This window comes from Amycolatopsis pretoriensis, from assembly GCF_900107925.1.
In the GTDB taxonomy this organism is placed as follows: Bacteria; Actinomycetota; Actinomycetes; order Mycobacteriales; family Pseudonocardiaceae; genus Amycolatopsis; species Amycolatopsis pretoriensis.
The window spans coordinates 911,383-1,026,104 of the sequence record NZ_FNUJ01000002.1 but is presented as its reverse complement, the minus strand read 5'-3'; the positions used below and the strand labels follow the sequence as shown (position 1 = coordinate 1,026,104).

Sequence of the window (114,722 nt, the reverse complement as noted above, 5' to 3'; positions counted from 1 at the left end):
ACCGCCGGAGATGCCGAGCGCGAACTCGTCGTCGTGGAAGAGCCCGTGCGCGACGGCCGAGGTCGCCAGCAGCGCCCCGCACCGGGAAGCCAGCTCCCGCAACGGTTCCCGGCTGTCGCGCGCGCCGCGGCCGGCGATGAACACCGGTCGTTCGGCGGCGTCGAGGAGCTCGGCGAAGGCCGCGACCGCCGCCGCGTCCGGCCGGACGAGTGCCGGGCCGGGGACGTCTGGCAGCGTGCCCGCCGCGTCCGGCGCGGGCTGGGCCTGGACGTCGAGGGGAAGGTTCAGCACGACGGTCCGGCGCTGCTGCCGCGCGGTCCGGAACGCCCGCACGGTGTCGGCGACCGCGCTCGCGGCCGAGTGCACCCGTTCCGGCACGGCGCCGACCGCGGTGGCCAGCGCGTTCTGGTCGACGCGGAAGTTCGACAGCACCGACGCGCCCGCGGAGTCGGCGGTGAGCACGATCATCGGGGTCCGGCTCTTGGCCGCCTCGGTGATGCCGGTCATCGCGTTGGTCAGCCCGCACCCTTGGTGCAGCGACAGCACCGAGACCTCGCCGCTCATCCGCGCGTACGCGTCGGCCATGCTCGCCGCGCCGCCTTCGTGGCGGGCGGCGACGAACCGGACGCCGCCCGCGCGCAGCGCGTTCGTCACCTCGAAGTTTCCGCTGCCCACCACACCGAACGCGGCGCCGGCGCCGAGGCCGGCCAGCGTGCGGCCGACGAGTTCGGCGACGTTCACCGCTCCACCAGGGCCAGCACGCGGGCCGGGCTGCCGGAGCCGCCGACGATCGGCAGCGGCGAGACGACGAGCAGCGTGCCGGTCGGCGGCAGCGCGGCCAGGTTCTGCAGCTGCGTCAGGCCGTGCTTCCCGGCGCCCAGCAGCAGTTCGTGGCACGGGAACATCGGCTCGAGGCCGGGTGCCTGGCCCGCGTCGGTGCCGACGGTTTCCACGCCGAGCCCGGTGATCGGGGTTTCCTCCGCGAGCCACCGCGCGCACTCGGGCGAGACGCCGGGGGAGTGCGAGCCGGTGTCGTCGGCGTTGAGGAAGGCGTCCTGGTCGTGGCCGCGGGTGTCCCAGCCGGTCCGGTAGAGCAGCCAACCGCCGTCGGGCAGCGCGCCGTGCTCGGCCGTCCACGCGGTGACGTCGTCGATCGAGAGCAGGAAGTCGGGGTTCGCGGCAGCCTGCGCCGAGAAGTCCAGCACGACCGCGGGCGCGACCAGCGTCCTGAGCGGCACCTGCGAAACGTCGTGACCGTCCTTTCCGGACACCCAGTGGACGGGGGCGTCGAGGTGGGTGCCGGTGTGCTCGCCGGTGTGGATGTCGTTCCAGTACCACCGCGGGCCGCGCTCGTCGTAGCGGCTGATCTCCTCCAGCCGGAACGGGATGGTGTTGGCGAACGGCTCCGGCAGCTGCAGGATCGGCGTGGTCGCGCTCAGGGGAGCGGTGAGGTCGACGATCTCGACCGACCCGTCGCCGAGCGCCTTGCTCAGCCCGTCCAACAACGACATGCCTGCCTCCCGGGTGCCGGTGTGCGTTCTCAATCGAGACCCTATGCCCGCGAGGCGCTGCTTGACAGCCACGAGGTCTCGGGTGTTGTCTTAATGTCGTAAGACAATAGGAAGGTGTCGGGTGATCGAGTTCGTCCTGGACGGCCGCTCGCGGGTCGCCACGTACATGCAGCTCGTCGTCCAGGTGAAGCAGGCGCTGCGGGTCGGCCTGCTGCGCCCCGGCGACCAGCTGCCGAAGGTGCGCGAAGTGGCCCAGGCGCTGGCGATCAACCCGAACACCGTGCTCAAGGCCTACCGCGAGCTGGTTCTGGAGGGACTCGCGGAGGGCAAGCCGGGGGTGGGCACGTTCGTCACCGGCGACCTGGCCGGGCCGTCGCTGGGCAACCAGGCGCGGCTGCGCGACGAGCTCGTGGCCTGGCTGGAGCGCGCCGAAGCCGCGGGGATGTCGCCCGACGACATCGCGGCCCTGATCGAGACCACGTTGCGGGGCACCGCGGTGCCCCGCAACCTTGCGTAGGGAGTTCCGGGATGGAACCGGCAGTCGAAGCCCGGGCGCTGGGCAAGCGCTACGGGCGCACCTGGGCGTTGCAGGACTGCACGCTGGACGTGCCCGCCGGGCGGATCGCCGCGCTGGTCGGCCCGAACGGCGCGGGCAAGACGACACTGCTGCACCTGGCCGTCGGGCTGCTGCGGCCGGACGCGGGGGAGGTGCGCGTGTTCGGCCGCGGCCCGCGGTCGGTGCTCGCCGACATCGGGTTCGTCGCGCAGGACACCCCGCTCTACCGCGACTTCACCGCGGCCGAGCTCGTCACCATGGGCGGCAAGCTGAACCGCCGCCGCTGGGACGCCGCGCTGGCCCGCGAACGGCTCGCCGCGCTCGGCATCCCGCCGGACAAGCCGGTCGGCAAGCTCTCGGGCGGGCAGCGGGCGCAGGTCGCGCTCGCGCTGGCCCTGGCGAAACGCCCGCGGCTGCTGCTGCTCGACGAGCCCATCGCGAGCCTGGACCCGTTGGCGCGCCGGGAGTTCATGCAGGCGCTGATGGGGGCGGTGGCCGAAAGCGAGACGACCGTCCTGCTGTCCTCGCACCTGCTCGCCGACCTCGAGCGCAGCTGCGACTACCTGATCGTCCTGCAGCAGTCCCGCGTCCAGCTGACCGGTACGGTCGACGAGCTGCTCGACGCGCACCGCACGCTGGTCGGCCCGCGGGCCGGCAGCGAGTCGATCGCCGGGGTGGCGAAGGTGGTCCGTGCGAGCCACACCGAACGCCAGTCGACCCTGCTCGTCCGCCGCGGCGACGGCCCGGTCGATCCCTTGTGGACGGAGCACGAGGTGACCCTGGAGGACTTGGTGCTGGCGCACCTGGCCGAAGCCGAGACCCGCGTCGCGGCGGCCGCGTGGGAGGTGCCGGCATGATCTGGCTGACCTGGCGCCAGCACCGCAGGCAGGCGCTGTTCACCCTCGGCGCACTCGTCGCGCTGGCCGCGATCATGGTCCCGACGGGCCTGGCGATGCACGCGAAGTACGACAGCCTGGGCCTGCCGGCGTGCCGGGCCGCGCTCGGCAGCGCGTCGATGATCACGCAGACCGAGGCGTCATCCCGGTGCGAGAGCCTGGGGCACCAGTTCCAGCAGCAGTTCAGCGGGATGGTGTTCGTCGCGGTCCTGTTCGTGGTGCTGCCGGTCCTGGTCGGCGTGTTCTTCGGCGCGCCGCTGGTCTCCCGCGAGTTCGAGCAGGGCACCCACCGTCTTGTGTGGACACAGGGCGTCAGCCGGTTGCACTGGGCGGCGGTGAAGTTCGGCCTGGTCGGCGCGATCACGGTGGTGCTGTCGGTCGGGTACGCGCTGGGCGTGTCGTGGTGGTTCCAGCCGCTGGTGTCGGCTTCGGCCGGGCGGATGACGTACTTTTCGTTCGACGTCCAGGGCGTGGTACCGATCGCGTACACGCTGTTCGCGCTGGCGCTGGGGATCTTCGCGGGAACGTACTGGCGCAAGGTGCTGCCGGCGATGGGGATCGCCCTGGTCGGTTTCGCGGCGGTCCGGGTGGCGATCGAGGTCCTGGCCCGGCCCCGGTACCTGCCGGCGTCGACGTTGTCGTTCCCGCCGTCGGGCACGCAGACCCCGAACCCGGCGTCGGGTGACTGGGTGCTGTCCGAGGGAGTCCGCAACGCGGCGGGCGAGATGGTGCTCCCGGACGCCCGGATCGGCCCGTGCCCACCGGAGGGCTGCGGGGCGGGTGGCGGCGCGGCGGGGCCGGGGGCGTACAACTGGATGGAGTACCAGCCGGGGGACCGGTTCTGGACGTTCCAGGGGATCGAGACGGGGATCTTCGTCGCGCTGACGGCGGCACTGGTGTACTTCGCGCTCCGCCGCCTGCGCACGATCGCCTGACCCAAGCGCCCCAATGTGGCCTTCGGTGCGTCAGACGCACCGAAGGCCACATTGGGTGCGTCTGACGCAACCAAGGCCACATTGGGGCGCTGGGCGACCACCGGCGAATGGCGGATTTACAACGTTGTATCAACCCGGTAAACCTACTTTTACAACGTTGTAAAGCCGAGCGGAGGCCCAACCGTGTCGCTGAACCGCAGGCAGTTCGTCACCGGAGCCGTCGCCGCCACCCTGCTGACCGGGGCGAACGTCCCCAAAGCGGCCGCCGCCGCGCAAGGCGGGCTCTACACCCCCAACGCCGCGCCGCTCAAGCCGACCGCGTTCCTCAAACTTCCGCCCGGCGCCGTCACCGCGAAAGGCTGGCTCGCCGGCCAGCTGAAACTGCAGCTCGACGGCCTCTGCGGCCACTACGCCGAAACCTCGCACTTCCTCGACTTCGCCACCAGCGGCTGGGTCCACCCCGACCGCCCCGGCTGGGAAGAAGTGCCCTACTGGCTGCGCGGCTACGTCGACCTCGCCGCCGTCACCGGCGACGCCACCGCCAAAGCCACCGCCCAGAAGTGGATCGACGCCGTCCTCGCGACGCAGCAGTCCGACGGCTTCTTCGGGCCCTCCGCCCTGCGCACCGCGCTCAACAACGGCCCCGACTTCTGGCCCTACCTCCCGCTGCTGCAAGCCCTGCGCTCCTGGCAGGAGTACACCGGCGACACCCGCGTCGTCCCGTTCCTCACCCGGTTCCTCCGCTACATGAACGCCCAGGGCAAGAGCGCCTTCGACTCCAGCTGGGTGTCCGTCCGCTGGGGTGACGGCCTCGACAGCGTCTTCTGGCTCTTCAACCGCACCGGCGACACCTTCCTGCTCGACCTCGCCGACAAGATCCACGCCTACGGCGCGAACTGGGTGAACAACCTCCCGAGCCTGCACAACGTCAACATCGCCCAGGGCTTCCGCGAACCCGCCCAATACGCGCTGCGGTCCGGCAACGCGAGTCTTACCCAGGCCACTTACCAGGACTACGCCACGGTCATGGCGACGTACGGCCAATTCGCCGGTGGTGGCTTCGCCGGCGACGAGAACGCCCGGCCCGGCTTCGGCGATCCGCGGCAGGGCTTCGAAACCTGCGGGATCGTCGAGTTCATGGCGAGCCACCAGCTGCTCACCCGCCTCACCGGCGACCCCGTCTGGGCCGACCGCTGTGAGGACCTCGCCTTCAACTCCCTGCCCGCCTCGCTCGACCCCGCCGGGCGCGCGGTCCACTACATCACCAGCGCGAACAGCGTCGACCTCGACGACGTCCCCAAGAGCGAAGGCCAGTTCCAGAACGGCTTCGCCATGCAGGCCTACCTGCCCGGCGTCGACCAGTACCGCTGCTGCCCGCACAACTACGGCATGGGCTGGCCGTACTTCACCGAAGAACTCTGGCTCGCCACCCCGGACAACGGCCTCGCCGCCGCGATGTACTCCGCCAGTAGCGTGACGGCGAAGGTCGGCGACGGCACCTCCGTGACCATCGCCGAGGACACCACCTACCCGTTCTCCGAACAGATCACCTTCACCGTCCGGACGCCGAAGAGCCTCGCTTTCCCGCTGTACGTCCGGATTCCCGCGTGGTGCGCGGCGCCGCGGCTGGTCGTCGCGGGCGCGCCGGTCGCCGCGGCGGCCGGGCCGGCGTTCGTCAAGGTCGACCGGACCTGGGTGAACGGTGATGTCGTCACGCTCACCCTGCCCCAGCGCACCACCACTCGGACGTGGGCGGCGAACCACGACTCCGTCACGGTCGACCACGGCCCGCTGACGTACTCGCTGAAGATCGGCGAGAGCTACCAAAGCCTCGGCGGGACCGCGCAGTTCCCGCAGTACGCCGTGCACGCGACGACGCCGTGGAACTACGGCCTCACCGTCGGCGCCGCGCTGACGTTCTCGCCGGCGAGCGGCGCGCTGCCCGCCAACCCGTTCACGCCCGACACCGCGCCGGTCAAGATCACCGCCACCGCGCGGAAGATCGCCGAGTGGACCGCCGACGACCAGCACGTCGTCACGCCGCTGCAGGCGTCCCCGGCGCTCAGCACCGCGGCGGTCGAGACGGTCACGCTGATCCCGATGGGTGCCGCGCGGCTGCGCGTCACGTCGTTCCCGACGGCCGACCCGAACGGTCACCCGTGGTCACCGGGTGGCGGGGGAGCGGGCTTCCGGATCGTGAACCGCAACTCCGGCAAGGTGCTCGGTGTCGATCAGATGTCCACTGTGGACAGTGCGAGAGTGGTGCAATTCGCGGACAACGGCACCGACGACCACGTCTGGCACCTCGTGGCAAACGGCGACGGCTGGTACCGCGTCCGCAACCACCACTCGGGCAAGGTGCTCGGCGTCGATCAGATGTCCACCGCGGACAGTGCGAAGGTCGTGCAGTTCACGGACAACGGCACCGCGGACCACCTCTGGCAGCTGGTCGACAACGGCGACGGCTGGTGGCGGCTGAAGAACCGCAACTCCGGCAAGGTCCTGGGCATCGACGGGATGTCCACCGCGGACAGTGCCCAGGTCGTCCAGTTCGGCGACAACGGCTCGGCCGACCACGTGTGGCGGCTCGTCCCGGACGGCCGCCTCAGGGTCGAGAACCGCAACTCCGGCAAGGTTCTCGGGGTGGATCAGATGTCCACAGCGGACAGTGCGCGGGTCGTGCAGTTCGCCGACAACGGCACCGACGACCACCTGTGGACGTTCGAAGCCGCCGCCGACGGCTGGTTCCTCATCCGCAACGTCCATTCGGGCAAGGTGCTCGGCGTCGACGGGATGTCCACTGCGGACAGCGCGAAAGTCGTCCAGTTCACCGACAACGGGTCCGCGGACCACCTCTGGCGCCCGGCCGACAACGGCGACGGCTGGTGGCGGCTGAAGAACCGCAACTCCGGCAAGGTCCTGGGCGTGGATCGGATGTCCACCGCGGACAGTGCCCAGGTGGTGCAGTTCGGCGACACCGGGACCGCCGACCACCTCTGGCGGTTGCGTTAGCGCTTGACCCCGACGATCCCGGCCACGCACTTCGCCGAACCCGACAGCGGCGTGAGCCGGGGGCCGTCCGGCCACCACTCGTCGCACACCGCCAGGCCGGGGCCGGACGTCGCGTTCGGCGGGAGGAACTCCAGGCCGGGCAGCATGGCTTCGATCTCCACGCGGGTGCGGAACCGGCCGGCGCCCAGCGGCCCCTGCACCAGGATCTGCTCGATCCGCTTCGCGATCGCGGTCAGGTCCGCCACCTCGGGGTCGAAGAAGTGCGAGAGCACCACGTACGAACCCGGGGCGAGCGCGTCGATGTACTCGCGCATGACGTCGACCGCGCCGTCGCCCTCGAAGTGGTGCATCGTGCCGACGTGCAGCAGCGCGACCGGCTCCGAGAAGTCGATGTGTGAGCGCACCTCGTCGTGGCCGAGCACCGCTTCGGGCTTGAAGATATCCGCCTCGACCATGTGCGTGAAGTCGTTCTCGACGAGCAGCGCGCGGCCGTGCGCGAGGACCACCGGGTCGTTGTCGACGTAGACGACGGTGTGGTCCTTGTCGATGCGCTGGACGATCTGGTGCGTGTTCTCCGCCGTCGGCAGGCCGGACCCGCAGTCGAGGTACTGCCGGATCTTGGTCTGGCTTGCCAGCATCCGCAGCGCGCGGTTGTGGAACCCGCGGTTTCCGCGGGCGATGTCGACCGCTTCCGGGACCGCGGCGCGGATCTTCTCCATGACCACGCGGTCGACCTCGTAGAAGTTGTTGCCACCGAGGAAGCCGTCGTAGATCCGCGCGATGCTCGGCCGGTCGGGGTCGACTCCCACCGGCTTCTGGCTCGGGGACAGCGTCTCGGACATGGCGACCTCGCAGGACTTCGGCGTGGGGCCACCCAGCGTAGTAGTTCGCGTCCGCGCGGTGAACGCGAGGTCAGCCGCTCGGGCGAAGCCGCTGGTCAGGGATGTCGTCGCGGGCGCGCTGGGCGCGTTCGCGACGCAGCCGGCCGAGGTGCTGCTCGATCCGCCGGTCGAGGTCCCGCGCGGCCTCGGACAGTTCCGTCAGGTCGCGACGGGACGCCGGGTGGCCGACGGCCCCCGTGTCCACTTCGTCCCCTGCCCTGTCCACTCGCGGCACCTCCCGGATCGGATCGGCCTGATCCCCGTTCAAGGCGTTACTGCCCCAACCGGCGCAAGCCAAAACACGACGGGCGGTGATGCCGGGCACGCCGGTGCGGCCGTCCGGTGGACCGGCGGCGAAATCCCTGGTGTCAATTTTGACCAGGTGGTAGAAATTCAGCGAACCCCCGTGACCTCCAGGAGCCGGTGATGAGCGAGCTTTCCGTGCAGCTGTACTCGGTCCGCGACGCCTTCGCGGCCGATCCCGACGGCACCCTGCGGCAGCTCGCCGCGCTCGGCCTCACCCGGGTCGAGCCGTACGGCGTCGTCGAGAACGCCGACGCGCTGCGGGCCGGCCTGCCCGCGCACGGCCTGACCGCGCCCACCGCGCACGCTCGCCTGATCGGCGCCGACCAGCCGGCCGTCTTCGCCGCCGCGGCCGAGCTGGGCATCGGCCTGGTCATCGACCCGCTCGTCAAGCCCGAGCAGTGGCAGGACCCGGCCGACATCGCCGCCACGGCGGACGCGCTCAACGCCGCCGCCAAGGTCGCGGCCGAGCACGGCGTGCAGGTCGGCTACCACAACCACTGGTGGGAGCTGGAGTCCCGGATCGACGGCCGTAGCGCCTTCGAAGTCTTCGCCGACCAGCTCGACCCGGCGGTCGCGCTGGAGGTCGACACGTACTGGGCGACCGCGGGCGGCGAGGACGCGCCCGCGCTGCTGCGCCGGCTCGGCGACCGCGTCCGCGCGATCCACGTCAAGGACGGCGGCCTCGCCACCGACGCCACCGGCCAGCTGCCCGCCGGCCAGGGCCGGGTGCCGATCGCCGACGTGCTCGCCGCCGCGCCGGCCGCGCTGCGCGTGATCGAGTTCGACGCCTACGACGGCGACCTCTTCGAGGCCATCGCCGCCAGCCACGCCTTCCTGGTCAACCGGTGACCGGCGGGCCGGTCGGCGTCGGGATCGTCGGCGCCGGCGTCATCAGCGGCACCTACCTCGAGAACCTGACGAGCTTCCCGGACGTCCGCGTGCTGCGGATCGCCGACCTCGACGTCGAGCGCGCGGCCGCCCGCGCGGCCGAGTACCACGTGCCGCGCTCGGGCACGGTCGCCGAGCTGCTCGACGACGCGGAGGTCGAACTCGTCGTCAACCTGACCATCCCGGCTTCGCACGTCGACGTCGGGCTAGCCGCGCTCGAAGCGGGCAAGCACGTCTGGGCCGAGAAGCCCCTCGCCCTGGACCGCCAGACCGGCCGCAAGCTGCTGGATCGCGCACGGGAGAAGAACCTGCGCGTGGCGAGCGCGCCCGACACCGTCCTCGGCGCGGGCCTGCAGACCGCGCGCCAGGCCGTCGACGCGGGCCGGATCGGGCGCCCGCTGACCGCGCTCGCCCTGTTCCAGGTGCCGGGGCCGGAGAGCTGGCACCCGGCGCCGGAGTTCCTCTTCCAGGCCGGCGGCGGGCCGCTGCTGGACATGGGCCCGTACTACCTGACGACGCTGGTGCAGCTGCTCGGCCCGATCCGGCGCGTCACCGGCGCCGGCGGCCGGGCGCGTGACACCCGGGTCATCGGGTCGGGGCCGCGGGCGGGCACGGAGTTCCCGGTGACGGTGCCCACGACGGTCACCGCGCTCGTCGAGTTCGAGGCCGGCGGGTCCGCCCAGCTCGTGCTGAGCTTCGATTCGGCGCTGAAGCGCACCGGGTTCGTCGAGCTGACCGGCACGCTCGGCACCGCCGTGCTGCCCGACCCCAACCGCTTCGACGGCTCCACGGAACTCCACCTGCTCGGCCACCCCGACCCGGAAGAGCTTGTCCCACAAGGACATCCGGCATCTCGGGGCACCGGGGCGTTGGAACTCGCGCGAGCGATCCGGGCGGGCGTGCCGGAACGCGCGTCCGGCGAGGTGGCCTACCACGTGCTCGACGCGATGCTGGCCATCGACGAGTCCCTGACCCGCGGCCAGCCGGTCGAGGTGGCGAGCACCGTCGACGTCCCGCCCGCGCTGCCGGCGGGCTGGGACCCCTACGCGAAGACCCTCTAGATCGGGACGGTGAGCAGGTTCTGCAGGTAGAAGCGCAACGAACCGACCAGGTCGACGTCGCCCGGGACGGTCAGCCACTGCACCTGCAGACCGTCCATGAGCGCGATGAACGTCAGCGTGGCCAGCTCCGGGTCGACGCCCTCGCGCAGCTCGCCGCGGGCGGCGAGGACCGCGAACGACTCGTGCACGCCGGCGCGTGCGGCCCGGTAGTGGCGCACGAAGTACTCGTGCGCCGGGTGGTCCGCGGCGACGGCTTCGGCGGCGAGCCGCGAGTAGAGGTCGACGATCCCGGGGTGGCGGACGTTGTGCTCGGCGAGCGCGACGAAGTGGCGCAGCACTTCGAGCCCGGGTGGCACGGTCAGCTGCTCGCGCTCGGAGTCCTCGCTGTCGCGCCGTTCGAGCACGGCCGCGAGCAGCGCCTCCTTGGTCGGGAAGTAGTACAGGAGGCCGGCGTGCGAGATCCCGACGCGCTTGGCGATCTCCCGCAGCGACGAGCCGTGGTAGCCGAGCTCACCGTACGCCGCGGCCGCCGCCGTGATGATGTCCTCGCGGCGGATCCGGCCCTTCAGGTAGCCCCCGGTCACGGGGCTGCGGTGGTCTCGGCGGCGTGCACGGGCCCATCATGCCGCAGCGGCTTTCCGCACAACCGACGTGAGCGGTCGAACAAACCGGTTGTGCGAATGCGCGCGGCTTGCGAACATCGCGAGGTGAAGAGCGCGGAACGGCAACGGATCATCGTCGAGCGGCTGCGCGACGCCGACCAGGTGGCCGTCGCGGAGCTGGCGTCGGCGACCGGCGCGTCCGAGATGACCGTGCGCCGCGACCTCGACCACCTGGCCTCGCGCGGGGTCCTGCGGCGCGTGCACGGCGGGGCCGTCCCGGCGGCGCCGTCCGGGATCGAGCCGCCGTTCGCCGCCCGGGCGACGGACGCGGTCGGCGCCAAGCGGGCCATCGCCGCCGCGGCGGCCGAGCTGATCCGCGACGGCGAAACGATCGTCCTCGACAGCGGCACGACCGCGCTGGAGCTCGCGCGGCTGCTGCGCGGGCGCCCGGTCACCGTCATGCCGCTGTCCCTGCACGCGGTCCGCGAGCTGGCCGACGACAGGGGAGTCCGGCTGCTGCTCCCCGGCGGCGAGCCGAGGCCGGGGGAGCAGGCGCTGGTGGGCCCGCTGACGTGCGCGTCGCTGCGGGCCCTGCGGTTCGACGTCGCCGTGCTGAGCCCGTGCGCGTTCTCCCTCGACGCCGGCCTGACCGCCTTCGACCTGGGCGACGCCGAGGTCAAGCAGGTGGCCCTCGACGTCGCGGCCCGGGCGCTCGTGCTCGCCGACGGCGCCAAGTGGGGCCGCGCCGCGCTCGCCCACGTCTGTCCCGCCGACCGCCCCGACGTAGTGATCACCGACCCGGGCGCGCCCGAGGACCAGCGCGCGGCGCTGACCGAACTGGGTGTGCTCGTGCACGTCGCCGTCCCCCTGGAGAACCGATGACCGCCCCGCCCCGCCCGCGCGCCGCCCGGTTCGCGACCTTCATGTTCTTCGGCCTCAACGGCTTCGCGATGGGCATGTGGGTGGTGCACATCCCGAACGTCGAGCGCGCGACCGGCATCTCGCACAGCACGCTGGGCGCGTTGCTGCTGGTGCTCGGCGGCGCGGCGTTCGCGGGCATGCAGATCTCCGGGCCGCTGGTCGACAAGCTCGGCCACCGCCGGCTGGTCCCCGCGGCGGGCGTGCTGCTCGGCCTGGCCGTGTGCGCGCCGGGGTTCGCGAACTCCTGGTGGACGCTGGGCCTTTCCCTGATCTTCTTCGGCTTCGGCAACGGCGCGATCGACGTCGGCATGAACTCGCACGCGGTGGTGGTGGAGCGGGCCTACCCGCGCCCGATCATGGCGGCATTCCACGCGTTCTGGTCGATCGGCGGCGCGTTCGCGGCGGTCATCGGCGCGGCGACGCTCGGCGGCGGCGTGCCGACCGGCGTCACGCTCACGGGCACCGGGCTGCTGTGCGTGGTGCTTTCCCTGGCGTCGGCGCGGTTCCTGATGGAGCCGTCGGAGGCGCCCGCGTCCGTCGCGGAAGAGACCGCGGCCGCGCCGGCCCGCCGCCGCACGCCGGGCCGCGTGGTGTGGCTGCTCGGCCTGCTGGCCCTGGCGCTGATGCTGTCGGAGGGCGTGGCGAACGACTGGGCCGCGCTGCACATGGAGAAGGTCCTGGGCACGTCGGCGTCGACGGCGGCGCTGGCGTACGGGGCGTTCGCGGTGGCGATGACGACGGGCCGGTTCCTGACCGACCGCGTCGCGGCGTGGGCCGGCCCGGCGGCGATCGTCCGGTACGGGGCGACGCTGGCGGCGGTCGGGCTGACGACGGCCGCGGCGGCGCCGTGGGTCCCGCTGTCGCTGGTGGGCTGGGCGCTGTTCGGGCTCGGGTTGTCGGGCGGGGTCCCGCAGCTGTTCACCGCGGCGGGCAACCTGGACACGCGGGCGTCGGGGGCGTTGATGGCCCGGGTGGTCGGGCTGGGCTACGTGGGGCTGCTGGCCGGGCCGGCGCTGATCGGCGGGCTGACGCGGTGGATGCCGCTGAACGTGACGTTCGCGGTGCCGGTGGTGCTGTGCGTGCTGGCGGCGGTGTTCGCGGGGGTGCTGAGCCCGAAGCCGGCCCCGGTGGAGGAACCCGTCGGCTGACCGCCCGGCGTCGCCCGCGTCCAGCGCTGTCGTCACCTGGGTAGTGTCGACAGTTTACGACAGAACCTTGTCTTACTCGATTCCGACTCCTTGACATTGCTCGCTCCGCGGTCGCAGACTCTCCCGAAGTGTCGACACCTTGCGATCCGCAGTGCAGCCATCGGCAAGGAGGAGCGGTAGTGATCCACCCAGAAAACCCGGACGAGGCAGGGGCCTTCTGATGTCCGCCGTCTGCCTGGACGCGCGGGACCTGCTGCTCGGGCACCGGGCCCGGCGCGGCGGCGGGTTCGCCACCGCGTGCCTCGACCTCAACTTGCAGATCCACGACGAGGAGTTCGTGGTCATCGTCGGCCCCAGCGGGTGCGGCAAGACCACCTTCCTCGAGGCCGTCGCCGGGCTCGTTCCCGTGGCCGGCGGGGCCCTCGAACTCGGCGGCCGGCCGATCGCCGGACCCGGGCCGGAGCGGTCGCTGGTCTTCCAGCACGCCTCGCTCTACCCGTGGCGGACCGTCCTCGACAACGTCCTGTTCGGACCCCAGGTGCAGGGCCGGCTCAACGCCGGAACCCGCAGGCGCGCCGAAGACCTCCTCGACATCGTCGGTCTCGCGAAGGTCGCCAAGAAGTACCCGCACGAGCTGTCCGGCGGCATGCGGCAGCGCGTCAACCTCGCGCGCGCCCTGGCCACCGATCCGACGCTCCTGCTGCTCGACGAGCCTTTCGGCGCCCTCGACGCGCAAACGCGCGAGAACCTGCAGGACGAGCTCCTGCGGATCTGGCAGGCGGACGCCGGCACCAAGAAGACCGCGATGTTCGTGACCCACGACGTCAACGAGGCCGTGCTGCTCGCCGACCGCGTGCTCGTCTTCTCGCCGTCGCCCGCGCACGTCGCCCTCGAAGTGGTCATCGACGTGCCCCGCCCGCGTGACGCCGCCTGGCGGCGCAGCGCCGAATTCCTCGCCTACGGCGACAAGATCCTCTCGGCCCTCCACCACGAACCCGCAGCTTCGGAGTCGGACCATGACAACAGCGTCACTCCCGCGTACGACGACACCGCCGCCGGTGACATCGGCGAGCTCCGGCTGGGCGCGGCGACACCGTAGCGGGCTGCTCGGCACCGCCGGGATGGCGATCGTCCTGGTGCTGTGGCAGCTTTCGACGGCACTCGGCCTCGTCGACGTCTCCTTCAGCAGCAACCCGCTGCGCATCGCCGCGGCCGAGGCGAACCTCTTCGGCTCCGGCGACATCTACCCGGCGCTCGGCGCGACCGGCCTGGAACTGCTGTGGGGCCTGGGCATCACGTTCGTCCTCGGCATCCCGATCGGGCTCGTGCTGGGCCGCAGCAAGGTCCTGCACGACATGACCGAGCCGATGGTCAACATCCTCTACTCGGTGCCGTACGTGATGTTCCTGCCGATCATCATCTTCTGGTTCGGCATCGACAACACCTCGCGCGTGATCGTCATCGTCTGGGCCGCGATCCTGCCGCTGATCATCAACATCACCGCGGGCGTGCGGAACCTGGACAGCGACTACACCCGCGTCGCGACGGTGTTCTGCACCCCGCGGCTGAAGTTCTTCTACACCATCGCGTTGCCCGCGACGCTGCCGTACATCCTCGCGGGCGTGCGCCTGGCCGTCGGCCGCGCGCTGGTCGGCGCGATCGTCGCCGAGCTGTTCCTGGCCAGCCAGGGCCTCGGCTACTTCGTGCAGACGAAGACCGCCAACTTCGACATGGACTCGGCGATGGCCGGGATCGTCCTCCTCGCCGTGGTCGCACTGCTCCTGAACTGGGCCGTCCGCCTCGTCGAACGCCGTTTCACCCACTGGGCAGGTGCACAATGAAGATCCCCATCGGGGCCGCGGGCCTCATGCTCGCCCTCACCGCGTGCGGCGGCGCCGCCGGCGCGGGCGGCACGGTCACCGCCGACGCCAACGGCGCGCTGCCGGTCACCATCGGCTACACCGCGCTCGGCGCGGGCTACTCCGACCTCTACACCGCGCAGGACTACGGCATCTTCGCCAAGCACGGCCTGAACGTGAAGCTCAACCGGCTCAACGACAGTTCCCAGCTGGTCGCCGGGCTGGCCAGCGACAGCGTCCAGATCGGCGTCGGCGTCGCGGCCGACACCGCGGCCGCGATCATGAAGGGCGCGGACCTCAAGTACGTGGCGATGTCCGAGCCGCACTACAACCTGGAGATGTGGGCGAGCCCGGACGTCAAGTCGGTCGCGGAGCTCAAGGGCAAGAAGGTCGCCATCACCTCGCCCGGCTCGGAAAGCGATTTCGGGCTGACCGCGCTGCTGGAGGCGAACGGCCTCAAGCGCGAAGACGTCACCGCGGTGTTCGTCAAGGGCGTCCCGGCCGAGGTGGCCGCGCTCGGCAGCGGCGCGGTGTCGGCGATCCTCACCCAGCCGCCCAACGGCACCGAGAGCCGCGAGAAGGGCGCGCACCGGCTGGCCGCGCTGTCCAACATGCCCTTCCCGCTGGGCGCCTACACCGTGCAGTCGAAGTACCTGCAGAACAACCGCGAGGTCGTGAAGCGGTTCGTCGCGGCGGAAGCCGAGGCACTGCAGTACATCCGCGGCCACAAGGACGAGACGGTCAAGAGCATTCAGAAGTACAGCGGCGTGAAGAGCACCGAACTCGCCTCCTACGCCTACGACTTCTTCCTCGACGTCTGGGCGAAGACCCCGGCGGTGGACGAAAAGGTGATCAAGCAGGCCTTCGACGAAGCCGCGGAGAACGCGAAAACGTCGCCGCCGTCGGACGTCGCGAAGTACATCGACAACAGCTTGACGACGTCATGACCTTCGAAGCCGAATGGTCGAAGTACCTGACCGAGCGGGACCGCGCGGTGCTCGCGGCGACGTCGTGGGCGAAGCGCGCCCCGTTCGGCCTGGGGGAGAACCCCGCGGTACTCGTCGTCGACCTGTACTACGCGGCGCTGGGCCTGCCCCGGCGCGACATCCTCGACGCCGTCGCGGACTGGCCCAGCGCGTGCGGCGCGGACGGCTGGGCCGCCGTCGACCGGACGGTCCCGCTGCTGCGCGCGGCCCGCGACGCCGGCGCCCCGGTGATCTACTTCCACGCGACGCCGCCGGAGTACGGCCGCTGGAACCGCAAACCGGGCAGCGCTCTGACACCCAAGTCCACAGTGGATCCGAACGCGATCGTGTCCGAAGTGGAACCGTGGGCCGGTGACGTCGTGCTGGCGAAGATAGGCCCCAGCTGCTTTCACGGCACCCCGCTCGACACGATCCTCCGGATGGGTGGTCACGACACGCTGCTGGTGGTGGGCGAAGCCACCAGTGGGTGCGTGCGCTCGACCGTCGTCGACGCGTGCACCCGCGGCTACCGGGTCGGGGTCGTCGGCGACTGCTGTTTCGACCGGTTCGAGGCGTCGCACTGGCTGAGCCTGTTCGACCTGGACCAGAAGTACGCGGACGTGCTCACCGCCGAGGCGGCGATCGGCCACCTCCGCCAGACCTCGCGAAGGATCCCGGCATGACCGACCTGCGGAAGTGGCTCGCCGAAGCCGAAGCGGCCGGGGAGGTGCAGACCGTCGAAGGCGCCCACTGGGAACTGGAGATCGGCGCGCTGTCCCAGGTCAACTACCGGCGTGCACACCCGAAAGCGCTGGTGTTCGACGCGATCAAGGACTACGCGTCCGGCTCGCGGGTGCTGTCCGGCTCGGTCAGCAACCCGCGGCTGCTGGGGTCGGTGCTCGGGCTCGGCTGGGACAACACCGACGAGGACCTCGTCGAGAAGCTCGCCGTCAAGCCAGGGGAGTGGATCTCCCGCTCCGGCGACTTCCGCGCCGTCACGGTGGAAGACGGTCCGCTGCTGTCCCATGTGGACGACGAAGTCGACCTGCTGAAGTTTCCGGTCCCGCGCTGGCACGAGGGCGACGGCGGCCGCTACATCGGCACGGGCTGCGCGGTCGTCACCCGCGACTACGACACCGGCCGGATCAACCTGGGCGCGTACCGGATGCAGGTGCAGGACGAGGGCCGCGCGGTGAGCGTCAACATCGAGGCGGGCAAGCACGGCGCGCAGCACCTGCGCCGCTGGTTCGAGGCCGAAGGCCGCGCGCCGATCGCGGCGTCGCTGGGCCACCACCCGGCGTACCTGGTGGCGGCCGGCGTCGAGGTGCCCGGCGACGTCTCGGAATACGACTACGTAGGCGCGATGGCCGGCGAACCGGTGCGCACGATCGCCGGGCTCGCCACCGGGCTGCCGTTGCCGCACGACGCCGAGATCGCGATCGAAGGCTGGGTGCGGCCGGACGACAAGCGTCCCGAGGGCCCGTTCGGCGAGTGGACGGGGTACTACTCCGGCTCCCGCGACCCGATCCTCACGATCGACGTCGAAAAGGTGTACTACCGCGACGACCCGATCCTGCTCGGCGCGCCGCCGGGCAAGCCGCCGCACGACTACTCCTACATGCGCACGGTGCTGAAGTCGGCGATCATCACGGATTCCCTGCGCAAGACGGGCTTGCCGGGCGTGCGGGGGGTGTGGGCGCACGAGGCGGGCGGCGGCCGGTCGCTGCTGATCGTCGCGATCGAGCAGCGGTACGCGGGGCACGCGCGCCAGGCGGCGTACCTGACTTCGCAGCTGCCGAGCGCGGCGTACATGAACCGGTTCACGGTGGTCGTCGACCACGACGTCAACCCGCGCGACCTCGGCGAGGTCGTCTGGGCGATGTGCGGGCGGACGGACCCGTCGCTGGACATCGAGGTGATGCGGCGGACGTGGGGCAGCCGCGTCGACCCGTTGACGCTGCCCGGCTCGGTGCCGTTCACCAGCCGCGCGATCATCGACGCCTGCCGCCCGTTCGAGCGGCTGGGCGACTTCCCGGCGGTGGCGGAGTCGAGCCCGTCGCTGATCGCCGACGTGAGCCGCCGCTGGCCCGAGGTCCTCGGCTGATGACGGCGGTCGACCTGCCCGACCTCCGGCGGGAGCTGCTCTTCACCGCGCTGCGCGGGGTGGAGGGCGGCTCGTCGCTGGCGTTCACGATCTTCCAGGAGATCGCGGTCGGCATCGTCGAGGGTCGCCTGCCGCCGGGCCACGAGGTGAACTCGGCGGAGCTGGCCCGCCGGTTCTCGACGTCCCGGACACCGGTCCGGGAAGCGTTGCTGATGCTGGAACGCGAGTCACTGGTGATCATCCCACCGCGCCGGCGGCCGTACGTGTCCCCTGTGGACATGGCGCAGGTGCGGGAGATCTACGAGATCCGGGCTTCGCTTTACGCGTTGGTGAGCGAGCTGCTGGTGGCGCGGGCGTCGGACGCGGAGATCCTCGGCTTGCGCCGCTGGCAGTCGCTGCTTTCTTCGGACGCCGCTTGTGGTGACGTCGACGCGTACTTCTGGCACAACGTCGGGTTCCGCAACGCGGAGGTGGGCTTGGCGAAGAACGGCGAGCTGCAGCGCCGGTTGAGTTCGCTGGGGCTGCAGATGCACCGGTTCCGGCACTTGAGCCTGTCGTTGCCGGGGAGGCTGCTGCATTCGGTGGCCGACCACGAGCGGTTGGTGAACGCGTACGCGGACCGGGACGCGGGATTGGCGGCGGCGGTGAGCAAGTCGTTGGTGATGAGGGGCTACCGGGCCATCGAACGAGCCGGCGGCGTCTGACTCACTCCGCTTCCGCGAGCCCCGGCCAGCCGGATGCCTCGATCGAGTGCAACCCGGTCATGATGATCGACCGCGTCAACGCCACCGCCAGCACCGCGTCCCCGTCCGCGTACGCCGCCAGCAAACGCTCGTGGTCGGCCACCGACCGGTCCAACCGCCCCGGCAACGACAAGCTCACGTGCCGCAGCTGCAACGTCCGCAACCCCAACGATCCCAGCAACCGCGTCAATTGCCGGTTGCCCGCCGCCTCCGCCTCGGCCTGGCGGAACGACACGTTGTGCCAGAAGTACGCGTCGACGTCCCCGGCCAAAGCGTCCGAACGCAAGCGCGACTGCCACGAAGCCAGCACCGACAGATCCGGTGAACCCGCCACGATCAGCTCGCTCACCAGTGCGTGCAGCGAAGCCCGGATCTCGTACAGCTCCCGCGCCTGGGCCGGCGTCACCGGCGCGACCCGCGGCCGCCGGCGGGCCGGGATGTCCACCAGGCCCTCGCGCTGCAACGTCAGCAGCGCCTCGCGGACCGGTGTCCGGGACGTCGAGAACCGGCGGGCCAGCTCGACCGAGTTGACGTCCGCGCCCGGAGGTAAGGAGCCGTCGATGATGCGGCGGGCCAGGTCCTCGACGATGCGGTCGACCAGCGAGACCTCCGTGCGCCCGTCGAGCAGCATCCGGCGCAGGACGTCGGGCGGTTCGGTCACGCGGGTCCCTCCGGGTCGGTCGTCGCCACCACCCGCAATACTTCCAGCATCTGCCGCGCCGCGGGGGGATGACTCGCCTCCAGCAGGCGCACGGCCGCGATCCGGCGCCGCGGGGACGTCGGGGCGATCGCCACCGCGACGACGTCGGGGCGCTGCGCAACCAGTGCCAGCCGCGGGGCCGCGCCGATGCCGATCCCGGCCGCGACCAGGCCCTGCACCGACAGGTAGTCCTCGGTCGCGAACCCGATCCGCGGCTCGAAACCGGACAACCGGCACAACGTCGTGAACGCCTCGTCGTAGGGCGGCCGGTGGCTGCGCACCACCCACGTCTCGCCCGCCAGCTCGCGCAGCTCCACTTCGGACTCCCCGGCGACCGGGTGGTCGAGGGGCACCAGCACGCACAGCGGGTCGTCGGCCAGGTGCACCCACTCGACGTCGGCGGGCACCGACCGCGGGTCGAAGTCGTAGTCCCAGACCAGGCCGAGGTGGATCGAGCCGTCGCGCAGCGCCGCCGTCATGTCCGACGCGTGCGCCGAGCGCAGCACGAGCTTCGTCTCCGGGTACCGCCGCTGGTACTCGCGCACGACGCGGGGGATCAGATCCGCGCCCGCCGTCGGGAACGCGCCGAGCCGCACCGACGAGTGCCGCGCCTTGAGGTCCGACATCTCCTGCTCGATGTGGGCGATCGTGCCGAGCAGCCCGGTGCTGCGCTCGGCCAGCAGCCGGCCCGCCTCGGTCAGCTCGATCCCGCGCGGCCCCCGCAGCATCAGCGGCACGCCCAGCTGCCGTTCGAGCAGCGCCATCTGCTGCGAGACGGCGGAATGGGTCATGAACAGCGCCTCGGCCGCCGCGGTGAACGAGCCGTGCTCGGCCACCGCGGAGAAGATCTGCAGCCGCCGCGCCTCGAGCACTCCGGTCCCTTTCGTCACCGCCCCAGCAGGTCGGCGGGGTCGGCCCTGGTCAGTTCGCCGTCCCACGGTTCCGGCGCCAGCTCCCATAGTCCCACCCGGGCCAGCGCGCGGCGAGCCGTGTAGTCCACGAGGTCGCCCACCGTCCGCGGACGCGGGTAGAACGCGGGCACCGGCGGCGCGACGATCGCGCCGGCCTCGGTCACCGCGACCATCGACTTCAGGTGCCCCAGGTGCAGCGGCGTTTCACGGACCATCAGCAGCAGTGGCCGGCCCTCCTTGAGACAGACGTCGGCGGCGCGGCTGACCAGGTCGTCGGTGTAGCCGGTGGCGATGGCCGAAAGCGTCTTGATCGAACACGGCGCGACGAGCATCGCCGCGACCGGGAACGACCCGGACGCGATCGCCGCCCCGATCTCGCCCGGCCGGTACGTGACGTCGGCGAGCGCGCGGACGTCGGCCAGGGTGAGGTCGCATTCGTGGCGCAGCGTGAGGATCCCTGCCTTCGACAGCACCAGGTGCGTGCGAATCCCGGGCTGCTCCCGCAGCAGTTGCAGGACGCGCACGCCCAGGCACGCTCCGCTGGCACCGGTGATCGCCACGACCACGTTCCGGGTTTCCGCCACGACCGCCGCCTTTCCGTTGTGGACTCCCATCGCAGCACGAACGCCCGCCCGAAGCGAGGCTTCCGCTGTCAGTTCTCCTTACGCCTGCTGCCAGGAAAGCGCGCTGGTCGGAGTCCGGCACCCCGCTTAGCGTTCGGGACACCAACCCGACCGGTGGAGGTGAGTCGGACGGAAGTCCTCGACACGCACGCGCACATCGTGCCGCGTTCGCTGCTGACCGCGCTGCAACAGCGCCCCGTCGCGGGGTTCTCGGCGCGGCGCACCGAGCGGGGCTGGGTGGTGGCGGTGCCCGGCACCGGCGAGACCCGGCCGATCGGCGCGCGGATGACCGACGCCGGCCCGCGTGCGGACTGGCAGCGCCACGCCGGCGTCACGCGGCAGATCCTGTCGCCGTGGCTGGACATCCAGGCCGGCGGCCGTGACTGGGCGCGCACGCTCAACGACGCGATGGCGGACGCGGCCGCGGAAGCCGGCACCGTCGCCCTCGCCTCGGTGACCGGCGATCAAGCCACCGAAGACCTCCTCGAAGCGTGGAAGCGCCCGGAGTTCGCGGGCCTGCTCCTGAACACCGACCCGCCGGACGGCCCGGCCCCGCACGAACCCGCGTTCGATCCACTGTGGACGCTCGCCGCGGCCGAGGGGATCCCGGTGGTGCTGCACCCGCCGACGTGCGGGCCGTCCGACGCGCTCGCGTCGCTGGGCACGATGGGCAACGTCCACGGCCGGCTGATCGACAACACCGTCGCGATCACGCGGCTGATCCTCGCCGGGGTCCTCGACCGCCATCCCGGTCTGAAGCTGGTGCTGGTGCACGGCGGCGGTTTCCTGCCGTACCAGGCCCACCGGCTCGACGGTGGCTACCGCACGAAGGAAGCCTTCGCCGGCGAACTCGCGCGCGAGAAGCCGTCCGCCTACCTCGGCGACTTCCACTACGACACGGTCGGCCTGTCCGCGCCGGCGATCGCGTTCCTGGCCGGGTTCGGTCCGGTCCTGCTCGGCAGTGACTACCCGTTCGCGCTCGGCGATCCCGACCCGGTCCGGACGGTCCGCGAAAGCGGCCTCGACGACGCGTTCGTCGAAGCGATCCTGCACACCAACGCCGACGCCCTCTTCCGGAGGCCCGCATGAGCAAGCCCTTGGCCGTCCGCCGCCGCGGTGCGGGGGAGCCCCTGGTGCTGCTGCACCCGCTGGCGCTGTCCGGCGAGCTGTGGACACCCCTGGCCGAAGCGCTCTCCGACGAGTTCCAGGTGTTCGCCCTCGACCTGCGCGGCCACGGCGCCAGCGCCTGGGACGGCACGCCGTTCACCATCGAGGACCTCGCCGACGACGTCGCCCGCACCCTCGACGACCTCGACCTGCCGTCGGCGAGCCTGCTCGGCCTGTCGATGGGCGGCAGCGTCGCGGTGAACTTCGCCGGGCGCCACCCCGGGCGCGTCCGGTCGCTCGTGCTGGCCGACACCACGGCCTGGTACGGCGAAGACGCCGTCACGACCTGGGCCGAGCGCGCCCAGAAGGCCGTCGCCGTGCCGCGGGCCAAGCAGGTCACCTTCCAGCTCGATCGGTGGTTCTCCCCGGACTTCCGCGAGCGGCACCCGGAGGAGGCCGACCGGGTGGTCAAGATCTTCCTGCGCACCAACAGCGAAGCCCACGCCGCCGCGTCGATCGCCATGGGTGCCATGGATTCGCGGCCGCTGCTGCGGTCGGTCACCGCGCCGACGCTGGTGCTCGTGGGACGCCACGACTACGCGACCCCGCCGTCGATGGCCCGGCAGCTCGCCGAGGGCATCGACGGCGCCGAGCTCGAAATCCTGCCCGACCTGCGGCACCTGTCGCTGGTCGAACGCCCGTTGCTCGCCGGCCGCGTCCGGCAGCACCTGCGCCGCGTCACGGAGACCCGATGAAACCCGCCCGCTTCACCTACCACGCGCCACGCGCACTCGACGAAGCCCTCGAGCTGCTGCGCGACCTCGGCGACGACGCCAAGGTCCTGGCCGGCGGCCAGAGCCTCATGCCGATGCTCAACTTCCGCCTGGCCCACGTCGAGCACCTCGTCGACGTCAACCGCATCGGCGCGGAGTTCGCCGCGCCGGCGTTCGGCGAGGACACGATCACCATCCCCGCCCTCGTCCGCCAGCGGCACGTCGAACGCTCGCCCGAGGCCGCGCGGCTGCTGCCGGTGCTCACCGAGGCCCTGCACCAGGTCGCGCACCCGCAAATCCGCAACCGCGGCACCATCTGCGGCAGCCTGGCCCACGCCGACCCGGCCGCCGAGCTGCCCAGCGTGCTCACCGCGTTGGACGCGAAGTTCACCCTGGCCTCGGCCCGGGGCGTCCGGACGGTGTCCGCCGCGGACTTCTTCCTGTTCCACCTCACCACCGCGCTGGAACCGGACGAGCTGCTGCTGGAGGTGAGCGTCGACCGGCCGGGCGCGAACCAGTTCTCCGCGTTCCGCGAGTTCGCCACCCGGCGCGGCGACTTCGCGCTGGCCGGTGTCGCCGTGGTGTGCGAAGTGGACAGTGGCGTCGTCACGGCGTGCCGGATCGCGGCGGCCGGCGTGGCGCCGACCCCGCAGCGGCTGACCGACACCGAGCTGCTCGTCGTCGGGCAGCCCCTCGGACCCGACCTGGGCGCGGCCGCCGAGGCCACCGCCCGCGCCCAGGTCGATCCCACCGGTGACATCCACGCGAGCGCCGCGTACCGCGCCCGGCTCACCGGCGTGCTGGTCAAGCGCGCGCTCGCCGACATCACGGAGAAGGCCCATGCCTGAAGTCACCCATCGCGTCCGGGGCACGGTCAACGGCGAGCCGTTCGACGAAGCCGTCGACTCGCGCATGACCCTGGCCGACTTCCTGCGCGAGAAGCTGCGGCTCACCGGCACGCACCTCGGCTGCGAGCACGGCGTCTGCGGGGCGTGCACGGTGATCGTCGACGGTGCCGCGACGCGGGCGTGCCTGATGCTCGCCGTCCAGGTGGACGGCGCGGCCGTGGAGACCGTCGAAGGCCTGGCCGCCGACGGCGAGCTGGCGCCGCTGCAGCAGGCGTTCAAGCGCAACCACGCCCTGCAGTGCGGGTTCTGCACGCCGGGCTTCCTGATGAGCGTCACGGCGGCGCTGCGCGAGGACACCGTCCGCGACGAGACCGAAGCGCGCGAGGTGCTGAGCGGGAACATCTGCCGCTGCACCGGTTACACCGGGCTGATCCAGTCCGTTTTGGACGTCGCGAAAGGACGGTCCGATGCCTGACCCGATGATCGGCGCCCGGCTCCCGCGGCGCGAGGACCAGCGGCTGCTCACCGGCCGCGGCCGCTACCTCGACGACCTCGACCTGCCGGACGCCCTGGCCGCGGCGTTCCTGCGTTCGCCGCACGCACACGCCCGGATCACGGCGTTCGACGCCTCCGAGGCCCGCGCGCTGCCCGGCGTCGTCGCCGTGTTCTCCGGCGCGGACCTGATGGAGATCCAGAAGCCCCTGGCCCCCAAGGTGCAGCACCCGAAGCTGCGCGACTACCCGCGGCTGCCGATGCCGCCGGAGGAACTGCACTACGTCGGCGAACCACTCGCCGTCGTCATCGCGGAGTCGCGCTACCTCGCCGAGGACGCGCTGGAACTGATCGATGTGGACTACGAAGTGCTGCCCGCCGTCGGCTCCACCGCCGCCGCGCTGCGCCCCGGCGGCCCCCTCGTCCACAGCGGCGACGAGTCCAATGTGGCCGTGCTGCTGACCCAAAGCGCGGGGAACGCGAAGGAAGCGCTGGGTGCCGCGCCGCACACCCTGAGCGAGGAGTTCTACCAGATGCGCGGCGGCGGCCACTCGATGGAACCGCGGGCCGTGGCCGCGCGCTTCGAGCCGGCGACCGGGCAGCTGACCATCTGGGACACCACGCAATCGCCGCACTACGCGCGTCAGCAGCTGTCGATGATCTACGAGATGGCCGAAGACGACCTGCGCGTGATCGCGCCACCGGACGTCGGCGGCGGCTTCGGGCCCAAAGCCCAGTTCTACGGCGAAGAAGTCGTCATCCCGTGGGTCGCGAAACGGCTGCGCCGCGCGGTGAAGTGGGTCGAAGACCGGCAAGAGAACTTCGTCTCGGCGATGATGGAACGGTCGCAAACCCACCGCGTCGAGGTCGGTTTCGACGACGACGGGCGGCTGCTCGCGGTCAAGGACGTGATCGAGCACGACCAGGGCGCGTACTGTGCCGGACTGCAGGTGCCCTCGATCACGACGTCGACGGTGCCCGGCCCGTACAAGGTGCCGAACATCGACATCGAGCTGCGGGCCTGTTACACCAACATGGTCCCGACCTCGTCGGTCCGGGGCGCGGGCCGGCCGCAGGCGGTGTTCGTGATGGAACGCATGATGGACCGGATCGCGGCCCACCTCGGCCTCGACCCCGCCGAAGTCCGGCGGCGCAACCTCATCCAGGCCGACGAGTTCCCGTACCAGGTCGGCATCATGTTCCGCGACGGCAGCCCGCTCACCTACGACAGCGGCGACTTCCCGGCGTTGCTCGAAGGCGCCCTCGAACGCATCGGCTACGCCTCGGCCCGGGCGGAGCAGGCGCGGCTGCGCGAGGAAGGCCGGTACCTCGGGATCGGGCTCGCGGTGTACGTCGAGGGCTGCGGCCTCGGCCCGTACGAGGGTGCGAAGATCCGCGTCACCAACCGCGGCCGGATCCTCGTGACCCTCGCGGCGGCCGGTCAGGGCCAGGGCTACGAGACGATCTACGCCCAGATCGCGGCCGACGGCCTCGGCCTGGACATGGGCTACATCGACGTCACGACCGGGGACACCGCCCGGATCCCGTTCGGCCAGGGCACGTTCGCCTCGCGCATCACGGCCACGTGCGGGCCGGCGGTGTTCGACGCGGCCAAGCAGATGCGGACCCGCCTGCTCGACACGGCGGCGGTGCTGCTCGGCTGTTCACCGTCCGAAGTGGACTTCGACGGCGATCTCGCCTGCGTGGGCGGGGATCGCGAGAAGTCCGTGTCCCTGCAGCAGCTCGCGCAGGTCGCGAACATCGGCAAGCACGGCATCACACTGCCGCGCGGCATCACCGCCGGCCTGGAGACGGCCAGCTACTTTTCGCCGGAGCGGGCGGCCTACGCGAGCGGTGCGCACGCGGCGCTGGTCGAGGTCGACCCGGAGACGGGCGGGATCACCATCCTCAAGTACGTCATCGGCCACGACTGCGGCACGGTGATCAACCCGCTGCTGGTGGACGGCCAGGTGCTCGGCGGGTTCGCCCACGGCCTCGGCAACGCGATGTACGAGGAAGCCGTGTACGACGGCGAGGCCACCCCGCAGGCCACGAGCTACCTCGACTACGCGCTGGTGTCCTCGGCCGAGGTGCCACCGGTCGAGCTGTTCCACCTCGAATCGCCCAGCCCCCTCAACCCGCTCGGCGCGAAGGGCGCGGGGGAGGGCGGCACGGTCCCCCCGCCGGCCGCGATCGCCAACGCCGTCGAGGACGCGCTGCGCCCGCTCGGCGCCCGCGTCACGCGCGCGCCCGTCACCCCCGCTCGGATCGTCGACGCCCTGCTCGCCGCCGACTCTGTCACCGAAAAGAAGGTCTCCTGATGCTGATAGAGAACTCCTTCGAGGTCGCCGCCGACCCGGACGAGGTATACCGCTTCCTGCAGGACGCCCACAACGTCGCCGCGTGCTTCCCGGGTGCGGAGCTGGTCGAGGACCTGGGCGAGGATTCGTACCGCGGCAAGGTGAAGATCAAAGTCGGCCCAGTGACGGCGGCCTACCAGGGCGTGGCGAAGGTGGTGGAGCGCGACCCGGCCGCCCGGACGGCGGTGCTGTCGGCCGACGGCAAGGACACCCGCGGCTCGGGCACGGCCAAGGCCCGCGCGACCATGCGTGTGACGCCCGCCGGGGAGGGCTCGAACGTCGTACTGGCGACCGATTTGACGATCTCGGGGAAGCTCGCGCAGTTCGGCCGCGGGATCATGGCGGACGTTTCGGGCCGGATGGTGGGAGAGCTGGCGGCGAGGGTTCGCGAGCGCATCGAACACGGCGACGAGCCTGCGCCTCCCGCAGCCGGGCAGCCGGCCGAGACGCAGGCCACTACCGGCCGGCCTGCCAGGCTGGCGACCGCCGCCGCGCCGACCGCCGCGGCCGGAGCGACCGCCGCGGCTCCCTCCGCGGCCGCCACTGGCTCCTTCTCCGCCCCTGCCGCCCCCGAAGTGCCCGCGATGCGGGCGTCCGAGCTCATCCGGGTCGTGCTCGCCGGCATCCTCGAACGCTGGGCCGCCCGCCTCCGCGCGCCGCGCCCGGTCCGGTGAGCGAGCCATGACCACCCGCATCACCGTCCCCGTGTCCGCCGAGCCGGTCCCGGTCTTCGATGTCGGCATCGACGACAAGGTCCGCGTCTCCAGCGCCGTCGGGCTCGGCATCCAGAACATCCTCGGCATGGCCGGCCTGCTCATCTTCCCCGCCCTGATCGGCACCGCCTTCAAACTCTCCGCCGCCGACACGGCCTACCTCTACGGCGTCACGTTCATGACCTCCGGCCTGGTGGTCGTCCTCCAGTCGGTGTTCCTGCTGCGACTGCCGATCATCCAAGGCCCGTACGCGGGTTCACTGGCCGCCCTCCTCGCCGTCGGGCACGGGCGCGGCGGCCTCGGCGCGGCCTTCGGGTCGATGGTCGTCGCGGGCCTGATCTGGTGCGTCATCGCCGTCCCGCTCAAGCGGTTCGGGCCCATCACGTACCTGGCGAAGTTCGTGCGCGACCCGATCATCTCCGGCGTGCTCGTCCTGATCCTGGCAACCCAGCTCACGAGCACCGCCCTGCCCAACTGGCTCGGCACCCCCGCGAGTCCCGGTTTCCCGTGGGTGAACCTGCTCGCCGGCGGCGTCGCGGCGGCGCTGGTCATCGCGTTGACGTTGCTGCCCAAGGGAACCCTGCTCCGCCGTGGCGCGGTGCTGGTCGCCGTCGTCGCGGGCACGGTCGTCTACGCCCTCCTCGCGCCGACGAGTTTCGGCGCGGTGGGGGAGAACCTCGGCGTCACGGTGCCGCGCATCTTCCCGTTCGGCTTCGAGGTGCACGGCGACCTCGTGCTGATCTTCTTCATCACGCTGCTGCCGGCGATCGCCGAGAGCATCGCGACCTACGACATCGTCGCCGACTGGGGTGGCCAGGAACTTTCCGGCTACCGCGTCTCGCAAGGCGTGTTCGGCGAAGTCCTCGGCAGCACGGTCGGCGCGGTCTTCGGTGGACTGTCCACTTTGGCCTACCCGGACAACATCGGCCTGCTGCGCGTGACGAAGGTCGGCTCGCGGTACGTCACGCTCGCCACCGGCGTGATCCTGCTGGTGCTGGGCGGGCTCGGCCCGTTCGACCGGCTGCTGCAGGCGGTCCCGCTGCCGGTGCTGGCCGCGGCGGGCACGGTGCTCTTCGGCGTGCTGTTCGCCAGCGCGATCGACGTCCTCTCGGGCGTGCACTGGTCCCGCGACAACCTGATGCTGGCCGGTTTCCCGTTCATCACGGCGATCGGCGGCCTGTTCGTGCCGGCCACGACGCTCAAGGCGATGCCGGCGGTCGTCCAGCTGGTCCTCGCGCAGCCGCTCATCCTCGGCACGGTGCTGCTGGTCGTCCTCAAGCTGGCGTTCGGGTCGCGCCGGAGCTAGCCGGTTCGGTGTGAATGACGACCGCGGTCAGGTGGGGCACCGCGTGCACCATCCGGTGCTCCACCTCGTGCGCGAGCGTGTGGGCGTCGCGGACCGTCAGCTCCGCCGCGACCGCGACCGCCAGCTCGGCCCGCAAGTGGTGCCCGATCCAGCGCATCCGCAGGTCGCGGACCTCGACCACACCGTCCGCTTCGGACGCCGTCCGCTCGGCCAGTTCGACGGCCGCCGGGTCGACGGCGTCCAGCAGCCGCCGGAACACCTCCTTCGCCGCGTCGCGCAGCACGAACACGATGGCGACCGTGATGCCGAGCCCGACGATCGGGTCCGCCGCGGGGAAGCCGAACGCGACTCCGGCCGCGCCGACTACGACGGCCAGGGACGTGAAGCCGTCCGTCCGGGCGTGCACGCCGTCGGCGACCAGCGCGGCCGAGCCGATCTCGCGGCCGACCTTGATCCGGTACCGCGCGACGATCTCGTTGCCGGCGAAGCCGATCACGCCCGCCACCGCGACGACCCACGGGTGCCCGACCGGCTGGGGATCGACCAGCCGCCGCACCGACTCGTACCCGACGAGGACCGCCGAAGCGGCGACGACCAGCACGACGACCACCCCGGCCAGGTCCTCCGCGCGCCCGAGGCCGTAGGTGTAGCGGCGCGTCGCCGCCCGCCGGCCCAGCACGAACGCGATGGCGAGCGGAACGGCGGTCAGCGCGTCGGCGAAGTTGTGGATGGTGTCCCCGAGCAGCGCGACCGACCCGGTGACGAGCACGAGCACCAGCTGCGCGACGGCGGTCGCGAACAGCGCGGCGAACGACCAGGTCAGCGTGCGCAGCCCGCGTCGGCTGGTTTCGAGGGCGTGGTCGACGCGGCCCGCGGAGTCGTGGGTGTGCCCATGTCCGTGTCCCATGGCTGCGAGTCTATCTGCGCACACACGCAGATACGCAAGTAGTAGGGTTCACGGCATGCACGCGTCGCTGCCGGACTTCGACATGCCCACCGACGAGCAGGTCCACCTGGCCGCGGAGTCGTTCCGCCTCCTCGCCGACCCGACCCGCATCAAGGTCCTGTGGGCGCTGCTGCAGGGCGAGTCGTCGGTGGCGTGCCTGGCGGAGCTGGCGGGCGCGGCCCCGACGGCGGTGAGCCAGCACCTGGCGAAGCTACGGCTGGCGGGCCTGGTGCGCGGCCGCCGCGAGGGCACGTTCGTGTACTACTCGGCGGCGGACGACCACGTGCGCGGCCTGCTGGCCCAGGCCCTGCACCACGCGGACCACCTGGACCGCGACCTGCCGGCCGAGCACGCCCACCGGCCCTAGCCGATCGGTTCCTGCAGCTCGGTCACCCAGCCGGCCGGATTCTCGGGGCAGTCCAGGTACAGCTCCCGCTGCGGTCCCGCCGACGCGAGCCCCCGCTCGTCGATCCACCGGACCACCGCCTGCCAGCTCGGCAGGACACCGTCGATGGCGCCGTGGTGGACCAGTGTTGCCGCCCTCGTCGCCGGGAGGTCCGCCACCGTCAACCCGTTCAGGTCGCCCGAACCCACCGACGCCGGGACCGCCGCGTGCACGACGACCTCGTCCTCGGCGCGCTGCTCGTAGTAGCACGTCAGCCGTCCCGCCGGGGTGACGTCGGCCGCGGGGAGGCGGCGGCCCAGTTCCGCGCAGAGCGGGCGGACCACCGGGCCGATCGCCTCCGGCGCGAACCCCGCCGCGACGCCCGACAGCTCCACCACCCGCATCGCCGGCAGCTCCTTGACCACGACGTCGGGCGCGCTTCCTTCCGTTTCGATCGTCCGCAACCGGGCCTCGACCTGCGCGAGCCGCGCCGCACCCTCCGCCAGCGCGGCCTCCAGTTCCGCGCGGCGCAGCGTCAGCATCCCGCGCACCTGCTCGGCCGGGATCTCGTCGGCCAGCAGCGTCGCCACCTGGTCGAGGGTGAACCCGAGGTCCTTCAGCGCGACGATCCGGTTGAGCCGCGCCAGCTGCTCCGCCGCGTAGCTGCGGTAGCCGGTCGCGGGGTCGACGCGCGCGGGGCGCAGCAGCCCGAGTGCGTCGTAGTGGCGCAGCATCCGGACCGACACGCGGCCGTGGCGGGCGAAGTCACCGATCGAGAACATGCGCCGATCATCCCGCGGGTGGGACGAACCCGCCGACGACGTCCGCGGCGAGCTCGGCGAACGTGATCGCGGTGTCGTCCTCGTGGGACGGTCCGATCACCTGCAGCCCGGCCGGCAGCGGCCCGCCGATCGGCGCGCTCAGCGCCGGCAGCCCGGGCAGCGACGCCTGCGCGATCCAGAACACCTGGTCGTCGTAGCGGCGGCGGTCGTCGTGTGCGGGCGCCGTCGTGAACACCGTCGGGCAGAGGAAGACGTCGACGTCCGCGAAGTAGCCGGCCCAGGCCGTGCCCAGCGCCGCCCGCTGCCGCTCCTGCTCGTCGGCGCCGTCCGGTTCGCGGCCTTTCTGCGCGGCGAAGAACCACTCGACCTGGTAGCCGAACGCGTCCGCCTGGACGACCGGATCGACGCCGTCCGGCCAGCCTTCGACGACGTGCACGCCGGCCTCGGCCAGCGCGTCGACGGCGTTCGACAAGGCCGCGCCGACCTCGCCGGTGACCGGGCAGGCCGGGTCGTCGAGCACCACGCCGACGCGGAAGTCCGCGAGCCGCGACCGGCGGGCCGGCGCGAGAGGGCCGCCGGTGACGCTCAGCGCGAGCCGCAGGTCGCCGGCCGACCGGGCCAGCGGACCGACCACCGACGGGAACTCCCGGGCGAGGTCGGTGAACGGCCCTGGCGGTTGGAAACCCCGCAGCGGCACGGTTCCCGGCGTCGGCTTGAGGCCGTGGACGCCGCAGTAGGCGGCCGGGATCCGGATCGACCCGGCCAGGTCGGAGCCGTACTCCACAAAGGACAGTCCGGCGGCGAGGGCGGCCGCCGCGCCACCGCTCGAGCCGCCCGGCGTCCGCGTGGGGTCCCGGGGGTTGACCGTCCGGCCGTAGATCGGGTTCTCGGTCCGGCCGAAGTCGGAGAGCAGGTGGTGCACGTTCGACTTCCCGGCGACGATCGCGCCCGCCGCCTGCAGTCGTTCGACGACGACGGCGTCCCGGTCCGCGACTGCTTCGGCGAACGCGGGCTCGCCCCAGGTCGTCGCCATGCCCGCGACCGCGAAGGCGTCCTTGATCGTCATCGGGACGCCGTGCAAGGGGCCGCCGGTGGTCACGTCGGCGCGCGAAGCGGCTTCGAGTGCGAAGTCGCGTCGGGTCGCGACGACGGCGTTGACGTCGGAGGCGTCGATGCGCGCGAAGAGCTGTTCGGTGAGCTCACGCGAGGAGAGCGCGCCCCGGCGGAGGTCGGCGGCCACCTCGGTGGCGGTGCGGAAGAACGTCATGGGTCCGGAGATACGGGCTGACACGGTGTCAGAGTCAACTGTCGAGTCCGGCCGCGCTCGTTCGTCCTCGAAGAAAGCCCTCGAAGAAGGAGTGAAATGGACACGATGGACTTGTACCGGCGCGCCCAGGACGAGTTCGACGCGGTACTGGCGGCGGTGCGGGACGACCGGTGGGACACGCCGTCGGCGTGCGCGGAGTGGTCGGTGCGCGACGTCGCCGGGCACGTCGTCTGGGGCCAGCGCCAGCTGCGGGCCTGGGCGAGCGGCGAAGACTACGCCGAGACCGCGGGCGCGCCGGGCGCTCCCCACCCCGCGGTGCTGGCCGCGACGGACCCCGTCGGGACGTGGCGGGCCGCGTCGGTCCGGACGCTGACCGAGACCGAGCTGGGCCGTCCGGTTTCGCTGCCCGGCCTGGGCGAGGTGCCGGTCGCCGGGATCGTGCCGCTGCTGATCACCGATCTGGTCGCGCACAGCTGGGACGTCGACCAGGACGTGCGCCTCCCATCGGACCTGGTGGCGGTGGCGTTCGAGTGGGCGCGGGCGAACGTCGTGCGCCGGCCGGGGTTCTTCGGCCCGGAACTCGAGCCGCCCGCAGGCGCCGACGAGCAGACGCGGATGCTGGCCTTCCTGGGCCGCCGGGTGCCGGTGGCCGCTGGGGTTTCCGGTTCGCGCCCCGGTGGTAGCCAGGAGTGATCGCCGTCCGAACGGCGGACGGCGCACTGGCGGAGGGAAAACCGATGCCGACCGCAGATCGCCTGACCGCACCCCCGGCGCCACCCGAGCCGGCCCCGCCGGATCCCGCCGCGCCGGACCCGTCGCTGCCCGGCCCGGACCCGGACTTGCCGGCGCCGGAGCCGGGCACGCCGGTGCCGGACCCGCTGCCGCCGGAAACGCAGCCGGGCCCGGAGCGCCACTGACATGGATCACAGATAATACGAGTTACGTATGATCTGGTGTACGGTCGTGGCATGACGACAGCGCAGAACTACCGGCGGATGGTCAACGCCGGCAACAAGATCGTGGTGGGGTTGCAGCGGCTCGGGGTCGCGTTCGGCCCGATGCAGCTGCTCACCGTCCCGGGCCGGAAAACGGGCGTGCCGCGCACGTTCCCGATCGCGGTGATCCCCATCGACGGCGGCCGGTACATCTTCCAGGCGTACCCGAAGGCGGCCTGGGTGGCGAACGCCCGCGCGGCGGCCGAGGTGACGCTCACCCGCGGCCGCCGCACGTCCCCGGCCCGCCTGACGGAGGTGCCGGTGGAGGAGCGCCGCCCGCTGTTGCGCCGGTTGGTGGCGGACAGCCCGGCGAGCGTCGGGAAGAGGCTGGTGACAACGGGGTTGGCCGAGGCGGCGACCCCGGACGCGGCCGCGGCGGCGGCGGAGCGCATCGCGGTGTTCCGGGTCGAGCCGGTCTGAGTGTCCCGGGCCGGGCGGCGAGCTGATCGAGCGCGGGTCTGAGCCGCCCGGCGCCGGCTCAGGCCGCTCGACGCCGGGACGCGAGCTGCCCAACCCTCGGCGGCTTAGCCGCTCCGGCCTGGCGGTACCTCATCGAGCCGGTCTAAGCCGGCCGGCATCGGGGGTCGCGAGCTGTCCAACCCCCGGCGGCGGCGCCGGACAGTCGCTTCAGCGCGGCCGCTCGGAGCGGGTCTGAGCGGCGAGCTGTTCGGAGCCGGACAGCCACTCCGGCGCGGCCGCCCGGAGCTGGTCTGAGCCGCCGGGTGACCCCGCTCAAGCCGTTCGGCACCGGGCCGCGAGCTCCTCGACCCCGGCGCCGGACAGTCGCTCCACTGCGGCCTCCCGCCCGGTCATCGCCATCACCAGCGCGAGCATCGGCCCCCGCACCTCCGGCCCGCTCCCGGCCGACCAGTCCGCGTCGTCGGCCCGCAACGACAGCCCCGCGACCCGGCTCTTCGCCCCGATCAGCAGGTTCGACCGCCGGTAGAACCCGGCGACCCGGATCAATGTCTCAGCCGGGAACTCGCGGGTCAGCCCGAGCGGCCACCGGATGTCCGTCCCGTGCACGACGACCTCGCCCAGCCACGAATCCGCCGGCCCCGGCGGACCCGTCGTGGCGGTGACGTGCGCGCGCAGCCGGGCGAGTGTCGCCTCCGGACCGCCGGCCGTCTCGCGGGCGATGTTCCGGCTCGTCATCGCCGAGAACCGGAACCCGGAGGCGGCCAGCCGCCCGAAGAACGTGACCGGGGTCAGCGTCGCGATCGAGACCAGGTGGCCGAGCACGTCGTGCACCGTCCACTCGCGACACAGCGAGCGCGTCGACCAGGCCATCACGTCCGCGAGGTCGTCGGCCAGTGCGGCGCGTTCCCGGTGGATGCCGGGCCAGGGGCCGGAGTCCGCCATCGGACCTCCTCGGGCCGTCCGGGATCGGCGATCCCGGTGCACGCAGGTCGTCCGCGAGGCCGCGGGCGTTACAGGCCGGCCAGCTCCGCCGGGCCGCCCTCGAACGCCCGCAGGACCTGTTCGGCGGCGACGCGCGCGGCGGGGCTCGGCTCGATCGTGCGGTCGCCGTCGGGCTGCGGCGCCGGTGCGCCGGCCAGCAGTTCCACCAGGGCGACGGCGAGTTCGCGCACCTTGACGTTGAACTGCTGGCTGGCGCGCCGCAGCGTCGCCCACGCCTCGTCGGGGTCGCAGCGGCGCAGGGCGATCACGATGCCCTTCGCCTCCTCCAGTGCGGCCCGCGACTGCAGGAGGTCCAGCATCTGCTCGGTCCGGTCCGGCCGGGCCGCTTCGGCGACGACCAGCGCCATCGCCGTGAACCTTTCGTGCCGCTTCAACACCTTCAACGTCTCTTCGGTGGCGGGCCGGTCGAGCGTCACCGACAGCACCAGCCGGCCCTCGGTGTCCCACGGCGCGGGCAGCGCGGCGACACCGCGGACGCGCGTCCAGTCCACTTCGGAGTGGCGTTCGAGCAAGGCGTCCAGCGTGAGCGACGGCCAGCGTTCGTCGGCGAAGACGTCCGCGGTGACGACCGGCAGGCCCGTGTCGCCGGCCGCTTCGACCGGCCCGCCGAGCTCGTCCAGCTGGACCGGGACGAAGACGTCCGCGAGCCCGTGGGCGGCGGCCAGGCGCAGCGGCAACCCGTGGTGGTGCACGGAAACCGCCGCACCGACGGTGCCCGGCACGTCGGCGGCGATCCGCGCCAGGAGCTCTTCGAGCAGCGCGGTCACGGACTCGGTGGTCACGGGCCCGTCAGGCCGCGATCCGCCGGCTTCCGCCGGAGCTGGGGTCGCGAAACGATCCTGCGCGCATCATCATCGGAGCCACCTCCGGGAACTCGACGAACGGTGTTGTCTGTTCTAGCATGTCATCACCTTGATGACAACATTGAGGTCGTCGGAAGGATGACGAATGGGTGATAGTGATCCCGCCGGCGCGGTGAGCCGGATCCACGACGTGGTAGCGGCGGCCCGTGCGGGCACCGCGGACCGGGAGGACCTGCTGGCGGCGTTGACGGATCTGCGCGTGTTGCGCGAGGAGCTGGCCGGCTGGGAGCCGGAGCTGATCACGGCGGCCCGCACCGCCGGCGCGAGCTGGGTGGCGCTGGCCCCGGCGCTGGGAGTGGCCAGCCGCCAGGCCGCGGAACGGCGCTACCTGAGGCTGCAGCCGTCGGACACGGGCGAGAAGACGGGCGAGGCGAGAGTCGACGCGGAGCGCGACCGCCGGGCGGGCGACCGGGCGGTCGCCGACTGGGCCCGCCGCAATTCGGCGAGCCTGCGCAAGCTGGCCGGCCGCGTGAGCGCGTTGGACGGCCTCGACCCGGCGGCGCAGGAGAGCGCGGACCGCCTGGGAACGGCCCTGGGCGACGACGACCCGGCGACGCTGCTGCCCCCGCTGGCCGCGGCCCGGTCCCAGCTGGCGGCCGATCACGCGGGATTGGCGGAGGAATTGGGGGAGGTTTCGGAGGAGACGGCCCGCCTCCGTCGCGACGCGGCCGACCGGCGGGCGAAGGACTGAGCCGGGGAAGAGCGGCGCCGCCGATCAGCCGCCGCCCCCGTCGGCAGCCAAGCCGCTCAGGCCGCCTCGCCGGCCCGGCGCCGAACCACGCGCCGACCAAGCTCCCGCCCCTCCGGCCTCATCCGCCCTCGATGGTGGCCGGGCTGGTCCGCACGCTCGCCATCGGCCGGCCGGGTGTCTGAGTCCCGCCGTGATCGGGTACCACCCCGGCATGGACGACAAGATCCCCGACCGCACCGAAACCCGCGCCGAGCTGCTGCCGGAGGAGCAGGCCGCCGACAGCGCCGACCCCGAAGCCCAGGCCCGCCAGGTGCTAGAGGACTCAGACCGCCGCACCGAGGACCCGAAGCCCACGATGCGCCGGCGTCCCGAGGAGACGGCCTAGTCGTCGCCGCGGAAGTTCTCGTGCGCGCCGGGGTGGCCCGGTCGCGCGCGAGCTTCCTCGTCCTCCAAGGGACCTTCCGGCTCGTCACGGCGGGGTGGCACCTCGACCGGATTGCCGCTCGAGTCCACTTCGCCGGTTTCATCGTGGGGTTCGGTCATCTTCGCGGCTACCCCGCGGACACCGGCGTCAACCGCGACGACTCCCGCGTCCCGCCCCGCAGCATCAGCACCGCGACCAGCCCGAACGCGGCCACGACGGCGAAGAAGTAGAAGCCCCACGGGTACGCGACCCCGGCGGTGACCAGCGCGCCGGTCACGAACGGCCCGAGGATCGAACCGAGCCGCCCGACCGCCGACGTCAGCCCGAGCGCCGTGCCCCGCGCCTGCGCCGGGAACGCCTGGGCGACGTACCCGTAGATCAGCACCTGCGCGGAGAACACGAACACGCCGGTGAGCAGCACGACCGCGTTGAGCACGAACGCGTTGCCGATCTTCAGGCTCAGCGCCGCGAGCAGCACGGCGCCGGCGCCGAACCAGATCCGGGCGATCGGCCGGATGCCGAACCGGTCGGCGATCGTGCCGGCCAGCACCAGCCCGAGCACCGCGCCGATGTTGAGCACCAGCAGCAGCGTGATCGACGTCGAAATCGGGTAACCCGCGGTCCGCATCAGCTGCGGCAGCCACGTGTTGAGTCCGTAGACCAGCAGCAGCCCCATGAACGACCCCGTCCACACGGCGATGCTGATCCGCCGGAACCGCGCGCCCAGCAGGTCCCGCAGCCCGACGCGCTCGGTTTCCGGCTGCTCGCGAGCCGCCAGGTACGCCGCGGATTCGGGCAGCTTCCACCACATCAGCGGCACGGCCACCAGCCCGGCGATCCCGCCGCCGTAGAACAGCACGTGCCAGTCTTCCTTCGCGTACAGGGCGAGGATGGACGTCAGCACCGCGCCGACGTGGTAGCCGGTCATCGTGAACGTGCTCGCGCTGGCGCGGCGCCGCGCGGGCAGGTTCTCCGACATCACGGTCAGCGCCACCGGCATGCACGCGCCGAGCCCGAGCCCCGCGACGAACCGGAAGACCCCGAACATCGCGACGCTCGACGCCACCGGCGTCAGCAGGGTGAACACCGAGAACAGCAGGACCGAGCCGATGAGCATCACGCGGCGGCCGAAGCGGTCGGTGAGCGGCCCGAGGCACGCGGCGCCGACCGCCACGCCGACGAGCGAGACGGTGGCGACCGCGGTGGCGCCGGCCGCGGTGAAGCCGAGGTAGCCGCTCTTGAGCAGGGTCGGGATGGTGGCGCCGAGCGCGACCAGGTCGTAGCCCTCGAGCAGGACGGTCAGCCAGCAGAGGACCGCCGTCCACACGGGACGGGAAGACGTCGTTGTCATGGTTTCCTCAGAACGGGTAGCCGGCGATGTCCGCGCGGACGGTCAGCCACTGGGTTTCGGTGAAGGCTTCGATGTTGGCCTGGGCGCCGCCGAAACGGGAGCCGTTGCCGGAGTCGCCGACGCCGCCGAACGGCGCGGTGGGCTCGTCGCCGACGGTCTGCTCGTTGATGTGCACCTTGCCCGAGCGGACCTCGTCGGCGAGCGTCATCGCGGTGCCGACGTCGCCGAGGATGCCGACCGACAGGCCGTACTCGGAGTCGTTGACCAGGCGCGCGGCCTCGTCGAGGTCGCGGTAGGCGCGCACCGGCGCGACCGGGCCGAAGATCTCCTCGCGCCACGCCGGGGTGTCGTCGGAGAGTCCGAAGAGGACGGTCGGCGGGTAGAACGGCGCGTCCGGCTTGCCGCCGGCCAGCACGCGCGCACCGGCCGCGACACTGCGGTCGACGACGTCGGTGACGTGCGCGAGCTGCCGGTCGTCGATGATCGGGCCCAGCGCGACCTCGCCGGTGGCCGGGTTGCCGACCGGCAGCCGCCGCGCCTTCGCCGCCAGCGCTTCGACGTATTCGTCCACTTGGGACTCGTGGACGAGGTGCCGCCCGGTCGTCATGCAGATCTGGCCCTGGTGCAGGAACGAGCCGAACGCGCCGGCGGACGCGGCCTTGGCGACGTCGGCGCCGGGCAGCACGACGAGCGCGTTGTTGCCGCCCAGCTCCAGGTGGACGCGCTTGAGCGAGCGCGCGGCGGCCTCGCCGACCTTCCGCCCGGCCGCCGTCGAGCCGGTGAACGACACGACCGACACCTCGGGCGCGTCGACGACCGCGGCGCCGACGGCGGCGTCACCGGGAAGCAGGTGCAACAGGCCCGCGGGTAGCCCGGCCTCCTCGAAGACGCGCACGATGCTCACCCCGCCGGACACCGCGGTGCGCAGGTCCGGCTTGAGCAGCACGGCGTTGCCGAGCGCGAGGGCGGGCGCGACCGAGCGGATCGCCAGGATCAGCGGGAAGTTGAACGGCGAGATCACCGAAACCACCCCGGCCGGGACGCGCCGGGCCAGCGACCAGCGCGGTTCGCCGGTGCTCAGCACCTCACCGCGCGGGTGGGTCGGCAACGCGGCGGCCTCGAAGCAGATCCCGGCCGCCATCTCCGTTTCGATCCCGGCCTTGGGCCGCGTCGAACCGGCCTCGCGGACGATCCAGTCCTGCACCTCGGCGGCGTGCGCCTCCCACAGCTCACCCGCGCGGCGCAGCACCGCGGCGCGCTCGGCGGGCTTGCGCCGGGCCCAGTCGCGCTGGGCCTCGGCAGCCGCGCGGGCCGCCTCGGCGACGTCGCCGGGAGTCGCGATGCCCACGTGGCCCAGGGTTTCCCCGGTCGCCGGTTCGACGACCGCGTGGGTCCCGCCGCTGCCGAGGAGGAATTCGCTGTCCAGCAAGGTCATGATCACTCCGGTGTGGTCGGTTCGGTGTCGACCTGGATCAGCCGCGGGCCGTCCGGGGTCGTCTTGAGCTGGGCGTGCAGGTCGTCGACGTCGGCGGCCGTCGTCGCGGGGACGCCGTAGCCGGCGGCGATGGCGGTGAAGTCGAGCCCGGGGATCTCGGTGCCGGGCACGTCCGGCGTCCCGAGCAGCTCGCCGAACCAGCGCAACGCGCCGTAGACGCCGTTGCGCAGGATCACGAACGTGACCGGGACGCGGTAGTGCGCGGCGGTCCAGAGCGCCGTGATGCCGTAGTTGGCCGAGCCGTCGCCGATGACGCCGACGACCGGGCGGTCCGGGCTGCCCATCGCGACACCCACGGCGGCGGGCAGGCCGAACCCGAGGCCGCCGGCGGCGGGGAAGAAGTAGGACCCTTCGCGGCGCAGGTCCATCTGCCGCCACCACGCCGAGTTCGTCGACGTCGACTCGACGACGTACCGGGTGTCGGCGGCCTGGGTTTCGCGCAGCGCGGCGAAGACCTGCTCGGGGTGCAGAGCCTTCTCGGCCGTCTTGGGCTCGGGGTTGTCGACGTAACCGCTTGCCGCGTTGCGGGCCGGGATCTTCCGCAGCAGTGCTTCGATCACCGGAGCCGGGTCGGCGACCAGCGCCTCGCCCATCGGCGCACGGGCCGCGGCGCCGAAGTCGTCGGTCACCTGGACCAGCCGCGTGCCCTCCGGCAGGTAGGCGCCGGGAACGTACTGGTGGTAGCGGAAGACGGGCGCGCCGAGCACGAGCACGAGGTCGTGCCCGGTCAGCGCGTCCGAAACCGAAGCGATGCCGGCCGGCAGCACGCCGCGGAAGAGCGGGTGCCGGTTGGGGAAGGGCAGCCGGTGCGGCGACGGCGCCACCCAGGTCGGTAGGCCGAGGTGCTCGGCCAGGGCGACGGCGCGGTCGAACAGGCCGAGCGTGTCGATGTCCCCGCCGAGGACGAGCGCGGGGTTCTTCGCTTTCGTAAGGCTCGTCGCGAGGTTGTCGAGCTGGGCTCCGCTCGGCATGAGTCCTCTTTGGACGTTCCGGTCGAGCGTCACGGCGGCGTTCGCGTCGAGTTCGACAGCCCAGTCGTCGTAGGGCACCGAGAGGTAGCTCGGGCGCCGGTGCAGCTCGGCCTCGAACACGGCCTGGGCGAGCGAGCGCGGGACGTCCTCGGCGCAGCTCGGCTCGCCGGACCAGGCGGCCAGCGGGCGCATCAGCTGCGTGGCGTCGACGTTGGCGAGCATCGCCTCCATCCCGATGGCCGCGCGGACCTGCTGGCCGGCGGTGAGCACCAGGGGGGAGCGCGAGTAGACGGCGTTGGTCAGCGCGCCCATGGCGTTGCCCGAGCCGGCGGCCGCGTGCAGGTTGACCAGCACCGGGCGGCCGGTGGCCTGGGCGTAGCCGTCGGCCATCCCGACGACGGCGCCTTCGTGCAGGCCGAGGACGTAGGTGAAGCCGTCCGGCAGCTCGGCGAGGAACGGCAGCTCGTTGGAGCCGGGGTTGCCGAAGATCGTGGTCAGGCCGCGGCGGTGCAGGAACTCGTGGGCGAGCCGGCGGGCGGTGGGCATGCGCTGTCCTCCTCGGGCGGGTTGGACCAGACCCTAGGGAGACGGCGGCGTGTGTTCCAATAAATGTTGTCTCGGTGGTTCATAGACAGGATCGATGATGCGCGACTTCGACCTCAACCTGGTGCGCACGTTCGTGCTGCTCTACGAGACCCGCAGCGTCACCGCGACGGCGGAATCCCTGCACGTCACGCAGCCGACGATCAGCTACAGCCTGCAGAAGCTCCGGCGCCGGTTTTCCGACGAGCTGTTCCGCCGCACGGGCGGCGGCCTGGTCCCGACGACGACGGCCCGCGCGCTGTACGAGCCGCTGCACAGCGCGCTGTCGGGCATCGAAACGGCGGTCAGCGGCGCGTGGTCGTTCTCGCCTTCGACCGCTCGGGCGGCGTTCACGCTGTGCCTGTCCGACCTGGGGGAGATCTCGCTGCTGCCGCGCCTGATGGCGGCGCTGCCTTCGCGTGCTCCCGGCGTGACACTGACCGTCCGGCCGCTCGACGTCGACGGCGCCGCGGACCAGCTCGGCCGCGGCGAGATCGACGCGTTCATCGCGTCCCCGCTGATCAGCTCCCAGCGCGTCGCCCGCGTCCCGCTGTTCTCCGAGGGCTACCTGGGCATGGTGGCGCAGGACCACCCGCGGCTGGGTGCGTCGGTGGACTTCGATGCGCTGGCGGCGGAGCGTCACGTGACGGTGTTCGGCCCCACCGGCCACGACGGCCCCCGCCGCGCCCTGGAGGCGCATGGGCTCCTGGACCGGGTGGTCCTGGAGGTGACGCGCTTCGCGGCGCTGCCGTACCTGGTCCAGGACGGCGAGCTGGTGGCGATGGTGCCCCGGCTGGTGGCCGAGAGGTTCGCGGCCCAGCACCGCGTCCGGCTGTTCGAGCTGCCCCTGGAGGTCGAGCCGGCCCAGGTATCGGTGTACACGCGCCACACGCACGCCCGAAGCCCGGCACAGCATTGGCTTGTGACATTCATGCGTGAAGTGCTCAGCTGATTTAACACGCATTTTTCACTCGTGCCCTTTTCCCACCGAAAGGTCTGGGCCGATCGTGTAGTGCTTGGTGCTGAACCGATCCCGTCCTGCCTAGTGTCGATCACGGTCCTGAAAACCGAACTAGGGAGGAATCCGGTGAAGCTCGTCCGCCTGGTGAAGAAAGCGCTTCCCAAGAAGAGCCTGAAGGCCTACGCCTGGTACGGCTGGATCTGATCGCGCGGCCGGTCCCGGTCACCGGGACCGGCCCCCGTTCCCCTTCGAGGAGTGCCGAACGTGGTCATCGCCCCCGCCCACCGCGCGGTCGTCTTCGCACCCCGCCTGGAGAACCTGCTGCGCGAGCACCGGGACGACGGGCTGTTCCGCCTCGAGCCGGACACCGTCGGGATCGCCGATCCGGAGCTGATGGACGCCGTGCTGCGCGCCCGCCCGGCGAACGCCGAGGAGCGCCCGACGTTCAAGCCGGTGCTGGGCCGCCCGGTCACCCGCGCCGAGTCCGCGAGCCTGATGCAGGCGCTGGGCGCGGACGTCCGGGCCGCGCTGAAGCGCCCCGCCGACGACCCCGATCTCACCGGTGCGTGGCCCGCCGTGCCCCACGACTACCTGCGTCGATTCGTCTTCGGACCCGAGACGCGCCGGTTCCGCGTGCTCGTCGACCGTCGCCTGGAGCTGACGCCGAAGCTGACGTGGTCGGCCGTCGCCGCCGGGGCCGCGCTGGCCCGCCGGCCGGGCCCGGACGCGGAGCTGTCCACGCTCGCCCGGCAGGTCCTGGCCGCGGAAACCCTGGCCGAGCGGCGGTTCCGGATGTACCTCTACCGCCGGGTCGCCGCGCCGATCTGCTTCACCGTCGCCGCGCTGGTGACCAACGCGGTGTGGCTGGGCGCGCCGTTCGACGACGACGTCCCGAACGAGTGGGTGATCAACGAGGCGCTCCGGCTGCTGCCGCCGTCGTGGAACGTCCTGCGCGTCCGCTCGCCGGAGTTCACCGAGGTGGACGCCCGCATCACGCCCGGCGACGACGTCCTGCTGCTGCCGCTCCTGAGCCACCGGTCACCGGCGCTCTGGGAAGCGCCGGACGAATGGCGGCCCCGGCGCTGGGCCGACCTCGACGCCGATCGCCACCCGGGCTACCTGCCGTTCGGGCACGTCAGCGAGCGCTGCTGGGGCCGGCACCTCGTGCTGCCGCTCGCGAGCCGCCTGCTCGACGTCGTCCGCGCCGAGGGGTTGCTGCCCGACCCGCGCCGCACCCGCGCCCGCGTCGAGCTGGACGGCCTGCTGGAGCTGGCCGACGTGCGGATGATCAGCCCGCGTCGCAGCGGGCGCCGTTGAGGGTGAACGCCGTCGGCGCCGGGTTCCCGTGGTCGAAAGCCCCGTTCAACCCGGTGCTCACGGTCGCCCCCGGCGCGAGAACGCCGTTGTAGGACTCGGCGTTCACGGTCACCCGGCTCCCGCTCTGGCCGTACTTGCCGTCCCAGCCGTGGGTGACCCGCTGCCCCGCGGTGAACGTCCAGGTGAGCGTCCACGGCGACAGCGTCTGGTCGCTCTTGTTGGTGATGGTGACGTCCGCGGTGAAGCCGTCGTTCCACTGGTCGCGCACGGCGAAGCGCACGACGCACGTGGAGGCGGCGACCGGTGGTGGCGGCTTGGGCGCGGCTGAAGTCGACGCGGGCGTGGAAGTCTGGCGCAGCACGGACGGGATCGGCGTCGGACTCGGCCGGCTCAGCGCGGGAGTGGTCGGACGCGGCGTCGTCGCCGGCGCGAGCGGGTCCTGCGGCGTGGCTTGTCGCTGCTGCGCGCCGCCCGACGTCACCGCGATGACCACGAGGCTGCCGAGCACCACGACGGCGCCCGCGAACGCGGAGATCCACCGGATCCGCCGGCCGGCCCGTTGCTGGCCGGCCGCGGCCTCGCGGGCCCGCTGCTCGAGCCGTTCGCGGTAGCCGTCGCCGGTGTCCTCCTCGCGGAACGGCGCGGCCGCGGGCGGCCCGCCGAGCGAGCGCGGCGTCGCGCCCGTCTCCCGGAGCAGCTCGGCGACGGAGATCTCGTCGTCGTCCCGCCGCCGACCCATCCGAAAACCTCCCGTTCCGCGGCCCGACCGGCGAATCCTAGGAAGCGGCGGCGACCTTGTAAACCGTGTGCACGCGGCGTGCACCCGCCGTGCACGAGACGCAGACACCGCGGCGGTTACCTGGGGCGGTGGCCGGAACGCGCCGGCCCGATCCGGAGGAGGTTCCCGATGTCCGACCCGAAGATCATCGCCGTCGTCGGCGCGACCGGCCAGCAGGGCGGCGGCCTGGCCCGCGCGATCCTCGACGACCCGGAGCAGCGCTTCAAGCTGCGCGCGCTCACCCGCAACCCGGACTCCGCGGCCGCGCAGGCATTGGCCGCCCGCGGCGCCGAAGTCGTCGCCGCCGACCTGGACGACGAAGCGAGCCTGACGAAGGCCTTCGAAGGCGCGTACGGCGCTTACCTCGTCACGGCGTTCTGGGAGTACAACTCCGTCGAGCGCGAACAGCACCAGGCCCGCGCGATGGCCGCGGCGGCGAAGGCGACGGGGCTCGGGCACGTGATCTGGTCGACCCTGCCCGACACCCGCCTGCACCTGCGCGACGACCGCGTCCCGACGCTGCACGAGCGGTACAAGGTCCCGCACTTCGACAGCAAGGCCGAGGCGGAGGCGTTCTTCGTCGAGGCGGGCGTCCCGACGACGTTCCTCTCGACGACGTTCTACTTCGAGGCCTTCCTCGACTTCTTCCGCCCGGTCCGCGACGACGACGGCGTCGTCGCGCTGCACCTCCCGATGGCCGACCGGCGGCTGCCGGGCATCGCGTCGGAGGACATCGGCCGGACGGCGTTCGGCGTATTCGCGCAGGGCCCGTCGCTGGCCGGCGAGACGATCAGCATCTCGGGGGAGAACCTGACCGGCGAGCAGTACGCGGCGGCGTTCGCCAAGGAACTCGGCACGGAGGTCGCGTACCGGCCGATGAGCGTCGAGGCCCTGCGCGCGTCGGGCTTCCCGGGCGCGGACGACCTGTCGAACATGTTCTTCTACTACGCCGAGCACGAAGACGCCTTCGCCGGCGCGCGCGACCCCGAAGCGGTCCGGAAGCTCAACCCGCGTCTGCAGGACTTCGCGACCTGGCTCGCTGCGCGACGGGACGCCTTCAAGGGACTGTGACGGAATACCGATCCGCGGCCGCCGGTTGCGCTCTGCGTGACCGATGCGGTGCGGTTCGAAGTCCTCGGCCCGGTCCGGGCGTGGCGCGGCGACGTCGAGATCGAGCTGGGACCGCCCCGGCAGCGGGCGGCCCTGGCGGTGCTCCTCCTGCAGGAGGGGACACCGCTGTCGCCATCCCAGCTGGTCACGGCGTTGTGGGGCGGCGCGGAACCCCGGGCGGCGGTCGGCATGGTGCGCTCGTACGTGTCCCGCTTGCGGCAAGCAGGCGTCCCGATCGAGTCGCTCGGAGGCGGCTACGCGATCCGCACGGGCACCCTGGACGTCACGGAGTTCGAGCGCCTTTTGCCTTCGCCGCGCGACGCGTTGGAGCTGTGGCACGGCACGCCGCTGTCCGGGGTGAACGGCGAGTATGTGGAGGCGGCCCGCGAGCGCCTGGTCCAGCTGCGTCTCACGGCCCTAGAGGACCTGGCGGCGGCGGACCTCGCGGCGGGCCGGCACGTCGACCTGACGGAGCTGATCGCCGAGCAGCCGTTGCGCGAGCGGCCGCGTGAGCTGCAGATGCTGGCGCTGTACCGCGCGGGCCGCCAGGCGGAGGCACTGGAGCTGTTCGCGGCGACGCAGCGGCTGCTGGAGTCCGAACTGGGGCTTTACCCGGGTCCCGAGCTGCGGGAGATGCAGCGCCGCATCCTGGCGGCGGACCCGTCGCTGGCGCCGGCCGTGTCCCGCCCGTCCCAGCTGCCCCCGGACCTCCCGGACTTCGTCGGCCGAAAACCCGAGACGGAGGCGCTCACAGCGGCGTTGACGAGTCCGCGAGCACCGTTGCCGGTGATCGGCATCGAGGGCCTGGCGGCGATCGGCAAGACGGCGCTGGCGATCCACATCGCCCGGAAGGTGGACTTCCCGGACGGCCAGCTGTTCCTGGACCTGGCGGAGTCGGCGGACCCGTTGTCCGAGCTGCTGCACGGAATAGGGATCAGCGACCTCCCGGCCTCGGCAAGCGAGCGCGCGGCCCTGTGGCGAACGAGAACAACGGGCCGTCGAGTGCTGGTGGTCCTGGACAACGCCCACCCGAGCGACGACGTTCGCACGTTGCTACCGGGAGCAGGAGGCCCGGCGGTGCTGATCACGGCCCGCAGGCGCTTGTACGACGTACCGCACGCCCACTGGACGAAGCTGGGTGGCATGAGCGTCCCGGAGTCGGTAGCGCTCCTGACTTCGTTGGTGGGCGAGGACCGAGCGGGGTTTCATTCGAGTGCGACCCAGGAGCTGGCCTCGCGAACGGCGGGGCTGCCACAGGTGATCCGAGCGATCGGCGAGAGACTGGCATCCCGCCCGGACTGGACGATGGAGCAGGCGTTGCAGAGGGTGGGCCGCCCAGCCCCGGGAGCGCCGGCCAGGCCCCCGGAGTGCCAGGCGATAGAGAGGCCGTACGAGTCGGCGGTGGGGGAGCTGACGCCATGGCAGAGGCGGGCGTTCGAGGGCCTGTCGGCTTTCCCACGCTTCTCGGCGTCAACGGCATCGGCGGTCTTGGAGCTGCCTGTCAGGGACGCAAGGCTCCTCTTGGAGTCCCTGGTGGACGCGCACTTGCTGTCGGTTTCGGGTCCGGACGGGTACGCGTACGAGGAGCCGGTCAGACTATTCGCTGAATCGATGCAGCAGGTCCGAAACGGCTCGATGATGCCAGAGGGAGGGGAGGGGGCGATCGAGACCCCCCTGAACGAGGGTGTGGAGGAGCCGTATACTCTTTCTTCAGCAGGTCCGAGTGGCGGAATGGCAGACGCGCTAGCTTGAGGTGCTAGTGCCCTTAACGGGCGTGGGGGTTCAAGTCCCCCCTCGGACACACGCACTATCTACACCTGGGCTGGTCGTCGCATAGACGGCCAGCTCTTTTGGTTCGTAGCGTAGCTCCAGGTTCAACGCTCGGTACAGGCGGCTCATGCCTGCTGTGGTTGCGTCGGCCAGGGTGCCGCAGACGTCGCCGAGTGCATCGATCCTCGCGTAGATCTCGCCGCGCGTCACGCCCGTCCCTGGCGGAATGCTCTCGATCTGTGCTTTTGCGGCGGCTCGTTCTGCCTGTGCCTGGTTTATCGGGTCGACGAGTGCTTCGGGCTCGACGCCCGCCGCGATCGCTGCTTGATACCGCTGAAGCCTCGACTCCGCGTCCGCCAGCCGGTTTCGGGCAGCTTCGAGCGGGCCACTGCTGGCCGGGCTGCCCTCCGACCCGAGTAGCGCGGCCGCCGTCCGGTCGCGGTTGTCGGGGTGGAACAGCTCGTGGAGCCATCCGTTGATCGCCTTGACGACGACGCCTTCGCGCAGGTTGACCGTCTTCGGGTGATCCGCCAGTTTCTGCGAGCTGGGCGCCATGGTCCGCGAGGTGCAGCGGTAGTAGGCGCCCTTCCTGATTGTGGCTCCTTGCATCTTCCGGCCGCATACTCCACATCGGACGAGGCCGCGCAGCAGGTACGACCGTGCCGTCTTTCGGGCGCCCCGCTCCGCCTTGCGCGCCGTCTTCAACCCGCCTGCCGACTTCGACCGGCGCAGTAGCTGAGCCTGCGTGAAGGTCTCCACGGACACGATCGCCGGATGCGCCTGATCACGCGACCGTACGATCCGGTCCGGCGCCGCGCGCTTGAACCGCACCACGTGGCCCGCGGCGACATCTTCCGGGTCGAGCAACATCTCATGTTTCGTCCAACGCCCGAAGATCGCGTAGCCGGTGTATCGCGGGTTATCGAGGATCGCTCGTACGGAGCTTCCTTGCCAGCCGTCGGCAAGCCGGTGCCGATTCTGGTCCGGCCGATGTGCGGAGGGACAAGGAATGCCGTCGCGGTTGAGCAGGTTGGCGATCGCTCGATCGCCGTTGCCGTCGAGGTACTCGGCGAAGATCCGGCGCACAACGTCCACCGTCGTCTCGTCAATCGCCAGCACCCGCAGCTTGAACCCTTCCGCGGCTTTCCTCGGGTTCGGGTGCGGACCGCTGTCGACGACGACGTACCCGTACGGCGCCCGGCCGCCCTGATGCCGTCCTTCGTTGATCACCTGTGCGTCCATCGCGGCCCGGACGCGCGCCTGAACATGCTGCCGCTCGGACTCGCTCATTCCGCCGAGCACACTCATCAGCATCTTGTGCGACGGGTTCCTGGGGTCGTACTTGCCGCCGAGTTCTGGCACCCACAGATCAACCCCGTAGGCAGCGAACTTCGGCGCGATGAGCGAGAACTGGTTGCCGAACCAGCACCGCGTGCCCTCGCCGACGACGATCGCGTCCCAGCCGCGGCGCGGGTTCTTCAGCTCGGCGAGCAGCCGCGCGCCGTCGGTTCGCCGTTCCCACGGGACGGACCGTGACTGCCCGACGTCGAAGAACTCCGCGACGATCTGCCCGCCGAGCGGCTCGACGAACTTGCGCGCGTTCCCGAACTGCCAACCACGCGACGTCTCCGGGTCCTGGTTGTCCTCGGTCGAGCACCGGCCGTAGGCCGCCAGCGTCCCGATCCCGTCGTCCGCCACGTCGGCGACCTCAAGTCCCAGAAGGTCGTCCAGCGTTGCCCACGGGTCACTGATGATTTCAGCTGTCACGGTTCACCTCCTCCTCCGGCACGTCGAGCACCGGCACCTCAGTAACCTCGATCAGAACGGCCAGCAATGCGCGCGCGACTGCAGGCGTCAGCTCCGGCAATCCCGCAGGTAGGATAACCCGGATCTGCGGCTCTTCGGAACGAGCGGCGCTCATGGTCGGCCGTCCTCGTCTGTCGCGCCGGTGTCAGTGGTTACGCGGCCAATTGCGCTCCTGATTTCAGCCGTCAAGTACCCGCGTACCTGCCGAATCTCGCCGTCCTCGCCCGGCACGCGGTCGCGCGTCGGCCGGCATCCCAGGTCGGTCATCTCCTGCGCGAACGTCTTGCGGTCGATCTCCAGGGCGTCGAGCAGTTCGGCCGTAGGCACGAACTCTCGGCCGTCCGGGCCGAGATCGTCGCCCAGGTAGTCGACGAGCGACGCGAGCAGCTCAGGCAGCTGAACCGTGTCAATGGACTGACCTGCACCGATCGCCTTGACCGCCGCAGCGTGGTCGAGTACCGGCGTCGCGTCCTGCCCGGCCGCGTGGCCAGTCAGCGTCCCGGCCGCTTCGCGCAGCGCCCGGCCCTGCTCACAGATGGTCCGCCAGTCCTCGTTCGGCATGTAGTAGGTCCGGACCGTCATAGCCAGCACGTCCGCCCCGGCCGCCGTGTCGCCGTCCGGCCGCAGGATGCCCACGCCCTTATGCGACGGCAGCAGCCTGGACGAGTCGAACCCGCGCGTGTTCATCTGCTCGCCCAACACGATGTTCGAGTCGCGCCAGTCCATCACCCGCAGCGCGAACCGCGACCCGAGCACAGCCCGCAGCCCGGACGGGATCGTCTTCGAGTCCGGCCGCTGCGTGGCGAGCACGAGCACAATCCCGGCCGCCGGCCCCTTCTTCGCCAGCCACGTCAGCAGCTCGCCGACGTACTCACCCGCAGGAAGCTTCTTTCCTTGAACGTCAACGGGTGTGCGGTCTTCCAAGGGAACTTGGACCTCATCGATGAAGATCGCCGTAATCGGCATGTCCAACGCCTTATCGCGGGACATCTCCGGCGTGACCTTCGACTCCGGGCACGTCAGGTCATCCAGGTCGCGCATCCGCCGGAACCGCGTCTGAACCTCGCCGACCAGCTCGATCAGCCAGTCCACGAGCGCCAGGACGTGTTCGGGTTCGTCTCCGGACATGAACCGGTGAGCCACCAGGCCGGCCGCGTCCCAGTCCTTCCCAGCCTTGAAGTCCGCCACGTACAGCCGCACCCACGCGTCCAGGCTGAGCCCAGCCGCCGCGAGCCGGGCGGCAAACGTCTTACCCTGCCGCGGAATCGCACCCACAAGCAGCGACGTCCACACCAGCGGAAGGTCGATCCGCCGGTCTCGCGCGTCCCGTCCGAACGGGATCGGTCGCCACGCGTCCCACTGTGCCACCCCGAGCAGCGGCGTCCGCAAAGGTGGCGAGCTGTACGGGTCTTCGTCGGCAACCCACACCGAGACCCGCCCGGCGTGCCCGCCATTGCCCCGAACGCGCTCCACGATGAGCTGTACCTCATCGACGGCAAGCGCCGACGCGAGCGCGTCCCGGTTCTTCACCACGTCGGCCGCCTTGCGGGTGGCAGGGAGATCGACGGTGACGGCCCAGCCGTCTCCGACGCGCGTCGCACGTTCGACGAGCCGCAACGTCTCGTCCTTGCCGATCAGCTTCGCGTCTCGGAACGCGTCCACCAGGACTTGCGGGTCCATCGTCCACGTCAACGTCCGTGGCCCGGCGAGCGCTGGCTTACGGCCAGGACTCCCGTCCTTCCTTCGCCCGAGGATCGCGAGCGCCACTGAGGCAGCGGCGCCGCCGATCCACAAAGGATCGGTTCCGTACACGAGATCGACGATGGCGACCGCTACAGCCGTCACGACCGCGACGGCGCCGGTGACCTTCCACCGGAACAACGTCAACGCGCGAATCTCGGTGAACTTGTCGGCGAGCTTCTCGGACTCCTCGGCGGCCGTCCGGTAGTCCCGGACAGTCACCCAACCGCGCCACCACCGCGCGCCGACCACAATACCGCGCACCACGGCACCGAGGAACCGCAACGGCGACAGCACCAGCCACACCACGGCATCCTTAAGTGCCTGCCTCGCCTGCGGCTTGCTCTTCAGCCACAACGGCACGCGCGATGAGTGCAGCCACCACAACACGAAGCGATTCCTCTTCGGTGCGCGCGGGCGCGGTTGTGGCAACGTGTCGTCGATCAGCTCGCCGTCGAGCACGGGATCGGCCTTGACCGGCAATGAGTCAGTCATCGGCGACCTCCGCTCGCAGCGCCCGCGCGAGCCGGGGCGACAGGCCACGCGAGCACCCGGTCGCACGCCGCACCCACGCAGGCGTGATCTCGACATCCGGTGTCCAGCTCTCCCGGGCGATCACGAGGTAATCGGCGAACAACACACGCCGACCGGGCTTCATGGGTTCCTCGTTAGTGGAACGCCGTTGAGCGGCCACCAGCACGGCGTCGGTCAGCTTGTCCCGTAGGTCGGTGATCGCCTCGACGGCGACGAACACGACCAGCGGCGGCACCGAGTGCAGCACGATAGCTGCCGGTTCCCCGGCTGCGAACGACGTCCAGGTGTTCATGACGTACGTGGCCGCGAGGGTGAACCACTTCGCCCGCCGTACCCAGACACCCGTCTTGACCTGGTAGCGCGCCGTCACTTGCTCTGCCCGCAGGATCGCGAGCAGGACAAGCGAGACGGTCGGGTCCAGCACCCACGCGGCGAGCCACGGCAGCGACCCGGGCCGTGTCCCGGTCGACGCGAAGCCTTGGACGTTGGTCATCGTGAACGCCAGCCCGAGCACGATCCCGGACCAGCACATCCAGTCGACCTGCCGCCGCACACGTTCGATCCGCAGCGCGACGACGTCCGGATCGGTCTGGTAAGCGCGCACCTCCGCGGCTTCGGCCGCGTCCTGTGCGAGCCGTTGCGCCCGATTCATCGCCGACCACCCCGCTTCGAGGTGTCGACCGTGGTCACGGTCATGGCGCGAGTCAGAGCGCAGGACGCGAACAGCGCGGGCAGCCCGAGCACGGCGAACAGCAGCCACGGGCTACCTGGGTGAGCGATCACCACCCACTGGACGGCGACGATCAGCCCGGCATTGAACAGCACGCGCCCGGCCAGCGACACAAGTCGGGCGCCGCTCCGAGCGGCTTCGGCGGCGGCTTTCGCCCGGCGAGCGCCGGCCCGCCAGACCCAGAACAGGACGATCAGCACGCCGACACCGGCGAGGATCTGCGTGGGCGTCACGGTGAGTTCGTTCATCGCGCACCCCGCTCGAAACGCTCGCCACGGCGCAGCCAGTGCGGGTGCAGCGTGCGCCGGTCGTCGTCGGTCATCGCGCCCCAGACGCCGATCGTGTCGACGCCGGCCGTCCGAAGCTCCAGTTCAAGGCACTCGTCCTGGACCGGGCAGCCGCCGCACAACAGCTTGGCGAGCTCCCGGTCATCGCGAGCGTCCGGCGGACCGGCCTCCGACGGCGTCATGCAGGCTCCATCGCTGGTCACGACGTCGCGCAAGACATCGGTGGGCACCCACCGCAGGCGATCGAGCCGCCACGCGATGCCGATCAGCCAGAGGTCGTCGGCTTCCATGCCGCACCTCCGTCCTGAAGCGCCTTGGCCAACTCGGTGGACGAGACGCGCAGCCCGGAGCGGCACAGGGTGGCGCGAAGCGCACCAGTCCGGATCGCCCGGCTGACCGTGTTGCGGGAGACGCCGAGAATCCACGCGGACTCGGGAATGGTGTGAAAGGTCGTTTTGGCGTTCATGAGAGAACCAATCTGATGATTTCAAGACTATGTTGTTGATTTCAGCTCTTCGTCGGACGTGTTTGTCCGACGCGCCGCAGGCAACGCGCTATGCGGCGCGGAGAAAGCTCGACGAACCGCTAATCTCGGCGCTGAGGCGGAGCGCGGAGGAATACGTGACGGAGGACTGGGCGGCAGTCGCCAAGGCGATCAACATGCGCGTGAACGAACTCGGCTGGCGACAACGCGAGCTGGCCGAGCGATCGCACGTGTCGCAGGCGATCGTGCGCGAGCTCCAACACCACACGGTGGAGCGCCGCCGGAGCGCGCGGACGCTCGAAGCGCTGTCGACAACGCTGGGCTGGCATCCGCAGCATCTGTTGGCCGTGCTGCAGAATCGCACACCGCCGCACCCGGACGAGCCGGCCGACGACGGCCATGAACTGTGGTCCCGGCTGGACGCGCTCGAACAGAGACTGGCCGAGATCACCGACCGGCTGGAGGACGTCCAAACGAGCCTCGCGACCGTGGTCGAGCACGTGAAGCCGGAGCGCTAGGGCCGGGTGATTCGGGCTGGTGAACCAGGTGATTTCCATACCTAGAATTCAAGGCCGAAACGGCGTCCGGTCCCATGCACAACCACTGCCGAAGCAGTGCACAACCACTGCATATCCGCTGCACAAGAGCGTTTCGGGGCCGCGATGAGCCGGGTAGGCGGATGGACCGGGCGATCAGCGGCCGCATTGCAGTCGGCATTGCGCCTAAGCCAAGAGCGGTTCGCTGAACACCTCGGAATCAGCGCGCGAACGGTCGCGTCGTGGCACAAGAAACCGGACCTCCGGCCGCAGTCGGAGATGCAACAGGTTCTCGACGCTGCTCATGAACGGGCGTCGGAGGCCGAGCGCATCCGTTTCGCGGAGCTGATCGGCGAGGCTCCGGCCGTCCAGACGAGGCCAGACACGAGGGAAGCCGACCGACGGCTCGCCGCGGACCCCCACATCGGCGCGGCTCTCGAATGGCTCGACCAGCACGCCTACCACAGGCCTGGCGCCGCGCGCCACGCTGTCGCCGAGCAAGCCGCACGCGTCGACGCGCAGGAGTCGTATGACCGGGCCACTCGCCGCGGGTGGGTTGGACAGCGCGCCGTGGCTGATGCGCTCGCCGAGTACTACGGCCGGAGCCACGGTGATCATGGCCTGTATGCCGGCCGCTGCGGTGACCACATCCTGAATACGAGCATTGTGACCTGCGCTGATTGGCTCGATCTCGCCTGCGAACTACGCCCGCCGCACGACGGGCTCACCATTGCAAGCGCCCGGCCGGAACCGCGACAGGTACTCGACGAGCACGCGACGAACGCCGCTGTTCACCGGCTGGCCGAGACGGTGTCCATGAACACGCGGCTCATGAACGCCCCGCTGTACCGACTGCTCAGCACGGACATCCATGAACGCCACCTCGGCGGCTCGTTCGGCGTAGACCACTTCGTCCACTACGCCCTGACGATGGACCTGCTCGAAGGCGAACTGCTCGACGCGCTCGCCGCCGGCGATACGACGTCCCTGCCCTTGCGCGATCGCTACCTGCCCGACCTCGGCTCGGTCCTGGACGTCGGCGGCCGACTCTGCGCAGGCGGGGCCCTGGCACTGACGGCCATCGCCCGGCCAGCCGATCCCTATCGCGGTGAAGCGGACTACGTGCTCTTGGTCCAGGAACGTTCCGGGCACGTGCTGAACGCCACGCGCCGACTCGCCGTCATTCCGAAGGGGTTCCACCAGCCGCTGACCGACGTACGGCGAGAAGCCCAGATCGGCGCCACCTTGCGCCGTGAGATGGAAGAGGAGTTGTTCGGCCGGCCAGACGCTGACAACACAGTCGCCGACACGCTGACCGCGGACCCGATGCACCCGACCAGGCTCTCGGAGCCGATGCGCTGGCTCCTCGACGAGCCCGGCCGCCTGCGGATGGAGTGCACCGGGTTCGGTCTGAACCTCGTGAGCGGGAACTATGAGTTCGCCAGCCTGATCGTCATCGACGACGAAGAATTCTGGGCGCGCTACGGGGGAGTGGTCGAAGCAAACTGGGAATCCGCGACTCTTCGTCAGTATTCGACTACCGACGCGGAACTCGTCACCGAGTTGCTGGGTGATGTAGCGTGGAGCAACGAAGGATTGTTCGCTATGGCACAAGGACTTAGACGCCTTGCGCAAATCGGCGGAGAGCGTGTGAAGCTGTCCGAGATCGAATGGGAGATCAGCCAGTGAGCGACGGTTGGACGGCAGGCAACGCCAACGACGACGGGGCCGACACGCGCGGCTGGCTGGTCGGCCACTTCATTGACCCGTCGCAGGGTGTTCGCGCCTCCAAGGACGTGGAAGTCAAGTGGGCCAACCATCCTGCGGGCGACAAACGTCCTGAGTGGACGTCCGATGACCAGCGAACCACGCTGGTGATGCTCGTCTCTGGCGAGTTTCGAGTGGAGGTCACCGGCGGAGGCAAGATCATGAATCGACAGGGCGATTACGTGATGTGGGGTCCAGGAGTCGACCATTCCTGGGAAGCGTTGGCGGATTCAGTGGTCCTCACAGTCCGCTGGCCGTCAGCAACATAATTCGACTGCTGGAATCTTCACTCGATCGCCACCGATCTCGACGAGCCGACGCAAGCCTTGGAGAAATGCGAACAATCCTTCATTGCTCCAGGTTTCGTCGCCGATCAGTTCGCTGACCAAGTCGCCGTCGAGCGTCGAGTACTGCCGCAGTCCTGCGGCCTCCCAGTTCGCTTCGACGTCCCCGCCGAAGCGCGGCCAGAACTCTTCATCCTCGATGACGACCAGGCTGGCGAACTCATAGTTCCCGCTGACCAGGTTGAACCCGAACCCGGTGCACTCCGTCCGCAGCCGGCCGGGCTGCTCGACCAGCCATCGCATCGGCGCGGACAGCCTGGTCGGGTGCATCGGATCGGCAACCCTGCGATCTCCGGCCGACCGGTCGACGTCCGTCCTGCCGAACAGCTCTTCCTCAAGCTCGCGGCGCAGGGTGACGCCGATCCGGGAGTCCGCTCGCCGATCCGCGAGCGGCCCATGGAAGCTCTTCGGGATCACCGACAAGCGGTTGGCCGTGTTCACGACCCGCGCGGACCTCTTCTGAACCAGCAACACGAAGTCGGCGTCACCGCGAAGCGGGTCCGCTGGCCGCGCGATCGCTGTCAACGCCAGCACGCCACCCGCGCACAGGCGCGTGCGCAGGTCGAGCACCGCGGCCACGTCGGGCAGCTGGCGGTCACGGAGCGGCATGGACCCCGGGCGCGCGGCACGGCCGCCGGTCAGCAACTCGTTGAGTTCGCGTTCCAGCAGGTCGACGCCAAGCGCGTACTCGACGAACGACGCGATTCCGACCTTCCCGCGCAGTACTTCGGGGCGGGGGTCGACGTCGAGCAGCCGGTACAGAGGAACGTCCGCGATTCGGATTCCGGAGGCCGCAGCGTCCGCGAGACGCTGCACCGCAGCATGCTCGTTAACCGCTGCTGGCAGCCGCGCGCTGCCGCCCTCGAAGGCGATCTGGTCGCCCGCGGCCGTCAGCGGGCAGGCGAGATCCAGCCACTCTGGCCGCGTGAGGACGCTGGTGCTCACTTCTATCTGCCCGCATCGCGCGGTGTATGGGAGATAGTCGCTGGTCGGCGCGTAGTAGCCAGCCAGGGCGTCCGCGATGACGCTTCGCGGCAGATGCGGCCGATTCCGGGGCGAAGCGGGCGCAATCGCGTGCACCCGTTCGCGGGCCTTCCCGAGTGGCCACCCAGCGTGCCGATCGAGCCAAGCGAACAACGGCTCGAACTCGTCGTCCAAGCCGGATTCCGGCGTGACAGCGACCGGACCGATCAGGGCCTGCAACTCGTCTCGTGAACGACCGAGCACGCCTGCGAGCTTTGGCCAGAGGTAGGGGAGCGGTACGTAGTCGCCCGCCTCCCATCGGGCAACCGTCGACCGATCGACACTGAGAACCTCAGCTAGACCTTCTTGGGTGAAGCCGGCGACCTTGCGAGCTGAGATCAGCTCTTCTCGCCGTCGCCCTCCGGGCATAGCCGACCTCCAACCTCGCGTGATCAGCCCCAATGTAGCAGCAGTATCAGCAGCTCAAGACAGCTAGTGCGTCATCCGTGCAACGCGACTGCGCCACCACTGCTCTGGTCGCCGGGTCCGACTCCCGTTTGACTGATTTCATCAGATCGCGACGTCGAAGGGAGGGGACGTGCCAGGCACGAACTGCAAGACGCCGCACTCAGCGCTCTACATCAGCTGGTACCGGTGCGTGCGGGACGGCCTGGCGCACGCGGTCACCGACGAGGAGTTCCTGCGCGGCATCCGTCTTCGGCAGGGCCGGTACCGCGCTCTCTGCGGCCACGAAGTGCTGATTCACTCCTGCTTGGTCCCGGCCGGCCGTTCCTGCCCGCGGTGTCGGGGACTCGTGATCGTCTGCACCCGTGTCGCAGCGAGGCGACCATGAAGCCGATCTCGCCCGCTTCGCGTACAGACCTCGACGCGCTGCTGCTCCAGCCGGTCCGCCTGTTCATCGCCTGCCTGCTGGCCGACACTCGCTGGCGTCCGCAACTCGCCATCCAGCAGGCCTTAGGGCTGCCCACGCCGGACCTCGAACTGCACATCGAGTTTCTCCGTGCGTCCGGCTACCTCCAGTCACGCGCCGAGCCACGCGAACTCCGTCTGAGCCCGCTGGGCCTGAACCGGCTGATGGAGCACATCAGCGCGCTGAAGACGGTCGCAGCGACAGCCGGCGCTCTGGTCGCCGAGGTGCGAGCTGCTAACCCCGGCGAGAGTCCGCCGAGGGCGCCGTGACGGCTGGCCAGCCAACACCCGGACCGCGGTTTCAAACGCAGCAGCGTGCTCATACGCCTATCTGCCACGAACAGCTCTCAGCAAGGACCTGAAGATGCCCAAGTCGATCATCCGCCCGCCCGCGACTATTGCTATCAGCAGCAGCTTGCGCGACGCCCGTGTGCGCCGCGGACTGGGCTTGCGGAGGCTGGCGCACAAGATCGGGGTTTATCCCGCGACGCTTTCGGCTTGGGAGCTGGGAACCAAGGTCGCGCCGGAGACCGCTGTGGCATGGATTCTCGGGTCCCTCCAGGTCGAGTCAACCGAGTACGAACGAGTGATGGCGCTCGCCCCGCACGCCGGCGATGCAAACCTGGTCGACCATTCCGACCCGCAGCTGGGGCACCTGTTGTGGACATACGAACAGCTCGCAAGCCGCGTCGTGGAGTGGGCTCCGTTGTGCATTCCCGATCTTCTCCAGACTCGGGCGTATGCCGAACGAGTGCTCGACAAGGCCGTGGTGCCGGACGACCGCCGGGACATGGAACTGCTGAACCGCCGAGTCCGCCAGCAGGCGCTGAGCGATGGCAACCGCCGTTACGTGTTCCTGATCGGTGACCAGGCACTACACAGCCTGGAGGACCTGGATACCCAGCAGATCGAGCACCTTCGCGCGGCGGCGCAGTCTCCGCACGTCACCATCCGAATCGTGCCATCGGCAGAGGCCGCGCTGAGGTCGGTCGGCGCCTTCACACTCTTCGAGGACCGGTCCGAACCGATCGCCGTGGTGCTCAGGCACCACCACTGCAACGCCTACCTGACCGACCGAAAGCTGCTTAGCCGCTACCACGACACGGCGAAGAGCCTTCTGAGGCGAGCTTTCGACGAGTCTGGGACTGCTGATGCCTTGCGTACACCTGCGCTGCTCCGAGGGTCGCAATGACCGCGGCGATCTACATCGACCCGCTCGCGATCCATCCGGTGATCGATGGCGAGTGGCATCGAACCCGCCTGACGGAGATCCCGGTACCCGGGCAGGTCATCACGATGCTCTGCGGAGCTTCCGGCGCCGCGGTGTTCGAGCTGGCCGGTGAGCGTCGCCGGCGCCAGATTCCCCGACAGTGCGAACGCTGCGACGCCATATATCGACATGAGCAGGGGATCCCACCTTGGCAAGATCGGATCAGTCGTCGTTGAGCCACTGACCGCATATAGCTGCTAGACGTCCGGCGTCGGCGAACTCGACCTTCGATCGCCGTATGTGACGGTGGTCTTTCGCGGGCTCAAAATCCGGCGCCGCAGAGCCCATAAGTGACGGCTGTGACGGGTTCACTTGAACCCGTCACAGCCGTCACGAGCGACATATCCGCAGGTCGAAGCGCCTTTGTAGCCGTCACAGCGAGTGTGACGGCGAGACGGGTTCGCAGGACGGCTGTGACGGCTAGATCCGTGACATGTTTCGTGACAGTGGGGTACGCTCACCATGTCGTCGTCACGAAATTAGTCACGCAATGTCGGAGGCGTCAGCATGGCTGAACCGGTCTGCGCTGGCTGCGGCAAGAGGCTGCCCCGGCCCAGCGGACGGGGGCGCCCGGCGACGTATCACGGCCCGGCGTGCCGCCAGCGCGCCCGCCGCGCGCGGCTTGCTGCCGATCCCGTCGCCACCGACCTGTTGGCCTTGCTCGACCAGGCTGGACGGGCGATCGCCACCGCGCGCCGCGCCGTGACGTCCGGCGATGATCCCCAGTCCGCGCTCGCTGAGTTGGCCGCTGCTACCGACCTGGTCAGCGTCCGTCATGCGGCCGAAGTGGCCACCACACCTTCTGCGGAGGTCGAGCACCCGTCCCTGACTGCTGCGCAACCGGCGGCGGTCACGAATTCCGTCACGAATCCGGCGGCACCAACAGCACGCCCGGTGACGCGCGAAGACGTGATCGATGTCGACGCGGTCCGGGTCGAGCGCAGTGAGGACTTCGAGATCTCAGGCACCTACCGCGTACTGGCCGGCGACTCGGTCCTACTTGGTTACCTCGCCCGCGACCAGCGCCGACGCTGGGAAGCCCGCACGGCGGCAACAGCGCTAACTGTGCCTGGCGGCCCCTGGCGTACCCGTCAAGACGCACTCGTCGGACTACTCCTCAATGGAAGCATTCGCACCACGAAGATGCGGTCGCCCCTGCGCTGACCACATGTGGGCCTCGGCCTCGCATCGCGTTCGAGTTCCGGTGCGGTAGGGCGGGTGGATGCGCGGGTCCGGGGTAGAATAACCGTCTTTGAGGTCGCAACTGGTCGCGAGGGGAACGTTTGTGACTGCAGGGAGCCAGCTTCCCAATATGGACGGAGACAGGACTGCCTATCGGCTGAATCCTCGACCGCTTGCTCGCGGCGGGCAGGCTGAGGTGATCGTCGCCGAGCACAAGGTGACGGGCGCGAAGGTTGCCTTCAAGCGCCTCAACTCCAGAAACCCGAGGGCAGTGGCTCGGATGCGCCGCGAGATCGAGCTTGGTGGAGTTCTCCGCGGCCATGCCCACGTTATGCCGGTGCTCGACCACGGACCTGCCTTCGACTGGTTTGTGATGCCGCTTGCCGAGGAGAATGCCGAGCAAGCATCGCAGCGGTTGACGTCGGGGGAGAAGCTCGTAGAACTGCTGCATGCCGTGTGCGCCGCGTTGGGAGCTGCACACGACTTGGGCTGGGTCCATCGAGATCTCAAGCCGGCCAATCTCCTCCTGCTGGAGGACAAGTGGATGGTTGCAGACTGGGGACTTGGCAGACGGCCACGGGGAGACACGACGTTCAACGGACGGACGGTGGCTGGGCAGTTTCTCGGGACAGAGGGATTCGCGGCGCCAGAGCAGGAAACAGATCCGCATGGAGCGCTCGCGACAGTCGACATTTACAGCGTGGGGCAGATCATCGGCTGGGCTCGCACTAGGCAAGAGCCCAGGCAAGGCCAAGCCCTCATACCCGCCGACGAACCATGGAGAACGATCGTTGCGGCGGCGACTGATCGCGTCCCTGAACGGAGACCACAAACTGCCGCCGCCCTCCGGCAGTTGATCGACGACGAGCTAGCACGAACGGCATGAGGATATGACGACGATCATCGCAGGGCGGTATGTGCTGGTGGACGAGCCGCCGCGAACGGGCGGATTGTCGACCGTGTATAAGGCATACGACGTCGTCGAGCAATCGAATGTCGCGGTTAAGTTCGTTAGTCACGATGATGAGGACCTCACCAGGGTTGCGTTCACCCGCGAGATGGAGGGGCTTCGGTCGCTGCGACACGAGAACATCATTCGATTACGTTCCGCAGGTGTCGACGACGAACGTGGTGACTTCTACCTTGCCTTGGATTGGGTCGATCGGTCTCTGAACGATGTACTTGCCAACGGTCCGTACAGCTGGGAAACGCTCGCCCAGGACGTTGCGGGTCCGCTCTCTGAGGCGCTGGCATTCGCACATTTGAAAGAGATCGAACACCGCGATATCAAGCCCAAGAACGTTCTGGTCACTACGGATGGCGTGCCGCTGCTCGCCGACTTCGGGATCGCAAAGATCCATCGTGAAGAAGACAGCGATTTCACGATGAAGGCATGGGGGTCTGGGCCCTATGTTCCGCCAGAACGCGACGGATCCGTGCGCTATGTGCGCGACGTCTACTCGATGGGCGTGCTGCTGACACAAGCGCTGCACAGCGCGCGGATCGAAGGTTTTGAGGATATCGCTCCAGCGATCCAGGCCGTCAATGTTCCGCCAGAGGTGCGAGATCTCCTCGAACGGTGCACTGACACGGACTACACGCGACGCCCGGTCAACGGGGCGGTTCTGCGGGACGAGTTGAAGAGTTTTCTGCGCGCTCGTCCGCCTCGGCCGATCGCTGATCGCCCGCTGATCTGGCTGAAACTGTTCGGAACTGCTGAAGCGGCGCTTCGAGCTCATGCGGCTGAGACGGGCCGCAGTCCTGAAGCGATCGTCCAGGACGACCTAAAGGACGAAGTATTCGCGGAGTTCAGGTTTGACCGTGAGAAGGCGGATGTCGATCGGTCGGTTCTGACGATCGTTGGTACCGAGTGGCGGTTCACGCTGAAGCGACATGGGAGTCTTCCGGCCTTTGTTGTCACTGGAGCTCGGATTCTGGAGTACGAAGCTCTCGAGCTGATTCGCAAGCATTCGATGAACACCTCGAGCTTCGTTACCTGGACTTGCAGTGAGCCGCGGAACCACCGTCACGCGGAGACCGGGCGTGATGAACTGCTTCGGGCTCTCGACGACTTCAATGAGGAAAAACTCGCTGCTCGCGAAGGTCGTTCAGGTTCAGGTGACGAAGGTCCCGACATTTTCGATGATTGGAACCGCATCCTCTTGGCTCGGGAGGACCTTGCTCGCGGCAGTCTTGAGCCGCTGCGGTTCGTTGGGCGGGTGATGCGCGATCGGGAAGTCGAATTTGATCTCGGCGAGGTGGTGGAGGATGACCTGCTGGGGGTCGAACTGGAGATCGTCCACGACGGGGCTCGCCATCCAGCCGGCCGCGGTGAGGTTGTAGACCAACGAGAGAGTTCGATTACCCTGCGGAGCAAGATCGATTTTCGGCTCCTCGAATCCAAAGGCTCTTTGGTCCGATACCTGGGCCCGACTAAAGTTGCTCTACAGCGTCAGCGGGACGCCATATCAGCGATAAAGGACGGGACTGCCGCGAACCCTGATCTGCGTGACAAGATCACCAATCCGGCGTCTGTAGCACCGCCGGTCCCGAGGGCCGTGGAGAATTGGACACGACAACTTGACGAGGGCAAGCGCGAAGCGGTCGAGGCGGCGTTAGGGTTCTCCGACCTGCTTCTCGTTCAGGGGCCACCCGGCACAGGCAAGACCGACCTGATCGCTGAGACGGTCTTCCAGGCTTTGCAGGTACAGCCTGCTACCCGGATTCTCATCGTGAGTCAGACCCACGTCGCTGTCGATAACGCGTTGGCAAGGCTGGAGGCGGCGGGCATCGACGGGCTTGTCCGGCTTGGACATCCGGACGATCCGCGAGTCGACCCCGAAGTTCGCCATCTGCTGCTCGATCAAAAGATGGCCAAATGGTCTGAAGGCGTTCGTCGGAAGGCGCAGCGATATCTGGAACGCCGTGCAGCGGCGTACGGTGTGGACGGCCGGCACCTCCATGCCGCTCTTGCCCTGCGGCAGTTGGCGAAAGTCGCCGAACGGCAGGCGGAGATCGACGCGAGGATCGGCCGGTTGGCCGCCGACGATGGGCCATCGGAGCTTGCGACTTCGCTGGAAGTTGAGGACGACCTCACAACGTTGCAGGAGGCTTCCGCTGAGCTGGGAGTCCGCCGGGAGACGCTCTATAGGGATGCAGTCCGCCACTTGGGCGGAGATCTCACCATCGGACCATCGATCGGCAAAGATGACGCGAACGCGGCCGTGGACGCTTTGCTCGGCACGTCTGCGGAGAGCAGACAGGTTCTGGGGCTGGTCGAGCTACAGGCTGAGTGGCTACAGCGAATGAGTTCGGATCAGCAGCTGGCTGCTGCATTCCTTGGCACCGCTCAGGTGGTCGCAGGTACCTGCTTGGGATTCGTCGGGCACGCGGCGGCGCGTACGCTCAACTTCGATCTGTGTATTCTCGACGAGGCATCGAAGGCGACCGCGACCGAAGCCCTTGTGCCGCTTGCACGCTCGAAGCGGGCGATTCTTGTCGGGGACACCAACCAGTTGCCTCCGCTCGAGGAGGAGCTGCTTAGATCGAACCGGATCCTCGAGGAGCACGGGATCGACCAGAAGCTGGTCCGTGAAACGTTGTTCCAAAGGTTGGTGGACCGGCTCCCAGATCATTCGAAGTTCCTGCTGCGCGACCAGTATCGGATGATCCGCCCGATAGGAGACTTGGTGTCGTCGTGCTTCTACCGCGACGAACTCCGGTCGCCGAACGACGACGGCCTTGTGGGCTACGACCTGCTCGGCAAGCCGGTGCTCTGGCTCGACACCAAGTTGCTCGGCGAACGTCGATTCGAAGATTCGTCGGGGCAGCCTGACAGCAGCTTCGCTAACCGGGAAGAAGCGAGAATTGTGTTCGATCGGCTGGCAACCCTTGAGAACGCGGCGCGTATCGGGGCCTTGCGGCCGCCGCGCGGCCAGGAGCGGCTTGAAGTACTGCTTATTGCTCCCTACCGCCGCCAGGTCGAAGAACTGCGTAGAACACTGGCCCGCCGGTCGTTCCAGCATCTCGCGGTGACTGTGCACTCGGTTGACGCGGTTCAAGGAAGGCAGTGTGACATAACGATTTTTTCCGTGACCCGAAGCAATCGGCAACATCGGATGGGGTTTCTGGGGCTTGATCATTGGCGGCGGATCAATGTCGCGCTGTCGCGAGCAAGGTACGGTCTCACGATTGTCGGTGACAGCGAATTCTGCGGGGCTGCGCCGGGGGCTCTACGGGACGTCGTGCGGTACATGCGGGAGCATTCCGCAACCTGTGAGATCCAGCAGGTGGGCCATGTCTGACCCGGACATCCTGCTTGCCAAAAGGTTTGTTGGCGAACGCCCTGGCTTCGATCTCGTGGGCATCGAGCACGTCGCCGTGCCGGTGACAGTGGTTGGAGTCGAAGTTCTCGCCCAGGAACGTAAAGCATTGCCGTTGCTGGACGAATTCGTGCTGCGTGCGGTGAAGTCGGCTGTCGTCCTTCCGGAGGAGATCGCCGCACTGCTGGGCGTGGACCCCACACTCGTCAAGACTACGGCCGCCGACCTGCTTCGGGACGGGTCACTAAACTATGGTCCGGGGCCCGGCTCGCTCGCGCTTACCTTCCGCGGTCGGCGTACGGCCGAGGAGTTCGAGTCGATCAAACCCGTCCAGCGTGAGATTCGTGTCACGTTCGATCGACTGACCTGGTCAGTCGCTGATTATCGACCGCAACATTTGCTTACCAAAAAGGATGCTCGTGCGCTGGGTATGATCTTGCTCTCCGCTCAGCGGACAACTCGTGTCACGACGGCTGACCTGAGTGCCGCGGCGCTCAATTCTCTCTTGCGAATCTCAGGTCGGAACAAGGAGTCGTTCGAGGTGCTGGACGTGCTTGAAGTGAGCCCGAGCACCTACCGGTACATGCCGGCGCGACTCTTGGTTTTCAGCGATCAAGCACGGGGAGAGATTCAGGCTGCAATCACGGTCGATGGCGATCTCAGTGCGGCACACGAGATTGCCTTGGCCGCATTGGGTGGTCCGAAGATGTTGAATGTAAGAACCGACGTGCCGGCAGACCGGCCGCTGCTTCCGCAACACCTCGAAGTTCGCCGTGCTCCGTCTTCCGGGACGCGTGTCATTCCGCCAGGCGAAGCCCCGCAGCAGAACGCGGATGTGCGTGGCATAGAGTTATTCGAGCATCATCAGTTACTGCTACTAGCTTTGGAGACCGCAAAAGACCGGATCTTGATCATCTCTGACTCGATCACGCGATCGGTGGTTGATCGGGAGTTCCTCAGTCGCCTGGAGAATCGTCTTCGCCGACGAGTCCAGGTGCATCTGATGCTTCCTAAGGATCGCATAACCGAGCTCGGCGAGTCGGACCTTCTGAATGACCTGAAGAGGGAACAACGGCTATTCGCGGGGCGCTTTCACCTGCATGCCACTGGGTCCGTACTGCCCAATACGTTGATCTTCGATAACAACTGGGTCGCTTCCCGGTTTCCCTGGCTCTCATTTCGCGGGCGTGACAGTCCCAGCTATCGAGCGTACGAGGGCTCTCTGGTCACGGTCGCCGCTGACGTTAACAAGATATACGACGACTTGCTTGCCTCGAAGGATGTTGGCATGTAGCTGTATCGACAGTTTCCGCCGACGCTGCGGATTGCGTAGGCACCGCTACTCCTCGGCTCTGCGGCGGCTGGGAAGTACTGTTCGACTCTTCGCTGTCGGGTGTGTGTTTGGTCCTGGAGTGTGGTGCAGGTGGAGCACGGTCAGGCCACCGCTCGCAGTACCAACAGTGCGAGCGCTAGATACCACAATTTCCACGATTAAGGCTAGTAATTAGTCTTCGGGTTCGGTTTTGGGGCGCGGCCAGATATGTTTGAATGCATCGGCCAGTTGTCGAGCCGTCAGCGAGTCGCCATCAATGGAAACCAACGTCGCCACTAGTTCGTCAAGGCGATTCTGTGTCGATGACCAAAGTGTCACTAGTTGGGCAACTTCGTCGCGGAGCCGCGCATGACCAGGGTGAACCCTCCATTCTTGAGGCGATTGCACTTGGTTGAACAAATGCTGCCTAACAGTTGCACTATTCATGCTCGGGATGGCGAGTAGGGCATCCACCAGTCGAGACATAATGCGGTCATCGAGTTCTGGGTAGTTAGGACTTCCGCCGGAAGTGAGAGCTAGAGGTGCAACTTTGCGAAGCCAACCCGTTCCGGCGGGGCGAACCTGGATTTCTTCAAACTGAGAACCCCAACGAAAAGAACCAAACTGCCTGAAAGTTCTATCTGATACCAGCATGACCAGGCTAGCACCTGGCCGCAATGACTCCGCGCGTAACTGTGTTGAGCTTAGCATTCGTTCAATTTGTGTTACGGCGTTATCTTGAGAAGTGTGATCCGCCATGGCGGCGGTTCCGCTGTGCAATGCGACTCGCAACCGCAATTGGTAGTCTCTTGGGTTGCCGTGATTGACTCGATCAAGCTCGATTGCTAGCAGGTCGGGCAATGAATGGAAAAGAGTTACACCATTGAACCCTGGAGGAATCATGACGATCAGGCTGTCGCTCATAGTCGAGACTGAGCAATGAGCCCACTGAATGGTGGACTTCTCGAATGCCTTACGCACTATCTGTACTACTTCTTCATGGGCGGACAGCTTGCGATAGTCGGAAAATGTGGAATATAGGGCCACGTCGATACCAAACACTGCTCGATCAGGTGGCGTATGGCCCGATCTGCAAGAAATCGTGTCGGCAATACTGGAGCAAAAAGCTCGAGTTCGCATTGTCGTGGCGCTTTCGGCGCCATAAAGCGTGGCGTGGTCGTCGAGAAGACGCGTGGCCAATTCGCTAGCTCGATCAAATTCGTTGAGTCGAACGTAAAGCCAAGCAAGGTTCTGTCTGGTGGTCACCGTGTCAGGATGACTGTCACCGATGACGCGAGACTGGTCGGAAAGTAGGCGCTCAAACTCAGTCAGGGCTCGCGCATTGTCAGACTGTCCCATAACACTCGCGAGGTTGTTGCGGCACGCTAGCGTGCCAGGATGATCGGCGCCTAGGACTCTTTCTGTGTCCTCCAGTAGGGATCGATAGGCGACTTCGGCATCCGAGTAATTTCCCGCTCTGGCCATTGCATTGGCAAGATTATTGCGACTTCCTAAGGTATTCGGATGATCTGGTCCATATAATGCGCGGCGGGAAAGATAGACTTCTTCAAGCATATCAAGTGCATCGGTGAGTCTTGAACGGTCTCCTAGTACAAAAGCAATTGAGTAGAGGATGTCCGCCAGATTTGCGCGTACTGCGTCACCGTCTGGAGTCCCAGGCTGAGATAATTTTTCTGCCATGGTAAGGAGACCTTCGGCCTCCGCGAGATCGCGGTAGTCGTGAAGGCAGGTAAATCGTGCGTGCAGCGCTGAACCCAAGTTCGACGCTCGCAGTAACCAACTACGTGAGCTCGGTTCAATGGAATTTACGGAGAGTCGAAGAACTCCGACCGCCTCGTCGAGGGCGTTAACGTCTCCATCTGTATCAAATGCGACGCGAAGCGCGGCACCCAAGTTGGAAAGCAGAACACTGCGATCTAATCCATCATCTGGTGCTTCCGTCACAGCGCGCTGATGAAATTTGATCGACTGAGTCAGGTCACTTCGATTTCCTAGCGCGTGATATCGGTCTAGTAGCGCATTGCCAGCATTTGTCAGCACTGCAGTGGTGTCGATTCCACTGGAGGGTGCCAGGGTGAGTGCTTCAAGGAGATTTGTTACAGCGACGTCGAGTTCCTGAATGTTGCCACTTAATTCGTATTCACGCTGTGCGCGTAAGCCGCGCCGCAGGAGAATTAGTGATTTATTGTAGGGGCTCGAGTTCTTGTTTTCCATCAGTTCTCCCCCGAATCATCATCGACGTCTAGTCCTTGTTCCTCAAGGTCGACCTCTTCAATGTCGGGGATTGGCATTTGTTCGGTGACTGTGCCGTTCGCCACGACGTGGCCCTGATAGGAAAACCGGCTTTCCGGATCAATGGGGGTGGCGGTGAGGTTCTTGCGTGCTCTCGTTGCTCCCTCAACCATCTGATACTTGCCAGCAAGTTCGCGATAGTGTGTCAATGCTTCGCCTGCTTCGGTAACTTCAGGCTTGTTGACAACGAGGTCTTTCAGCGTTTCGAGAATTAGATCTACTTGACGCTTGCGGATACTTTTTCGGCTGAAGCCTTCGTTAACTGCTAGATGTGGCCGCACAAACGTCTCAATGAATTCGGATGGATCAAATCCTGTGCAGTACATTGTCAAACATTGTTTTAAGGCTGCGGCGACAGGCCGCTCCTTGTCTAACAGGTTGAGCAGGCGTCGGATCTGGTCACTTTTTTCTTTGGCGGTCCCTGATGGTGGTATTTCGAGTGCTTCGATGGCGTCGAGTGCTGACTTATTGTCCGCCGTTCGCTCAATGATTTCCGCTCGGAGTGCTAGGCGATTACGTGGGTTAACGTATCCGGTGATCTTTGGTTTATAGCCGTCGAAGTCAACGACGATTACGCCTTGGCGATCTTTCGGAATTGGTATGACGCCACGGCGGTCGGTAAATGGGTCGTCCAGTTCGGGTGCCATTATCTGCGTACCGCCGTATCGTGCGGTATTGGCGAGGAGTCGCGCAAAATTTCGAGGCGCACGTGCTTCGAAGTCTGCGAGATTCGAGGAAAATGCTGGAATGCAGACAATGTCAGCGTGTTGGTCCCATAGTTGCTTTTCGGAGACTAGGTAGTCTTTGCAGACGGCAACACCGATGCGAAACTGGTTTCCTCTTACCGTGATGTCTCGAACGACGGCGCCTTCGCCGCTTGTGGCGTGCTCGTTGTCTGCTTGTGACTCCTTTGTGATTACGCTGCATTCCCCGCCGACTATCAGTGCGGAGACGTTTCGATCCTTGAGTTCCACGCGCTCGGCGATCTTGCATGTTTCTACAAGTTGGCTTGCTTCCTCGTCGGTGCGTATCGTCCCAAGTCCGGCAACAATGACTCTATCTTCGGAGAACTTTATTAACTTTGGTAAGAAACTTCGCGGAACGTGCGATTCTGGAAATACGACGATATCTATCTTGTGTTGTTCGAGAAACTCTAGAACGTCGGACAATATTGTTTCGGCGGCTTGTTCGCAGATTTTCTCGAGTTCGATGTAGCTATCTGTAGCATGTGAGCCTAGCAGTGTTGCTGCTGCCATTTCAGGGAGCCTACTAGTGCGCGGATCCTCATCTAGCAAGGGTTCCGCTGGGTGCCAGAGATATCCACCAGTTCGAGCCCATGGAATTCCGTCGAGTTGCACTACTCCCAGGCGAAGGCGGGCGTTCGATTGCGTCAATTCAGTTGCCCCCTTCGGCGACGTGCCCCGCCTTATTAAGCTGATTGGCGAGGCGTTCAGCGAATGGAAAAGGGCGGAATCCGCGAAGACTTTCAAGGTGATCCACATAAGGTCTCGCTGTGTGTACGGCGGCCGTAAAGGATCGTCCCATACTTTGCGCGACAAGCTTGCGATCGACGTAGCCGGCTTCGGCTGCAATGGCGATTGAGTTCATGACGGCCAAAGCCGTGCTAATCTTGGTCGCCACGTGCGGTGTTAGGTCGTCCATCGCCGTCCCGGCCAAGCTGTAGATCAGCTTGCGTCCTTCTCTGACTTCCGGTGAAAGGTATCGTTCCTGGATGTCGAAGAAAGCTTTGAGGCGGTCGGCCTTGGTTGTCCGGCCAAACCCCCACACCGCGATTGCAACTGCCACTACCGGCGATATCAGTGACACCAGAGTCGCGCCCATCTTGATCAACAAACCTCTCCGCACCTTGCCGCGGGTTCGGCGAGGTGCAGTAGTGAGATCGTAGCGGACGGCGAAGGTGTTTCGCATGAGCCGAAATCCGGCCCGGCAGGCTTCGGTCGCCGAGTCGCTCTGTGGGGACGTGTTGGGTTGTCGCCGCAGCCTATCGTGGGGCCTGCGGCGTGGCAGGGACGATCGATCGGGTGATGTTTGTGAGGCATCCCCCTGGGGGTGACGGGTGTCCGTTGTGCCCAGCTGGCCGTGCTGGCAGGCGCTAGGACGGACCGTAAATCGTCACGGAATCCGCTCCTGATCAACCTTTCGAGTCCTGAAACCGCTGGGTAGCTGTTCACTAGCTTCTGTTTCCGTCAAGAACGACAGGGGAGATGCTGACCTGAACATCGAGTGCCCTCGTGTCAGGCACGGTGTGGCGAGGGTTTGATCTTGTCGGTTCGGGTCACACGAAGTGTGTCAGGCTCGGTTCCTGTCTCGTCGGAGCCGCTGCCTCCACGCAGATGAAGAGCCAGCACCTGTCGCCTGGGCGACAGGACAAATATGAGTCGGTCCAAGTACGTCGCGCGTTGATCGTGGTGGCTTCGGAGTCCTGCACGAGGGTGGCGACGATTGCCCGTCTAGGGGCGGTCGATGAGAACATCATGCGAATGTGATCGATGCGTTGACCGCCGAGGGGGCGGCCTGTGTAAGCCCTGGCGGGGCGGGTGGAATGTCCCGCTGGATCAGCGTCGCTGACCTCACGGGCATCGTCGAGACGACCGCTACCCGCCCTGCAACCTTGGGCTGTCGTTCATGCACTGGAGCATCGGCCAGCTCGTCGGTTCCCTTTTGGCCTCTACGGCTGGTCCAGCCCACAGTGGCTGGATGTGTCCACGGCGTGTCACGCTTGTAAAACCGGCTGTGACGCTGTGCGATTGCCGATTGGCGACAATGTCAGCTGTTGGACACAGGCTCGTATCCTCGCGGCCTAGATGAGGTGTAGTCGTGTAGCTGCCGAACAAGATCGTCTCGGACACTCAATTACCCCATGAGGCGCGGGGTGGCCTCGGGCCAGCTCGCGGAAACCTGCAGGTCAAGCTGGGAGTTGCAGGCGTGTAGACAGTGAACAAGATCGTCCTCGGACACTCAATTACCCCATAGAGCCGCGCGTCGCGGCCGGGTCAAAGTAGCAGCAGTTGCCCTTCGGTGGTCTCGTCTGTTGCGGGGCGTACGCGCAGCGAACTACAGGCTTTGACTACTCGAGTGGGGCCGCCACATATGATCGTCAGGTCGTTCGTTCTCAGGTAGTCCACGATCGCGGAACCCTCGTCATCACCTGCCTTAGGGAACTGGGCGCGAAGGTCGTCGAGTAGGTGGTCTTCGCGGACGTAGACGTTCTTGGCGAGTTCTGGTGGGCGGTTGCGGGCGCTGGTGTGGCCGTGGCGGCAGCGGTAGCCGGGGCGGCCGTTCACCCAGTGCGAGTCCAGGCGGCGGCCGCACAGCTGACATTGCACGAGCCCTGCCAGCACGTACGTCCTGGTATGGCCGTGCTGGGTGGGGCGGGCTGCGCGCATGCCCTGGATCTCCAGGAAGGTCGCCTCGTCCACGAGCGCCGGATGTGTCACCTTGTCCGACTTAGCCCAGCCTCGTGCGGCCGACGGTCGGGTGGGGACACCGTGGTGGGCCGGCCCGGTTGTTCTGGCGCCGTGCCGGTTCCATACCTGCCGCCCCGTGTACCTCGGATTTTCGAGGATCCCGACCACGGTCCGGACGATCCACTCGTGCTTCGTCCGGTGTCGGTTGCGGCCCCGGTCGGCGCTTGATGGGCATGGGATGCCGCGGTCGTTCAGTTCCCGGGCGATGCTGGCCACGCTGCGTCCGGTGGCTCGTTGCTGGAAGATCCACCGTACCCACGGTGCGGTGGCCGGATCGGGTTCCAGGCGGTGCAGGCGGCGACCCCAGCTCGCGTGGGCCCGGTTCGGGTGCGGGCCGGCATCGGCGAGGCGATATCCGTAGGGTGGCCGGCCGCCGAGGAACCTGCCTTGAACACGGGCCTGGACGCCCATCGCGGCCAGTACTCGGTGCCGGGCCCGTAACACCTCGCGACGCGACTGGGACCCGAGCAGCAGCATCAGCGCCCGGTGCACCGGGTCGTCGAGGTTCACCGGACTGGCCGCTTCGGGGAGCCACAGTCGGATGCCTTGCTCCTGGAGCGCGGTGAGCACGGCGTTGAACTGGTCTCCGTAGAACGCGCGCTCATACTCGCCGATGACGACGGCATCGAAGGAGCGGTTCGGGTGCTCCGCGGCTGCCATCAGCTGGGCCGCGGCGGGCCGTTCGCGCCAGGGCAGCCGACGTGAATGCCCTTCGTCGAAGTACTCCGCCACGATCACGCCGCGGCCGCGGATCGTCTCCTCGGCGACCTCGCGCTGCCACCCCAACGACGTCGTCCGGTCCTGGAACTCGACGGTGGACATCCGCCCGTAGAACGCGAACCTCAGCCCACGACCTCCCAGGGATTTCTGGCAGCGTCGGGCGCCGGCCCTACGCGGCGACACAGCGTGTGTCGTGGTTTCTCTGCGAGCGGTACTGATCATTGTGCACCTCGGTGCTTGAGGTGGTTCGGTCGAGGGCGGAACGAACTCGCCCGGCACCGATGACGGGTTCGGGCCTGATCAGCACTCGAACGGCCGCATTGCAACCGTCGGGGAGGCTTCGGATGTCGACCTTGGTGCTCTACACGCCGCAGAAGCGGCTGCTCGATCTGCCAAGTTCACGCGCCCTCGAACGTGGCCGGCAAGGCAGAAGACCGCCACGACAGCTAGGGCCCACACACAGACACAGGCCAAGGCAATAGCCGCCGCATGCCCTCCAGACCCGGTAGCGTCTCCGCGAGGTATTGGCTGGCAGAGCGGTGAACTTGGATCGCGCTGTAAGTGCTGTAAGTTAGGAGATTCGGTGGTCGACGCAGCGGTGGTATCGGCGGTGGCAGGATCCGTGAGCGCGCTCGCTGGCACCGCATCCTCGATCGCGGCGTGGAGGAGTGCGCTGGCGAGCCGCAAGGCCGCGAGGGAGAGTCAGGAAGCCTTGGGTTACGCGACACGCCCCTACCTGACGTTCCACACAGTTCGGGACAATCTGCCCGACGCCGCAACCACCGAGACGGTCGAGATCCGAAACACCGCCGCGTTCTCTGCGGAAAATGTCCAGGTGCTGGTACACGACTCGAACGGGCGGCTCGTCGGCTCAGGTGGGCTACCTTCCATGAAGGCTCAGACGCCGAACTCGTGGACGCCTGGGGCCGCTCTCCAGATTGAGCTGTCCGGCTTGACTCCACTTCAGAACGTCGGTGATACCCGGTCGCTGACAGCGACGATTCGAGCGTCTGACGTTCAAAGGATCCTGCGATGGGAGCAACAGATCAGGCTGGTTCGCAAGGTACTTCCACCGACCGACAGTGACCCCCGTTCGCTGATCGACACCGAGGTATACGAGGTCAGCGAACCGCGGACCATCGCGAAGTCGGGATGACAGCCAGACGATCTCGAGGTCACCGTCGTCATAAACCGAGCGGCGAGGCGGGGTGTAGTGCACGGCGCGGTCGAGGGCCATGATCAGCGCGACCACGCGGTCGCCGCCGTTCGGTGGCGACCGCGATCAGCTTGGCGTCCATCGGGCCGCTGTCGGCGGACACACTGGAAAGGGTCCAAAACCAGCTCCGCTCGCCGCGGGCCATGCTGCGGCGCGCGGCCGTGGGCAACGTCGCCGGAATAGGCAAACGCGCCTCGATCGCGAGGCGCCAGTCGAAGGAGTCTCGGACGGTCTGGTCGTCGATGAGGATCGTCAAAGGGGACATCTGTGGGGCGAGTCCGGATCGGCGTGGCGCCTCGCGGCGGCTGGTGCTTGGGTCGGTTTCCGGGGGCGGCGTGGCGGCTGACCTGGTCAGGCTACGAGGCGGGGCATCGCTCCACAAACAATCGTTCGAGATAGAAATCTATTGACCTCCGAACACAGGGTGATCAATCACTCGAACGGGTGCTAATGCGTGACAGTCCGTATGTTGGTCTGGGAAAAATGTAGAAAGCTAACAGTCACGGGGGCGGCCGAGGCCAGGGCGTTGAAAGGGTGCTGTGCTACGTATCAGCCGGGTGGTGGTCGAGAACTTCAGGAACTTCCGCGCCCTGGAAATCACCCCGTTCCCGTCCGTCGCGGTCATTCTCGGCGAAAACGGTATCGGCAAGTCGAACCTGCTCCACGCCTTGCGGCTGGTGCTTGACCCCGACCTGCCGGACAGCGCCCGACGGCTGAGGGCCGAGGACATTTGCGACCACGCGCCCGGCACGCTGGCCGACGGCGTCGAAGTGCGCATCGAAGTCGAGCTGACCGATATCGAGGGCGATACAGCAGCCGAAGCGACGCTCGACGGCTGCTTCGTCAGCTTGACTCCTCTCGTCGCCCGCCTTGCATACACCTACCGGCCGCGAGTGGATCCGCAACAGATCGACCGGCCGCTCACCCGCGACGACTACGACTTCGACATCGTCGGTGGCCCGGACGGTGACCGCGACGCCCGGCGCGTCCGGCGTGACGTATCGCTGTCCGTGCTGCCGGCGCTGCGCGACGCCGCGGACGCGCTGTCCCGCTACCGCGGTTCGCCGCTCCAGGAGCTGCTGGACGCGCATCCGCCGGCACCTTCGGCGCTTGAGGCCGCGGCGAAGGGCATCCAGGAGGTCATGGACGAGCTGGCCACGGACAAGCAAGTCACCAAGGTGGCGGAAGACCTCTCCGCGCGCCTCGCCGACCTGGCCGGGCCGCAGCTCGACGTGAGCCCGACCCTCGGCTTCGCCTCCAGCGCGCCAGCCCGCCTGCTGCGGTCGATCCGGCTCTACGTCGACCCCAACCGCTCGCGCAGCGTCGCCGACACCTCCACCGGCAACGCCAACGTGATCTACCTCGGCCTGCTGCTGGAACGGCTGCAGACCCGGCGCGCCACCGACGCGGTCGTCGCCACGGTGCTGGCCGTCGAGGAGCCGGAAGCCCACGTGCACCCAGTCCTGCAACGCCAGCTGTTCCGCTACTTGCTCCGGAGCGAGACCGGGCTGGTCGTGACCACACACAGCTCGCACGTCGCTGCGGTGACCCGGCTCGACGCCATCGTCCTGCTGCGGCGCGACGAAACCGGTGCCACGGTGGCAGCTACCACCACCCGAGCCGGACTCTCCCGGGTCCAGCGAGCCGACCTCGAGCGCTATCTCGACGTCAGCCGGGCCGAGTTGCTGTTCTGCTCGGCAGCGATCCTGGTCGAAGGCCAATCGGAGGCATACCTCCTGCCGGCCCTGGCCAGTGCGCTCGGGTTCGACCTCGACGCGCACGGCGTGATCGTCGCCAACATCGGCGGCACCGACTTCGCGTCCTACCGGTCCCTCCTCGGCGAAAAGGCCCTGGCGGTTCCCCACGTGATCGTCACGGACGGCGATCCCCTGCGGAACGGGGAGTACGTCTTGGCAGGGCTCAAGCGGGCGGCCAGGCTGCTGCCGCCCGGCGACGAGCGGAACGAGCTGATGGACGCGATCGCCACGCTGATTGAGTACGCCGATCCGGACGTGGACACCACCGAGGAGCAGCAGCGGCTCGTCCCGCACGGCATCTTCGTCGGCGTCCGGACACTCGAGCTCGATCTCGTGCCGCTGCTTGCCGCTCAGCTGAGCGCGGCACACGCGGAGCTGGTCACGTCACTGGTACTGCGCGACCGATTTGACGATGCAATGGCAGCCATCGCCGCGGACGACTTCACCGCCGACGATTGCGATGAGGTGCTGCGGCGCGTCGAGCACGTGAGCAAGGGCCGGTACGCCCAGCGGCTCGCCGCCCACGTCGAGACCGCCGGAGCCGGCATCGCGCAAGGAGTCGAACGCGACCTCGCCGAAACGAGCGGTGATGGGGAAGCGGGGGTGGCGTTGCGGGCCCATCTGAGCACGGGGGAACTGATCGCGTTGGGAACGTACGGCTACCTCTTGGCCGCCCTTGACCAAATATCGCGGCGTGTTCGGGGCAGCGGCCTGATCGAGCGTCCCTGCCAGGCGCGCAACGGATCGGACGAAGCGGCGTCCTCGTGACGGTCACGGCAGGGGTGAGCCCGAGTCTCGCCGCCGAGCTCGCCGGGCTCAACGACGATCAACGAGCCGTGGCCCGCCACACCGGTGACGGTGTGGTCCGCGCAGGTCCCGGTTCCGGGAAAACCCGCGCCTTGGTGGCGAAAGTGGGCTACCTGCTGGAGGTACAGGTGCCACCGCGTCAAGGCGTGGCTGCCATCACCTACACCCGGCAGGCGGCACAAGAGATCACCACCCGGCTCGACCGGCTCGGCATCCGACCCGGCCGTCGGCTGGCCTGCGGCACGGTCCACAGCTGGTGCTTATCGGCCATCCTGCGTCCCTACGGCCCATTGCTCGGCATCCCGGTACCGGAGCAGGGGACGGTGATCGACGACAAGGCCACCGAGTGGGTCAGACTCCTGCAGCGCTGCTTCGACGACGTCGGCTTGTCCAATCAGGTCCAGTACGAAACCGCCACCATCACCAAGCTACGCCGGGAACTCGCCGCCGGGCTGATCGGCGACGACGACACCAGTCCGATGGTCGCCTCGGCGCGGCTGTTCGACGAGCGGTTGCTCGACGCCGGCAGGTGGGACTTCGACGCGATGGTGGCGCGGTCGCTGCGCATCGTGCGCGAGCACCCCGCCGTCGGCCGACTACTCGCCTCCCGGTACTCGTGGCTGGTGGTGGACGAGTACCAGGACCTCGGGCCGGTCCTGCACGCGCTCGTGCTCGCCCTGCACGACGCGGGCGTGAGTATCGCGGCGTTCGGAGACCCCGATCAGTCCGTGATGGGCTTCACCGGTGCCGACCCGCGGTACCTGAACGAATTGGCCGCACGTGGCGACTTCCGCGACCACTCCCTCGGAGTGAACTACCGGTGCGGCCAAGCCATCGTCGCGGCCAGCCACGCCGCCCTCCAGGAACCCCGCACCTACCGAGCGGCGCCCGGCCGGGCGGACGACGGAGCCATCGAGCCGATCATGGCCGACGGAGGGCTCGACGAACACGCCGCGATCGTGGCAGGCAAGATCGACGCGCTGCTCGCGAGCGGGGTGGCCGGCCACGACATCGCGATCTTGTACCCCGCCCGAGGACCCTTGCTGTCGGCCTTGATCGACGAGTTCGACGCCGGACGCATTCCCTACGTGAATGAACGGGACGAACGGCTGCCCAGCGGTGAGCTCGCCGACTTCGTTCGCGACTGCGCGGCCCGCGCCGTCGCCGGACATCAGCCGACTGTGCTGGGCCCGAACACCGGTGCGACCTCAGTCGCCACCTTGGGCGACCTGGTACGGGCATACGCTCCGGTGCGCGAAGCCGCCGGGCTGCCACCGCTCGACCGTCGTGCCGCGGACCGGAAGTTCGCCGGCCTGCTCAACAGTTTCCGGTCGGAAGAACCACCACTGCACGCATGGCTGACCGACCTGATCCGGGAACTCGAGCTAGAAGCTATCGCCGCAGGCAGCTCCGCCGTCCGAGACCAGCAAGCTCTGGGAAAGTTCCGAGAGGCTGCCAGCGCGTATGGCCTTGAAGTGCGGGACATCGCCGCCGGCGCGTTGCAGGCCGGCAAGGTCACGTTGACCACCTACCATTCCGCGAAGGGCCGGGAGTGGGATGTCGTGATCCTGCCGGGTCTGGTCGAAGGCATCATGCCCGGTCGTCGGTGGTCGGGGCGGTTGCGCCTGCACCCCGAGCCGAACCCGGACCGACTGGCGCAGGACCGGCGTTCGTTCTACGTCGGGCTCACCCGGGCCAAGCGAGCGCTTGTGCTGGTCTACGGTTCATTCTGGGAGACGGATTGGGGTTCGAAGAACGAATACGGGGTTTCCCGGTTCGCTCGAGACGTTCTTCAGCACCTGGGTGTGGAATGAGGACGAATCCGCGGCGCGGGCCGGCTATTTGTCCGGGCAGTCCGCTTCGGTCCAGGCCGCGGTCAAGTTGAGGCTGACGATGGTGAGCGATCCGTCGAGGAAGCCGATGTTATGGCTGCACCCCGTGTTCGTGGGCTGGATCTAGTGCAGCGTGACCGCGTGAAGCCGGTCCAGCGGACCGGCATGTGCGGCACTCTATTGCGCTCGTCGAGTGCCCGTTAAATGCTCGTGCGCGCGCCGGTACGCCTCGGCCGCCTCGTCGGCGTGGCCGAGGCGGCGCAGGAGGTCGGCGCGGGCGGCGTGCAGCAGGTGATAACTGTCGAGGCCCCCGATCCGGTCGGTCAAGGCCAGCCCATCCTCGGGGGTGGTGGCCATGGCGACCGCAACGGCGTGGTTGAGGGCGACCACCGGCGACGGGGTCACCGCGAGCAGCTGCGCATATACCGCGGCGATCGCGGGCCAGTTCGTGTCCCGGGCCGTCGGTGCCTGGGCGTGCAGGATCGCGATGGTCGCCTGCAGGACGTATGGCCCGGGCGCGGCGAAGCGCGGGGCCCGGTCCAAGAGCCGGACGGCTTCGGCGATCTCGGCGCGGTCCCAGCGGGAGCGGTCTTGGTCTTCGAGCAGGACGACGTCCCCGGCCGGGGGTGAGGCGGGTGGCCGAGCGCGAGTGGTGGACCAGCAGCAGGGCGACCAGGGCGAGGGCTTCGGGTTCGTCGGGCATCAAGGTGGCCACGAGCTTCGCGAGCCGGATCGCCTCCTGCAGCAGCTCCTCGTATTCAGGTTCGCCGGGGGAGGCGTAGCCGCGGGTGAAGGTCAGGTAGATCACCGCGAGGACGCCGGAGAGCCGCTCGGGCAGCAGGTGATCGGCGGGGACGGCGAGGCTGATCCCGGCGTCGCGGATCTTGCGTTTGGCGCGCACGAGCCGCTGGGCCAGTGCCGGCTCGGCGACCAGGAAGGTCCGGGCGATCCGGGCGGTCAGGCCGACCACGGCCTGCAGCGTGAAGGCGACCCGCGCTTCCTCTGCCAGAGCCGAGTGGCAGCAGGTGAAGAGGAGGCTGAGCCGCTCGTCGCCGAGGCTGAGCAGGCGTTCTTCGCCGAAATTCATGATCGCCTCCTCCGGCTGCCGGGCGAGCTGGGCCCGGCCGGTTCGGGCGCGGCGGAGCCGGTCGATCGCGCTGTTGCGGGCCGCGGTCAGCAACCAGGCCACCGGGTCGTCCGGTGGCTGGTCGTCCCAGGTGCGCAGGGCGAGCGCGCACGCGTCCTGCAGCGCGTCTTCGGCGAGTTCGAAGTCGCCTAGCACGCGGTCCAGGGCGGCGAGCATCGTCGTGCGGTGCTCGCGGTAGGCCTCCGACAGGACGGGCGCGGCCGTCATGCGCCCGTCGACGGGCGGTGGTCGAGGTCCAGGACCCCGGCGATCGGCCGGACCTCGATCGTGCCGTCGGCGGCCATCGGGCAGAGCGCGGCCAGCTCGAGGGCTTCGTCCAGGGCGCGGCAGTCCAGGAGTGGCCGGCCGGGCATTGAAACGCCCGGCCGGCCACGCTCGTGCTGGCTCCCCCAGGGGGGACCTACTTGCCCCGGCTGGTCTTGGCGGTCGTGTGTTTCCTGGACACGTGCACCGCCCGGTGGAGGCGACCGAGGCTCCTCCGGTACTTGCCGAGCAGACTTCGGCGGCGTGCCAGCACCGTCGTCTGGTAGGCGATCAGCCACGCGAAGACCACGTACCAAGGTGCGTCGGACACGTAGGCAAGCATCATCAACAGCTTCATATCCCGTCCCTTCCTTCTTGCGGCGGCCTGTGTCGGCCGCTGGGACGAGCGTCGGATGGTTCAATGGTTCCCGTCCGGGCCGGGACGTTCCCGGGAGGTTGCCGGGAAGCGAGTGAGATGGCGTCAATGGTCCGAGCAGCAAAGAGCACTGCGCGGCCGAAGGCTGCGGTAGACCTCGGCGAACTGATCAAGCGGAGGATGCGCGCTTCGGCGTTCACCAGCCAAAGTGAACTGGCTCGAGCCGCCGGGTTCAGCGATTCCGTGGTTTCTGCCTTGATCAAAGCAGAGCGTCCGATTCCCAGAGCGACCGTTCAGGTGATCGCCAGGACCATCGACCCTTCCGAAGCGTGGTTGGCCGAGGTGTCCACGCACTGGCTGGCGGCCAAGCGGGCCTGGGGCGACGGCAAAGCGCTGATCGAACGCCCTGGACGGGAGCTCGCCTCCGGCGTACGGGAGCTATTGGTGGCTCAACAACGGGCCGCGCACCACTTGCCCTACCGGTTGCTGATCGACAACGTTCCTCCCCTCGCTACCTTGTACGTCGAACAGGACTCGAGCGAAGAAGTCGGCCGGAACTCGCCGGGCGAGATGGGTCTCGGTCCGCGTCCGGTGCAAGACGTGATGCACCTCCACCGCAACTTACTGTTGACCGCGGACGCCGGCGGTGGAAAGTCGACCGTGCAGTATCACTTCACCGCTGAATCGGCAGATTGGTGGCTCACCCCGGACGCCCGGGCGACGCTGGCACCGCCGTGCGGTTGGGTAGTCCCGGTTCGTGTCCGGGCCACGGCGATCGCGTCGTCGGTATTGGCCGAGGCGGTGGCCGAGACGGTCCACGCTGAACTGCACGAATATCTCGACGTACGGATCGACCAGGCATTGTTCCGAGAGCCCCCCGGCGCCGGAATCCGGTGGCTGCTGCTGGTCGACGGCCTGGACGAGATCTTGGATGTAGACCAACGCGCAAGGGTCATCACGGCGTTGGCCCGGCGACTGGAAGAGCCGGAGAACGCGTACCGTTTCCTGGTGGCGTCCCGGCCGCTCGGCGAAGTTGAACTGGGTCCGTTGCGCATGGCGGGTGCCGTGCATTACAAGCTGCAGCCCTTCACCGCGAAACAGTTGAATACGTTTGCGGGGAGTTGGTTCCGGGCTCGTTCCGGAAGCGGGGATCCGGATCGGTTCATCCAATCGATCGAGCACGCGCGCCTCAATGCCGTGGTAACCTTGCCATTGCTCGCGACCATCGCGGCGATCGTTTACGAAGAGACTGGCGATGGGGAATTGCCCACTTCCCGTGCGGGACTCTATCGTGAGTTCTTTCGTTACCTCTTGGATGTGCGGCAAAGCTATTTTCAAGCTCGTCGTAAACTGTTAGAGAACCTGAGTGACTACCGGCATGGCGGGCGACTTGCCGACTGGCTGTTCGAGAACATATCGGATCTGCTCGAGAGTATGGCGGTGAGTCATATCTTGAGTCGGGACGATTTCGGTGCTGAAACTGACCGACTATGGCATCAAGCGGTCAATTGGACTGTGGCTAACGCGCCGCATCCAGTCGGCGACATTCCGCGATGGAAGGAGTACGTGAGATCTCTGCTTATCGGTACGGGAGTGGTGCGACTGGTCGGTGATGCCCTCGAATTTGTTCACCGGAGCTTCGCTGAGTACCTCGCCGGTGGCTGGATGGTTTCCGAGTGGCTCGGCGACGGGCTCACCCGGCTGGCGATTCGCCGTGTCATTGATCAGCTCGGCCGGGAAAGCGTCAGGGGTAGTGTCTTTTTTGCATTGGGGCGCTGGTTGGAAGAAGGTGGCGGGATTCATGAGCCTGCGCCTCTCCTGCATGAGCTGATCAAGAGCAAAGGAGTAGAGCTCTTCGGGATCACGGCCAGCCTGCGCGCGGCGTTCAGCACGCGCCCCGACCGCTCCTGGATCAACCGGAGGAAGTCCGCCTCACCGCGGTACGGGTCGGCCGGCCGGGCGATCGCCGTCAAGGCGAGAACGCCACCGGCGCAAAGTCGTCCTTGAAGGTCGAGTACAGCGGGAAGATCGGGCAGATACCGGTCCCGGAGCGGCATCCGGTTGCGCCCGGCCGCCAGGCTCTCGTGTAGCTCGCGTTCGAGAAGGTCAACGCTCAGCGCGTACTCGACGAACGGCACCACGCTGACCTTGCCACCGATCGTCCCCGGCCGAACCTGCACGTCCGTAAGCCGGTAGAGCGGCACGTCGGCGATACGGACGTCATGGTTCGCGGCTTCAGCCAACCTGCTAACCGCGGCGACTGCGTCAACCTGCTCGCGCGACACCTCGCCGTCGGCCGACAACGCCAGCTGGTCGCCCTCAAATGTCAAGGGGCAAGCCAAGTCCAACCACTCCGGCCGTGTTAAGACGCTGGTCGCTATCCAGACCGGACCGAATCGCGTGGCGTACTGCGCGTGACCAGGAACCGAATCGCCGTAGTAGCTCGCCAGGCTCTCAGCCACGAGACTTCGCCCGGCCGTAGTCCCACCATGGGACCTCGTCGGCGCGGCCGCCGCGACTCGTGCGCGCGTAGTCCCTGGGGACCACCCGACGTGCCGATCCAGCCAGCCGAACGCAGGTTCAAGCCCCGACCGGAGCAGCGGCGCTTCCTCGGGCAGGCGGAGCCCGATTAGCTTGCGCAGCTCATCGGCGGAGCGGCCGAGCACCTTGGCCAGCTTCGGCCACTAATAGGGCAGGGGCGCGTACTCGCCGGCTTCCCACCGGATGACGGTTGATCGGTCGACGCACATCACTTCGGCGAGCTTCTCCTGAGTCAGCCCGGCCGCCTTGCGAGCTGAAACAAGCTCCTCGCGTCGACGAACGCTGACCATCCGAACACCTCGCTCTGCTGAGAGTGATCACAGCGTAGCAGGCATATCACCAGGTAGATCGGACGACTGCCACGTCTCCGCCGCGAAACTCCGACGTTTGCGCTCTGGGCTCAGCCGAGTACTCGGGTTTGGATGATTTCAACATATCCGGCTACCAGGGGAGCGAACGTGACCAGGGGCGAACGCGTCTCGCGGCCTTCGCGCTTGTACGTGACCTGGCACCGCAGCGTGGCCGACAACCTGGACCACGCCGTCACCGACGAAGACCTTGCCGACGGCGTCGCGCACCAGACGGGCCGCTACTACTCGCTGTGCGGCCGCGAAGTGCCGTTCGACTCGTGCCTGGTGCCTCCGGGCCGTCGGTGCGACGCGTGCAACGTGCTGGTCCGGCTTCGCTCGACCCCGCCGACGACCGAACGCACGTGCCACAGGAAGCCGTCGCGCTGGCGCCGCCTGTTCGGCCGCCTCCAAACTCCGGCCGCCCTGCCGCCGCGCCCGCCTCAACGCGTGCGGCTCATTCCCGAGCAGGGCGGCCGGACTACGACGTCGACGGGAACGGGCGGCGTCCCGATCGCGCCCGTTCCCGCCGATCACCAGGTCCGGCGGTGCGCTCGATGACGGTTCGCCTGGTCGTCGCGCGCCCGTTGCCCGGCACGGTTGGCGAGTCTCGCCGGGTCGTCCACGTGTTCCCGGTCGCGGTGGAGACCACGCCGGAGCGACTGACCGCGTACTGCGGCGCTGCGTTCGGTCCTGGCGAGCTTGAGTTGCTGGAACGCCCGGTCGGGATGCCCTGCGTGAACTGCCTCCGCCGTGCACCCTCCCCGGGAAGCGCGGAACAGCCGGCGATCGAGCGATGACGTCCAGTCCTCGGCCGACTATGCCAGCCTTTCAACGCGAGCTGGACCCGCTGCTGCTCCTGCCGGTGCGGCTGTTCATCGCATGCCTGCTGGCCGACATGCGCTGGTGCGAAGACGTCACCGTCCAGGGCGTGTTGGGTCTGAGCGAGCGGAAGTTCGCGCCACACGTCGAGCGGCTGCGCGTTGCAGGGTATCTGGAGAGCCAAACCGAAGGACGTCGCGTAAAGCTTCGCCTCACGACGCTCGGTCTCGATCGACTGACCGAGCATGTGAAGGTGCTCAACCGGGTCGCGAGTACGGCTGCCGAACTCGTCGCCGCACAGCGCGCAGCACTCCGGCCGCCCGACAGACTGTGACGGGCGCTCCGCCGACGCCCAAAGCGCTCCGCGGCGGCCTGTAGTGACGGCTGTGACGGGTTCGGACAGGCCAGTCACAGCCGTCACCTGCACTATTTCCGCAGGTCGAGCAGCTTTCGGCGCTGTCACAGCAGGTGTGACGGCGTGACGGCTCGCGAGACGGGGTGTGACGGCTGATCCACGACAGCCTGCCAGGAACGCGCGCCTTCGGTGCCGCCCCACAACACGGAAGAAGAGCGATGAGAACAACCACGGCGGCTGCACCGACAGGTATGCGGATGAGCGTCCGCGGTCAGCGAGAGGGGTAGCAGTGCCTGCAGCGAACCTAACTGACGAAGAGCGGACGCAACGGAACGCCAGGCTGTTGGCCACATGGCGTGCCGGCACACCGATGGTCGAGCTGGCCCGCGAATTCGACCTGTCACTGAGCTGGACTGGCGCATTGCTGCGCCAGCTCGGCGCCGACGTATCGAAGACCGGCCGCGGCATCAAATGCCAGCTGGACGAGTCGACGATCGTTGCCCAGTACGACAGCGGCCTGACGGTTCGAGCGGTCGCCGAGCTAAAACCGCGTCTCCCACGGCAAGATCTACCGGCTGCTCAAGGACGCCGGTGTGCAACTGCGTCCACGCGGCGCCAAGCCTTAAGAGACTCCACCGTCCCGGGTGTTAACGATCAGGAGCAGTAGCACAGCTAGCTAGCTCGCGTTCGCCAGCGTTCAGGATTGGTTGCCGAGCCGGCCGCGGAACGTGGTCGTGCGGTGCCAGGCGAAGTATGGCTCGGACTCCGGCCTGTGGGCTTCGCAGCGTCGACTGGACAGATGTTCTATGCGCGTTTTCAGGCGTCCGGCTGGTAGTCCGTCGACCTCGACGGTCTGGATGTGGCCGGTGCCGTCGACTGTCACCCAGCCCGACTCGTAGAGGATGTCGCATCCGAAGCTGCATGCGAGCATCGCTACGTCGCGCAGGTTCCGACGCTCGGCGTCGGTGCAGGCTGCGCGCTTCTTCACGTGCGCGGCGACAAGGAACCGCACCGGAAACTCGTCGCCGCACAACGCGCACGTCGCGCTGTCGCGGCCATCCGCGAGCAGCCGGCGGAGTCGTGTCTGTTCGGTCCGGACCTTAACCTGAGCGAGCGCGTCGAGCTCGCCGAAGTGGATGTCACCCGGGTCGGGTTCGACCGCCGAGCTTTCCAGCGTCACCATCGCAGGCGACGAGCTGACGCCAGCGTGCGGCAGAGTTGCCAGCACTGCCCCGACGAAAGCGCTTCGGTGACCGAGTTCGTTGACCGAAACATGGACCGAGCCCCGTTCAGCGAGCAAGTCGAGCCCATCCTGTACGTCGGCGACGGCGACCGGCTGCCCTTCCGGCGACCGGTCGGTAGCCACCAGCACGAATCCGTCCTCGATCTTGAGTACCCTGTTCTGTCGACCGGCGACGGTCAGGATCGTCTCGCCAGTGAGATCTCGGAGCAGTTCGTCTGCCTGTGGCAGCTCCGCGATCGAGGCCGGTTTGGCGGGTGCCGCGAGATCTGCCGCGAGTCGTGCAGCATCGTCTGGGCCGTAACCCGGAACATCCAGGTGCAGCTCGATTCGCTTCCGGTTGTTCCCTTCCTTCGCAGCACCGTCCGGCAGACCGACCCGCCCTTGCGCCCGCGTGATCTGCAGCCGCACCTCGTTGATGTCGCGCTCCGCGGCCAACTGGATCGGACTTGGGACGATGCTGCGGGCTTCCTCCGACAAGTGGGCGGTCCGCGCAGACGCCACCAAGCCGGAGACCAGTACCGCGCGTCGGTCGCGAAGTCGACCAAGCAGCAACGTCAACGCGGGCACATACTGGTCGTTACGTGGCCGCGGTCCGGCCGCCCGGCCGCCGGCGCTCTCCAGCACCAAATTCAGGTGCTCGCCACCAGCAATCACCGAGAACTCCGCATTCAATTCAATACCCTCATCATCACGCGCGTACACCGCATCAGCCTCCCAGACCAATCCGGTCACCGATCGACGGGAGTTCCTCTGTATCAGCTGGGCCGCAGTCGCGGCGCCCACCAGGCTGGGCGCACTACGCGCTGGCGTGCCCAGCTCGGCTATGACCCGCTGCGAGGACATGTTCAAGGACTTCGCCAGTTTCCAGATTCCCGGCGTCGCACGCTTTATTGACCTGCAGTTTTGGGGGAGCTCGTCCATGTTACCCAGCGTGTGGCTCGGTTAGCCGGGTGCATCGAGGTGTCGCGCCACCCAACTGGAAAGAGCCTGGCGGGACGTGACAAAAAGTGGTCAAGTTGTGGACGCCCTTCCCGAGGTCGATCAGCTCTTCGGCTGTGTCCGGCGGCAGCAAAAGTCGGCCGGGGCCGGATCGGGGTGAGGAGCGGTTCGCGCTGACCGGGGAGCTGCGGAAGATCCAGGCCAACGTCGCTGGCTCAGCGTCGAGTCCGCGAACACAAAGAGCGAGGTCACGGGGCTCTCGAAGGCGCTCCTGATCGGCTGCGGAGAAGCGATATGCACCTGTGATCAAAGTTCACTTCTGGATTATGTAACTATGTCACCCGAACTAACGATTGACTGTTCACGCGTGGCCGCGCACCGCTGCTCAGGTGATCCAAGGGGGGACTTCGCTGCATTTATCGAACAGGCTTTCGATGACCCTTCCATCTCGAAACGATGCAGGCAGGTTACTGTGCACATGATTCCGGAATCGGTGCACTCCGGTGCCAGTCGGGCAGAGCAGGAGATCTTCTTCCAGCTGGCCACACTCGAAGTGGCCGGGTGGGAGTATGCCCTGCACAGCACCAACCTGCCCGAGCACGACCGCAAGCGGGTCTGCGAGATCGACTTCCTGCTGCTGGGCGAACGCGGCTTGCTGGTGCTGGAAGCCAAGGGAGGCGAGATCCTCCTGAAGAAAGACGTGTGGCACACGCGCGACCTCAAGGGTAACCGGCACCGGCTCAAGGAGAGCCCGCTCGACCAGGCGCAGACTAGTATGTTCGCCTTGGCGAAAGTCCTCCGCCGCATCACCGCCGACCCGGAGCTGGTCGAGCGCACGGTGTTCGGATACGGAGTCGTTTTCCCAGACAGCGAGTTCGACGCGGTCAGCGTGGAGTGGACCCCGGAAATGGTGATCAACTCGATTCGCCTGGCATCCGAGGGGTGGACGGACTGTCTCGACCGGTTGGGCGCATTCTGGGAGGGAAAGCCGGGCAACCGTGGTCCTCTGTCCGCCGATGACGTCGAGCGCTACCTCAACGTCCTGCGCCCCGACTTCGACCGTGTGCTGTCCTTGCGCCGTCTCGACGACATGGTGGAGAAAGAACTCGTTGCCCTGACCAGGGGCCAGTACAAGGCACTTGACCAGCACAGAAGGAATCCGCGACTGGTGTTCGAGGGCGGTGCCGGCACGGGCAAGACGATGCTGGCGGTGGAGATGTGCCGACGGGCCCGGGACTCCGGCGAACGCATTCTGCTGACCTGCCACAGCCACGTCCTGGCAGCCTTCATCCGTTCGCAGCAGGACTTGGACGGCATTACTGCAGTCCCGTTCGACGAGGTGTCGACCTTCGGTGCGGACACCTTCGACATGGTCGTGGTGGACGAGGCGCAGGATGTCATAAATGGGCACGGCCTCGACGTGCTGGACAGTGTGCTGTCCGGCGGATTGGCCGACGGTCGCTGGGCCTTCTTCCTCGACTCCAACAACCAGCGAGGACTGGTCGGTCGCTACGAGGACCAAGCAAAAGTCAGGCTGGACTCGCATCGTCCGACCTTCGTCGACCTGATGGACAACTGCCGGAACACCATCGAAATCGTCCGCGCAACCCAGGAGCGGACAGGTGCCGACCTGGGGGTGACCGAGGCCGGTCACGGCCGTGAGGTCGTGGTGGTCGAGGACGACCGCGACAAGGCAATCATCGCAGTGTCTGCGGCGTTGGCCGAGATCGAGGAGCACGGCGTGCCGCTCGAACAGGTCGTGCTGCTGTCACCGCACGACCTGGCCGCATCGATCTTCGTCGACCTGCCCGCCGAGTGGCTTGAGCGGGTCGACGTGCTGGACCTGATGCGCATGCGCCGTCCTGGCCGTGGCCGCGTCGGGTTCGCGCAGGTCGCCGACTTCAAGGGGCTGGAGAGCCGGTACGCCTTCCTGGAGGTCGACGCCGCGGCGGACGAGCAGGCAGCACGCGCCCAGTTGTACGTGGGCATGACCCGCGCCAAGGCCGCGCTCTGGGTGGTCAAACCGGGCGCATCGGGGGCAGATCAGTGACAAGGTCGCACACCACCGGCTTCCCGGACCGTGACCGGGTGATCGACTATCTACATGACCAACTGGTCGGTCCGGTCGACGGCGAGGACGAGGTCCTGTACGAGCGGGCTCCGCAGCACCGGTACCTGACCGCCGTGCTGTACCCGATATCGCTTACCCCGCCCTCCGCCGATGTGAGCTTCCCGGCCGATGATGCCGAGGAAGTCGACGATCAAGCCGGGGCATTACCCGACGACGACGACGAGAACCCCATCACGCTGGCGGGACAAAGTCGGCCGAGTTCGGCCGGCATCAGCTTCATGACCGCGGAGCGGTCCGCCATTGTGGTGCAGGTGGGAGCTGGGCGATACCGGGCCACCTCGGACGACGAGTGGCAACGCGAACCGCTGGACCTTGTGGGGGAAGAAGGTCTGCGGTTCGAGCCTCCACCCTCCGGGGCGAGCCAGCGGAAGGAGGTCTGGAACGAGGCGGCCAGCGTCGAGGTCATCTGGCGCTGGCACCCCGACGGCGTGATCGTCACCGTCGTCTTGGTCAACCGCAAGGTGCAAGAGGAGCGGCGGGCGGTGAACCCGGAGGACTGCATCTTCCAGGTCGACTTGCGCTGCTCGGCCGCGGAGGGCACCCTCATCCGCTATCCGGCACAGGCACGGGCGCACAGCGACGAAGAGGCGGAAGAACTCGAACTCCAGTACCGCGACGTGCCGGTGTACGCCGTCGGCCACGGGACGGCCGCCCGCTGGGACACGACCGGAGACCAGCCCTCGTGGGTCGGCACGTCGTTCCTTCCCATGCACGTCGTGCCCGACGTCGACTTCAGCCTCCCCGGCGTGGCCGAGGCCGTCCGCCTGAACCGCCTAGCTGCGGTCGCCACCGATCCTGAACCCGTGTTCGCGGCCCTGACCGGCTTCGTCGACCGGTACTCGGACTGGATCGCGAAGACCTGGGACGCCGCATTGGCGAACCTTGACGAGCGACTCCACTCCGCCGCTCAGCGATTGCGCGTCCGTGCCACAAGTGCCAGGGACCGCATGCTGGGCGGTCTCGAATTCCTGCGCAAGGACCAAGACGCACTCAAGGCGTTCGCGCTGGCCAACCGGGTGATGGTCATGCAGATGGCGCACAGCCGGCCGCATCTCGGTGGCACCCCGCACGCTCCCTCGGAAGCACCGGACCCGGTAGTCGACTACGACTCGCTCGACTACGCCTGGCGACCGTTCCAGCTCGGTTTCCTGTTGATGACGGTGAAGGGCGTAGTCCAAGAGGGTGAAGACCGGGACTTGGTTGACCTGATCTGGTTCCCCACTGGTGGCGGCAAGACCGAGGCTTACCTCGGGCTCGCCGCGTTCACCATCCTCCACCGGCGGCTGACCAGGGGTGACGCGGGAGCGGGTACGACGGTCATCACCAGGTACACCCTGCGTCTGCTCACCAGCCAGCAGTTTCAGCGCGCCGCGACCATGATCGCCGCCTGCGAGCGGGTGCGCCAGGACAACCTCGAGTACCGGGGGCAGCTCGGCAGCCGCGCCGTGTCGATCGGCCTCTGGGTCGGCGGTGAGAACAGCCCCAACAGCTTCGCGGAGGCCCGCCGCCTGCTCGCACGGCTGCGTGACGGCGGCGCGAGCGACCAAGGCTTCCAAATCGAGTCATGTCCGTGGTGTGGTACCAGGGTCATGCCCGGTGGCCCGGACGAAGAGCAACGGTGGGGCATCTCTGCGACCAATAACTCCTTCCGCGTGCGGTGTGTGAACGACAAATGTCCTTTTCGCACCGAGCTGCCCATGTCGTCCGTGGACGAAGACCTCTACCTGAACCCGCCCACCATGCTGGTCGGCACGGTCGACAAGTTCGCCCGCACGGTCTGGAAAGAGGACACTGGCGTCTTCTTCGGCGCGGGTCCCCACCCGGGTCCGTCACTGATCATCCAAGATGAGTTCCACCTCATCTCCGGTCCGCTCGGGACTATAGTCGGCCTCTACGAAGCGGCTTTCGACGTGCTGATGGAGCATCGCGGTAACAAGCCCAAGATTGTCGCCGCCACAGCTACCATTCGCCGGGCCGATGAGCAGACCAGGGGTGTCTTCGGGCGGCCTGTTGCGCTGTTCCCGCCGGCGGGTGTCGACGCGGCCGACTCGTACTTCGTGAGCACAGACCGCGATCGACCAGGCCGTGCCTACATGGGGGTTATGCCCCAGGGGCACACGCCGCTTACCGCGCTCATCCACGTGGCTGCAGCGCAGTTGCAGGCACCGCTCGAAGTCGAACTGACGCCCGCGGCCAAGGATGCATACTCGACTCTCGTCGTCTACCACAACAGCCTCCGCGAGCTGGGCAAGACGATCAACCTCGCCTCTGACGACATTCCGTCGCGTTTGAAGGTAATCGCCCAGGCCGAGGATCACGTGCGGCACCTCGACGACGACAACGTGGTCGAGCTGACCAGCAACGTGGCGTCAGCTCAGATCCCACAACGCCTGGACCGGCTCAAGAAACCGCACGACGATCCGGATGGTGTCGCCTTCCTTGCCAGCACCAATATGATCTCCGTGGGCGTCGACGTCGGCCGTCTCGGCGTCATGACCGTCGTTGGACAGCCGAAGACGACCGCCGAATACATCCAGGCCACCAGCCGCGTGGGCCGGAGCGCAGACCGCCCCGGCATCGTCGTAACGGTGTACTCACCGTCCAAGCCGCGAGACCGGTCGCACTACGAGTCGTTCACTCCCTATCACGCGAGCCTTTACCGCTCAGTGGAGCCGAGTTCGGTGACTCCGTTCTCGGTACCGGCGCGCCTGCGCGCCCTTCACGCAGACTTGGTCGTGCTGGTGCGCCACGCGCTTGGTCTCGCGAGTGATCCGGATGCCGCGTCGTTCGACCCCAGCGACGAACGCTTCGCCATGCTGGTCGAGAGGTTCCTCGGCCGAGTCAAACGAGCTGACGCGACCGAACTGAAGCGGGTCAAGACCCACCTCAGCGACCTCGTCGAGACGTGGGTAAAGCGCGCGGTGGATGCGGAGCCTGCCGGTGGTCTGCGCTACAGCCAGGGCGGCCGAGAGCGCCCGAGGTTGCTCAAGCGGTTTACCGAACGAGGCGACGGCTGGGCCACGCTCGACTCGATGCGCAGTGTCGACGTGGAGGTCCAAGTCGAGGTGAAGGGGTCTAGGAAGTGACGGTCCGCAAGGTTCGGCGTTCGCAGATCATTAGCCCTTTCGGCCCTGGAGCGATCATCGACCTTGTCGGCGAGTCGTTCGTGGTCGAGGATGCAGGGAAGTGGCGCGGCCCGCACGTGCCCATCGATTTCCCGCGCCTGGCCGCCTACCTGAAGGTGGATTCGCTCGCGGCGCCGTCACCCCGCTGGCCCATCCCCTACTACCGCTTCCCCCAGTGGCTGTTCTGCCCAGGCTGTCGGCGCATGAGCCGGTGGTCGTACAGGAAAGAGGTCGCCAACACCGCCCCGTCCTGCGAACACTGCCCCGGTCGCAAGCAGCTCGTCCCAATGCGGTTTGTTGCGGTGTGCGCCAACGGGCACCTGTCGGACGTGGACTGGGCCCGCTGGGCCCACTCCGAAATTCGCCGGAATCGGAATCAGAACCAGTGCCAACGGCCGGACCTGAAATTCCTGAATAAGACCGGCGTCGGTGGTGGCCTCAACTCGCTCGTTGTGCGCTGCGGAACGTGCGACGGTGAGAGGTCCTTGGACGGATTGACCACCAGAATCGGACTGAGGCAGATTGGCGGAAAATGCTCTGGCAGGCAGCCGTGGCAGGACCCGAGGGACGCCTCGGCCTGCTCCGAGCAAATGGTTGCGATGCAGCGTGGGGCGTCGAGCGTGTACTTCCCAACAGTGGAGAGTGCAATCGATATTCCGCCGGAGTCTGCGTGGAGCACGATCAGCGACCCATTGGCGGCACTAAAAAGGAGCGACGAGTTCAAGTTCCTGGTCAGCCAACCTGGCTACAAGCTGGCCAAACAGATGATCGAGGTAGCGGCTGACCAATACGGGCTCTCCGTCACCGAGGTTGAGGCGACACTGGCTCGTGAAGCGGGCGATCCGCGCGCTCCCGTCGACGGTGGCCCGGAGAACATCCGTCCGGACGAGTGGGCGGCCCTGATCAACCCCCAAGCGGAACACGACTACCGGGATCGCTTCATCTCGCGCCGAGCCGACGGACCGCTGGGCGCTACCGGAGGGACGGCGAGCGGCTGGCGGAAACTGATTGCAGACGTCGTACTGGTCGATCGCCTGCGCGAAGTTCGGGTGCTGACGCACTTCGAGCGCCACACGATGCTGGAAAAGGTGCCGTCGAACTTGAGCGTCGACGGCGACTTCCTGCCGGCGATCGAGGTTTTCGGGGAGGGCTTCTTCATCAGGTTCGACGAAGAAGCACTCGTTCACTGGGAACGGTCGGGCGCAGTGGTCGACCGCTGCCGGAAGCTGGTGGAGCGGCGCAAAAACAAGGGTGCCAAGTGGCTCCCCGCGCCGACACCGCGTTTGGTGCTCCTGCATACCTTCGCGCACCTGCTTCTGCGCAACACCGCCTTCGAAGCTGGCTACTCGACTTCCGCGTTGCGCGAGCGCCTATACGTGACGAAGAGCGGCAAAGGCCCCGCTATGGCTGGCGTACTGATTTACACCGCAGCTGGTGACTCGGAGGGCACTCTCGGCGGCCTCGTCAGGATGGGTGAGTTCCCCCGGCTGGGCCGGCTCCTCGACATGTCGATCACCTCGGCCCAGTGGTGCTCGTTCGACCCCGTGTGCGCTGACCATCCCGGGCAGGGGCCGGACGGGCTATCCCTGGCGGCGTGCCACGCGTGCTCGTTGACCCCGGAGACGAGCTGCGAGGTGATGAACAGGCTGCTGGACAGGCGTCTCCTGATTGACCCGGAGGTCGGGTTCTTTAAGGATCTGGCTGCGATGGTTGACGGTGCACCGGGGAGCGCGCTGTGAGTGCTGCGTTACGCGCCCCGCTTCACGAAGCACCGTGTCACACCGTGGTGGCCGCCGCGCCCGCAGTCGATCAAGCGGACCAGGCGGTCACGACCTACCGCCGCTTGCGGGGGAGCGGCAAGGAAATACACGTCATCACCCGGTCAAGCGTGCTGACGAGCCGCATCCGCACGATGATGCCGTTCGAGAGCCGTGGAGACACGGTGATGACCTACCACTCCTACTTCGCAGACATGTGGCGCACGGTGTTGCGAGTGCGGCAACCGGAGACGGACGATTACGACGTCGACTTCTGGGAATTCAAGCGGCACCTCCGAGCCCGTTACGTCCGGCCGCTGGACCGGCGACATGTCATCGTCGTCCAAGGGCAGCAGCTGCCACCCGACTTCTACACGGTGCTCCGGCTACTGAGCATCGAGGCGACGGTATTCGTCGACCCCGTGCAGACGGTCGGCGACTCCGGTACGACATTGGACGACCTCACCGCTCTCCTTGGCGCGGCTGCCGCCACGACCTCGCACGACGTCGATGGCGGCACCGCGCAGATCGACCAGTTGCTAGAGCGCCTCGGCGATGGATCTTTGCTCAAAGACGTCTCTCGCCGTGAAGGTCCGCGGCCAGTGTTGGTGGACCACGAGGACGTTGACGAGGAGATACGGTTTGTTGTAGAGCACGCGACGGCGCACCGCGACCGGCGAATCGGCGTGCTGCTGCCGACCCGCGAATTGGTCCAAGTCTTCAAGGATGGGATCGGCGACCTGTTCGACGGTACGACTCAGTGGCACCTGTCCGGTGCAAGGGTCCCGCGGCACGCCGCGGTTACCGCATCCGACCCGGGAGTCAAGGTTCTGACCTGGGTCAGCGCCATGGGTATGCGGTTCGACCACGTCGTGCTGGCGGGACTCGACCAGGTGGAGGACCGGTTCCGGTTCGAGAACGCGCTGCGGGTGCTCGGCCCGACGACGCGCTCGGAGTTGTTTCTCTCCTACTCCGGTGTGGGACGACCCACTGCTTTGAGCGGGCTCCCGTCCGCCTTGGTGGACGACCGCACGCGTAAAGCAGTCGGCGACGAGTGGGTGGAGGTGGTGTCCACCCGGCACCTCGCTGCTTCTCCTTCCATGGCAGAACAGCTGCCCCCGCCCAGCCGATCAGCCGTCGACAGGGCCCGCGCCGTGCTCGCTGCTCCAATGCGTAGCGAGGACCGCGCCAAACGCCTGCTGACGGCGGAGGAGGAGGTCGGGCTGGCGCAGCTGATGCGGCCTACCGGTGAAAATCTTGCGGAGGAACTGCCCAAGGGTTTTCGCTCAACGCTGCCCAGCGCTGATGAGCGGGCGAAGGCGTTCGACGCCATGGTGTTGCACAACACCGGCCTCGTGGGCTCCTACATCGCGAAGCACCTGGGTGCCGGTCTTGACTACGAGGACCTGTACCAGCACGGGCTGTTGGGTCTGATGCGGGCGATCGAAAAGTGGGACGGCTCGCGAGGGCTGAAGTTCTCCACCTACGCGGTGAACTGGATCAACCAGCACATTGGCCGGGCAGTTCCCGACGAAGGCGCAATGATCCGGCTGCCGGTCCACAAGTACGAAGAAGTCCGCAAGGTTCGCACCGTCCGGAACAGACTGCTCCTCCAGCAGGAAGATGCTTCAGTCGCGGAGATCGCCAAACGCACCGGGTTGTCTCGGGAGAAGGTGGTGGACTGCCTACGGTTGTCCTTGGGTGTGATCAGCCTGGACGCACCCTTGGGCATAGATGGCGAGATCTCGTTCGCGGAGCTGATCCCCGCTCCGCTCGAAGACCACTCGAACCCCGACTACGTGGTAGACCGCGAACTCGGCGCCGAACTCGTGCGGGAAGCTCTGTCACTACTGAAGGAGCGCGAGGCCGAAGTGCTCAGATTGCGGTTCGGCTTCGACGGTGGTGACGAACTCACACTGGATAAGATCGGCGAACACTTCTCTTTCACCCGCGAACGAGCTCGGCAGATCGAAAGCAAGGCGAAGGACCACCTGCGCGGCAAACTCGCGGACGTAGGTCTGGTGGCCGGCGGTGCAAATCCCGTACCTATGCCCTCACCGAAGCGTCCGACCCGTCGGTCGAACGGCATGCGCACAATGGAGCGTGAGAAGCGCCCGACCAGCACTGAGATCGCCACGGGATCGGGACTCGTGGAGCTACTCGGCGCTGCAGACGGCGACAGTGCCGTGGGAACTCTGCTGATCGCCCTAGTGGACCGCGCGTTGCGGTCCGGCGCCCGCCACGTCCGCATCAGGAGCGCGGGCTCTGGCACGAGCTGCAGACTTTCGCTGGTCCACGACGGTGCAACCTTCGCCGGGTATTCGTTGCTCTCGACGCTGTCCGAGGGACACGCGGTGTCCCGCGGATCGGTGGCCCTCGGCATCGCCGCTTCCCTGTACGGTGAGATCACCACCTGGGAGTCGCATGCGTCCCCGGCTTGCCTCGTGCTCACCTCCGCCGTGGACACCGACACTTGGTGGCTGCATCGCACCTTCCGGAGGCTTCCCGCAGGACTGCTGGCCAAGGATGAGGTGGACCGCTGGTCGGTGGTGTTGCTCCGCATCCCCCGTCCGCAAGTCGCGGGCGCACACCTCGGAACGATCGTCAACCGGTGCATCCGCGACCTGGGCGTGGTGTTCGGAGAGTTGTTGGAGCGCAGTACCCGCCTCGACGTCAACGGATGCGTGGTGACTGCGAAAGACCCGTTCCTGTGGGGTAACCCGGCCGGGCAGCACCTCGGGGAAGAGCGGGTAACTGGCGAAGGCTTCTCGGTGGTCGCCAGTCCTCGCGTCCTACCCCACCCGGACCTCCTACGTGCCGGAGAGGCGGACTCGGTCGGCGACCCGGTCGACTGGCGGGCCTCGCAGGGTTTCTACGTGCGATGTGACGGCCGGTACCTCTCGCGCGGTGGGTGGCTCGGACTCGACGGCTTGGACATGGCGGAGAGCACCGCACTGGCCAGGGTCCTCGTCGAGGTACCGTTCGCACAGCGCTCCGCCTGGGGTGAAGATCACCCCGGATCCGCGGTCGTGGTGCCGGCACCGCTGCGGCCGAGGCTTACTGCTCTCGCGCGCATAGCACGCGGCAAGTCAGAGCTTGTAATCGAACAGCACCGAACCAGGGGGACGACGTGACGGACGGCGAACTCGCCACCTTCGTAGCGGAGCTGCGGCGCAGGGTGGAGGACCGGGTCCAGGCGGAGCCGGAGCTAATGGCACGGGACGCCTTCGTGACCCTGATCGGTGAGCACCTGATCGACGACGGGGCGCTAGACGATCTGGACACCTGCTACTTGTTCATGCCCTGGCAGAGCCGTCGCATCGAGGTCGCGGGGTATGACATCACAGGAGACGGCACGATCCTGCACCTCGTCACCGTTGATTACGGCTTGGACGCCGAGCCCCTGAAGCGCGAGCGGCTAACCCAGTTGGTCCGCCGCGCCGGCGCGTTCGTGGAGTTCTGTCGCAGCGGACTGCACGAGCAGCTTGAGCGGTCGAGCCCGCCTTACGACATGGTCGAGCACATCCACGGTGCCTGGCCCCAGTTGCAGATGATCAAGATTCTGGTCTTCACCGACGGGAAAAGCGGGTTGCGTCGAGCGGAAGAGGCCACCGTTGCTGGTCTCCCGACCCTCGTGAACGTGTGGGACGTCAACCGTCTCCAAAAGCTGATCAGCTCCGGCGCCCACCAGGAGGACATTCTCATCGACGTCGCGGAGATGGGGTACGAAGTGCATTGCTTGGAGTCACCTGAGCAGGCCGATGGTTACCGCTGCTTGATGGCAATGCTGCCGGGGAAGCTGCTCGCCGATCTGTACGACGAGCACCACAGCCGGCTGCTCCAGCGCAACGTGCGCGCCTATCTCCAAGCCAGGGGAAAGGTCAACAAGGGAATCGCGGAGACGCTCAAGGAGCAGCCCGGCCGATTCCTGGCCTACAACAACGGCGTCTCCGCCACCGCTCGGGCAGCGGACCTCGAGCAGACGTCGGGCGGACTGGTGCTGCGCACCCTGACCGAGCTGCAGATCGTCAACGGCGGGCAGACCACCGCCTCGCTGCACCACGCTGCGCGCAAGGGGATCGACCTGGCCCAGGTCATGGTGCCCGCGAAGATAACCTTGATCCCCGATGACCGGCTTGACAGCATGGTCCCGGAGATTTCCCGCTACGCAAACTCGCAGAACGCTGTCACCCCAGCCGACTTCGAGGGCAACAGCCGCTTCCATGTCGGGTTGGAGCGGTGGTCCCGCACCACCTGGGTGCCCTCTCTCGGAGTCGACGTCGAGCAGACTCGCTGGTACTACGAGCGCGTGCGTGGGCAGTACGACGTCGAGAAGAACAGGTTCACGACCGCCGCCACGCGACGAAAGTTCGACCGCGAGAACCCTGTGCGACAGCGATTCGGCAAGACGGACGCTGCCAAGTACGAGTACGCTTACTCGCTGCGACCTGAAATCGTGTGCCAGGGCGCTGAGAAATGCTTCCGGACGTGGACGTCGGACGAGGGATTAGCCGAGCGCGAAGCCCCCGATGACGTGTTCTTCCGCCATCTGGTCGCCAAGGCGATTGTGTTCCGCCAGGTCAGGGCGATTATCCAGAAGCAGAACTTCGGGGGGTACCTCGGTCAGACAGCTGCGCACAGCGTGTCGCTGATCGTACACACGCTCGGCGGGCTCGATCTCGACCGGCTCTGGCGCGAACAGACGCTGCCCGAAGCGATCGTCAGTGCGGTACCCGACGTTGCCAAGGCTGTGCGCCGGGTGCTCACCTCACCTCCGAGCGGCGGAAACGTCACAGAGTGGGCGAAGAAGACCGCCTGCTGGGACCGCGTCCGCGCGATAGGGTGGGCCCCTCCTGCCAACGTCCTCGTCGGTTAGGCGACTTCATTCCCGTTTTCATCGTTAGCGCGTCGGGTCGGCCGAGTGGACCGGTCCCGGGAAGTGGCATGAAGAAATTGAGCACAACCAGATCTACAGTGGTGGAGGTCCCGCGCGGGTCCCTTTTCGGAGGACGGGAGGCGACGTGGCGGTCTACGCGGTGAAGCTCGAGCGCAGCGACCTGCTCCAGTTGCCGGCACACCCGGACGCGTGTACCGAGGAGACCTTCGAGCAGTGGTGCGCCAAACGGGTGGCGAAAGGTGCGCGGCTCGCGGTCGACCTGTTTTCCGGCGGCGGTGGCTTGAGCCTGGGCTTGACCGACGCCGGGTGGACCGTCGCGGCCTCGGTTGACCACAACAAGTTCGCGTTGCAGACTCACCGGGCGAACTTCCCCGGCCTCGCGCTCGACGTCGACTTGGGGGACCCGAAGAAGCGCGCCGCGTTGATCAAGATGCTCAAGCGCGTCGAGATCGACCTCATCGCCGGCGGGCCACCGTGCCAGCCGTTCAGCAGGGCCGGGCGCAGCAAGATCCGCAGTCTGGTGGACGCGGGTGTGCGCGACGAGTTCGACGAACGCAAGGAACTGTGGCGAGCGTACGTCGATGTCGTGCTCAAGGTGAAGCCCCGCGCGGTGCTGATGGAAAACGTCCCCGACATGGCGTTGGGCGACGACTTCCACGTCGTGCGGCGGATCGTGAACATGCTGGAGGACGTCGGCTACCGGACCAACCTCCGACTGGTCGACGCCCGACACTACGGCGTTCCCCAGCACCGCAAGCGACTGATCCTGCTCGCCCGCCTTGACAGCGACACCTTCACTTGGCCTAGCCCAGGCAAAGAGGTGTTCGTACAGGACGCAATTCACGACCTACCTCGCCTCGGCCTCACGACCGGTCGTCGAGACCTGCCCTACTCGCCCGAAGGCGAGGTTTCGGAGTTCGCGAAGGCGATGAGACGCGGCATCGGTGAGCAGAGGGTGTGGGATCACATGACCCGGCCGGTTCGCGACGACGATCGTAAGATCTTCGCCTCGATGACGTCCAAAACTCTCTACGCGCACATCGACGCCAGTCTGCGCAGGTACACCGCGGAAACGTTCGACGACAAGTACAAGCGGCTGGACTGGGAAGAGCTAAGTCGCTCCATCACCGCGCACATCGCGAAGGACGGCTACTGGTACATTCACCCGTCTGAGAACCGCACACTGACGGTTCGTGAGGCTGCCCGTATCCAGACGTTCCCTGACGGCTTCCGCTTCGCGGGCAGCCGCAGTCACGCGTTTCAGCAGATTGGCAACGCAGTGCCGCCGATGCTGGGCAAGGCCGCGGCTACCGCCTTGGTCCCGGTACCGATCACGGACAAGGCTCGGCAAAACCGGTGGCGCGTTCTCGCAAACCACTTGGCCGCGTGGGCCGAGGAGCGGCGTGCCGGGAACTACTGGTGCGTGCTGCCCGGAGACGAGCTGACCCCGCCTGTTGCCGCGGTCGTGGCGATGCTCGACCCGTCACCCGTTGAAGTGTCCGCGTACGCTTCCGGCCTCCGCGAAGTGGCTACGAAGGGGCGAATCACCAAGCGAGCGGTGGACCTCATCGAACGAGCGGTAGTCACACGCGGAGCTGCTGCAGCGGTCGCGCGCTTACGACAGTTCCAGAACGACAGGAAGCTCTGGTCGCACCCCCAGGACATGCCAGAAGTATTAGCTCTTCCGCCCGGCAAGACCGCACTTCTGAAGCTGTTGGCGGGCGACGATGTCCTGTTGACCAGCCAGCCGGTCATCCGCGTGTCGTCACGCGTACTCAACACCCGCTCCGAGCAGACGAACAGCCTCACCGACGGCAGGGTCGACGTCGCCCGCTTGATAGGAGGCGACTCCAGGGCGCCGCTGCGTATGGCCGCATTGCGACTGGTCGGCCAGCTCCACTGCCACAAGCAAGCACCGATGTGCGCAGGGTGTCCACTTGCCCGCCAGTGCACGACTGCTCAGGGAAGCGAGATCTCGGACAGACTTTTCTGAACCAGGAGACGCCCGTGAGTGCCGAAGGCGGGAAACGGCATAACCTTTTCCGACGGATCGTGCCGTGCTTTTCAGATTACTGCGCAGTGGCGGTACGGCACGGCAGGTGGCAAGATTTTAGTCGTTTTGAGCATTGGAGTTGATGTCGATTCGTCCTTCCCGCACGTCTGGCGAGAGGCTGACAGGTTAATAATGTGCTGACAGCCTCGCTGCACTGAATGGGATTCCGCGAGTGCGAGGTGAACTGATCTCTAACTTGCTTGGTTGTCAAAAAATCGAAGACTGGATGGAATGATGAATCGGGCGGCGACGCTGATGTTGCCTAGCGACAGCATCCAACCACGAACGACGATGTTTCTCAGATGCACCCTAGTCGGGGGGACGGGGCCTCCAGTCTGCGTCAGGCATGGGTTGCTGGCAGTAGGTTACGGCTGGTCGCTGATGCGGCCCACGATGTGCAAGTGTATCGAGGGTTATGAGATCGGCAAGCACTCAGTAATAGGCTCGCTCTTGCCTCTAAGTTTTCTCGCCTTGTTCCAAGATCCAAGGAAAATTGATCGGCGTTGAAGCTTGCCGAGCACTCACGACACCATCAAGACCGTCGGCTATTTCCTCGAAGGAACCGTCAGGACGCGGCAATTGGGTTGACAGCATTGTGAGAAACGACGCGAGCCGGCGACGAGCAGGCCTTGGAAGGAGAGTCATAGCCGCTCTGACGCCGCGATCGACCCTTCTGATGGTCTCAGTCAACTCCATAAGCGCTGCATCGTCATGGGCATGGAGACGCGGTTTCAACAGGTCGCGCTCACCCAAAACGGTTGAGGCGGCCAGAGCTGTCACCGAACGGGCAACAGCTTGCGGGGTCGTACCGGAGTTAAGGAGCGCGCCAGTGTAGAGGACCAACTCTGCCGTATGAGGATGCAACGCGGCACCGTCATCGACGCTGACTTCGGCAGTGGACTTCGTGGCGAGAATCGTCTTAGCGTCTAGCAGGATAGTCGGGCGGTCGTCTTGGATGATCTCCCAATCCTCGGCATCGGGGATGTCGTGGCCGGCCGCGACCACCCCAACGAGATGATCTCGCAAGGTATGGATGTTCAAGGGTGGCACGTAAAGTTGGATAGTGGTGCCGTCACGTCGCAGCTTTGTGACTTCGATACCTAAAATGCCGAGTCGTCGGAGCGACTTTCCTGCCCAGGATACGGGATCCGCAGATGGTGGTAGTTTCTGATGAGGATCGCCCTCTCGGTTGAGTGCGACAGTGACACCGGTATAGAATCCCTTGCAGATGCTATGCGCTCGGATTGCGGCTTCAATTAGGTCGTCAGGATCTGCAAGCACGTCGCCTAGTAGCATTTTCTGCTCGATCGGATCCCATCGAAACTGGGCGTGGGCGGCAGCATTGCGCCACTTCCGGTTGATGCACGATAGCAATAGAACGCAAGCCGAGTTGTCAGGCTTGGCCGCTAATCGCTGCTCCAGTGAGCCTAACGTTTCGTCGGGCCCGACTTGGAAGCCAAGTAGTCCGAATATCATCCGGGTAGTTCGTCGGATATCGCCTTCCATTATTGCGAGATAGGCATTACAGGCCGGACCTATTTTGTCTTCTGGATGTGCTTTGCTGTGAAAGGTGCTTATCTCGTCGATCAATTGGCGGTGTGTCGTGAGCATCCAGCCTTCCTGGTTAGCCTGGCTGATGACCACCTCCAGTGTATGCGACATGTCTTTTGCAAGAGCTGCGAGCGTCAGGTTGCGCCCGGCGACCGCTGCTTGATGCGAGGGAAGCGGGTTCTCGCCTGCAAGCAGACCTGCCAGATGAAGCCACACGTCGACCGTCAGTGTCTGATCGGGGTCAAGCAAGTGCGGAAGCTGCGCTTGTAACTTCAAATCCAGCGCCGCACGATCACGCGACCATGCCGAAGCTAATCGTGAAGCCGACGAAAAGCCATCGCCAATCCTGACGGACGTCGGCAGGTCAAGCGTTCGCTCGATCGCGTTCTTCGACACGTCAATCGGAGGGTTTATGGTAAACAACTCATCCAGCAGCCCGTCCCGGCGACCGATCTGGCCAAGTACGTCATCCCAAACACTGGGATCTAGTCCTTCCGCTGCGCAATCAATAAAAGTGCGGACGACTTCGCCGATCGCCACGAATAGGTGCTCAAGGGTCGCCGTCGTGTCACCAATTTCCTCAGGTGGATGAATCGCCCCGCCTCGGCGAGTGCAACGTGAGCTTGGGAATAAATCTCCATAACCTGGTCAAGCAGGGCGAACAGGCGTCGTCCGATATCCCGGGCAGGCAACGACATCACGGCTGCAATCTCAGCGACGCTATCGTCAAGGTTCGAGCAGACGCCCTCGATATCGCTGTCGACTAGTACGTCACGCCACTGGGTGGTAGTTACCAGTACGGTGCGCGCGAGATGTAACTGCTGTTCGAGTGAATCTGCCGACCTCTTGCGCCAGGCTGTCGCGCACTTTGCGATAGCGGCCTGCTGCTGTGGGGTCGCCGCACTAATGCAGCGGATCACGTCATCCAGTGGCACCAAGCCATCATGCCAAATCTCGGGTGATGTCGCTGGCACTTCCTGCGCGCGGGTCGCCAGCCGACGCTTCCGTTGGCGAGTCCGAACGGGCGGCTTACCAGCCGTGCGCGGCATCTACCGTGAAGGCGCCACCACTGGTGTCGCGACCTCCAGGCGACTGTGCCCAGCTGCACTAGCTTTGACGGTACGCGGCTGCCCGGGTACCGCCGGATCGTCGAAGCTGACGGCCAGGTTGTCGGTTGGATCGCCGTGCACCAGTCCCTCGTGACCTCTCGGCCTAGACTGAACGGCAGCCGGCCGCGAAAGCCAATTTCCTTACCCGCTTAATCTGTTAGAGGCTAAGCGTTGTTTCGAGCGAGCAAGATCTCGGACACTCAATTACCCCATAGAGCGGCGCGTCGCGACCGGGTCAGGTGGCGGCATCTGAGCTCCGGTGGCTTCGGCTGCAGCGGTTCGTTGGCGTTGTTCGCCGAGCGTAGGTGTGAGCACACCACGGTCGGCGACATCACCGAGCGGGTCGTCGTCGGCCGCACGACCTTCTTCCGGGCGCCTCGGGCGAAGGAGGACGTGATCTTCCCGAATGATGACGTCCTGCTCGAGGCCGTCGAATCCCGCCTGGCCGGCTCGAACACCGGGATCAACGGCTCAGCCAGCTCCCAAAGCTCATCCGGCGCCAATCGCAACGACAACCGCTCGACCACAACCAAGATCATCGCCCACCAGCGACCGATCATCAGGTAAGGAACGCGCTTAGTGCTTGATCTGCTGGGGCGTTCAGTTCGCAATCAATTTCTCGTTTACCTTACTTGTGTCTGGATGATGGAGCGGACCGAAGATCGCCAAGGCGGCACTCCAGGCAGCCCTCGCGTCAGAATCTCTCCCGAGCGCGAGGTAAGCGTCGCCAAGATGTGCCAGCGTCGCGGCCTCGTAGGATTGGCTGCCGAGGTATCGCCAGATCTGGATTGCCTCGGCGTAGTTAATGGCCGCTTGGTCATAATTGCCGAGGTGATGGTGGATGTAGCCAAGATTGTGCAAGGAGTCTGCTTCTCCTTGCTTATCTCGACGATCGATGGAACGAAAAATGCTCATTGCTTCATTGCAATAGGTGAGCGCGCCCTCATGATTTCCTAGCCGGACCGCGCAACGTGCCATAGAGTTCAATGACCGAGCTTGTCCAACCTTGTTGTTGGCCTCTCTGAAGAGGTGGCGTGCGTTTTCTGCGTACTCGAACGCCTTGTTATTCTCTTTGTTTTCTTCATGGGTCAAGCTGAGGTGGCGAAGTGCGCGGGCTTGGCCTTCGGTGCTGCCTAATAAATGGAATAGATGAAGCGCGCGTTCATGGTTCTTTATGGCTTCCTGATAGTGGCCCGTTAGGCTATAAGCTCGGCCAAGTAGCCGGTAGGAATACGCCCGCGCGATTGGACTATTTTCCGCCTCGGCTGCGGCAGCAGCAACCCTTTGCGTGTTCAAGAAATCGTGCCAATATCCACGCCGATCGTAGTATGTCCCGAGAATCCATGGGAGTTGCCAGGCGTAAGTCATTGCACCTGTCTCGTAGGCGCAGCGTGCGACAGCTAGTATGGTGAGGTATTCTGCTGAAAACCATTGCGCGGACTCTTCGTAGGTCGTGATCTTGTCGAGGGGTTGCGGCGCGCCCTGGGTAGCTATTGCAAGGCTTTCGCGATACGGGTAGATAACTTTGTCTGCGTGCACGCCGACGGTCAAATAGTAGTTGAACATCAAAGTGAGAGCAGCTTCGCGTGCTTCAGGGCTTAGTTCGTTCGCCTTTTCTGCGGCATAGGAACGCAATAGGTCGTGAAAACGGTAACGCCCAGTCCGGTACTCGTCGATAAGATGTGCCCGAGTGAGTTGTGTCAGCAGGAATCGAGATTTCGCGATCGGGGCCCCTATCATGCTGGCCACGGTGTTCAAGCCGATATCTGGACCGGGATGAATCCCGAGGAGCCGGAATAGATTGGCGGCAGGTCCGTCGAGGGCTTGGTATGACCAGGAAAATACGGCTCTGAGGTCGAGGTCTGTGTCACCCAAGTCGAGCGCGTCCAGTCGCACTCGTTCGTCGTCGAGTTCGTTGACTAGTGAGTCGAGCGGCAGACTTGGCTGCGAGGCCGCGCGGGCGGCCACGATGCTCAGGGCCAGAGGTAGTCGGACGCACAGTTCGATGAGCTTGACGACCGCATGCCGGTCGCTTTCCATTCGCTCGCTGCCGATGTGTGCCGCGAGCAACTCGATCGCGTCCTCGGTGCCCAGTACATCGAGGGGCAGGCGGTGTGCGCCTTCCCGGACGATGAGGCTGTCCAGCCGATTCCGGCTGGTGATGATCACGGCGCACGAGGAGTCCCCTGGAAGTAGCGGACGGATGTGCTCGGTGTCTCTAGCGTTGTCCAGCACCACCAGGACGCGTCGTTCGGCCAGTAATCCTCGGTAGAGGGCCGCGGCGGCGTCGAGGTCCGCGGGGATCTCGTTCGGTCCGAGGCCTAGCGCGGAAAGAAAACCTTGTAACGCTTGCTCAGGTGCCATGGGAGCACGGGAGTCGAAGCCTCGCAGGTTGACGTAGAGCTGACCGTCAGGGTATCGATCACAGACCTGATGCGCCCAACGCAGGGCTAGGGCTGTCTTCCCAATACCTGCACTGCCGTTGATGGCCGCAATCGCGACCACGCCCGCCGGTTCGGACCTGGTGGCTGCGAAGATCAGCGTGTCGAGCCGTCGGAGTTCGTCGGACCGTCCCACGAAGTGGGGCGTAGACGCTGGTAACTGTCGTGGTATCGCCGGTGCGCCTTGCGGGCCACCGTCCCACGAAGCGGGTGTTGTCGCGCCGCCTTCAGACCTGTTGTACGCCATTAGTCCAGTCTCGCCGAGAGGAACCTCTTGTGAGCTGTAGACCGATCTAGAACGCGTCGTATGCAGGCGAACAGCCTAGTGGTTCTGTGGCTCTCCGGCCATCATCGCACGATCCGCGCTCGCGTCGAGCACGTCCTGTCCCCGATGAAGAAACTTCAAGATTCCCCGCGGCTACCGTCGCGCCGCGAGCACACTCGCCGACACAGTCTCCGGCATCGCGCATCTGCACAACATCCTCGTCGACGCCTGACGCAACCAGCCCCACCAACCACCCTGAGTTACGAGACAGCCCTTAGAGGTGGATTGGGTGAGCCGGAGGCCGTCATCCCTGGGTGACGCTGTCTCGGGGCAAGAGCCGGTCGACCGTGACGGTGCCCAGCGGTTTCGGCATGGTCTCGTCGAACCCCGGAGGGGTGCAGGCTGAGCTAACAGCCAGCGCGCGGTTTGCAGACGGGCGTCGACCAGACGGAGGTGCTTGGCTGCGGGCTGTGGTCCTCACTTGCCGGCGACGGTCAGCCCGCATCGCGTTCGGTGTGGTGGTCAGGACGCGGATCAGGTCGTTGTCGGTGAACCGCCCGGTGATCGCTGGGGTCCTGAGCGTCTGACCGATCTCCGTGGCCGGGCTGCAGGCCGGCTGGGGTGACCGCTTCGGCCATCGGGTCGTGGTCATCGACGCAGGCTCAGGTGTGTAGTTAGCGAGCAAGATCGTCTCGGACTCGGACACTCAATTACCCCATGAGGTGCGGGGTGGCTTCGGGGTTCAACTCGCGGGAATCTGCAGGTCAAGCCGGGAGTTGCAGGCGTGTAGCTAGTGAGCAAGATCGTCTCGGACACTCAATTACCCCATGAGGTGCGGGGTGGCTTCGGGTTCAACTCGTGGGAACCTGCAGGTCAAGCTGGGAGTTGCAGGCGTGTCGATAGTGAGCAAGATCGTCCTCGGACACAAATACGTGGGAGATCTCCCAAACCACAGAGTAACAGGCCCGCTACGGCGGGTCTTTCTGCCGTTCAGCTCCCGGCAGCCTCCACTAGGCTGATCTTGGACGCGCCCTCCCCTCGCGCTACACGCCGGGGAGGTGTCGCATGACCGGCATCCCGTCGTTGGCCCTGCCCGGCCGGATCATCGCGCCGGATCCGCAACGTTTGTCTCCGGGGCCTGCGCCGATGGGCTTGCCGCCGTTGCGGGATCTGCATGCGGCGGATGGTCCGCGGCTGTCGATCGCATTGATGGACGGGGGAGGCCGGCTGCAGGACCGCGGCGCCGTCGCGGCCCTCGGCTGGAGCGCGGGGGACCGTCTGCTGATCACCCTCGTCCGGACGCCGGTGGTGATCCGCCGGCGTCCGGACGGGGTGTTCGTCATGCCCCGCAAACCCTACGTCGCGCTCCCGGCTCCAGTGCGCCGCGGCTGCGGAGCCCTGGCGGGCAGCCGGCTGCTGCTGGTCGCCGACCCCGTCCACGACGTGCTCATCGTTCACCCGGAAGCTGCCGTGCAGGCGATGCTGCGCACCTTCCACACCTCGCTGGCCGCCCCCGAGGAGGCGTCATGACCGCGACCACTCAAGATCTCGAAGCGGCGCGGCTGCTGTTGTCGCGCCTCGGCGTGGATCCTGCCGACCTCATCGGTGACGCACCCGCCGGCGACGCCGACGGCGAGCGGCCACCGATACCGACGCTCGCCGAATGGATTCCGGTCGTGGCGGATCTAGTGTCGCCGAGCACGGCCAGCTCCTACGGGTCGTACTGGAAGAAAGCCGAAGCCAGGTGGGGCACACGGCCCATGGACACGATCACCGCCACCGAGATCAAGGCAATGGCCGAGTACGTCCGCAGCACCGCCCGAGTTCGCCGCAACTCCCGCGGCGGACGCAATGCAGCCGAGAACTTCATCGCCGCCGTCCGCTGCCTCTACAAGCACCTTGTCAACGACGGGCGCCTCGACGAGCGCGCCAACCCCGCCATGCGGGTCACCAAGCCGCGGCGCAACGCCTCCACTCGCCGCGCCCTCGCCTCTGACCGGATCAACGAACTCAATGACGTCGTGACCAGCACCGGCGACGACCCGGAGTTGGATGCGCTGCTCTGTCGGCTGCACGAGGAGAGCGCCTGTCGACGTGGCGGCGCGCTCGCCTTGCGCCGCGGCGACCTGGACCGGAGCCAATGCACGATCCTGCTGCGGGAGAAAGGCGAGACCGAACGCTGGCAACCGGTTTCACCCACGCTGATGCGGCACCTCCTCGCGCACTTCGACGAGCGGGGCGACGGCGAGCCGGAGAGCCAGCTGCTGCGCTACGCCAACGGCAAACCGATCACCAAGCGCCGCTACGACTACATCTTCGGCCGGGTCCAGAATGAGTTGGACTGGGCCAGAGCACTACAGGTCAGCGCCCACTGGCTGCGCCACACCACACTGACCTGGGTCGAACGCAACTTCGGCATCGGCGTCGCCCGTGCCTACGCAGGACATGCCGAGTCCGGCAGCGACCTGACAACCACCACCTACGTCAAAGCCGACATCAGCGAGGTTGCCGAAGCGTTGGCCGCGCTCACCGGCGAGCCACATCCGTTGGCGCCCGCTCGTCCACAGCGGTCAGCAACGGAGTAAACGGCAGCGGGCGCGGTCACGGAGACCGCGCCCGCTGCAGGCGTCAACTACCAGGGTTCCCGGAAGTGGCGGTCAGCGTGTCGTGGTAGGTCGCGAGCATGGTGTGGAGGACATGCTGCGGATAGACGACCAAGAGGTTGTGCTCGACCACTGAAGCCAGCAGAACCTGGTCGCCGGCCCGAATGCGACACCGCGACCGCAACCGCGCCGGCAGCGTGAGATTCATCGTCGGCGGCACGAATGCAGCCGTCGGCTTCTCTCCGGGCGCCACGATCAGCAGACCCGAGGACACCGAGAAGCGCAGCGCCCGCCCTGAAGGCCACGCCAGCTGCTGCAGTGCCATCCGCGCTGCCACGACACCGTTTCCGCCGACCTTTACCAGGCTGAAGGCGATCGAACCACCGTCCATCAGCGGGCCGAGCTCAGCAACCGGCAACGGGATCACCGGCTCGGTGCTGCGCCTGCTCTCCGGAAGGAGCAGCGACGTAACGATCTTGTCGGCAGCCTTGTTCGATGTGGAAGGCCACGATTCAACGAACGCAGCACCGGCGGGATCCGTGAGGTCTGTCCCGGTTTGGCTCACTTGGCGGTCTGCCATGACTATTCCAAGAGCATCTCGCAGCGGGAGGGCGAGGCAGCGTTCAACGGCCTCTAGCCGGCCGAACTGAACATGATTGAGTCTAGCCGTAATCGATCACGAGGATGTGAGGACGGTAAGTGGTTGCCGTCGGGATATCGCCGGAGTCGCTCGTGACCCGGCTTGTTAAGGGCGTTCGTACGAAGCGCGCTGTGGAGGTGCGCCTACGACTGTCGAAGGATTGGCGAGGCTGTGCTGGCTCAGCTCCGAAGACCATCGGTATCTGAACCCGCTGATTAAGAGTGGTGATCTTGAGGTTTCGGATGGTGTCGAGTGATGTCGGGCAAGGTCGTTTTCCTCGGTCTTGGGGTGGCGGCGGTGTCGGTCTGTGCCGCGGTCTGTCGTCGCGTGCGTGCGCTCTCGGGCTCCCCTCGGGCTCGCAACTGCCGTGCCGTGTCGCCTGGTCCAAGCCTCTCGTCAGCGCTATGTGATCGGTCGGGTGGGCGCGTTCGGAAAGCTGCCGAGCGCGCGACCAAGGCGGAGTGGTGATGAGGCGGTTCGGGGGCTGGCTTGCTCAAGACCTTGCTCTGTCCATTCAGTGTGCCTGTACCGGTCTGGTCGCTCTCGGCGCGGCGTATGCCTCGTACCGACACGGGCGCGAGTTCGCGTTGCGTTTCGGTGCGGATGCGGTGACGGCGTCGATCTGGCCGCTACTGGTTGATGGCCTGCTGACGATCGCGACGGTCGAGTTGTGGAAGACCCATTGCGGCGGCGGGTCGGGCCGGTGGTTGGCGTGGCTGGCGTTCGTGTTCGGTATCTGCGTGTCGTTGGTGGCGAACATCGGTTCGGCGCCGGCGTTGAGCGTGTTGCAGGTGACGGTCGCGGCGTGTCCGCCGCTGGTGTTGCTGCTGGCGGTCGAGCTGTTGAACGGCGCGTTGAAGCGGCGGTCTCGCGAGACTGGCTCCGAGACCGCCGGTGCTGGTAGCGAGACGTCTGGTCAAGCTCGCGAGACGGAGACGGATTGCGAGACCTCGATGCCGGTTCAGCCAGTCGTGGGTTCGACGTTGAGCGTGGAGGGTTGCGGGCGAACGGCTGAGCAGCGGATGTGTGAGTACTACGTAGGCGAGCGGGCCTGTGGCCGTACGCCAACGGGCGCCGAGCTGGACCGAGTGGCCGGAACGCACAACTACGGTCGGCGGATTCTCCGGAAGTGGAGGATCGAACAAGATCGGCAGGTAAACGGTGCTGGACGGACTGCGGCCGTCGACCCAGCAATAACGCCCACGAGGGCGGTCGTCAACTCGGGTCCACTATCGTGATGCGGCTCAGAGATCAGCTTGTTTGAGACCTGTCTGCGTCTTGAGGAGACCGGCGATCAGCAACGGAGCACTTTCCTCACGGCGCGGGTCAGCGCGATTTAGAGCACCCGAAGTGGTCTTGCCTTAGGCCGGCCGACAACTTGGCGGCCTCGCCGTGGGTGAGTCGTATGCCGACGGCCGGCCTCGCGCCCCTTGGCCTGGTGCACGGTCATTTCGGCGACGAGGTGAGGCATGGTTCATGCGGCTGGCCAAATCCGGCAACGCGCCGTGCTGTACCACCCCTCCGCCCCCAGGGAGGCCGTGCCGACGAGGACTGCCTAACTCTCTGAGGACGGACCTGAGCGTCTAGACGCACGGTCTGGCCGTTGAGGTACGAGTTCTCCAGCATCTCCGCAACCAACAGGGCAAAATCCTCCGGCGCTCCCAGCCGCTTCGGGTGCGGGACCGACCCTGCCAATCCCGGATCTGCCGGCTCGCCAAGTCCCGCGCCATCCGGGCCGCCGCCAGGCGTAGGACGTTGTATGTGCCGGATCATATTCACCGCACGGCGAGGATGTCGGTGTCTTGGAAGAGAACGTCGGTGAGCATGGCCCAGTCTCGGTCGTCCTTGTGTTCGGGGAGGTCGGCGTAGCGTTCGCTGAGGCCGGCCCAGTCGTCGTCGACGGCGGCTTCGGCGTAGCGCAGGATGAGGTGAAGCCGGCGAAACACCGATCTCGGAACAGTCCTGGATCGTCGGGGTGTCGGGCGGATGAGCTGCCCGACTGATCCAGCGCAGCGAACATCAACTCGATGCGGCGGCCGGTTTCCACGTTTGACCTCGGACGACGAGCGACTCCTGCCGGCCGAGGACACCGAGATCGGTGAGCGGGTCGCCGGGCACGACGAGCAAGTCGGCACTGTGGCAGGTTGCCAGCCTGCCGGTTTTGCCGTCGAGACCGAGGGCGCCGGCACTGACGACAGTGGCCATCTCGATGATCCGTTCGCGCGGGAAGCCGACGTGTTCATAGAGGCCGAGGGCACCGGCAAACTCGGTGAAGGGGGAGTGGCCGAGGCCCGCGTCGGTGCCGGGGATGAGCGGGATGCCGACACGGTTCATCCAGCGGAAGCGGTCGATGATGAGGGCCGCGCGTTCGCGGCCGAAGCGGTCGAGGAATCCGGGCCAGTCGGGCGGCCAGGCGACGCAGGCGTGGATACCGCGCCCGGCCATCCGCTCGGCGACGTCGTCGCGGGTGTCGTAGCCGCCGCCTCCGTCGCGGAGCCAGGTGCAGTGTTCGATGGTGGTGACGCCGGCGTCGACGGCGGCGGCGATGGCCTCGGTGCCGTGGGCGTGCGCGGCGACGGGAAGCCCCGCGGCACTCGCTTCTTCGACGATGGTGCGAAGTTCGGCCGGGGTGAATTGGGAAGCCCACATGGCGGGTGAATTCGGGGTGATGGAGCCGCCGGAAACCATGACCTTGATCAGGTCGGCGCCGAGCGCAGCGGTGCGGCGGACGCGGTCGCGAAGTTCCCGCTCGCCGTCGGCTTCGCCGCCGAGGAACCAGCAGTGGCCTTGCGGGACGGTGATCGGTGGGCCGGCGGCGACGATGCGGGGGCCGGGCAACTCGCCCGCGTTGACGCGGTCGCGGAGGCGGATGGCGAGGCCATCGCGGTCGCCGAGGTCGCGGACGGTCGTGACACCGGCATCGAGCAGCTGGCGGGCATGACGGGCCATTCGCTCGAGGAGATCGGCCTCGGAAACGTCGTGCACGCCGGCGACGGGATCCTGGCCGGGGTCGAAGACCAGGTGGACGTGGCAGTTGATCAAGCCCGGCAGGATGGTGGAGCCGGGGAAGTCCTGCCGCACGACGTCGTCCGCGGCGAGCCGCTCGACAGCCTCACGGGTGCCTATCTCGGTGATGGTGGCGTCGTCGACGAGGACGGCGCCGTCGGGGATTCGCTGCCCGCAGGGGCCGGGCAGGACCTGGGACGCGGTGAACAGCCGCTGGGGCATCGGCAGCTCCTAGGTCGCGGAAGACAAGGCGCGGGAAAGCCGGACGAGCTGGTCGACGTCGTCGTCGACGTCCGCCGTTGTGGGCGCGGCCACCACCACCGTGCCTTGGCTGTCCGGCGTCCGGCCGTCGGCCTGCCGTTGCATCGCGGTCGTGATCGCCGTGATCTGTTCGTGAGCCGGGCGTGCAGGGTCGTAACCGGCATCGATCAGGTGTGGGCCGAGCTGGACCAGTCCGTCGCGGATTTCGATGACGCGTCGCCAGTAGCGGTGGCCGAGCTGCAGCGGGAACGACGATCGAGCGGGATCGAGCTGGTCGCTGGGAAAGATGGCGTGCAGCCGTTGCCACAGCGGTTCGAGCGCGGTGAAGGCGTGCCTGCGGCGGAGCCACAGACGCAGCGCGGTGTAGCGGGCCGCGAATCCGACGTAGCAGACGCCGATGATGAACAAGTCCTTCGCCGGGGAGACGAGCGGATCGACCAGCTTCGCCAGCAGCCAGTCGCCGGCACCGGGATGCCTCGTCCAGCGGATGATGGTGACCACGCTCCTGGTGACGGCGACGAAGGTCGTGCCGGCGAGACCGATGGCCGAGACTCGGAACCCGAGCCGCCCGCGAGGGCTGGATTCGCCGGCGTAGCGCAGTGCCCAGCGGGCGGTCACCGTGCACGCGTATGCCGCGTAACCGCCGCCGAGCAGGTAGAACGGCGCCAGCCCGGGCAGGTTCATGTCGTGGGGCAGGCTGCCGCTGAGGGGGTACGCGGTCGCGCGCAGGTTCGCCGGCAGGCAGAGCACGGATACGGTCATCCCGGCGCAGACCGCGAGCAGGACCAGGCCCTCCACCCGGGCGCGGCCGCGGGATCCGCCGGTGGACAACAAGAAGAACAGCATCAGCGCGTAGCGGGACACGTTCAGCCCGAGGTTCACCAGGAGCTTGATCGTGCTGGCCGCCGGAAGGTCGCCGACCAGCCGAAAGCCCCAGGTGATCACCTCAGGCAAGGACAGGAGCTGGAGGGCGATGCACGCCACGACCGCCCACAAGCCGGGATCGCGCGGAGATGCGACCAGCCTCAGCAGGAACCAGGCCAGTGCCGCGAACAGGAACAGCTGCAGGATCACAGCAGGTCCACGGGATCGCCGAGGGTGGTTTGAGCGCGGCGAGCCCGTGGAGATCGGCCGGGCCGGGTCAGCAGCTGGGCTCGCACGGTCGTTTCGAGAAGCACGCTGGCGAGGGTTTCCGCCTCCCGTTCGAACTCCGTGTCGTAGGACGTGCGTCCGCGCAGCGCCCGCCGGATGACATCGGGCGGTATGTCCGGCATCAGGGCGCGCCAGGCCGCGTCGTCGTCCTCGTCGGACGGGTGGTCGGCCAGCAGGTGGCCGACTTCGTGGGCGATGATGTGTTCTTGGTGCAGGGGCGTGGTTCCGGCGCACTGGTAGACGATGTAGTCGGCTCGGCTGGTCTTGATCCACAGGCCGGAAGGGCCGGGGACGTCCATCGCCTGGGGGACGAGGTGGATCGGCTTGTCCCGGTGTTCGCCCAGCCGCAGGCAGACCTCGGCCATCGGTGTGGGGCCGTGGATCCGCGCTGCGGCCAGCCGTCGGCGGAGATCACGGCGAAGCCTCGTCCTGCGCCAATGACGACGCAATTCGCTACGAAGGTCTCCCAATCCGGCCCTCCCCTGCCAGGTTTGGATCAACTCCGGATCATCCTGGCAGATGTCGCGACGCCAAGGCGAGGTCCTTCTGGAGGCATCACCCCGACGTCGGATTGTCGCCGGTCTGCCTGCTGGTCTGGAACTCGATGTAATCGAGCACGCTCGACAGCTTGTCCGGCGGCAATGCGCTCGCTCGGAATGCGACGTCGAGCACTCCCTGGGCCGAGAACTTCGCCAGCAGTTCGTACTGGGCCTGGATCTCGCGACCGCGCTCGCCGTTGCCGAAGTACTCCAGCTCCACCCCGAAGTATTCGGCCAGATCCTGGGCCACCTCAAGACTCGGCTTGCTCGTGCCGTTCAGCAGGCCGTACAGGTGGCTTTTCGACACCTTGAGGCCCTGCCGGCCCATCTCCTCGGCGATCTCCGGCTTCGTGTAGGGACGCCCGTCATCGTGCTTCTTGACGCTGATCAGCCGCTCCAACCGCGCGGCGAAGGACTCGATTTCGACTGTGCGTTCCTTCTCATCGACGCGCTCGCTCGAAGCGTCGCGATCTGGCTCGGGCACTGCTTCACTCCTCCCGGGCTCCCCTCCCGTCCAGCTTAGAGGACTGGCATCCGGCCGCAGTCCGACACGGTTGACTTGAAGTCCGGTATTGCGTAACTTCGATCTAGCTGGATCCAGGATGTCGGACGCGGGTGGTTGCTCGCGATCCGCTGATCGAGTGTGACCAAGGTGTGCGTCCGACCCGCCGTGGATGACGTGAACGTCGGCGGTGGAACGAGGTCGGCGCCTTCGACAACCGACGCGACAAATCGAGATTCGGTTCTGCGCGGTATGCCCGCGCGGGATTTCAGCCCACGCTGCGCCGCTACGTGAAATGGATCCGGATGCGCGAACCGCAATCGAAGTCGATCGACCCCCGCTCGCTGCTGGGGGGCCGTGCCCTTTTCCCGGGCGACGAACAGTACGACGTGCGGCGACGCGTGTGGAACGGCATGCACGATCGCCAGCCGGCGATGATCGCCCGGTGCGGGAGCGCCGCCGAGGTGAGCGCGGTCCTGCGGTGGGCACGTTCCGAAGGCCTCGCGGTCTCCGTGCGTGGCGGCGGCCACAACGTCGCCGGCTCCGCCGTCGCCGACAACGCTGTCATGGTCGATCTCGCGCTCCTGAACGCCGTCGGCGTCGATCCCGTCGCGATGATCGCGGTGGCCGGGGGTGGCGCCCTGCTGCGTGATCTCGACGCGGCGACGACGACACACGGACTCGCGTGCCCCGCGGGCGTGGTGTCCCACACGGGACTGGGCGGACTGACCCTCGGCGGTGGATACGGCTGGCTCGCCCGCAAGTGGGGGTTGACCTGCGACCACCTCGCCGCGGCCGAGGTCGTCCTGGCGGACGGCGCGATCGTGGAGGCATCGCCGGACGGACACGAGGACCTGTTCTGGGCGCTTCGCGGTGGTGGGGGGAACTTCGGCGTCGTTACCAAGTTCACGCTTCGGCTGCGGAAGGTCGGACCGGTGGTCCACCAGACCGGCGTGTACGCACTCGCCCGGGCGGCCGAAGCGCTGGCCGCCTACGCCGGGTTTGCCGAACAGCAGCCGCTCGACCTGCACACCGTCGGCGCGTTGAAGACCGCGGGCCACCACAGGTGGATCCCGGAACGACTGCGTGGCAAGCCCGCTCTGTTCCTCACCGCGGGCTGGTTCGGGCCCGAAGCCGACGGTCCCGGCGCGATCGCGCCGCTGTTCCGGTCGGTGCCGCCGGACGGGCGCCTCGACCAGGTGCTGTCCTACGCCGATCTGCAGGCGTTGGGCGACTGCAGCGAACCGGCGGGAAACCGGTACTTCACGAAATCCTGCTACCTCAGCGACCTGACGAGCGCTCCGGCCGCCGCGCTCGTCGAGGCGGGCCACGAGATCACGTCGCCGTTGTCGAGCATCGACTTCGAGTTCCTCCGCGGGGCGATCGCGGACGTTCCCGATGCCGAATCGGCGTTCCCCAACCGGAGCGCGCCCTACATCGTCACGGCATCGGCGCAATGGACGGACGCCGGCGAGGACGAGACGCACGCCCAGTGGTCGCGGCAGGCCGTCGACCGCCTTTCCCCTTGGCAGCACGGTGGCGCGTACGTGAACTACGTCCAGGACGTGCGGCACCAGGGCACCACACACCTCTACGGCGACAACCGCTACCACCGGCTGGCGACGACCAAATCGTGCTACGACCCCGAGAACGTCTTCCGGCACAACCAGAACATCTCCCCGGTCGTGGCCGCCCACTAGCCCGCCGCTCCAGGAAGGCAGACGCGTGAACCCCACTGTGACAACTGTCGAGCCGCCCGCCAGCTGGGGCGGCAACGACCTGGCGACGTTGGCCCGGTCCCTCGGATCACCCTGGTACCGGCTGGTCGGCGACCTGCACGACATCATCCACGTGACCACCCTGCGGTACGCGAGTTCCCGCGGTTTGAAGAACCTCTTCCTGCCCGTCACCACCCGCACCGTGACGTGTCCGACGGCGTTGGGGAGCGACTCCGAGCCGGTGCCGGTGACCGTGAGCGGGGTGAACACCTACCTCGCCGACTCCAT

At 67.6% G+C, this 114,722-nt stretch carries 106 protein-coding genes, 1 tRNA gene and 2 pseudogenes (2 of these 109 only partly in view); 63 read left to right on the top strand and 46 right to left on the bottom strand.

Features of this window, described 5'->3' with window-relative positions:
- Positions 1-741: the 5' portion of a thiamine pyrophosphate-binding protein gene (locus BLV96_RS11400; RefSeq protein WP_091389036.1), read on the bottom strand. 882 nt of this gene lie to the left of the window's left edge; 741 of the gene's 1,623 nt are visible here — the first part of the coding sequence; the start codon lies at positions 739-741; its stop codon lies off the left edge, out of view.
- Positions 738-1,511, bottom strand: coding sequence for a cyclase family protein (locus tag BLV96_RS11395; protein WP_086684680.1), 774 nt, complete (start codon positions 1,509-1,511; stop codon positions 738-740). Before BLV96_RS11395 ends, BLV96_RS11400 begins: the two co-directional genes overlap by 4 nt.
- Positions 1,512-1,632: 121 nt before the next feature.
- Here BLV96_RS11395 and BLV96_RS11390 point away from each other — a divergent pair, with 121 nt between their 5' ends.
- The 4 genes from BLV96_RS11390 (at position 1,633) to BLV96_RS11375 (ending at position 6,910) form a co-directional block, all read left to right on the top strand.
- Entirely contained in the window at positions 1,633-2,028 is a 396-nt protein-coding gene (locus BLV96_RS11390; RefSeq protein WP_086684676.1) for a GntR family transcriptional regulator, read from the top strand.
- An 11-nt stretch (positions 2,029-2,039) separates the two neighbouring features.
- A complete protein-coding gene (locus BLV96_RS11385; RefSeq protein WP_086684673.1) occupies positions 2,040-2,924 on the top strand; it encodes an ABC transporter ATP-binding protein in 885 nt (294 codons plus the stop codon).
- The gene (locus tag BLV96_RS51215) at positions 2,921-3,898 is read left to right on the top strand and encodes an ABC transporter permease (RefSeq protein WP_091389033.1); all 978 of its coding nucleotides are present in this window, start codon (positions 2,921-2,923) and stop codon (positions 3,896-3,898) included. Before BLV96_RS11385 ends, BLV96_RS51215 begins: the two co-directional genes overlap by 4 nt.
- Before the next feature lie 183 nt (positions 3,899-4,081).
- Positions 4,082-6,910: an RICIN domain-containing protein gene (locus BLV96_RS11375; protein ID WP_086677015.1), complete on the top strand. Its 2,829-nt coding sequence runs from the start codon at positions 4,082-4,084 to the stop codon at positions 6,908-6,910.
- Here the strand turns inward: BLV96_RS11375 and BLV96_RS11370 are convergent.
- On the bottom strand, positions 6,907-7,752 hold the full coding sequence (locus BLV96_RS11370) for an SAM-dependent methyltransferase (RefSeq protein ID WP_086677014.1): 846 nt from the start codon (positions 7,750-7,752) through the stop codon (positions 6,907-6,909). The genes BLV96_RS11375 and BLV96_RS11370 overlap by 4 nt on opposite strands.
- 70 nt (positions 7,753-7,822) lie before the next feature.
- Positions 7,823-8,017 (bottom strand): hypothetical protein, encoded by a 195-nt coding sequence (locus BLV96_RS11365; protein WP_086677013.1) that lies wholly within the window; start codon positions 8,015-8,017, stop codon positions 7,823-7,825.
- Between the two features lie 200 nt (positions 8,018-8,217).
- Here BLV96_RS11365 and BLV96_RS11360 point away from each other — a divergent pair, with 200 nt between their 5' ends.
- Together BLV96_RS11360 and BLV96_RS11355 are read left to right on the top strand one after the other, a co-directional pair.
- Positions 8,218-8,946 carry a sugar phosphate isomerase/epimerase family protein gene (locus BLV96_RS11360; protein WP_086677012.1) on the top strand — a complete coding sequence of 243 codons (729 nt, stop codon included), beginning with the start codon at positions 8,218-8,220 and terminating at the stop codon, positions 8,944-8,946.
- The gene (locus BLV96_RS11355; RefSeq protein ID WP_086677011.1) at positions 8,943-10,046 is read left to right on the top strand and encodes a Gfo/Idh/MocA family protein; all 1,104 of its coding nucleotides are present in this window, start codon (positions 8,943-8,945) and stop codon (positions 10,044-10,046) included. The genes BLV96_RS11360 and BLV96_RS11355 overlap by 4 nt, the downstream gene beginning before the upstream one ends.
- On the opposite strand, the gene BLV96_RS11350 is transcribed toward BLV96_RS11355, so the two are convergent.
- Positions 10,043-10,630 (bottom strand): TetR/AcrR family transcriptional regulator, encoded by a 588-nt coding sequence (locus BLV96_RS11350; RefSeq protein WP_086677010.1) that lies wholly within the window; start codon positions 10,628-10,630, stop codon positions 10,043-10,045. The two genes, BLV96_RS11355 and BLV96_RS11350, sit on opposite strands and share 4 nt — an antisense overlap.
- Before the next feature lie 123 nt (positions 10,631-10,753).
- On the opposite strand from BLV96_RS11350, the gene BLV96_RS11345 reads away from it, so the two are divergent.
- The 8 genes from BLV96_RS11345 to BLV96_RS11310 all read left to right on the top strand — a co-directional run bounded on the left by BLV96_RS11345 (position 10,754) and on the right by BLV96_RS11310 (position 18,349).
- Positions 10,754-11,530, top strand: coding sequence for a DeoR/GlpR family DNA-binding transcription regulator (locus BLV96_RS11345; protein WP_244180169.1), 777 nt, complete (start codon positions 10,754-10,756; stop codon positions 11,528-11,530).
- A complete protein-coding gene (locus BLV96_RS11340; protein ID WP_086677009.1) occupies positions 11,527-12,717 on the top strand; it encodes an MFS transporter in 1,191 nt (396 codons plus the stop codon). The genes BLV96_RS11345 and BLV96_RS11340 overlap by 4 nt, the downstream gene beginning before the upstream one ends.
- A 220-nt stretch (positions 12,718-12,937) precedes the next feature.
- Positions 12,938-13,816 (top strand): ABC transporter ATP-binding protein, encoded by an 879-nt coding sequence (locus BLV96_RS11335; RefSeq protein WP_086677008.1) that lies wholly within the window; start codon positions 12,938-12,940, stop codon positions 13,814-13,816.
- Positions 13,776-14,558 carry an ABC transporter permease gene (locus BLV96_RS11330; protein ID WP_158104152.1) on the top strand — a complete coding sequence of 261 codons (783 nt, stop codon included), beginning with the start codon at positions 13,776-13,778 and terminating at the stop codon, positions 14,556-14,558. Before BLV96_RS11335 ends, BLV96_RS11330 begins: the two co-directional genes overlap by 41 nt.
- Positions 14,555-15,523: an ABC transporter substrate-binding protein gene (locus tag BLV96_RS11325; RefSeq protein ID WP_086677006.1), complete on the top strand. Its 969-nt coding sequence runs from the start codon at positions 14,555-14,557 to the stop codon at positions 15,521-15,523. Before BLV96_RS11330 ends, BLV96_RS11325 begins: the two co-directional genes overlap by 4 nt.
- The gene (locus BLV96_RS11320; protein WP_086677005.1) at positions 15,520-16,224 is read left to right on the top strand and encodes an isochorismatase family protein; all 705 of its coding nucleotides are present in this window, start codon (positions 15,520-15,522) and stop codon (positions 16,222-16,224) included. The genes BLV96_RS11325 and BLV96_RS11320 overlap by 4 nt, the downstream gene beginning before the upstream one ends.
- A complete protein-coding gene (locus BLV96_RS11315) occupies positions 16,221-17,645 on the top strand; it encodes a UbiD family decarboxylase (RefSeq protein ID WP_086677004.1) in 1,425 nt (474 codons plus the stop codon). Before BLV96_RS11320 ends, BLV96_RS11315 begins: the two co-directional genes overlap by 4 nt.
- The gene (locus BLV96_RS11310; RefSeq protein WP_086677003.1) at positions 17,645-18,349 is read left to right on the top strand and encodes a GntR family transcriptional regulator; all 705 of its coding nucleotides are present in this window, start codon (positions 17,645-17,647) and stop codon (positions 18,347-18,349) included. Before BLV96_RS11315 ends, BLV96_RS11310 begins: the two co-directional genes overlap by 1 nt.
- Before the next feature lies 1 nt (position 18,350).
- Here BLV96_RS11310 and BLV96_RS11305 read toward each other — a convergent pair whose 3' ends face one another.
- From BLV96_RS11305 to BLV96_RS11295, 3 genes are read right to left on the bottom strand one after another with little or no spacing between them, the layout of a single operon-like run.
- Entirely contained in the window at positions 18,351-19,049 is a 699-nt protein-coding gene (locus tag BLV96_RS11305) for a GntR family transcriptional regulator (protein ID WP_244180168.1), read from the bottom strand.
- Positions 19,046-19,978 (bottom strand): LysR family transcriptional regulator, encoded by a 933-nt coding sequence (locus BLV96_RS11300; RefSeq protein ID WP_158104151.1) that lies wholly within the window; start codon positions 19,976-19,978, stop codon positions 19,046-19,048. The genes BLV96_RS11305 and BLV96_RS11300 overlap by 4 nt, the downstream gene beginning before the upstream one ends.
- On the bottom strand, positions 19,975-20,583 hold the full coding sequence (locus tag BLV96_RS11295) for a UbiX family flavin prenyltransferase (RefSeq protein ID WP_244180167.1): 609 nt from the start codon (positions 20,581-20,583) through the stop codon (positions 19,975-19,977). Before BLV96_RS11295 ends, BLV96_RS11300 begins: the two co-directional genes overlap by 4 nt.
- 159 nt (positions 20,584-20,742) lie before the next feature.
- Between BLV96_RS11295 and BLV96_RS11290 the strand changes: the two genes are divergently transcribed.
- From BLV96_RS11290 to BLV96_RS11260, 7 genes are read left to right on the top strand one after another with little or no spacing between them, the layout of a single operon-like run.
- Positions 20,743-21,711, top strand: coding sequence for an amidohydrolase family protein (locus BLV96_RS11290; protein WP_158104150.1), 969 nt, complete (start codon positions 20,743-20,745; stop codon positions 21,709-21,711).
- Positions 21,708-22,484: an alpha/beta fold hydrolase gene (locus BLV96_RS11285; protein ID WP_086677000.1), complete on the top strand. Its 777-nt coding sequence runs from the start codon at positions 21,708-21,710 to the stop codon at positions 22,482-22,484. Before BLV96_RS11290 ends, BLV96_RS11285 begins: the two co-directional genes overlap by 4 nt.
- Positions 22,481-23,350, top strand: a complete 870-nt coding sequence (locus BLV96_RS11280; RefSeq protein WP_086676999.1) for an FAD binding domain-containing protein — start codon at positions 22,481-22,483, stop codon at positions 23,348-23,350. Before BLV96_RS11285 ends, BLV96_RS11280 begins: the two co-directional genes overlap by 4 nt.
- Positions 23,343-23,825: a (2Fe-2S)-binding protein gene (locus BLV96_RS11275; protein WP_086676998.1), complete on the top strand. Its 483-nt coding sequence runs from the start codon at positions 23,343-23,345 to the stop codon at positions 23,823-23,825. The genes BLV96_RS11280 and BLV96_RS11275 overlap by 8 nt, the downstream gene beginning before the upstream one ends.
- Positions 23,818-26,163: a xanthine dehydrogenase family protein molybdopterin-binding subunit gene (locus tag BLV96_RS11270; protein ID WP_086676997.1), complete on the top strand. Its 2,346-nt coding sequence runs from the start codon at positions 23,818-23,820 to the stop codon at positions 26,161-26,163. Before BLV96_RS11275 ends, BLV96_RS11270 begins: the two co-directional genes overlap by 8 nt.
- Positions 26,163-26,876, top strand: coding sequence for an SRPBCC family protein (locus BLV96_RS11265; protein ID WP_086676996.1), 714 nt, complete (start codon positions 26,163-26,165; stop codon positions 26,874-26,876). The genes BLV96_RS11270 and BLV96_RS11265 overlap by 1 nt, the downstream gene beginning before the upstream one ends.
- Before the next feature lie 7 nt (positions 26,877-26,883).
- Positions 26,884-28,221, top strand: a complete 1,338-nt coding sequence (locus BLV96_RS11260) for a uracil-xanthine permease family protein (protein WP_086676995.1) — start codon at positions 26,884-26,886, stop codon at positions 28,219-28,221.
- On the opposite strand, the gene BLV96_RS11255 is transcribed toward BLV96_RS11260, so the two are convergent.
- The gene (locus BLV96_RS11255; RefSeq protein WP_086676994.1) at positions 28,190-29,128 is read right to left on the bottom strand and encodes a cation diffusion facilitator family transporter; all 939 of its coding nucleotides are present in this window, start codon (positions 29,126-29,128) and stop codon (positions 28,190-28,192) included. The genes BLV96_RS11260 and BLV96_RS11255 overlap by 32 nt on opposite strands.
- A gap of 55 nt (positions 29,129-29,183) precedes the next feature.
- Here BLV96_RS11255 and BLV96_RS11250 point away from each other — a divergent pair, with 55 nt between their 5' ends.
- On the top strand, positions 29,184-29,534 hold the full coding sequence (locus BLV96_RS11250) for an ArsR/SmtB family transcription factor (RefSeq protein WP_086676993.1): 351 nt from the start codon (positions 29,184-29,186) through the stop codon (positions 29,532-29,534).
- Here the strand turns inward: BLV96_RS11250 and BLV96_RS11245 are convergent.
- On the bottom strand, positions 29,531-30,334 hold the full coding sequence (locus BLV96_RS11245) for a MerR family transcriptional regulator (RefSeq protein WP_086676992.1): 804 nt from the start codon (positions 30,332-30,334) through the stop codon (positions 29,531-29,533). The genes BLV96_RS11250 and BLV96_RS11245 overlap by 4 nt on opposite strands.
- 7 nt (positions 30,335-30,341) lie before the next feature.
- Positions 30,342-31,601 (bottom strand): amidase family protein, encoded by a 1,260-nt coding sequence (locus tag BLV96_RS11240; RefSeq protein ID WP_086676991.1) that lies wholly within the window; start codon positions 31,599-31,601, stop codon positions 30,342-30,344.
- 96 nt (positions 31,602-31,697) lie between these two features.
- Here BLV96_RS11240 and BLV96_RS11235 point away from each other — a divergent pair, with 96 nt between their 5' ends.
- The 3 genes from BLV96_RS11235 to BLV96_RS11225 are packed head-to-tail and all read left to right on the top strand — an operon-like array spanning position 31,698 to position 33,016.
- On the top strand, positions 31,698-32,294 hold the full coding sequence (locus tag BLV96_RS11235) for a TIGR03086 family metal-binding protein (RefSeq protein WP_086676990.1): 597 nt from the start codon (positions 31,698-31,700) through the stop codon (positions 32,292-32,294).
- 44 nt (positions 32,295-32,338) lie between these two features.
- Positions 32,339-32,518 carry a hypothetical protein gene (locus BLV96_RS11230; protein WP_086677029.1) on the top strand — a complete coding sequence of 60 codons (180 nt, stop codon included), beginning with the start codon at positions 32,339-32,341 and terminating at the stop codon, positions 32,516-32,518.
- A 51-nt stretch (positions 32,519-32,569) separates the two neighbouring features.
- On the top strand, positions 32,570-33,016 hold the full coding sequence (locus BLV96_RS11225; RefSeq protein WP_244180166.1) for a nitroreductase family deazaflavin-dependent oxidoreductase: 447 nt from the start codon (positions 32,570-32,572) through the stop codon (positions 33,014-33,016).
- A gap of 312 nt (positions 33,017-33,328) precedes the next feature.
- On the opposite strand, the gene BLV96_RS11220 is transcribed toward BLV96_RS11225, so the two are convergent.
- Entirely contained in the window at positions 33,329-33,958 is a 630-nt protein-coding gene (locus BLV96_RS11220; protein WP_086676989.1) for a maleylpyruvate isomerase family mycothiol-dependent enzyme, read from the bottom strand.
- Between the two features lie 68 nt (positions 33,959-34,026).
- On the bottom strand, positions 34,027-34,800 hold the full coding sequence (locus BLV96_RS11215; protein WP_244180165.1) for an ANTAR domain-containing protein: 774 nt from the start codon (positions 34,798-34,800) through the stop codon (positions 34,027-34,029).
- 166 nt (positions 34,801-34,966) lie between these two features.
- On the opposite strand from BLV96_RS11215, the gene BLV96_RS11210 reads away from it, so the two are divergent.
- On the top strand, positions 34,967-35,572 hold the full coding sequence (locus tag BLV96_RS11210) for an HSP18 transcriptional regulator (protein ID WP_086676988.1): 606 nt from the start codon (positions 34,967-34,969) through the stop codon (positions 35,570-35,572).
- A 211-nt stretch (positions 35,573-35,783) separates the two neighbouring features.
- The gene (locus tag BLV96_RS49790; protein WP_167379575.1) at positions 35,784-35,957 is read left to right on the top strand and encodes a hypothetical protein; all 174 of its coding nucleotides are present in this window, start codon (positions 35,784-35,786) and stop codon (positions 35,955-35,957) included.
- Here BLV96_RS49790 and BLV96_RS49785 read toward each other — a convergent pair.
- Genes BLV96_RS49785 through mdlC form a run of 4 tightly spaced genes read right to left on the bottom strand, consistent with a single transcriptional unit; the run spans position 35,954 to position 40,359 of the window.
- On the bottom strand, positions 35,954-36,115 hold the full coding sequence (locus BLV96_RS49785) for a hypothetical protein (RefSeq protein WP_158104149.1): 162 nt from the start codon (positions 36,113-36,115) through the stop codon (positions 35,954-35,956). The genes BLV96_RS49790 and BLV96_RS49785 overlap by 4 nt on opposite strands.
- A gap of 8 nt (positions 36,116-36,123) precedes the next feature.
- The gene (locus BLV96_RS11200; protein WP_086676986.1) at positions 36,124-37,347 is read right to left on the bottom strand and encodes an MFS transporter; all 1,224 of its coding nucleotides are present in this window, start codon (positions 37,345-37,347) and stop codon (positions 36,124-36,126) included.
- 7 nt (positions 37,348-37,354) lie between these two features.
- Entirely contained in the window at positions 37,355-38,782 is a 1,428-nt protein-coding gene (locus BLV96_RS11195) for a benzaldehyde dehydrogenase (protein WP_086676985.1), read from the bottom strand.
- 2 nt (positions 38,783-38,784) lie between these two features.
- Positions 38,785-40,359, bottom strand: coding sequence for a benzoylformate decarboxylase (gene mdlC, locus BLV96_RS11190; protein WP_086676984.1), 1,575 nt, complete (start codon positions 40,357-40,359; stop codon positions 38,785-38,787).
- 97 nt (positions 40,360-40,456) lie between these two features.
- Here mdlC and BLV96_RS11185 point away from each other — a divergent pair, with 97 nt between their 5' ends.
- The 3 genes from BLV96_RS11185 (at position 40,457) to BLV96_RS11180 (ending at position 42,673) form a co-directional block, all read left to right on the top strand.
- Positions 40,457-41,347, top strand: coding sequence for a LysR family transcriptional regulator (locus tag BLV96_RS11185; protein WP_086676983.1), 891 nt, complete (start codon positions 40,457-40,459; stop codon positions 41,345-41,347).
- Between the two features lie 93 nt (positions 41,348-41,440).
- On the top strand, positions 41,441-41,560 hold the full coding sequence (locus BLV96_RS50590) for a tryptorubin family RiPP precursor (protein ID WP_244180164.1): 120 nt from the start codon (positions 41,441-41,443) through the stop codon (positions 41,558-41,560).
- A gap of 60 nt (positions 41,561-41,620) precedes the next feature.
- Complete coding sequence (locus tag BLV96_RS11180) at positions 41,621-42,673, top strand: cytochrome P450 (RefSeq protein ID WP_086676982.1); 1,053 nt, start codon at positions 41,621-41,623, stop codon at positions 42,671-42,673.
- Here the strand turns inward: BLV96_RS11180 and BLV96_RS50585 are convergent.
- A complete protein-coding gene (locus tag BLV96_RS50585; protein WP_244180163.1) occupies positions 42,645-43,412 on the bottom strand; it encodes a cellulose-binding domain-containing protein in 768 nt (255 codons plus the stop codon). The genes BLV96_RS11180 and BLV96_RS50585 overlap by 29 nt on opposite strands.
- Before the next feature lie 168 nt (positions 43,413-43,580).
- Here BLV96_RS50585 and BLV96_RS11170 point away from each other — a divergent pair, with 168 nt between their 5' ends.
- The 3 genes from BLV96_RS11170 (at position 43,581) to BLV96_RS11160 (ending at position 46,362) form a co-directional block, all read left to right on the top strand.
- The gene (locus BLV96_RS11170; RefSeq protein WP_086676981.1) at positions 43,581-44,522 is read left to right on the top strand and encodes an NmrA/HSCARG family protein; all 942 of its coding nucleotides are present in this window, start codon (positions 43,581-43,583) and stop codon (positions 44,520-44,522) included.
- A 36-nt stretch (positions 44,523-44,558) separates the two neighbouring features.
- Positions 44,559-46,313, top strand: coding sequence for an AfsR/SARP family transcriptional regulator (locus BLV96_RS11165; RefSeq protein WP_086676980.1), 1,755 nt, complete (start codon positions 44,559-44,561; stop codon positions 46,311-46,313).
- Positions 46,279-46,362, top strand: a tRNA-Leu gene (locus BLV96_RS11160). The genes BLV96_RS11165 and BLV96_RS11160 overlap by 35 nt, the downstream gene beginning before the upstream one ends.
- On the opposite strand, the gene BLV96_RS11155 is transcribed toward BLV96_RS11160, so the two are convergent.
- The 7 genes from BLV96_RS11155 to BLV96_RS11130 are packed head-to-tail and all read right to left on the bottom strand — an operon-like array spanning position 46,344 to position 51,894.
- Positions 46,344-48,098: a recombinase family protein gene (locus tag BLV96_RS11155; RefSeq protein WP_086676979.1), complete on the bottom strand. Its 1,755-nt coding sequence runs from the start codon at positions 48,096-48,098 to the stop codon at positions 46,344-46,346. The genes BLV96_RS11160 and BLV96_RS11155 overlap by 19 nt on opposite strands.
- Positions 48,088-48,252, bottom strand: coding sequence for a hypothetical protein (locus BLV96_RS49780; protein ID WP_158104148.1), 165 nt, complete (start codon positions 48,250-48,252; stop codon positions 48,088-48,090). The genes BLV96_RS11155 and BLV96_RS49780 overlap by 11 nt, the downstream gene beginning before the upstream one ends.
- Complete coding sequence (locus BLV96_RS49775; protein ID WP_167379574.1) at positions 48,249-50,372, bottom strand: FtsK/SpoIIIE domain-containing protein; 2,124 nt, start codon at positions 50,370-50,372, stop codon at positions 48,249-48,251. Before BLV96_RS49775 ends, BLV96_RS49780 begins: the two co-directional genes overlap by 4 nt.
- Positions 50,365-51,063 carry a hypothetical protein gene (locus BLV96_RS11145; RefSeq protein WP_086676978.1) on the bottom strand — a complete coding sequence of 233 codons (699 nt, stop codon included), beginning with the start codon at positions 51,061-51,063 and terminating at the stop codon, positions 50,365-50,367. Before BLV96_RS11145 ends, BLV96_RS49775 begins: the two co-directional genes overlap by 8 nt.
- Positions 51,060-51,389, bottom strand: a complete 330-nt coding sequence (locus BLV96_RS11140) for a hypothetical protein (protein ID WP_086676977.1) — start codon at positions 51,387-51,389, stop codon at positions 51,060-51,062. The genes BLV96_RS11145 and BLV96_RS11140 overlap by 4 nt, the downstream gene beginning before the upstream one ends.
- On the bottom strand, positions 51,386-51,718 hold the full coding sequence (locus tag BLV96_RS11135) for a WhiB family transcriptional regulator (protein ID WP_086676976.1): 333 nt from the start codon (positions 51,716-51,718) through the stop codon (positions 51,386-51,388). Before BLV96_RS11135 ends, BLV96_RS11140 begins: the two co-directional genes overlap by 4 nt.
- Positions 51,694-51,894, bottom strand: a complete 201-nt coding sequence (locus BLV96_RS11130) for a helix-turn-helix domain-containing protein (protein WP_086676975.1) — start codon at positions 51,892-51,894, stop codon at positions 51,694-51,696. Before BLV96_RS11130 ends, BLV96_RS11135 begins: the two co-directional genes overlap by 25 nt.
- A 155-nt stretch (positions 51,895-52,049) precedes the next feature.
- Here BLV96_RS11130 and BLV96_RS11125 point away from each other — a divergent pair, with 155 nt between their 5' ends.
- The 3 genes from BLV96_RS11125 to BLV96_RS11115 all read left to right on the top strand — a co-directional run bounded on the left by BLV96_RS11125 (position 52,050) and on the right by BLV96_RS11115 (position 54,484).
- The gene (locus tag BLV96_RS11125) at positions 52,050-52,430 is read left to right on the top strand and encodes a helix-turn-helix domain-containing protein (protein WP_086676974.1); all 381 of its coding nucleotides are present in this window, start codon (positions 52,050-52,052) and stop codon (positions 52,428-52,430) included.
- A gap of 144 nt (positions 52,431-52,574) precedes the next feature.
- Positions 52,575-54,137, top strand: a complete 1,563-nt coding sequence (locus BLV96_RS11120; protein ID WP_167379573.1) for a helix-turn-helix domain-containing protein — start codon at positions 52,575-52,577, stop codon at positions 54,135-54,137.
- Positions 54,134-54,484 (top strand): cupin domain-containing protein, encoded by a 351-nt coding sequence (locus tag BLV96_RS11115; protein ID WP_086676973.1) that lies wholly within the window; start codon positions 54,134-54,136, stop codon positions 54,482-54,484. The genes BLV96_RS11120 and BLV96_RS11115 overlap by 4 nt, the downstream gene beginning before the upstream one ends.
- On the opposite strand, the gene BLV96_RS11110 is transcribed toward BLV96_RS11115, so the two are convergent.
- Positions 54,473-55,951: a helix-turn-helix transcriptional regulator gene (locus BLV96_RS11110; protein ID WP_086676972.1), complete on the bottom strand. Its 1,479-nt coding sequence runs from the start codon at positions 55,949-55,951 to the stop codon at positions 54,473-54,475. The two genes, BLV96_RS11115 and BLV96_RS11110, sit on opposite strands and share 12 nt — an antisense overlap.
- A gap of 420 nt (positions 55,952-56,371) precedes the next feature.
- Here BLV96_RS11110 and BLV96_RS11105 point away from each other — a divergent pair, with 420 nt between their 5' ends.
- The 7 genes from BLV96_RS11105 (at position 56,372) to BLV96_RS11080 (ending at position 64,520) form a co-directional block, all read left to right on the top strand.
- Positions 56,372-56,722 (top strand): hypothetical protein, encoded by a 351-nt coding sequence (locus BLV96_RS11105; protein ID WP_086676971.1) that lies wholly within the window; start codon positions 56,372-56,374, stop codon positions 56,720-56,722.
- Positions 56,723-56,816: 94 nt separating this feature from the next.
- Positions 56,817-57,644 carry a DUF5753 domain-containing protein gene (locus tag BLV96_RS11100; protein ID WP_086676970.1) on the top strand — a complete coding sequence of 276 codons (828 nt, stop codon included), beginning with the start codon at positions 56,817-56,819 and terminating at the stop codon, positions 57,642-57,644.
- A complete protein-coding gene (locus BLV96_RS11095) occupies positions 57,641-57,898 on the top strand; it encodes a hypothetical protein (protein ID WP_086676969.1) in 258 nt (85 codons plus the stop codon). Before BLV96_RS11100 ends, BLV96_RS11095 begins: the two co-directional genes overlap by 4 nt.
- Before the next feature lie 331 nt (positions 57,899-58,229).
- Positions 58,230-58,886: a hypothetical protein gene (locus tag BLV96_RS50290; protein ID WP_208608201.1), complete on the top strand. Its 657-nt coding sequence runs from the start codon at positions 58,230-58,232 to the stop codon at positions 58,884-58,886.
- Positions 58,887-59,034: 148 nt separating this feature from the next.
- Positions 59,035-59,790, top strand: a complete 756-nt coding sequence (locus BLV96_RS11090) for a protein kinase domain-containing protein (RefSeq protein ID WP_086676968.1) — start codon at positions 59,035-59,037, stop codon at positions 59,788-59,790.
- A gap of 4 nt (positions 59,791-59,794) precedes the next feature.
- Complete coding sequence (locus BLV96_RS11085) at positions 59,795-63,208, top strand: AAA domain-containing protein (protein ID WP_086676967.1); 3,414 nt, start codon at positions 59,795-59,797, stop codon at positions 63,206-63,208.
- The gene (locus BLV96_RS11080; protein ID WP_086676966.1) at positions 63,201-64,520 is read left to right on the top strand and encodes a phospholipase D-like domain-containing protein; all 1,320 of its coding nucleotides are present in this window, start codon (positions 63,201-63,203) and stop codon (positions 64,518-64,520) included. Before BLV96_RS11085 ends, BLV96_RS11080 begins: the two co-directional genes overlap by 8 nt.
- A gap of 210 nt (positions 64,521-64,730) precedes the next feature.
- On the opposite strand, the gene BLV96_RS11075 is transcribed toward BLV96_RS11080, so the two are convergent.
- From BLV96_RS11075 to BLV96_RS11070, 4 genes are all read right to left on the bottom strand, one after another.
- Positions 64,731-66,773, bottom strand: a complete 2,043-nt coding sequence (locus BLV96_RS11075; protein WP_086677023.1) for a tetratricopeptide repeat protein — start codon at positions 66,771-66,773, stop codon at positions 64,731-64,733.
- Positions 66,773-68,107 (bottom strand): carbon-nitrogen hydrolase family protein, encoded by a 1,335-nt coding sequence (locus BLV96_RS49125; protein ID WP_143050953.1) that lies wholly within the window; start codon positions 68,105-68,107, stop codon positions 66,773-66,775. The genes BLV96_RS11075 and BLV96_RS49125 overlap by 1 nt, the downstream gene beginning before the upstream one ends.
- Positions 68,108-68,246: 139 nt before the next feature.
- Entirely contained in the window at positions 68,247-68,705 is a 459-nt protein-coding gene (locus BLV96_RS49120; protein WP_143050952.1) for a DUF4760 domain-containing protein, read from the bottom strand.
- Between the two features lie 1,160 nt (positions 68,706-69,865).
- Positions 69,866-71,161, bottom strand: coding sequence for a recombinase family protein (locus tag BLV96_RS11070; RefSeq protein WP_244180162.1), 1,296 nt, complete (start codon positions 71,159-71,161; stop codon positions 69,866-69,868).
- 481 nt (positions 71,162-71,642) lie between these two features.
- Here BLV96_RS11070 and BLV96_RS11065 point away from each other — a divergent pair, with 481 nt between their 5' ends.
- A complete protein-coding gene (locus BLV96_RS11065; RefSeq protein ID WP_143050951.1) occupies positions 71,643-72,215 on the top strand; it encodes a hypothetical protein in 573 nt (190 codons plus the stop codon).
- A gap of 28 nt (positions 72,216-72,243) precedes the next feature.
- Here BLV96_RS11065 and BLV96_RS49115 read toward each other — a convergent pair whose 3' ends face one another.
- Positions 72,244-72,531, bottom strand: a complete 288-nt coding sequence (locus BLV96_RS49115) for a hypothetical protein (RefSeq protein ID WP_143050950.1) — start codon at positions 72,529-72,531, stop codon at positions 72,244-72,246.
- A 304-nt stretch (positions 72,532-72,835) separates the two neighbouring features.
- Here BLV96_RS49115 and BLV96_RS11055 point away from each other — a divergent pair, with 304 nt between their 5' ends.
- Positions 72,836-74,800: an ATP-dependent nuclease gene (locus BLV96_RS11055; protein WP_158104146.1), complete on the top strand. Its 1,965-nt coding sequence runs from the start codon at positions 72,836-72,838 to the stop codon at positions 74,798-74,800.
- Positions 74,797-76,653: an ATP-dependent helicase gene (locus BLV96_RS11050; protein ID WP_086676962.1), complete on the top strand. Its 1,857-nt coding sequence runs from the start codon at positions 74,797-74,799 to the stop codon at positions 76,651-76,653. Before BLV96_RS11055 ends, BLV96_RS11050 begins: the two co-directional genes overlap by 4 nt.
- Positions 76,654-76,848: 195 nt before the next feature.
- Here the strand turns inward: BLV96_RS11050 and BLV96_RS51540 are convergent, their stop codons facing one another.
- The 4 genes and pseudogenes from BLV96_RS51540 to BLV96_RS11035 form a co-directional block, all read right to left on the bottom strand.
- Complete coding sequence (locus tag BLV96_RS51540) at positions 76,849-77,214, bottom strand: RNA polymerase sigma factor (protein ID WP_425266175.1); 366 nt, start codon at positions 77,212-77,214, stop codon at positions 76,849-76,851.
- 169 nt (positions 77,215-77,383) lie between these two features.
- Positions 77,384-77,974: pseudogene (locus BLV96_RS51535) on the bottom strand (sigma factor); the annotation flags it as partial.
- Between the two features lie 47 nt (positions 77,975-78,021).
- Positions 78,022-78,159: pseudogene (locus tag BLV96_RS11040) on the bottom strand (YciI family protein); the annotation flags it as partial.
- Between the two features lie 59 nt (positions 78,160-78,218).
- Entirely contained in the window at positions 78,219-78,419 is a 201-nt protein-coding gene (locus BLV96_RS11035) for a hypothetical protein (protein ID WP_086676961.1), read from the bottom strand.
- Between the two features lie 126 nt (positions 78,420-78,545).
- Here BLV96_RS11035 and BLV96_RS50580 point away from each other — a divergent pair, with 126 nt between their 5' ends.
- A complete protein-coding gene (locus BLV96_RS50580) occupies positions 78,546-80,444 on the top strand; it encodes an NACHT domain-containing protein (RefSeq protein WP_244180160.1) in 1,899 nt (632 codons plus the stop codon).
- Positions 80,445-81,121: 677 nt separating this feature from the next.
- On the opposite strand, the gene BLV96_RS50575 is transcribed toward BLV96_RS50580, so the two are convergent.
- Positions 81,122-81,268 carry a helix-turn-helix transcriptional regulator gene (locus tag BLV96_RS50575; protein WP_086676959.1) on the bottom strand — a complete coding sequence of 49 codons (147 nt, stop codon included), beginning with the start codon at positions 81,266-81,268 and terminating at the stop codon, positions 81,122-81,124.
- 168 nt (positions 81,269-81,436) lie between these two features.
- On the opposite strand from BLV96_RS50575, the gene BLV96_RS11020 reads away from it, so the two are divergent.
- The 4 genes from BLV96_RS11020 (at position 81,437) to BLV96_RS49105 (ending at position 83,169) form a co-directional block, all read left to right on the top strand.
- A complete protein-coding gene (locus BLV96_RS11020; protein ID WP_143050949.1) occupies positions 81,437-81,886 on the top strand; it encodes a hypothetical protein in 450 nt (149 codons plus the stop codon).
- Positions 81,883-82,125, top strand: a complete 243-nt coding sequence (locus BLV96_RS11015; RefSeq protein ID WP_086677021.1) for a hypothetical protein — start codon at positions 81,883-81,885, stop codon at positions 82,123-82,125. Before BLV96_RS11020 ends, BLV96_RS11015 begins: the two co-directional genes overlap by 4 nt.
- A 20-nt stretch (positions 82,126-82,145) precedes the next feature.
- On the top strand, positions 82,146-82,481 hold the full coding sequence (locus BLV96_RS11010) for a MarR family transcriptional regulator (RefSeq protein ID WP_244180159.1): 336 nt from the start codon (positions 82,146-82,148) through the stop codon (positions 82,479-82,481).
- Positions 82,482-82,872: 391 nt separating this feature from the next.
- Positions 82,873-83,169, top strand: a complete 297-nt coding sequence (locus BLV96_RS49105) for a hypothetical protein (RefSeq protein WP_143050948.1) — start codon at positions 82,873-82,875, stop codon at positions 83,167-83,169.
- Between the two features lie 30 nt (positions 83,170-83,199).
- Here the strand turns inward: BLV96_RS49105 and BLV96_RS11005 are convergent, their stop codons facing one another.
- Positions 83,200-84,666: a hypothetical protein gene (locus BLV96_RS11005; protein ID WP_143050947.1), complete on the bottom strand. Its 1,467-nt coding sequence runs from the start codon at positions 84,664-84,666 to the stop codon at positions 83,200-83,202.
- 496 nt (positions 84,667-85,162) lie between these two features.
- Between BLV96_RS11005 and BLV96_RS11000 the strand changes: the two genes are divergently transcribed.
- The 6 genes from BLV96_RS11000 (at position 85,163) to BLV96_RS10975 (ending at position 98,587) form a co-directional block, all read left to right on the top strand.
- Positions 85,163-86,734, top strand: a complete 1,572-nt coding sequence (locus BLV96_RS11000) for a nuclease-related domain-containing DEAD/DEAH box helicase (RefSeq protein ID WP_158104145.1) — start codon at positions 85,163-85,165, stop codon at positions 86,732-86,734.
- 38 nt (positions 86,735-86,772) lie between these two features.
- Positions 86,773-89,901, top strand: a complete 3,129-nt coding sequence (locus BLV96_RS10995) for a helicase-related protein (RefSeq protein ID WP_208608200.1) — start codon at positions 86,773-86,775, stop codon at positions 89,899-89,901.
- Entirely contained in the window at positions 89,898-91,679 is a 1,782-nt protein-coding gene (gene drmB, locus BLV96_RS10990) for a DUF1998 domain-containing protein (RefSeq protein ID WP_086676953.1), read from the top strand. Before BLV96_RS10995 ends, drmB begins: the two co-directional genes overlap by 4 nt.
- A gap of 44 nt (positions 91,680-91,723) precedes the next feature.
- A complete protein-coding gene (locus BLV96_RS10985; protein WP_086676952.1) occupies positions 91,724-94,831 on the top strand; it encodes a sigma-70 family RNA polymerase sigma factor in 3,108 nt (1,035 codons plus the stop codon).
- Entirely contained in the window at positions 94,828-96,573 is a 1,746-nt protein-coding gene (locus BLV96_RS10980; protein WP_208608199.1) for an AIPR family protein, read from the top strand. The genes BLV96_RS10985 and BLV96_RS10980 overlap by 4 nt, the downstream gene beginning before the upstream one ends.
- 145 nt (positions 96,574-96,718) lie before the next feature.
- Complete coding sequence (locus BLV96_RS10975) at positions 96,719-98,587, top strand: DNA cytosine methyltransferase (RefSeq protein ID WP_208608198.1); 1,869 nt, start codon at positions 96,719-96,721, stop codon at positions 98,585-98,587.
- Between the two features lie 516 nt (positions 98,588-99,103).
- On the opposite strand, the gene BLV96_RS49100 is transcribed toward BLV96_RS10975, so the two are convergent.
- Both BLV96_RS49100 and BLV96_RS49095 read right to left on the bottom strand, forming a co-directional pair.
- Positions 99,104-100,738 carry a hypothetical protein gene (locus BLV96_RS49100; RefSeq protein ID WP_143050946.1) on the bottom strand — a complete coding sequence of 545 codons (1,635 nt, stop codon included), beginning with the start codon at positions 100,736-100,738 and terminating at the stop codon, positions 99,104-99,106.
- Positions 100,684-101,133 (bottom strand): hypothetical protein, encoded by a 450-nt coding sequence (locus BLV96_RS49095; protein ID WP_143050945.1) that lies wholly within the window; start codon positions 101,131-101,133, stop codon positions 100,684-100,686. The genes BLV96_RS49100 and BLV96_RS49095 overlap by 55 nt, the downstream gene beginning before the upstream one ends.
- Before the next feature lie 456 nt (positions 101,134-101,589).
- On the opposite strand from BLV96_RS49095, the gene BLV96_RS10970 reads away from it, so the two are divergent.
- Positions 101,590-101,874 carry a hypothetical protein gene (locus BLV96_RS10970; protein ID WP_086676951.1) on the top strand — a complete coding sequence of 95 codons (285 nt, stop codon included), beginning with the start codon at positions 101,590-101,592 and terminating at the stop codon, positions 101,872-101,874.
- Positions 101,875-101,907: 33 nt separating this feature from the next.
- Here the strand turns inward: BLV96_RS10970 and BLV96_RS10965 are convergent, their stop codons facing one another.
- On the bottom strand, positions 101,908-103,884 hold the full coding sequence (locus BLV96_RS10965) for an ATP-binding protein (RefSeq protein WP_158104144.1): 1,977 nt from the start codon (positions 103,882-103,884) through the stop codon (positions 101,908-101,910).
- Between the two features lie 1,194 nt (positions 103,885-105,078).
- On the opposite strand from BLV96_RS10965, the gene BLV96_RS10955 reads away from it, so the two are divergent.
- Together BLV96_RS10955 and BLV96_RS10950 are read left to right on the top strand one after the other, a co-directional pair.
- The gene (locus BLV96_RS10955) at positions 105,079-105,543 is read left to right on the top strand and encodes a hypothetical protein (RefSeq protein WP_244180158.1); all 465 of its coding nucleotides are present in this window, start codon (positions 105,079-105,081) and stop codon (positions 105,541-105,543) included.
- Positions 105,540-106,598: a tyrosine-type recombinase/integrase gene (locus tag BLV96_RS10950; protein WP_086676948.1), complete on the top strand. Its 1,059-nt coding sequence runs from the start codon at positions 105,540-105,542 to the stop codon at positions 106,596-106,598. The genes BLV96_RS10955 and BLV96_RS10950 overlap by 4 nt, the downstream gene beginning before the upstream one ends.
- 43 nt (positions 106,599-106,641) lie before the next feature.
- Here the strand turns inward: BLV96_RS10950 and BLV96_RS10945 are convergent, their stop codons facing one another.
- On the bottom strand, positions 106,642-107,196 hold the full coding sequence (locus BLV96_RS10945; protein ID WP_086676947.1) for a hypothetical protein: 555 nt from the start codon (positions 107,194-107,196) through the stop codon (positions 106,642-106,644).
- Between the two features lie 527 nt (positions 107,197-107,723).
- Here BLV96_RS10945 and BLV96_RS10940 point away from each other — a divergent pair.
- Entirely contained in the window at positions 107,724-108,494 is a 771-nt protein-coding gene (locus tag BLV96_RS10940) for a DUF2637 domain-containing protein (RefSeq protein WP_086676946.1), read from the top strand.
- A 537-nt stretch (positions 108,495-109,031) separates the two neighbouring features.
- Here the strand turns inward: BLV96_RS10940 and BLV96_RS49770 are convergent.
- The 5 genes from BLV96_RS49770 to BLV96_RS10915 all read right to left on the bottom strand — a co-directional run bounded on the left by BLV96_RS49770 (position 109,032) and on the right by BLV96_RS10915 (position 112,698).
- Positions 109,032-109,202 (bottom strand): hypothetical protein, encoded by a 171-nt coding sequence (locus BLV96_RS49770; RefSeq protein ID WP_158104143.1) that lies wholly within the window; start codon positions 109,200-109,202, stop codon positions 109,032-109,034.
- A gap of 73 nt (positions 109,203-109,275) precedes the next feature.
- Positions 109,276-110,337 (bottom strand): metal-dependent hydrolase family protein, encoded by a 1,062-nt coding sequence (locus BLV96_RS10930; protein WP_244180157.1) that lies wholly within the window; start codon positions 110,335-110,337, stop codon positions 109,276-109,278.
- A gap of 156 nt (positions 110,338-110,493) precedes the next feature.
- Positions 110,494-111,597, bottom strand: coding sequence for an MAB_1171c family putative transporter (locus BLV96_RS10925; RefSeq protein WP_086676943.1), 1,104 nt, complete (start codon positions 111,595-111,597; stop codon positions 110,494-110,496).
- Entirely contained in the window at positions 111,594-112,040 is a 447-nt protein-coding gene (locus tag BLV96_RS10920) for a hypothetical protein (RefSeq protein WP_086676942.1), read from the bottom strand. Before BLV96_RS10920 ends, BLV96_RS10925 begins: the two co-directional genes overlap by 4 nt.
- A gap of 190 nt (positions 112,041-112,230) precedes the next feature.
- Positions 112,231-112,698 carry a helix-turn-helix domain-containing protein gene (locus tag BLV96_RS10915; protein WP_208608197.1) on the bottom strand — a complete coding sequence of 156 codons (468 nt, stop codon included), beginning with the start codon at positions 112,696-112,698 and terminating at the stop codon, positions 112,231-112,233.
- Between the two features lie 323 nt (positions 112,699-113,021).
- On the opposite strand from BLV96_RS10915, the gene BLV96_RS10910 reads away from it, so the two are divergent.
- Positions 113,022-114,416 (top strand): FAD-binding oxidoreductase, encoded by a 1,395-nt coding sequence (locus BLV96_RS10910; protein WP_208608196.1) that lies wholly within the window; start codon positions 113,022-113,024, stop codon positions 114,414-114,416.
- A 37-nt stretch (positions 114,417-114,453) separates the two neighbouring features.
- Positions 114,454-114,722, top strand: partial view of an amino acid--tRNA ligase-related protein gene (locus BLV96_RS10905; RefSeq protein ID WP_244180156.1) — the 5' portion only. The gene runs 769 nt beyond the window's last position; 269 of the gene's 1,038 nt are visible here — the first part of the coding sequence; its start codon is at positions 114,454-114,456; its stop codon lies off the right edge, out of view.

Coding starts and splice junctions, on each gene's coding strand:
- BLV96_RS11270 (WP_086676997.1), top strand. CDS start 23,818: ATGCCTGACCCGATGATCGGCGCCCGGCTCCCGCGGCGCGAGGACCAG.
- BLV96_RS50585 (WP_244180163.1), bottom strand. CDS start 43,412: ATGGGTCGGCGGCGGGACGACGACGAGATCTCCGTCGCCGAGCTGCTC.
- BLV96_RS11100 (WP_086676970.1), top strand. CDS start 56,817: ATGCCCAAGTCGATCATCCGCCCGCCCGCGACTATTGCTATCAGCAGC.
- BLV96_RS11195 (WP_086676985.1), bottom strand. CDS start 38,782: ATGACCTTGCTGGACAGCGAATTCCTCCTCGGCAGCGGCGGGACCCAC.
- BLV96_RS11265 (WP_086676996.1), top strand. CDS start 26,163: ATGCTGATAGAGAACTCCTTCGAGGTCGCCGCCGACCCGGACGAGGTA.
- BLV96_RS11370 (WP_086677014.1), bottom strand. CDS start 7,752: ATGTCCGAGACGCTGTCCCCGAGCCAGAAGCCGGTGGGAGTCGACCCC.
- BLV96_RS11340 (WP_086677009.1), top strand. CDS start 11,527: ATGACCGCCCCGCCCCGCCCGCGCGCCGCCCGGTTCGCGACCTTCATG.
- BLV96_RS50290 (WP_208608201.1), top strand. CDS start 58,230: ATGGCTGAACCGGTCTGCGCTGGCTGCGGCAAGAGGCTGCCCCGGCCC.
- BLV96_RS11005 (WP_143050947.1), bottom strand. CDS start 84,666: ATGGACGAGCTCCCCCAAAACTGCAGGTCAATAAAGCGTGCGACGCCG.
- BLV96_RS11315 (WP_086677004.1), top strand. CDS start 16,221: ATGACCGACCTGCGGAAGTGGCTCGCCGAAGCCGAAGCGGCCGGGGAG.
- BLV96_RS11145 (WP_086676978.1), bottom strand. CDS start 51,063: ATGAATCGGGCGCAACGGCTCGCACAGGACGCGGCCGAAGCCGCGGAG.
- BLV96_RS11070 (WP_244180162.1), bottom strand. CDS start 71,161: ATGTCCACCGTCGAGTTCCAGGACCGGACGACGTCGTTGGGGTGGCAG.
- BLV96_RS11245 (WP_086676992.1), bottom strand. CDS start 30,334: ATGTTCTCGATCGGTGACTTCGCCCGCCACGGCCGCGTGTCGGTCCGG.
- BLV96_RS10910 (WP_208608196.1), top strand. CDS start 113,022: ATGCGCGAACCGCAATCGAAGTCGATCGACCCCCGCTCGCTGCTGGGG.
- BLV96_RS11335 (WP_086677008.1), top strand. CDS start 12,938: ATGTCCGCCGTCTGCCTGGACGCGCGGGACCTGCTGCTCGGGCACCGG.
- BLV96_RS11015 (WP_086677021.1), top strand. CDS start 81,883: ATGACGGTTCGCCTGGTCGTCGCGCGCCCGTTGCCCGGCACGGTTGGC.
- BLV96_RS49780 (WP_158104148.1), bottom strand. CDS start 48,252: ATGAGCGCCGCTCGTTCCGAAGAGCCGCAGATCCGGGTTATCCTACCT.
- BLV96_RS11130 (WP_086676975.1), bottom strand. CDS start 51,894: ATGAACGCCAAAACGACCTTTCACACCATTCCCGAGTCCGCGTGGATT.
- BLV96_RS11260 (WP_086676995.1), top strand. CDS start 26,884: ATGACCACCCGCATCACCGTCCCCGTGTCCGCCGAGCCGGTCCCGGTC.
- BLV96_RS10940 (WP_086676946.1), top strand. CDS start 107,724: ATGAGGCGGTTCGGGGGCTGGCTTGCTCAAGACCTTGCTCTGTCCATT.
- BLV96_RS11360 (WP_086677012.1), top strand. CDS start 8,218: ATGAGCGAGCTTTCCGTGCAGCTGTACTCGGTCCGCGACGCCTTCGCG.
- BLV96_RS10920 (WP_086676942.1), bottom strand. CDS start 112,040: ATGGCCGAGGTCTGCCTGCGGCTGGGCGAACACCGGGACAAGCCGATC.
- BLV96_RS50575 (WP_086676959.1), bottom strand. CDS start 81,268: ATGGTCAGCGTTCGTCGACGCGAGGAGCTTGTTTCAGCTCGCAAGGCG.
- BLV96_RS11235 (WP_086676990.1), top strand. CDS start 31,698: ATGGACACGATGGACTTGTACCGGCGCGCCCAGGACGAGTTCGACGCG.
- BLV96_RS11085 (WP_086676967.1), top strand. CDS start 59,795: ATGACGACGATCATCGCAGGGCGGTATGTGCTGGTGGACGAGCCGCCG.
- BLV96_RS11075 (WP_086677023.1), bottom strand. CDS start 66,773: ATGGAAAACAAGAACTCGAGCCCCTACAATAAATCACTAATTCTCCTG.
- BLV96_RS49790 (WP_167379575.1), top strand. CDS start 35,784: ATGGACGACAAGATCCCCGACCGCACCGAAACCCGCGCCGAGCTGCTG.
- BLV96_RS10945 (WP_086676947.1), bottom strand. CDS start 107,196: ATGGCAGACCGCCAAGTGAGCCAAACCGGGACAGACCTCACGGATCCC.
- BLV96_RS51215 (WP_091389033.1), top strand. CDS start 2,921: ATGATCTGGCTGACCTGGCGCCAGCACCGCAGGCAGGCGCTGTTCACC.
- BLV96_RS11230 (WP_086677029.1), top strand. CDS start 32,339: ATGCCGACCGCAGATCGCCTGACCGCACCCCCGGCGCCACCCGAGCCG.
- BLV96_RS10950 (WP_086676948.1), top strand. CDS start 105,540: ATGACCGCGACCACTCAAGATCTCGAAGCGGCGCGGCTGCTGTTGTCG.
- BLV96_RS11010 (WP_244180159.1), top strand. CDS start 82,146: ATGCCAGCCTTTCAACGCGAGCTGGACCCGCTGCTGCTCCTGCCGGTG.
- BLV96_RS50580 (WP_244180160.1), top strand. CDS start 78,546: ATGGTCCGAGCAGCAAAGAGCACTGCGCGGCCGAAGGCTGCGGTAGAC.
- BLV96_RS11225 (WP_244180166.1), top strand. CDS start 32,570: ATGACGACAGCGCAGAACTACCGGCGGATGGTCAACGCCGGCAACAAG.
- BLV96_RS11135 (WP_086676976.1), bottom strand. CDS start 51,718: ATGGAAGCCGACGACCTCTGGCTGATCGGCATCGCGTGGCGGCTCGAT.
- BLV96_RS49125 (WP_143050953.1), bottom strand. CDS start 68,107: ATGGCAGCAGCAACACTGCTAGGCTCACATGCTACAGATAGCTACATC.
- BLV96_RS11105 (WP_086676971.1), top strand. CDS start 56,372: ATGAAGCCGATCTCGCCCGCTTCGCGTACAGACCTCGACGCGCTGCTG.
- BLV96_RS11310 (WP_086677003.1), top strand. CDS start 17,645: ATGACGGCGGTCGACCTGCCCGACCTCCGGCGGGAGCTGCTCTTCACC.
- BLV96_RS11185 (WP_086676983.1), top strand. CDS start 40,457: ATGCGCGACTTCGACCTCAACCTGGTGCGCACGTTCGTGCTGCTCTAC.
- BLV96_RS11275 (WP_086676998.1), top strand. CDS start 23,343: ATGCCTGAAGTCACCCATCGCGTCCGGGGCACGGTCAACGGCGAGCCG.
- BLV96_RS11140 (WP_086676977.1), bottom strand. CDS start 51,389: ATGAACGAACTCACCGTGACGCCCACGCAGATCCTCGCCGGTGTCGGC.
- BLV96_RS49785 (WP_158104149.1), bottom strand. CDS start 36,115: ATGACCGAACCCCACGATGAAACCGGCGAAGTGGACTCGAGCGGCAAT.
- BLV96_RS11080 (WP_086676966.1), top strand. CDS start 63,201: ATGTCTGACCCGGACATCCTGCTTGCCAAAAGGTTTGTTGGCGAACGC.
- BLV96_RS11280 (WP_086676999.1), top strand. CDS start 22,481: ATGAAACCCGCCCGCTTCACCTACCACGCGCCACGCGCACTCGACGAA.
- BLV96_RS49775 (WP_167379574.1), bottom strand. CDS start 50,372: ATGACTGACTCATTGCCGGTCAAGGCCGATCCCGTGCTCGACGGCGAG.
- BLV96_RS11035 (WP_086676961.1), bottom strand. CDS start 78,419: ATGAAGCTGTTGATGATGCTTGCCTACGTGTCCGACGCACCTTGGTAC.
- BLV96_RS11220 (WP_086676989.1), bottom strand. CDS start 33,958: ATGGCGGACTCCGGCCCCTGGCCCGGCATCCACCGGGAACGCGCCGCA.
- BLV96_RS11200 (WP_086676986.1), bottom strand. CDS start 37,347: ATGACAACGACGTCTTCCCGTCCCGTGTGGACGGCGGTCCTCTGCTGG.
- BLV96_RS11000 (WP_158104145.1), top strand. CDS start 85,163: ATGATTCCGGAATCGGTGCACTCCGGTGCCAGTCGGGCAGAGCAGGAG.
- BLV96_RS11110 (WP_086676972.1), bottom strand. CDS start 55,951: ATGCCCGGAGGGCGACGGCGAGAAGAGCTGATCTCAGCTCGCAAGGTC.
- BLV96_RS11240 (WP_086676991.1), bottom strand. CDS start 31,601: ATGACGTTCTTCCGCACCGCCACCGAGGTGGCCGCCGACCTCCGCCGG.
- BLV96_RS11285 (WP_086677000.1), top strand. CDS start 21,708: ATGAGCAAGCCCTTGGCCGTCCGCCGCCGCGGTGCGGGGGAGCCCCTG.
- BLV96_RS11325 (WP_086677006.1), top strand. CDS start 14,555: ATGAAGATCCCCATCGGGGCCGCGGGCCTCATGCTCGCCCTCACCGCG.
- BLV96_RS11170 (WP_086676981.1), top strand. CDS start 43,581: ATGTCCGACCCGAAGATCATCGCCGTCGTCGGCGCGACCGGCCAGCAG.
- BLV96_RS49105 (WP_143050948.1), top strand. CDS start 82,873: ATGGTCGAGCTGGCCCGCGAATTCGACCTGTCACTGAGCTGGACTGGC.
- BLV96_RS11385 (WP_086684673.1), top strand. CDS start 2,040: ATGGAACCGGCAGTCGAAGCCCGGGCGCTGGGCAAGCGCTACGGGCGC.
- BLV96_RS11250 (WP_086676993.1), top strand. CDS start 29,184: ATGCACGCGTCGCTGCCGGACTTCGACATGCCCACCGACGAGCAGGTC.
- BLV96_RS11210 (WP_086676988.1), top strand. CDS start 34,967: ATGGGTGATAGTGATCCCGCCGGCGCGGTGAGCCGGATCCACGACGTG.
- mdlC (WP_086676984.1), bottom strand. CDS start 40,359: ATGCCCACCGCCCGCCGGCTCGCCCACGAGTTCCTGCACCGCCGCGGC.
- BLV96_RS10955 (WP_244180158.1), top strand. CDS start 105,079: ATGACCGGCATCCCGTCGTTGGCCCTGCCCGGCCGGATCATCGCGCCG.
- BLV96_RS11095 (WP_086676969.1), top strand. CDS start 57,641: ATGACCGCGGCGATCTACATCGACCCGCTCGCGATCCATCCGGTGATC.
- BLV96_RS11320 (WP_086677005.1), top strand. CDS start 15,520: ATGACCTTCGAAGCCGAATGGTCGAAGTACCTGACCGAGCGGGACCGC.
- BLV96_RS11090 (WP_086676968.1), top strand. CDS start 59,035: ATGGACGGAGACAGGACTGCCTATCGGCTGAATCCTCGACCGCTTGCT.
- BLV96_RS11395 (WP_086684680.1), bottom strand. CDS start 1,511: ATGTCGTTGTTGGACGGGCTGAGCAAGGCGCTCGGCGACGGGTCGGTC.
- BLV96_RS11255 (WP_086676994.1), bottom strand. CDS start 29,128: ATGGGACACGGACATGGGCACACCCACGACTCCGCGGGCCGCGTCGAC.
- BLV96_RS11120 (WP_167379573.1), top strand. CDS start 52,575: ATGAGCCGGGTAGGCGGATGGACCGGGCGATCAGCGGCCGCATTGCAG.